Below are 113185 nucleotides of genomic sequence, written 5' to 3' on the forward strand. Positions count from 1 at the left end.
GATGGCGGCGGTGACGGTGCGGCGGTCGGCGTGCAGCAGCACGGCGATCTCGTCGGGGCCGAAGGGGGCGGCCAGCCAGTTGATCCGGCCGATGCCGGGGGGCGGGCCGACCTCGATCTCGCGGCCGTCGAGGCGGGTGCCGGCCTCGGCGGCGCCGGAGCGGTAGGTGGTGGTGCCCTTACGGACGCTGCGCTTGTAGGAGCGGTTGATCTCGAACCACCTGTAGAACGTCCGCCCGTTGTACGGAACGTACACGGCGGCGAGGGCGAGGGTGGGGAAGCCGACCAGGGCGACGATACGGAACATCAGCACCGGCACCAGCAGCCCGCACATCATCCCGATGAACGCCCCCGCGATGATCAGCGCGATTTCGCCGGTCTCGCGGTTCTTGCCGACGATCGCGTTGGGGCGGGGACGTCCGATCAGATATGTGCGACGGGGTGCGATGGGATGCGACTGGGCGTCGATCGTCACCGTCGGTCACCTCCCGGGGTGTTGCCGGAGCTGCGGTTGCTGGTGGAGGCGCCGGCTGAACCGCCGGGGTGGCCGGTGCGGCTGGCGGGCGCGGGTGCGCCGCCCCCGCCGCCCGAGCCTGTTCCACCTCCGCCGCCGGTGCGGGTGCTGTGGGCCGATACCCCGCCGGAGACGGGGTTGGCGGGCTTGACCTGCCCCGGGGTGGCGGCGCCGCCTCCGCCGGCGTCGCCGCCGCGGGCGCTGTGGGTGTTGATGCCCTGCTTCACCAGAGCGGCGGGAGAGCTGATGACGGCGGCGGCCTGGCGGGACGCGGGATCGGCGCTGGCGCTGCGGGCCTTGACGATCTCGTCGCCGAAGCCCGGCACGAAGCGGTAGATCATCGCGCTGGCGAAGATGGCGAGGATGATGATGGACAGGCCGGAGACGACGGCCGAGAAGGCGTCGGGCTCGTCGCCGGAGGTGGACAGCGCGCCGGCGAGCGCCAGGACTATCACGATCACCGGTTTGACGAGGATCACGGCGATCATGATCCCCGCCCAGCGGCGCACATGCCCCCACATGTTCTTGTCGACGAGGCCCGAGTAGACGGCGGTGCCGAGCAGCGCGCCCACGTAGAGGAGGGCGGCCCGGATGACGAGTTCGAGGCAGAGGACGCCGGCGGCGAGGATCGTCACGAGCGAGACGACGATGAGCATGATGGGGCCGCCGCCGATGTCCTCGTCCCGCTTGAGCGCCTGGGCGAAGGAGCCGAAGAAGGCGTCGTTGTCCGCACCGCTGCCGGTGGAGATGGCGTCGGTGACGGCGTCGGTCGCGGTGACGACCGTATAGAGGATGAGGGGCGTGAAGGCGGAGGCCAGGACCGTCAGCCAGAGGAAACCTATGGCTTCGGAGAGCGCCTCGCCGAGGGGGACGCCGCGGATGGCGCGCTTGGCGACGGCGAGGAGCCAGAGGATGAGGGTGAGGACGGTGGAGGCGGCGAAGACGACGGCGTACTGGCGGAGGAACGACTCGTTGGTGAAGTCGACGTTGGCCGTCTCCTTGACGAGCTTGGAGAGCTTGCCGACGAGCCAGGAGGCGGCGTCGGCGCAGCCGCGGGCCAGGGAGGCGGCGGGGTCCAGGGGGTTGGAGGGGTCGGAGCTCGGAGAATCGCCTCCGCTGCCCTTGCACAGATCCTTGAGCTGGCCGTCGTCGATGCCGTCGCAGCCGTCGCTGGTGTCGGACGGAGTCGGAGTCGGCGATGGGGCAGCGGCAGCGCGCGTTGCCAACAGCACGCCAGCGGCTTGGACGCATGCGACTGCGGCGCTGATCGAGAGGGCACGACGGCGATTAACGGGCATACGTGAACCCTCCGAACCCTTGTACGGCATTGGCCATGTCCTCCGCCGAGGACGCGGCTTGGTCGCGGCCGACAGGTGCCGGGCCGGTCTTCTGGGTGTACTGGGTTACCTTCCAGTCGCCCTTGATCCATTTCAGCTTGAAGGTATCCGTGTACCAGCTCTCGGCGACCGGGTTCTTGGACCCTTCTCCTGCCACGCCGAAGAGCAGCGAGTGCCAGACGGCAACCTGTGCTTCGCCGTCCTTGAACTTCTCCACCTTGGCGCCTACGGGGTTGACGCGGGAGACGAAGGTCATGCCGTCCGGAGCATCGCCATTGGCGTCCAGGCCTGCATTTGAAAAGATCTTGTTGTTGGAGAACGCGTTGTTGAGCTCGTCGAGCTGTGCAGCGGCTACGTCAGGGGCGTAGATCGCATTGACGATCGCTTTGCGACGGTCTGCTTTGAACATGCCGTCGGACCCCAGCGCCACCGCATAGTTCGCCGCCGCGCTCTGCGCCCCCTGTTCCGACTTGGCGAAGCCCGAGGCGATGCCCGTGGTGTTGTTCTTGCCCTCGACCGGGCGTTCGCCCGTGGGGGCGGTGGGGCGGGCTTCGGTGCTGGTGCCGCCGGTGCCGCCGGTGTCGCCGTTGTCGGAGTCGCCGTTGTTGTCGCCGCCGCGGTTGACGAAGGCGATGGCCGCGAGGAGGAGGACGACGACGCCGACGACGGTGACCAGGTTGCGGCTGGGTTTGCCGGTGCGGCCGGGGGCCCGGCGGGGCGGGCCGTAGGGGTCGCCGTCGCCCTCGGGCAGGCGGGTGCGCGTCAGGTGGCCTTGGGGGGACGCGCCGCGGCCGCGGCGCGTCTCGTGGCCCTCGTAGTCACCGCCGTATCCGTCGTCGCCCAGACTCATCCTGCGTACGCCCCTTCGCCCGTGCCGAGCCCGCTGACCCTGCCGGCCCCGCGGATTCTGCCGATCCTGCCGACCGCGTCATCCATCGTCCCTCTTCCGCCACCCGCATACGACGGTAGCGGTGCGGACTGACGCTCGGACGCGCTGGTGTGAGTGGACATCAAGCTGACACGACCTCAGCGTGGGGAGCGGGAGCGGGCATCAGGAAGCAGCCTCGGGTACGGAGTGTGGGGCTGGTAGGGGGAATCGGGGGCGGAGGCTTGCGGCCAGGGGGGTGCGCCGCGCGCGGGGGAGTGGCTCGGGGGTGGGCGGGGGCGTGGCTAGATGGCCATGCCGTAGACGATCGTGAAAAGCGTGCCCAGTGAACCGATGATGAACACACCGGTGAGGCCGGCGACGATCAGCCCCTTGCCCTGCTCGGCGCTGAAGGTGTCGCGCAGCGCCGTCGCGCCGATCCGCTGCTTGGCCGCACCCCAGATGGCGATGCCGAAGCACAGCAGCAGGGCGACCGCCATCACGACCTCGATCATGACGCGGGCTTCGCTGCCCAGACTGCCGAACGGACCCCAGTCTGGGGCGATTCCGCCGATGATGGTGTTGATGTCGCCCTTTTCGGCCGCTAGGAACATGATGAACTCACCGCCCCTTGTGGGTAGTTGTGTCCCCCGCCCGGTATGGCGTGGGTCAGCCTCTATCTTCGCTGATGAATCCGCTTCCGCATGTCGATTTGGCGGCATTTCTTAGCGGATCTCGTGCGTGTTGTGGGACACGGCCGTCTGTCAGGGGTGTGAGGCGTGTCAAAGGAGTGTCGTATGGTCACTCTGTGTATCACGCGGGTGCGTGTTGGGCAACGATCGGTGAGGGCCGCGGGAGGCCCGTCCGTCGCTCATGGGCCGGCGGGCCCGTCGGCCTCGGTGAGGTCGGCGAAGTCGTCGAACTCGCCCGCCTTGACCCCTTTGATGAACGCCTCCCACTTGGCCCGGGTCGTGACCACGACGGTCTCCGGGTCGTTGCTCTCGCGCATCAGGATCTGGTCGTCGGGGCCCACGGCCACCTCGAGGTAGGCGATGCCCTCCTCGCTGTCGGCGGGGGCGGCCCGCTGCCAGTCGAGGTCTTGCCAGTCGAGCCGTGTCATCTGCGGTCCTCAGGGTCGTGGTGCTCGGACGGCTGGACTCTACGCTTCCCGTCGGCCCGCGAGCAGCGGCCGAGGCGGAGCGGCGAGGTGCGGGGACGGGGGCGGCGAGGCGCGGGGGGCGGGTCGGCGGCGCACAGGGGGGCGCGCGGCGGGGACCCGTCGTATGGTTTCGGCTGGGGAGCGGCTGATTTTCGCCGTGCGTACGGAAACGTGTTCGCAGCGCAGGTGAATGGGGGAGGATGGCCGGGTGCGTAAGGTCTGGCTGGGTGTCAGTGTCGGTCTCGGAGTCTCCTTTTCCTTCGTCGCGCTGCTCGTCGTCGGCACCTACATGGTCGCGGCGGACCTCGTCGGCGGTGCGGGCGGTAAGGCCGTCGGGCTGGCGAAGGGCTCCGTCCCCGCCGCGTACGAATCGCTGATCCAGGAGTACGGGAACTCCTGCTCCGCCATCAACCCGGCGCTCCTCGCCGCGCAGCTCTACCAGGAGAGCGGCTGGAACGCGAAGGCGCAGAGCCCGGCCAACGCCAAGGGGCTGGCGCAGTTCATCCCCGCCACCTGGGCCTCGCACGGGGTCGACGGCAACAAGGACGGCGTCAAGGACATCTGGGACCCGCAGGACGCGATCCCGTCGGCGGCCGCCTATGACTGTTCGCTCGCCAAGTACGTCAAGGACGTGCCGGGCAACCCGACGCACAACATGCTGGCCTCGTACAACGCGGGTGCGTACGCCGTGATCAAGTACGGCGGGGTGCCGCCTTACAGCGAGACCCAGAACTATGTGAAGACCATTACCACCCTCGCCAAGAGCTTCGAGGCGCCGGTCCAGAAGGTCCAGCCCTCCCAGCAGTCGGCCGGGGCGATCTACTTCGCGCAGAAGCAGCTCGGCAAGCCCTATCTGTGGGGCGGGAACGGCACGCCGGAGCAGGGCGGGCGGTTCGACTGCTCGGGGCTGACGAAGGCGGCGTACAAGACGGTCGGGATCGACCTGCCGCGCGTCGCCAACGACCAGTGGAACGCCGGACCGCATCCCAAGCGGGACGAGCTGCTCCCCGGGGACCTGGTCTTCTTCGCCTACGACCTCGACGATCCGAGATCGATCCACCACGTGGGGATCTATGTGGGCGGCGGCTACATGATCAACGCTCCCTACACCGGTGCGGTGATCCGCTTTGACAAGATCGACACGCCGGACTACATCGGTGCTACGCGGGTGACCCAAGATGGCGCAAAAGCGCTGCCGCGGGCGAACTCCGCGTGAAGATTCCCCCTGAGCTGCGACGATCGGTCACCCTTCGATAACGTCCCGGTGATCGTTGGGTTGAGAACGGAACCCCCGGCGAGAAGAGGGCGTTCCCTGGAAGTGGATCGAGCGTGGATCGGTGTGGACCGACGGCGGACTGTCCGGCGCCGGTCGCGGTGACCACGATCGCACGGCATGACGGGGGTTGGCAGCTGCACGTAGTGACAGGCAAGAGATAAGGGGCCACGGCATATGGCTGGACTCGCACTGGACGGGTCGAACCCCGATGTCAGCCTTCTCTACGACATCAACGGGCTGGCGAAGGACGCCCCCCACTGGTTCGACCGCGTCATGGAGTTCGTCGGCGAGTACGGGATCATCATCGGGCTCGCCCTGGTGACCCTGGCCGCTTGGTGGAACGTGCGGAAGCGGCCGCAGGACGCGCCGTCCGCCGTCGCCGGGCTGGTGTGGGCCCCGCTGGCCGCCGGGCTGGCGCTGGTGGCCAACATCCCGATCCGCGGCTTCGTCGAGCGGCCGCGGCCCTTCAACGACCACCAGGGGCTCGACGTCCTGGTCGCGGGGAAGACCGACTTCTCGTTCGTCAGCGACCACGCGACGCTGACCATGGCGGTCGCCGCCGGTGTCTTCATGGCCCACCGCGCCTACGGGTCGATCGCGATAGGCCTCGCGCTGCTGGAAGGGTTCTGCCGCGTCTATATGGGCGTCCACTACCCCACCGACGTGATCGGTGGGTTCGCGCTGGGCACGGCGGTCACGCTGCTGCTGGCGCCGCTCGCGATGATGCTGCTGACACCGCTGACCACGACCCTCGCGAACTCGCGCGCCGGGTGGCTGGTGCGGACCGAGCCCGCCGCGGCGGACCGGGATGCGGACGAGGCGTTCCCGGAGCTTCCCGGGTCCCGCTCGGCGGACGGCGACCGCGGGAACAAGGACCTGGCGGCCTGAGCGGCTTCCTTACGGAGGCGATCTGCGATTGAAGGCCCGGCGGCAGCCGGGCCTTCAGCACATCCGCGTGCTCACAGCGCCTGCGGGAAGTCGAAGAGCCGGTCCGGGTCGTACCGCTTCTTCAGCCGTGTGAGCTTGTCGGCGGCCGAGCCGTAGTACGCCGAGCGCCAGTCCTTCAGTGACGCGTCCGTGTAGTTCTGGTACGCCGCCCCGGAGGCGTACCGCCGCATCGCCGTATGGGCCTCGTCCAGCCAGGCGTTCGGCGCGCTGCCCGAGCCGCTCGCCGCCCAGGACGCGGTGTACTGCGCGAGGAACCGCGAGCGGCGGTGGACGAAGGACGTGGCCGTGGGCGCGACCCGGTTGACCGCCCCGCCGAGCGCGGTGAGCGCGATGCTGACCCCGCCCCCGCCGCTGGTGCGCCGTCCGTAGCGGTCCAGCTGGTCGAGCATGGCCCGTACGCCCGCCTGGCTCAGCGAGCGGTCGTAGAAGTCCGAGCGCGCCGCGTAGGTCTCGCGGTTCAGCACCCCGGAGGTGCTGCGGCCGGGCTTGTCGCCGGGCAGGTGGCAGTCGGTCGTCGAGGTGTCGCCGCAGCCCGCGTACATCCGCATGGCGTCGACGTAACCGCGGCGGCGCAGGGAGACCTGGGAGGCGGGGCCGGGGCCGCCCGGTCCGTCGGCGAGCCGGTCCACCGCGTCTTGCAGCGCGCCGTAGGTGCCGAGCGAGAAGCAGCTCACGGACACGGTGGGGGTGTGTCCGGGGGTGGCCGAAAGGTGCAGCGCCGACCAGATCTCGTCCGGCTGGTCCGGACCCCAGGCCTGCCAGGCGCTCAGCACCTTCGTGGCCTTGGTCCACGGCCATGACATGTAGCAGGTGACGCCGTCGGCCGCCGCGTGCGTACGGAAGCGCAGTTCGGTGACGACGCCGAAGTTGCCGTTGCCCGCGCCGCGCAGCGCCCAGAACAGATCGGCCTCGCGGTCCTTGGAGACCTCCAGGGTCTTGCCGTCCGCGGTGACGATGGTCGCCCCGGTGAGGCTGTCGGCGGTGAGCCCGTACGCCCGGGAGACCACGCCGTGGCCGCCGCCGAGGGTCAGCCCCGAGATGCCGACGCTCGGGCAGGAGCCACCGGGGACGGTGACCCCGTGGGCGCCGAGCTGTGTGTAGACGTCGATGAGCTTGGCGCCGGCGCCGATCCGTGCCTCGCCGGAGGTCGTGCGGATCGACGAGAGCGCGGAGACGTCGATGACCAGGCGGCCGTCGCCGCTCGACCAACCGGCATAGGAGTGCCCGCCGTTGCGTATGGCGACGGGGGAGCCGTGGCGCCGGGCGAAGTCCAGACAGGCGGTGATGTCCGAGGTGTTCGCCGCATAGGCGACGGCGGCGGGGCGCAGATGGTCGAAGCGGGTGTTGTAGAGCCGGCTGGCGGAGGTGTAGTCGGAGTCTCCTGGGCGCACCAGGTCGCCCTGTAGGCCCTTGCCGAGCGCGCTCCAGTCGGCGGACCGCGGCTTGCCGTCGATGGCGCCGCGCGTACCGCTCGCGGAGGCCGAACGGACCTCAGTCGAGGAGGAGCCGGCGGAGGGTCCGTCGCCGCCGGCCTGTCCCGTGCCGTCGTCGCACGCGGTGGCCCAGGTGGCGGTGGCCGCCAGCCCCGTGCCCGCTGCCAGCAGTGTCCGCCGGTTCATGGCGGTGTCCCCTCCCTGTCGACGCTGTTCTCAACCGTCGACCGGGCCACCGCGAAGTCGGCCCGGTCTCAGGGTCAGAGGGGTGCACCGGGCGGTGTGGTTCCGCTTGTGGCCGAATAGTTGTCGGGGGACGGACAAGCCGGGACTGACGCGTCGCGGCGGACAAAGCCGCGCTAGTCGGGCGGGGCCGGTGAATCGCCCGCGCCGGAGGGGGAGTGACGGGCCGTCGCGTGGGCGGCCGCGTCGTCGCGGGCGACGGCGCGGGCGCGACGGGCCGGGCCGGACCAGCCGCAGGTGCAGCGGGCGATGGCGAAGGCGCCCCGTTCCACGGTGGTGGTGCGGTCCTGGCTGGGGCCCATGTCGGCTGAGTCGAGCACATGACCACGCTATCGGGCCGTGACGGGCCACCGGTACGGATCGTTAAACCAACAAGTATCAAGCGTGGACGAGCGTGGCCAGGGGGTCGGCGGTCGATGGAGTTCCAGCAGCGCGGGCTCGGCGTACGGAGACGGGTGAGGGCGGTCGCCGGGGTCGTGGCGGCCGGACTGCTGGCCGTGTCGCCGGCGGCCGTCAGCGGCTGTTCCTCCCAGACGGTGGCCGATGAACGCCCCGGCGGCGCCGCGCGGGAGAGCGCGGTCTCGGTGCTGCACCGGGCCGCGGATGTGCTGGTCAGATCGGGCAGTTCACGGGTCCGTACGACCATGGAGACGGCAACGGGCGGCACCCGCGTGTCCATCCGGGGCAGCGGTGCGTACGACTTCGAGAAGCGGCTGGGCCGGCTGCGGCTGCTGCTGCCGAGGGACGCGACGGGGACCGCCGAGCACGCGCCGATCACCGAACTCCTGGCCTCCGGGGCGCTTTTCATGCGCAACCGCGGCGCGGGCATTCCCCGCGACAAATGGGTGCGGGTGGATACCACGGACGTTCCGGACGGCAATCTGGTCACCGGCGGGGCCACGGACCCGCTGACCGCCGCCGAGCTGCTGCGCGGGGTGCGGAAGGCCAGCCTGGTCGGCGAGGAGGGACTCGGCGGGGATCTGGTGCGCCACTACCGCGGCACCACCGACATCGGCCGGGCGGCGCGGGTCGCCTCGGGGGGTGCGCGGGGCTCGCTGGTGGCCGCGGCGCGGGGATTCGCCGAGCGCGCGGTGCCCTTCGACGCGTATCTCGACGGACTCGGCCGGCTGCGTCAGGTGCGGCACCGGTTCACGGTGAGCGGCCGGGGTGACGGACAGGGGGAGTCGGAGGGCTCGGGTGCCGCCGGGCGGCGCGGTGCGCTGCGGGTCGCCTCGACGACGGAGCTGTACGACTTCGGGACGCCGGCCGTGGTCGAGCTCCCCAAGCCCACGGATATCTACACAGGGAAGGTCGGATCACCTCAGAAGTAGTCGGAGGGGCCCGCTTTGCCCTTCGAAATGGCCCATCCGTGCCATGCGCGGAGTGTGTACCGATCCCTACGCTGGGAAGCCGCTGCTCGAAAGTGCTCGCAGGTGCTCGCTGGAGGAGGTGAAACACGTGGTTGCGCGTCGCGGCTCGTCGGGCCCGGACCCCGTGGCCCTCGTCGAAATCGATCTCTACGGTGATTTGATGATCGCTGCGTCGAGCGCGGACGAGGACAGGCTCAGTACGGACCGTATCGACGAGGTGCTCCGGGTGCAGGCCGACCGATCGGAATCGGCCGAGGGAGCCAAGGGTGCCAAAGGGGTAAAGGGCGCCAACGGCGTCGAAGGCATCACAGGTGTCAAAGGTGTCGGAGGTGCCCAAAGCGGCACGGGCGCTCACGGCGCCGAGGGAGTCGGGGGCGCCCCGGAGGCCGAGGGTCCGGACGCCCCGTAGCGACGTCGCCGCCTCGTCGGACGGATGCCCCGCGGGTCCCGTCCGGCGAGGACGCGGTCATGGTGCCGGTCATGTCGGTGCCGGTCATGTCCACGCCGGTCGGTCCGTCTTGATCTCCACCCCGGTCATGTCCACGCCCCGCGGTGGTCAGGGGCGGCGGTGGCAGCCGGTGCTCAGGTCCGCAGCAGCCGGGCGATGGCCGCCGTGGCCTCGGCCACTTTGGCGTCCACCTCGCTCGTGCCCTCCGTCTCGCCCTGGGCGGCGCTCTCCACGGCCGCGCTGGCGACGCAGTGGCGCAAATGCTCCTCGAGCAGCTGGAGGGCGAAGGACTGGAGCGCCTTGGTGCTCGCCGAGACCTGGGTGAGTATGTCGATGCAGTAGACGTCCTCCTCGACCATCCGCTGCAATCCTCTGATCTGGCCCTCGATCCGGCGCAGCCGCTTGAGGTGCTGATCCTTTTGCTTGGCGTACCCGTGGCCGCCGTGGGGTACGGAATCCTGGGCGGACGTCTGGCCGGACGCCTGGCCCCGCTCGCCGCCTTCGATCGGCGCGGTGGTGTCGGCTGCCGTGGTCGTCATGGCGTCCTCCCGTTGATCGTTCTCTGTCCCCATATACCCCCAGCGGGTATATGGTACCGGCTTTTCCGGTCGAACCGGGCCCCCGTGCTGAGCACTCTGCCCTATGGGCGACACTGGGAACGCCGGTTACCGTGGCCGGAAGATGCGCCTAGCATCGACGAGTCCCCATCCGCTGCATTCCGAGGATCCCCAGTGCGCTTTCGTCTGACCCCCAGGGAGACGAGCTTTTACGACATGTTCGCCGCGTCCGCGGACAACATCGTGACCGGCTCCAAGCTCCTGATGGAACTGCTCGGGGCGGACTCCTCCGCTCGTGCCGAGATCGCCGAGCGGATGAGGGCCGCGGAGCACGCCGGGGACGACGCCACACACGCGATCTTCCACCAGCTGAACTCCTCCTTCATCACCCCGTTCGACCGCGAGGACATCTACTCCCTGGCCTCGTCCCTCGACGACATCATGGACTTCATGGAGGAGGCCGTCGACCTGGTCGTCCTCTACCAGATCGAGGAGCTGCCCAAGGGCGTCGAGCAGCAGATCGAGGTGCTGGCGCGAGCGGCCGAGCTGACCGCCGAGGCGATGCCGAATCTGCGCACCATGACCAACCTCACGGAGTACTGGATCGAGGTCAACCGGCTGGAGAACCAGGCGGACCAGATCCACCGCAAGCTCCTGGCCCACCTCTTCAACGGTAAGTACGACGCCATCGAGGTGCTCAAGCTCAAGCAGATCGTCGATGTGCTGGAGGAAGCGGCCGACGCCTTCGAGCATGTGGCCAACACGGTCGAGACCATCGCCGTCAAGGAGTCCTGAGCCCCGGCATGGACACCCTCGCGCTTGTCGTGACCATCGCGGTCGCGCTCTTCTTCACCTATACCAACGGCTTCCACGACTCGGCCAACGCCATCGCGACCTCGGTCTCCACCCGGGCGCTGACCCCCAGGGCGGCGCTGGCGATGGCCGCCGTGATGAACCTCGCGGGTGCCTTCCTGGGCAGCGGCGTCGCCAAAACCGTCAGTGAGGGGCTGATCGCGACCCCCACGGGCGACCAAGGCATGATGATCTTGTTCTCCGGGTTGGTCGGTGCGATCACCTGGAACATGGTGACCTGGTACTTCGGTCTGCCGTCCTCCTCCTCGCACGCCCTGTTCGGCGGGCTGGTCGGCGCGGCACTCGCGGGAGCGAGCACGGTCCACTGGGACGGGGTGCTGGAGAAGATCGTTATCCCGATGGTGCTCTCGCCCGTCGTCGGCCTGGTGCTGGGCTACTTCGTGATGGTGATCATCCTCTGGCTGTTCCGTAACGCGAACCCGCACAAGGCCAAGCGCGGCTTCCGGATAGCGCAGACCGTCTCGGCGGCGGGCATGGCGCTCGGCCACGGTCTCCAGGATGCCCAGAAGACCATGGGTGTCGTGGTGATGGCCCTGGTCATCGGGGGCGTCCAGGACGAAGGCGACGCGATTCCGGTGTGGGTGAAGATCGCCTGCGCCGCGATGCTGTCGCTCGGCACCTACGCGGGCGGCTGGCGCATCATGCGCACGCTGGGACGGCGGATCATCGAGCTGGACCCGCCGCAGGGATTCGCGGCGGAGACCACGGCGGCCGGCGTCATGTACACGGCGTCGTTCATGTTCCAGGCGCCGATCTCGACCACGCATGTCATAACGTCGGCGATCATGGGTGTGGGGGCCACCAAGCGAGTGAGCGCGGTGCGCTGGGGCGTCGCGAAGAACATCGTCCTCGGCTGGTTCATCACCATGCCCGCGGCGGCCGCGGTCGCCGCGCTCTGCTACTGGATCGTCAACCTGGCCTTCGGCTGACCGTTGGGCGTTCCCCTATAAAGCCGGACGTTCCGCGCAAGCCGGACGTTCCGCGTAAAGCCAGACGTTCCCGCGTGCAGCCGGATGTACGGCCGGACGTACGAGCGGAAACGCAGTGGGCCCGCCCCCGGGAGCCAGGGGCGGGCCCTTTCTCGTCTTGCGGTGGCACCGCCATGCAGCACCGCAGGACGTTTTGGTTCCTCGCCGGCCGGGCGAGGGGCCTGGTCAGCCGAAGCGGCCCGAGATGTAGTCCTCGGTCGCCTGTACCGACGGGTTGGAGAAGATCCGCTCGGTCTCGTCGATCTCGATGAGCTTGCCGGGCTGGCCGACGCCGGCCAGGTTGAAGAAGGCCGTACGGTCCGAGACGCGCGCCGCCTGCTGCATGTTGTGCGTCACGATGACGATCGTGAAGCGCTCCTTGAGCTCACCGATCAGGTCCTCGATGGCGAGCGTCGAGATCGGGTCGAGCGCCGAGCAGGGCTCGTCCATCAGCAGCACATCGGGCTCGACCGCGATGGCGCGGGCGATGCACAGCCGCTGCTGCTGACCGCCGGAGAGCCCGGCGCCCGGCTTGTTCAGCCGGTCCTTGACCTCGTTCCACAGGTTGGCGCCCTTGAGGGACTTCTCGACGATGCCCTCGAGCTCGCTCTTCTTGTACGAGCCGTTGAGCTTCAGCCCGGCCGCGACGTTCTCGAAGATGGACATCGTCGGGAACGGGTTGGGGCGCTGGAAGACCATGCCGACCGTGCGGCGTACGGAGACCGGGTCCACGTCCGAGCCGTAGAGGTTCTCGTCGTCGAGCATCACCTTGCCCTCGACCCGGCCGCCGGGGGTGACCTCGTGCATCCGGTTGAGGGTGCGCAGGAAGGTGGACTTGCCGCAGCCCGACGGGCCGATGAAGGCGGTCACCGAGCCGGGCTCGACCGTCATCGAGATGTCCTCGATGGCTTTGTGGCTGCCGTAGTAGGCGGTGAGCCCGCTGACGTCGATGCGCTTGGCCATGTGAATCACTTCTCTTCTTCTTGGCCTCAGCGGCCGGTCTTCGGGGCCTTCCAGCGGGCGATGCCGCGGGCCACCAGGTTCAGGATCATGACGAAGGCGATGAGCACGAGTGCCGCGGCCCAGGCCCGGTTGTAGGAGGCTTCGTTGCCGAGCTGCCACTGCTCGTAGATGTAGTAGGGCAGCGACGACTGGGCGCCTTCGAACGGGTTGTTGTTGATCCCCGCGGCGCCGAAGACCAGCAGCACGATGGGCGCGGACTCCCCGGCGATACGGGCGACCGCGAGCATCACACCCGTGGTGATCCCGCCGATGGCGGTGGGCAGCACCACCTTGAGGATGGTGCGCCACTTGGGCACGCCGAGGGCGAGGGACGCCTCCCGCAGCTCGTCCGGGACGAGCTTGAGCATTTCCTCGGTCGAGCGGACGATGATCGGCATCATCAGGATGGCCAGCGCCATGGCACCGGCGAAGCCCGAGTAGTCGAAGTCGAGGATGATGATCCAGAAGCTGAAGATGAACAGACCGGCGACGATCGAGGGGATACCGGTCATCACGTCGACGAAGAAGGTGACGGCCTTCGCGAGCCGGCCGCGGCCGTACTCCACCAGGTAGACGGCGGTCAGCAGCCCGATCGGCACGGCGATGACCGCGGCCAGGAGGACCTGCTCGAGGGTGCCGATGATCGCGTGGTACGCGCCACCGCCGGGCAGGATCGTCTGCACGCCCTCCATGGAGTGGCTCAGGAAGTAGCCGTCGAGCACGGTGCGGCCCCGGTCGACGGTCTCCCAGATCAGCGAGAGCAGCGGGACGACGGCGAGCAGGAAGCAGACCCACACCAGGCTGGTGGCCAGCCGGTCCCTGGCCTGCCGGCCGCCTTCGACCACGGCGCCGAGGCCGAACGAGGCGACGATGAACACCAGGGCGGCGATCAGGCCCCACTGGAACGTGTTGTCCGTGCCCAGGGCGGTGCCGATGCCCGCACCCGCGGCCACCGAGACCACCACCAGGGCGTACGGGGCCCACCGGGGCAGCCGGGCCTGCCGGAGGGGGGAGGGGCCGAACGCACGGCCCGGGGCGTCGCTCTTGTCGATGACGGCGTTACTCATGCGGCGGTCCCCGAGTACTCCTTGCGGCGGGCGATGATCATTCGCGCGGCGCCGTTCACCAGCAGGGTGAGGACGAACAGCACCAGGCCGGAGGCGATCAGCGCGTCACGGCCGTTGTCACCGGCTTCCTTGAAGCGGCTGGCGATGTTCTGCGCGAAGGTGCCGCCGCCCGGGTCCAGCAGGCTGGTCTCGATCAGGAGGTTGGGGGACAGCACGGTGGCGACCGCCATGGTCTCGCCCAGCGCGCGGCCCAGACCCAGCATCGAGGCGCTGATGATGCCGGAGCGGCCGAAGGGCAGGACCGCCATCCGGATGACCTCCCAGCGGGTCGCGCCGAGCGCCAGCGCGGCCTCCTCGTGCATCTTCGGCACCTGCCGGAACACCTCGCGGCTCACGCTGGTGACGATCGGCAGGATCATGATCGCCAGCAGGATGCCGACGGTGAACAGGGAGCGTGCGGCGCCGCCCTGGTAGCTGAGGATCCCGGTCCAGCCCAGGTAGTCGTCGAACCAGGTGTAGAGGCCGGTCAGATGCGGGACGAGGAAGAGCGCGCCCCACAGGCCGTAGATGATGCTGGGCACCGCGGCGAGCAGGTCGATGACGTACGCGACGGGGGTGGCCAGCCGGCGCGGGGCGTAGTGGGAGATGAACAGCGCGATGCCGACCGCGATCGGGACCGCGATCACCATGGCGATGATCGAGCTGACCACCGTGCCGTAGGCGAAGACGGCGATGCCGAACCGTATCGACGGCGCGTCGGGGGTCTCCCACTCGAAGGAGGTGAGGAAGTTGGCCTCGTCCTTGGAGATCGCGATGGCGGCCCGGTAGGCGAGGAAGGCGGCGATGGCCGCCATGATCACCAGCAGGGCGATTCCGGAACCCCGGGAGAGGCCGAGGAAGATCTTGTCGCCGGCGCGGCCGGTGGAGCGGGTCTTGACCTTGGTTGGCGACCCGGTGGTTGAGGATGTGGGTTCTATGTCCGTTTTCATGGGTTCTCCGGTCTGCGGAGCCTGATGCGGAGGAGGCTCCTTGCGCGGCGGTGCACCGGACGACGGCTGACTCCGCCGTGGCGATCGCCACGGCGGAGTCAGGACTCGGGTCAGGAGAGGGTCTTGATGCTCTCGCGGACCTTCGTGGCGATCTCGGCCGGCAGCGGGGCGTAGCCCAGCTCCTTGAGGGAGGTCTGGCCGTCCTCGCCGGCGATGTAGGTCAGGAAGGACTTGGTCGCGGCGAGGGTGCTGGCCTTGTTGCCCTTGTCGCAGGCGATCTCGTAGGTGACCAGGGTGATCGGGTAGGCGTTGGCGGCCTTGGTGTCGTACGCCAGCTCCAGGGCCAGGTCGCTGCCGCTGCCCGCGATCTTGGCCTCGGAGATGGCCTTGGAGGCGTTCTCGACGGTGGCCTGGACCGGGGTGGAGGCGCCGGTGTCGAGGTCGACGGTCTTGATGCTGTTCGCGGTCGCGTAGGACAGCTCGAAGTACGAGATCGCGCCCGAGACCTGCTTGACCTGCGAGGAGACACCGGAGGAGCCGTCGGCCGACTGGCCGCCCTTGCCCTCCCACGCCTTGCCCGGCTCGTGCGGCCACGACTTCGGCGCGGCGGCCTTGAGGTACTTGGTGAAGTTGTCCGTGGTGCCCGACTCGTCGGAGCGGTGGAACGCCTGGATCTTGAGGCTCGGAAGCTTCGCGTCCGGGTTCAGCTTCTTGATCGCCGGGTCGTTCCACTCCTTGATGTCGGAGTTGAAGATCTTGGCGAGGGTGTCCGCGTCGAGGGTCAGCTTGTCCACGCCCGGCACGTTGAAGCCGACCGCGATCGGGCCGCCGACCATCGGCAGGTCAATGGCCTTGCCGCCCTTGCAGACCTTCTCGGACGACTTGATCTCTTCGGGCTTCAGTGCCGAGTCGGAGCCCGCGAAGGCGGTCTTGCCCTGGAGGAACTCCTGGATGCCCGCGCCCGAGCCGGTGGCCTTGTAGTTGAGCTTGGTGTCCGAGCAGGCGCCGCCGTAGTTCTTGATCCACAGATCCATGGCGTTCTTCTGCGCGGACGAGCCCGAGGCCAGCAGCTGCCCCTTGCCGTCGCACTTGATGTTGGCGGCGGCCTTGGAGCCGCCACCGCCGCCCGAGCTGTTGTCGTCGGAGCCACACGCCGAGAGGACGAGGACGCCGGAGACAACGAGGGCACCGGCGGCGATGGCGCGAAGCCGGTTCTTGCGCTGAAGCTTCACTTTCAGGTGTTCCTTCCAGGAGCCGCCGGTGGGGGACGGCGCGGGAAATGGGTGGTGCGCACTTGTGTGTGGTGCTTTTGCGCGTGCGCCGGAGCCGTACTCGACTCACGCTCAGTAGGGCCGAAAGTAGGCAGATCAGGTGAAGCGGCCTGAGGGGGTGAGTTAACGAGCGGTGAACCTCGGCCGTCAGTGTGGTGGCCATGTCACGGCCGGGTCACGGCCAGGTCGCGGCGCGGATGACGCCCTTACGGAGGCCGCGTGAAGCCCGTCCGACACCTGTGCGACACCCGTCCGGTGAACCGGATCGGGGTGGCTGCTGGGGTAACCGCCGCGTGTCTCTGTCGGATTGCGGTACGGCATGTCACTATCCGTCCCTACGTGCCGGTACGTCAGGTCTGGTGCGCGAATGGGGCAGGAGCGCGTACGGCCTGGGCGGAACGAGAGGAGACCGCGGGTGAGGCGGGACGGGAGAGGGAGGGGTGTGAGCGTCGCCGCGGCCACCGCGCTCGTCTGCGCGCTGGGACTGTCGGCCGGGCCGGAGGCGGCGTACGCCGCGCCCGGTGATCCGGGGCCGACGCCGGCGCCGGGCGGCGGGGCCGGGGGCACCGCGGCTGGGGACACCGCGGGCGGGGGTGCCGCGACCGGTGGCGCCGCGGGCGGGGGGCGGAGCCTGGAGGACGTCCGTAAGGAGGTCGACGACCTGTACCGCAAGGCGGAGTCGGCCACCGACGCGTACAACCTGGCGCGGGAGAAACAGACCCGTCAGGAGAAGACCATCCTGAAGATCGCACGGGCCGTGGTGAAGGCCCAGAAGGAGATGGCCGGGCTGCGCAAGCGGGCCGGGGCGATGGCGCGGGCACAGTACCGGGGCGGCGGTATGCCCGCGGAGGCGCGGCTGTTCCTCAACGGCGATCCGAGCGACTTCCTCGACGGTGTCACGCTCGCGCGCAAGGGTGAACAGGCGACCCACGGCCTGATCGGCCGCCTGGAGCGCACCCGGACGGCGCTCGACCGCTACGCCGACTCCGCCTCCCAGGAGTGGGAGCGGCTGGACCGGAGCCGGGCGAAGAAGGCGGCGGCGAAGAAGGAGATCCTGCGCAAGCTCGCCGGCGCGCAGCGGCTGGAGTCCCGGCTGGCGAAGGACGAGCGGGAGCGGCTGCGCCGGCTGGAGGAGGACAAGGCCCGCGACGCGCAGGCGAAATGGCTGGACACCGGGATACTGCGGGAGCTCGGCCGCGGCGCCACCACGACGGGCCGGCGCGCGGTCGACTTCGCGAGGGCCCAGCTCGGCAAGGACTACGTGTGGGGCGCGGTGGGACCGGACACCTACGACTGCTCGGGGCTCACCCAGCGGGCGTGGGCGACGGCCGGCCGGACGATCCCGCGGACCTCGCAGGAGCAGTGGAGGCTGCTGCCGAAAGTGAGCGTGAAGGACATGCGTCCGGGCGATCTGATCATCTACTTCGGGGACGCCAGTCACGTGGGGATGTACGTGGGCGGCGGCGCGATGATCCACGCTCCCCGCCCCGGCCGCCAGGTCACGGTCGCGGGCGCGGGCTCGATGCCGATCCTGGGCGTGGTCCGGCCGGACGCGAGATAACGCGGCCACGGCAGGCCGGGCGGGTCCACAGGAGGGAGCTTTGGGCTTGCTTGGTCCGGCCTGGTCGGTCCGGTCGGCACGGCCTGCTCGGCACGGCCCACTCGCCGCGGTAGGTCAGGCCTCTCGGTCCGGTCGGCCAGGCCCGGTGGGTCCGCTCGGTGCGGTCGGACTGGTCCGGCCTGGCCCTGGCCCGGTCAGGCCCTCTCGGTGTGGTCGGTCCGCTTGGCGCGGTCAGGCCCGGCTGGCCTGCTCGGCTCGGTCAGGCCCAGTCTGCTCGGCCCGGTCAGGCGCGGTCAGGCCCGGTTAGGCCCGGCCCGGACCGGTCGATCCGGTTCGGGTCGGTTCGGGCGGTCGGTCTGGCACTGGTCGGGTCGGTCAGCGCGGTGGCAGCTCGTTCAGGGCCGTCTCGAAGGCGTCGTACGCGCGCTGGTCGAAGAGGACGAAGCGGGCCTCATCGACGGAGGTGTCCGTCTCGCGGACGGTGGTGAGGGCGATCCGGGCCGCGTCGTCGAGGGGCCAGCGGTAGACGCCGGTGGAGACGGCCGGGAAGGCGACCGTACGGGCGCCCAGTTCGTCCGCGACCCGGAGCGACTCGCGGTAGCAGGAGGCGAGCGTGGCCGAGCGGTCCTCGGAGTCGGCGAACACCGGGCCGACCGTATGGATCACCCAGCGGGCGGGCAGTCGGCCGGCCGTGGTGGCGACCGCCTGGCCGGCCGGGAGGCCCTTGCCGTAGCGAGACGCCCGTAGATCGCGACATTCATCCAGAATGTCGGGTCCGCCCCGCCGGTGGATGGCTCCGTCGACGCCACCCCCTCCCAGGAGGGAGGAGTTGGCCGCGTTCACCACGGCGTCGACCGTCTGCTCGGTGATGTCGCCCAGCGCCAGCGTGATGTTCGTCATCCCGGGATTGTCTCCCGGGCCGCCAAAAGGCGCATGACGTGCGGCATATGACAAAAGTCGTTGCCGGAGGTCATTCCGCGAAACGGCCGCCTAGCGCTAAGGTCGGCTGGCAATCTCCGGCGCTCACGCCCTGAAGCCGCTGAAACCGACCAGTCGGTGTGCGTGCCGGAATCCCAGTGCGCTCCACCCGTCGGCGGGGCGTGCCCTCGGGGGGAGGGAAGGAATCGAGCGATGTCCGTACCCGTGCCGAGGCTACGGGAGGCACCGGCCCCGCACGCCGGTCCCGCCACCCTGCCCGACAACGGGCTCACCCTGCTGGTGATCGAGGACGATCCCTCCGGTGCCTTCAACGTTCCCGAGATGCTGGACACCGAGGGTAACCGGCTCCGCATCCGTACGGCCCGCAACCTCACCGAGGCCGGCCGGCTGCTCACCGACGGGGTGCAGTGCATCCTCCTGGCCCTGCCGGGCCCGGCCGACGATGGCGCGGACTCGCTGGCCACCCTGCGCGCGGTGCTGAGGCTCGCGCCCTCGCAAGCCGTCCTCGTCCTCACCGCGGAGGACGACGCCGAGCGCGCCGCCGAGGCGGTGCGGGTGGGCGCCCAGGACTTTCTCTTCCGTGACGAGCTGGACGGCCGGAGCCTCAGCCGCGCCATCCGCTACGCCGTCGAGCGCAAACGCTCCGACCTCGCCCAGCGCCAGCTCACCGAGTCACGACTGCGCGCCCAGGAGAACGCCCGGCTGGAGCGCGGACTGCTGCCCACCCCGCTGCTGGGCGGCTCGGGGCTGCGTTTCGCCGCCCGCTACCGGCCCGGCCGCAGCCGGGCCCTGCTCGGCGGCGACTTCTACGACACCGTCCGCACCCCGGACGGCACGGTCCACGCGATGATCGGCGACGTCTGCGGCCACGGCCCGGACGAGGCCGCCCTCGGCGTGGAGCTGCGGATCGCCTGGCGCGCCCTGACCTTCGCCGGGCTGTGCGGAGATCAGCTGCTCGGCACCCTTCAGCAGGTGCTGGAGAACGAACGCGCCGACGACGAGATCTTCGCCACGCTGTGCACCGTCGACATCGCGCCGGACGGCCGCCGGGCCGGGGTGTGCCTGGCCGGGCACCCCTCACCGCTGGCGATCCGCCCGAGCATGGCGCCCCGGCTGCTGCCCACCGAGGAGAACGGCCCGGCGCTCGGCCTGCTGCCGAACGCCCGCTGGCCGCGCCATGAGGTCGAGCTCGGCGGGGCGTGGAGCCTGATGATGTACACCGACGGGCTGATCGAGGGCCGCGTCGGACCGGGTGTGCAGCGGCTCGGCCAGGAGGGGATGGTCGAGATCGTGGCGCGCCAGCTCGCGGAGGGGCGGCGCGGCGAGGAACTGCTGGACGCGACCGTCACCGAGGTGCGGTCGCTGAACGGCGGGGAGCTGACCGACGACCTGGCGGTGCTGCTGCTGGACCGCGGCTGACCGGCCGCGGTCCGTTTCGGTGCCGTCCGTGACCACGGGCGGTCGTCCGTTTAACGCCGTTCAGCGCATCGGAGCCCGTTCAGTGCCTCGGGTCCGTTCAGCGCCTCGGCGCCCGTTCAGTGCCCGGTTGACCGTTCAGTGGCCGTTTGGCGGCTAGTGGCCGTCCGTGGCCGTTCAGCGGCCGTTGAAGGGCCCGTAGGGACCGTCGGAGCTGGAGCCGCGGCCGCGCGGCCAGCGGCGGCCGCCACCGGAGACCTGCCGCAGCGCGGGCCGGACGTCGACGACGTACACGATGGTCGCGATGAGGCCGATGATCGGCAGGAAGTCCAGGATGCCCATGAAGAAGTTCACCGCGGCGGCGAGGCCGAGGATGATCAGCCAGAACGCCTTGGTCTGCTTGTCCGCCGCCCGGTAGGCGTCCTCGCGGCGGATCGCCGAGTCGACGAAGGCGAACAGGCTGAAGAGAAGCAGGCCCCAGGAGACCCAGTACATCAACTTGCCGAAGCCTTCCACCAGCACGCCGTCCACCGCCTAGAAGATATGTATGGGAAGCGTCTTTGCGGCCACCGTACCCGCTGTCCGGGCCGGGCACGCAGGGCGTACCCGGCCCGGCCGTGGACGGGAACCCGTCAGCCCGCCGACTTCGGCTCCGACTTCTTGGCGGCGGGGGCGGGCTTGCCGCCGCGGGCCGGGGCCTTCTTGGCCTGGGCGGCCGCAGCGGCGGGGGAGGCCGGGGCGGCCGGGGCCGGCTGGGCGCCGGCGGAGTTGGCGCCGCTCGACGCGGCCGGCTTGGCCGGGGCGGACTTCGGCGCCTCCTTGGACGGGTCCACGGAGACCGACTGCGCCGGGGCCTTCGCCTGGGCCGCCGCGTTGCCGTCCTTCCGCTCCTCGGGCCGCTCCGCGGGCCGCTCATCGGGCTCGATCGCGCCGGCGATGTCGACGACCTCGTCGGCCGCCTCGCCGCGCCAGGTCCGCACGACCTGCTGGCCGTGCTCGGCCACCTCGTCGTACCGCTCCCGCGCCTTCACGGCGAGCTCGGCGGCCCGGCCCACCCCCTGTAGGGCGAGGTCCTGCGCCGTGTCGCGCAGCCGCTTGAGGTCGGTGTCGAGCGTGCCGAGCATCTCGGTGACCTTGTCCTGAGCCTCCTTGGCCTGCTGGGAGACCCGCTCCTGCACGGCCTTGGGGTCGGTGTTGCGCACCGCGTTCAAACGCTCCGGGGCCTCGGCGACGATCTTCTCGACGAGCGACGGCACCTCCTTGAGCTTCTGTGCGGCCAGATCGGCCGTACCCGCCATGAAGTAGAGCGGGGTCGGGTCGGTGAGGGTCTTGCGTACGTCGTCGGTGATGGCCATGGTGGATGGTCCTCCCGGATCAGTTCGAGGGTGTGGCGACGTCGACGCCGGCGTCGGGGGCGTCGTCCGAGGCGGTCTGGAGCCCGTTCTCCTTGCGGAAGGACTCGTAGATCTGGAGCAGTACCTGCTTCTGCCGCTCGTTGATCGAGGGGTCGGCGAGTATCACGCTGCGCACCTCGGTCTCCGCGCGGTCCCGCTCATCGAGGATCCCCGCCTGTACGTACAGGGTCTCGGCGGATATCCGCAGCGCCTTGGCCAGCTGCTGGAGGATCTCGGCGCTGGGCTTGCGCAGCCCGCGCTCGATCTGGCTGAGGTACGGATTGGACACCCCGGCCGCGTCGGCCAGCTGCCGCAGCGAGAGCTGTGCGGTGCGCCGCTGCTCGCGCAGGAACTCGCCGAGGTTGCCGACGTTGAGAGATGCCATGCCTCGATGCTGCCGCACGAGCGCTAACTATTGCAAGCATTTGCTTGCAATAGTGGCGTGCGTCATCGCACGGTCCGGTCGGCGTTGGTCCGGTGGGGTGTCCTCGTGCTCTCTCGCCGCCGGATCTCGATCAACGACGTGGACCGGCGGCCAAGCCCATTGCCTGGAGCGTCACCTGCCGCCTGGGCCGGCTGTGCTGTACGCGGCGCGCCAGGCAGCGGGGGGCATGGTGGCCTGGCGTCGGAAGAACGTGGTGAAGTTGCCGACGTCCCGGAAGCCGAGGCGCCGGGCGCAGCCGCTGACCGGCAGGTCGGTGTGGGCGAGCAGTCTCTTGGCTTCCAGCAGGATGCGCTGGTCGAGGAATGCCTTGGCGCCCGTGCCGGTGGCGGCACGCGTCGCCCGGGTGAGTGTGCGCACGTCATAGCCGAGTGCCTGCGCGTAGTCGGCCACGTGGTGCCAGTCGGTGAAGTGCTCTTCGACGGTGGCCCGATAGGCGCGGAACACATCGGTGTGCCGGCTGCCGGATTCTGCCGCGCCGGTCGGGGCCGGTGTGTCGGGGAGGGCGCGCAGGATCAGTGCCGCCAGCAGGTGGGCGAGCAGTGCGGGAGATGCCAGGCGTGGGGTTCGCGCCGCCGCGCTGTGCTCGCGGCCGAGGTGTTCGGCCGCGAGCAGGGCGAGGGACAGGCGCTGCTGGTCCAGCTGCCAGCAGGCCGGTGTGGTGGCCTCTGCCGAGGTGAAGCCGGGAAGGAAGCCGGGCCGGAAGAGGATCAGCGGGCCGTCGCAGGCGTCGATGTCGCTCCAGCGGTGCACCATGCCCGGCCGGATCCACACCGCGCTGCCTTCCGCCAGCCGGTAGCCGTGGAAGTCCGCTTCATGGGCGCCGGTTCCGGAGCCGACCAGGGCGAACACATGGAAGTCGGGACGCTGCGGCTGTACGCGACGGCGGTGGACGTCCATCGCACGCAGCGCGGCGAAGTCCAGGACCTCCACCCCGTACGCCGATCCGACGGCGGGCAGATAGCGCAGTTGCCGAACCGCGCCGTGTCCGTCGATGTGTCCGTTTTCCACAAGGAGTGTGTTCCTTTCCGCCACGGCGTGGACACTCCCTCGCCTACCGTCGGAAGCGAGCCTGATCAGCAGGTCAGATTACCGGTTCACAGCTGCGGCAGGACGGCGGGAGCCGCCTTCCGCAGCCGATGGGAAAGGCGCGATGATGACGGAAACGACAATGACGGTCCCGGTGGCGGGCGGGTCCCTCGACGTGCGCGTAGCAGGCCACACCGGACCGACGCTGGTGTTCGTCCATTACTGGGGCGGCTCCGCCGACACCTGGAACGGTGTGCTCGGCCACCTGCCGCCCGGCCGGGCGACGGTCCGTTTCGACCAGCGCGGCTGGGGCACCTCGCAGGCGCTGCCCGGCCCCTACCACCTCGACCAGCTCGCCGATGATCTCGTCCGTGTGGTCGAGACGTGCGTGTCGGGGCCGTTCGTCCTCGTCGGCCACTCCATGGGCGGTAAGGCGAGCCAGCTCGTCGCGGCCCGTCGGCCGGCCGGACTGGCCGGACTGGTGCTCGTCGCGCCCGCGCCACCGCAGCCGCCCGCCACGGTGACCGAGGAGTACCGGCAGGGCCTGTCACACGCCTACGACTCGCCCGAGACGGTGCGGGGCGCCCTCGACCAGGTGCTGACCGCCACACCGCTGTCCGAGGCGGTGCGGGCCACCGCGGTGCGCGACAGCCTCGCCGCCGGCGCTGAGGCCCGGCGGGAGTGGCCCCTGCGCGGAATCGCGCAGGACATCACACGCGCCGCACGGGACATCGAGGTCCCGGTGATGGTGCTGGCCGCGGAGAAGGACGTGGTGGAGCCGCCGCACGTGCTGCGCGACCACCTCCTGCCCCACATCCCGCACGCGACCCTGACGACCGTCCCCGATGTCGGCCACCTGCTCCCCGTGGAAGCCCCCGGCGCGGTCGCGACGGCCCTCGGAGACTTCCTGAACGTGCAGTAGGCACGTGTAGTCGGGGCCGCATCCGAACTTGTCGTCGGGGCGAAAAGATGCGCATGCTGCCCCATGAACTCATCCTTCACTTCGCCCCCGTCCTTGATTCCGTCCTCGTCACCGGCCGACCGGCTGGGCTTCGGTGCGATGCAGCTGCCGGGGCGCTGGGCCGGTCCCGTCGTCGAGCGGGCGACGGCCGTGGCGGTCGCCCGGCGGGCCGTGGAGCTGGGTGCCCGTCATATCGACACCGCCGCGTTCTACTTCTCCGCCACCGAGCGGGCCAACGACATCCTGCGCGAGGCCCTGCGTCCGTACCCCGCGGACGTCACCATCGCCACCAAGGTCGGGCCGCTGCGCACCGCGACGGGGGAGATGTACGCGGAGGCGCGGCCGGAGCAGATACGGGGGCTGGTGGAGGAGAACCTCCGGCAACTGGGCGTCGACGTGCTGGACCTGGTGTACCTGCGGGTCGGGCGGCTCAAGGCGGTGGGCGGGGTGCCGATCGGGGAACGGTTCGCCGCCCTGGCCGCACTGCGGGAGGAGGGTCTGGTGCGGCGGCTCGGGGTCAGCAACGTGAGCGCCGAGCAGCTGGCCGAGGCCCGTGCGATCGCGCCGGTCGCGGCCGTGCAGAACCGGTTCGGGGTGCTCGACCAGGCGGACGCGGCGCTGGTGGACGAGTGCGCCGCGGCCGGGATCGCGTACCTGCCGTTCTTCGCGCTGGGCGGCGGCCACACCGCCCTGGCGGACGAGAACCTGCGGAAGGTCGCGGAGCGGCACGGCGCGACGGCGCATCAGATCGCCCTCGCCTGGGGGCTCGCCCGCTCGCCCGCGATCATCCAGATCCCCGGCACCAGTTCCCTCGCGCATCTCGAGGAGAACATGGCGGCGGCGCGGATCGCCCTGGACGAGGACGACATGGCGCTGCTGGAGCCGGTGACGGGCTGACGGTGACGCCGCCGGTCAGGTGTCCCACGCGGCCTGGGCCGACTGGGCCGACTGGGCTGCCTGGCCGCGGCCCGGCGGCGCCGTGACGGGGGCGGCGCCGCCGGTGCCGACAGGTGTCGTCAGGCGCCGTACGGGTGGGTGGCGCGGGCGGTGCGCAGGGCCCGTGCCCACCAGGCGAGCTGGTCGAGCATCACCTTGGCGGCGGTGTCCGGGCCCTCGGGGTCCTTCAGCCGGCCGTCCGGGTCGAAGAGCCCGCCCGCGTTGTGGAAGCTGACCGTGTCCCGCACGGTCACGGCGTGGACCTCGGCGAAGACCGGCCGCAGATGCTCGACCGCGCGCAGCCCCCCGGAGATGCCGCCGTAGGAGACGAAGCCGACCGGTTTGGCCTGCCACTCGGTGAAGTGCCAGTCGATCGCGTTCTTCAGGGAGGCGGGGTAGCTGTGGTTGTACTCCGGGGTGACCACGGCGAACGCGTCTGCCCTGGCCAGCCGGGGGCTCACGGCCTCCAGGGCCGTGAGCTCGTCGGGGCCGGGCCGGTGGGTGAGGGACGTGGGCAGCGGGGTCTCGGCCAGGTCGACGATGTCGACGATCATATCGGAGCGGAGCCTCGCACGGTCGGCGAACCAGCCCGCGACCTTCGGTCCGAAGCGGCCGTCGCGGGTGCTGCCGACGATGACGGCGAGCTGGATGGGGGAGTCGGCGCCGGCAGGGGAATCGGCCGTGGATACGGCGGTTTCAGTAGCCATGGGAAGAGCCTCGGAGTTAAACAAAGGTTGAAGTCAAGCTACTGTCGGCGGTATGACGCAACTGACCTGGAAAACCCATGAGCTCACGGTCGGCGAGCTCTCGCAGCGCAGCGGGGTCCCCGCCTCCGCGCTGCGCTTCTATGAGCGCGAAGGGCTGATCCACAGCCGCCGCACCTCCGGCAATCAGCGCCGCTACACCCGCGATACGCTCCGCCGGGTCGCCTTCGTCCGCTCCTCGCAGCGGGTCGGCATCCCGCTGGCGAGAATCCGGGAGGTGCTCGCCCTCTTCCCCGAGGACCACGTCCTGACCAAGGAGGACTGGGCCCAGATCTCGGAGTGCTGGCGCTCGGACCTCACCGAGCGCATCGAACAGCTGGAGAACCTCCGCGACCGCCTCACCGACTGCATCGGCTGCGGCTGTCTGTCGATCGACACCTGCGCGCTGGCGAACCCGTACGACAAGCTCGGCGAGCAGGGTACGGGCGCGCGGCGGCTGCTCAAGTCCTCCTGCTGATCGCCGGGCGCCCTGGGCCTCAGAAGACATCGGGGCACCAGGGGCGGCGTGGGGTCCGCAGCAGCCGGTCCGCCAGCGCCGCGGCACCCGGGCGCTCCTCGGTGATCCGGCCCAGCGCGGTGAGCCGGACCGCCGACTCGTCGCCCAGCCACAGGGTGCCCAACTCGCCTATGTCCATGGTCAGATCGGCCGTGCGGCCCGTGGTGGCACAGGCGGCACCGCTGGGGCCCGTCTCCAGGAAATAGCGGCCACCGGCCAGCCCGGCCTCGTCGCGCAGCTCGAGCACCAGCGAGCCCTCGACCGGGTACGTACGGGTCTTCAGCAGCCGGGGCACATCCAGCGGGCGCAGCCACAGCCAGTCGGCGTGCGTGGTGACCTGGGCCGCGCGGGGATCGCCGAGCAGCAGCGGAAGCAGATCGTCCGGGGCGCGCCGGCCGGTGTTGACCCGGGTCACCCAGTCGACCGAGAGCAGGAAGTGCCACAGCGCCCGCTCGGCGGCCGGGGTGACTCCCGTCAGCCCGAGCACGGTGGCGGTGTTGTGCGGCCGCTTGTTGCCCTCCCAGTGGTCGTCGGCGGTGTAGGCGAGCAGTCCGTCCACCGAGTCGTCGGGGGAGCGGTAGAGGACGTAGAACGGCTCGGTCCACGGCTGGTGGGGGAACTGCCGCTGACCGGTGTTGATCTGCCACCAGAGGTCCGGGCGGTCGATGACGCCGTGCTGCCGGGCGCGCAGCCGCTCATGCAGCGCGGGGCCGAGCTCCCGCACCTCGTCGGCGTCGGCGAAGTCGACCCGGCCGCCGTCCACCGGGGCGCAGTGGCGCGGGTCGAGACCGGCGCGGACCACGTCCACCTGCCATTCGGTGACCCAGGTGGCGGGGCCGAAGCCGTACCGCCCGTAGATCGGGTACTCGGCCGCGATCAGGGTGGCCACCGCGTCCCCCCGCTCCTTGGCGGCGCGCAGATCATGCTCCATCATCCGGCCGAGCAGCCCCCGGCGGCGGTGCGTGGGCGACACCGTGACATTGCTGATCGCGTCGGCGGGGACATCCGCCCCGCCGACCGCCGTCAGCCGCTGGGCGAAGCTGCGGAACGTGGCGACGCAGCGATCCCCGTCGAAGACCCCCTGCGTACGGCTCAGGTCCATCTGGTCGCGCCGCAGCTCCACCTCCTCCTTCGACGCCTCGGGCGGACGCAGGAAGCCCGCGTTGAGCGCGCGGGTCCAGTTGGTCAGATCGGAGTCGGCGAGTGAGGTGCGGAGTTCGACGGCCATGCGCACACGCTAGGCGTCCGCCGCCATCGGTCGCATACAGATTTCCACAGCCTGTGGATGAAGTCGTTTCATCACACCGCACCCAGCGGATGGCTAGGCGAGCAGGTCGTCCACCTGCGCCTCTCCCTCGCGGTATCGGCGTGCGATCTCCGCGCTGCAGTCGTCCGCCGCCCGCTGGAGCTCCTGCCGCCGCCGCGACACCTGCCGCTCATGGCCGACGAGACGGGCCATCGCGCCGTGCAGCTCCTCGTCCGTACGGGCCCGCAGGTCGGAGAGCCCGACCTCGGCCAGCATCTCCTCGGCCAGCCGCTCGTACTCCGCGCTGTGCGGTGTCCCGAGCGTGACGTGGCGGGCCGAGGAACGGTGCCGCGAGGGGAGGTCCGCGAGGATCTCCGGCAGCCGGTCCACCAGCGCGGCGGGCGGCCGTTCCGCGGCCGCCGCGGGCGCCGGGTCACGGCGGTGGCCCAGCTCGGCGCGGAGGATGTCGATCCGGCCCTGGAGCAGTCTGCGCAGATAGCTCAGATCCGCCTCCTCGCGCTGTGCCACGCGGCGCAGCGCCCGCAGCTCCGGCAGGCGCAGGGCGTGCAGACCGCTCGTCGCCGCGGACGCGGGGGTCACGGCCGGCGCCGTGACGGCGGCGGAATCGGCCTGCCGCCCGCCGCGCTGGCTCGGCGGCCGTGCCGGCAGCAGACTCTCGGTGGCCAAGGGCTGCCCGGTGCCCGGTGTGATCATTGGTGTCCGTCCCCTCCTGCGATGCGTCGTTCCCGCAGTTCCTGCCCGCTTGCACCGCCTGCACGCATCGTGCCACCAGTGATGCTCCCCGTGCAGCGGCTCTCCACCCGATCGGCCCCGGATGGACGCACGGCATGATGGTCGGTATGCGTGCTGTGGTACAGAGAGTGGACGGGGCGAGCGTCGTCGTGGACGGCGAGACGGTCGGCGAGATCGTCGGCCAGGGGCTGTGCGTGCTGGTCGGGGTGACGCACGACGACACTCCGGAGAAGGCGGCCCAGCTCGCCCGCAAGCTGTGGTCGGTAAGGATCCTCCAGGGCGAGAAGTCCTGCTCGGACCTGGCCGCTCCGCTGCTGGTCATCAGCCAGTTCACGCTCTACGGCGACGCCCGTAAGGGGCGCCGGCCCACCTGGAACGCGGCGGCGCCCGGCGCGGTCGCCGAACCGCTCGTCGACGAGGTGGTGGCCCAGCTGCGGAAGCTGGGCGCGCAGGTGGAAACGGGCCGGTTCGGAGCGGACATGAAGGTCTCGCTCACGAACGACGGCCCGTTCACGGTGCTCATCGAGGTCTAGGCGCTCGCCGGGGTCCAGGCGTTCGTCGAGGTCCACATGCTGATCGAGATCCGGCGGGCGCCCGCCTCGACGGAGAGCGGAAGGTTCCTACGGCTCCACGACCGTCTCCTGTGCGGCGGCCGTGGAGTCCGCGATCAGCTCCGCGTCCACCGGCACATTGCGCTTGACCAGCGCGAGCGCGATCGGCCCCAGCTCGTGGTGGCGGGCCGAGGAGGTGACGAACCCCAGCTGGCGGCCCTCCTCGCCCTCCGAGGCCAGACGTATGGGCGCGCCGTGGGACGGCAGCTTCACCTCGCTGCCGTCGAGGTGGAGGAAGACCAGCCGGCGCGGTGGCTTCCCCAGGTTCTGCACCCGGGCGACCGTCTCCTGGCCGCGGTAGCAGCCCTTCTGCAGATGGACCGCGGAGCCGATCCACCCCAGCTCGTGCGGGATGGTGCGGTGGTCGGTCTCCAGGCCGACCCGCGGCCGGTGGGCCTCGACGCGCAGCGCCTCGTACGCGAGCACGCCGATCGGCGGGCCGCTCGCCTCGGCGAAGGCGGTGAGCCGCGCACGCGGCAGGAAGAGGTCCCGGCCGTGCGGGGTTTCGCGGACGACGGCGTCCTCGGGGGCGTCGGCGATGCTGCCCGCCGGGAGGTGGACGATCGCGTAGTCGTCGGTGCGGTCCGCGATGTCGACCCGGTAGAAGAACTTCATGCTCTCCAGGTAGGCGATCAGATCGCCCTGGCTGCCGGGTTCCACATGGGCCCAGGTGGTCTCGCCGTCGTCGACGAGATAGAGCGCGTGTTCGATGTGGCCGTGGGCGGAGAGGATCAGCGCTTCGGTGGCCTGTCCCGGCGGCAGTTCGCTGACGTGCTGGGTGAGCAGCAGATGCAGCCAGCTGAGCCGGTCGGCACCGCTGACCGTGACCACTCCGCGGTGCGAGAGGTCCACGAAGCCGGTGCCGTCGGCGAGCGCGCGCTGCTCGCGGAACAGGTCGCCGTAGTGGGCGGCGACGCCTTCGTCGGGGCCCTCGCCGGGGACGGCGCCGGGCAGCGACAGCAAAGGGCTCTTCATGAACTCAGCCTACGACCTGCGGGCTCGTCCCTCGCCGGAACCGTTTTCGGCGCCGTCTCCTCCGTGCCGCTCGGCGGAACACGAGGCGCACCGACCGAAGATCGCGAAGTGCTTCAGATCGGTGTCGAAGCCGAAGTCCGCCCGGAGCTGCCGGGTGAAGGAGTCGGCCACGGAGACATCGGCCTCGATCACATCGGTGCAGTCCCGGCACACCATATGGATGTGGTGGTGCCGGTCGGCCAGATGGTACGTGGGGGCGCCGTGTCCGAGATGGGCATGGCTGACCAGGCCCAGCTCCTCCAGCAGCTCCAGCGTGCGGTAAACCGTGGAGATGTTGACGCCGCTCGCGGTGCGGCGCACCTCGGTGAGGATGTCGTCCGGAGTGGCGTGCTCCAGATGATCGACGGCTTCGAGCACGAGCTGGCGCTGCGGGGTCAGGCGGTAGCCGCGCTCCCGCAGATCTGTCTTCCAGTCGGTGGTCGCCACGGTGCAAGTGTAGGCGCGCTCACGGCCGTCGGCCGGACTCAGCGGTGGAGAACCGGACTCAGCGGTGGAGAACCGGACTCAGCGGAAGAAGGCGATCCCGTCGTCCGGCAGGTCCTTGAGGTCCTTGGCCCACTCCCGGGGGTCGACGACCTTCTTCAGGTGCGCGGACATGTACGGGCGCAGCTCGACCTCGGGGGTGGCCTTCTCGCCGACCCACATCAGGTCGCTGTTCACATAGCCGTACAGCCGCTTGCCGCCCGAGTACGGGCCCGCCTGCGCGGTGCGCGCCACCGCGTCCGTGGCCAGGTCGATCTGCGGCTTGCCCTCCGCGAGCTCGCCGTACCAGATCTCGACGACGCCCTGGTCGCGGCTCATCACGACCTCGACCTTGCGGTCCTTGTCGATCCGCCAGTAGCCGGACTCGCTCTCCAGGGGGCGGACCTTCTTGCCCTCGGAGTCCAGCACCCAGGTGTGCGAGACGTACTCGATGAAGTCCCGGCCGTCGTGCGTGAAGGTGGCCTCCTGGCCGAAGTTGCACTTCTCGGCCCCGGGGAAGTCCGATACGCCGGCGCCTTCCCAGTTGCCCAGGAGGAAGGCGAGCGGCACGAGGTCCGGGTGGAGGTCGGAGGGGATCTGGATCATGAATTCAGTCGATCTGTCGAGAGTCGAGCCGGGGCGACGGGGCGGGAGCGGTTCAGCGCTGGCCCTGGTACAGCTTCTTCCAGGTCAGCGCACAGAAGCCGAGCGTGGCCACGGCGACCAGGATCATCAGGGTGGTGAAGACTGCCTCAAGCACGAGCGCGCTCCTCGGAACAGATGACGGACGCCCCCGAGTCTAGTCGGCGCCGGGGCGGCCGGTGGAGCGAGGTGGCCGCGCGGCGTCCGCGCCTAAGGTTGACGGTATGGCGAAGAAGCTGGTGATCAAGGTGACGGCGGGTGCGGACGCTCCTGAGCGGTGCTCCCAGGCGTTCACGGTGGCGGCGGTGGCCGCGGCGAGCGGGGTGGCGGTCTCGCTCTGGCTGACCGGGGAGTCGGCGTGGTTCGCGCTGCCGGGTCGGGCGGCGGAGTTCGAGCTTCCGCACGCGGCGCCGCTGCCGGACCTGATCGACGGCATCCTTACGGGCGGCGGCACGATCACGGTGTGCAGCCAGTGCGCGGCGCGCCGGGAGATCGAGGAGAAGGATCTGATCGAGGGTGCGCGGATCGCGGGCGCTCAGGTCTTCGTGAGCGAGATCATGCCGGACGGCGTCCAGGCGCTCGTGTACTGAGACGGGCGCACACCCCGGCAGGCCCCGGTCAGTGGCGGTGGTTGTGCTCGTCCAGCTCCCGCCACCACCGGTCGGACTCCTCGTCCCCCGACTCGTCCCACCACCGGTCGTCCGGGCCCCGGCGATTGGCGACGATGGCCGCCAGGGGCGGGATCACCATGGCGACGATGCACATCGCGACGGCGGCGGGGACGGACCACAGACGCACAAAGGCCCATGCCGAGATGAAGAGCGTCAGACACGCGCCCATCAGGAAGAAGTATGCGTGGCGGCGTCGCGCGTACATATGTCCAGCGTACGTCCGGGACCGCCGCGCCGACAGACGAGCCGACAGACGAACGGCCGCGCCCCCGGCATGAGGTAGGGCGCGCACGACGGAGGGCCGCACCCCGCCGAGGCGTCCAACCCCGGGGTGCGGCCCTCCGGCCGTGTGTCACGACGCGTCGTCGGCGTCAGACGGCGATGGCGACCTCCGCCAGCCCGCCCTTCTGGGCGACGACCGTGCGGTCCGCGGTGCCGCCCGGAACCAGGGCGCGCAGCGTCCAGGTGCCCTCGGCTGCGTAGAAGCGGAACTGTCCGGTCGCGGAGGTTGGGACCTCGGCGGTGAACTCACCGGTGCTGTCCAGGAGGCGGACGTACCCGGTGACGGGCTCGCCGTCGCGGGTCACCGAACCCTGGATGGTGGTCTCACCGGGCTTGATCGTCGAGGCGTCGGGGCCGCCGGCCTGGGCTCCACACATGGCTGTCTGTCCTTACGTTCGGGATGGGGGTCAGCTGTTGGCGCCGAGCTCGATCGGCACGCCGACCAGCGAGCCGTACTCGGTCCAGGAACCGTCGTAGTTCTTGACGTTGGGCTGGCCGAGCAGCTCGTGCAGGACGAACCAGGTGTGAGCGGAGCGCTCACCGATACGGCAGTAGGCGATGGTGTCCTTCGACAGGTCGACGCCCTCGGCCTCGTAGAGCTCCTTGAGCTCGTCGTCGGACTTGAAGGTGCCGTCGTCGTTGGCCGACTTCGACCACGGGATGTTGCGGGCGGACGGGACGTGGCCCGGACGCTGCGACTGCTCCTGCGGGAGGTGGGCCGGGGCGAGCAGCTTGCCGGAGAACTCGTCGGGGGAGCGCACGTCGACCAGGTTCAGCGAGCCGATGGCGGCCACGACGTCGTCGCGGAAGGCGCGGATCGAGGTGTCCTGCTCCTTGGCCTTGTACTCGGTCTTCGCCCGGCTCGGGACCTCGGCGACCAGGTCGCGGGAGTCGAGCTCCCACTTCTTGCGGCCGCCGTCGAGCAGCTTGACGTCCTGGTGGCCGTAGAGCTTGAAGTACCAGTAGGCGTAGGCCGCGAACCAGTTGTTGTTGCCGCCGTACAGCACGACCGTGTCGTCGTTGGCGATGCCCTTCTCCGACAGGAGCTTCTCGAAGCCGGCCTGGTCGACGAAGTCACGGCGCACCGGGTCCTGGAGGTCCTGCTTCCAGTCGATCCGGATGGCGTTCTTGATGTGGTTCTTGTCGTAGGCCGAGGTGTCCTCGTCCACCTCGACGATGACCGTCTTGGGGTCGTCGATACGGGCCTGGACCCAGTCGGCGTCCACCAGGACGTCACTGCGGCTCATGTTCTCTCCTCCGGGGCAGTTGCGGCGGTACGGGCACGCTCGTGGCGCGGCGCCGCGCTGGGCGTGCGGCGGGCGTACGAGCGAAGTGCGGGAAGGCCCGGCGACGGGCCGAAGAGGGCTGGTCCGGGTACCCCGGACCGCGTCCGTTCAGACGGTGCGACAGAGCATGGCGGCGACGCGGCACAGGTCGACTGCCCGCCGCTTCGTGAGATCCGCCTGTCGCTTCATGGGTCCGATCGTAGGGACGGACAGGCGGGCATGTCACCGGCGTGTCGGATGGTGAGACGCTTTCGTCCGGGCTCTGAGATGAGAGAGGTGTGCGCGCCGGGGAGGCGGGGTCGCCTGGGCAGGCGAGGGCCACGGGCGTGCGCCGGCGCGGACGAGATCGTCTCAGTCCATGGACCAGGGGGTGGGATCGGCGCCCCTGGTGCCGATCACGTCAGCCCGTCAGTTGGACGTTATTACCCGTGACCGAGACGTCTATGCCGTCCTTGGTGGTCGCGACCTTGTCCAGCCGCATACCCGTGGGCAGTCCGTCGATCTTCCGCTCCATATCGGCCTTCTCGCGCACCTTGTCCTCCCACTGGGGGATGCCGCCGCCCGGGATCGATTCGGCGTGCAGCCGGATGGTGTCGCCGTTCACGATGCTGACCTGGGAGTGGGCGGTGAGGCTGAGACCCAGCAGACTGCCGGTGATCTTGACCTTGTTGGTCCCCGACGAGTCGTAGGCGACCGTCACCCCGGGACCCGCGGCCTGTGAGAGGTCCGCGTAGCTGATGTGGGCCGAGCCGGTGGCGCGGTCGGCGCTGGCGGACGAGAAGCTGCCCGAGATGCGGACGTCGTGCAGCTGGGCGTCGAGCTCGGTGACCCGGACGCTGCGGCCGTCGACGGCGTCCGTCGTCAGCCCGTCCACCCCGACGTCGACCTCGTCCAGCTCCTTGCCCGCGACCTGGGTGAGGAACGGAAAGCCCTTGATCGAGACATTGGGGGTGCTGGCCAGGCCCTGGGAACTCTTGATCTTGTCGGCGGCCTTCGACTCGGCGATGTACACCGCGATGCGATCGGCGGCCACGAAGAGGCCGCCGAGTATCACGACGACGATCAGGGTGATGCGTAGTGCGCGCATGGGATGGGTCCCCCCAGGTTCTCGCTCAGGCGTTCGCCTGAGGTTGCCGAGCCTAACCGGAGCAGGGAAACGGGAGCCGGGCCGTCAGCCCAGGGCGCGGCCGATCACATAGACCACCGGAGCGGCGGCCGCGAGCGGCAGCGCCACGCCCGCCGTCATGTGGACGAAGCGCGACGGGTAGTCGTAGCCGGCCACCCGGTGGCCGATCAGCGCGCACGCCCCGGCCGCGAACCCCAGCAGGGCGGCGGTGGAGGTGCCCGTTCCGGTGAGCTGCCCGGCCCCGGCCCCGGCGCCCGTGGCGGCCGCCAGCGCGACCACGACGGCGGCGGCGGTCGGCAGCGGCACCGCCCGGACCAGCACGGCCGCGGCGACGGCGGCCGCCCCCAGCACCACGGCGTCCGAGGACTCGGCGACAGCGGTCAGATACCCGGCCGCCAGTACGGTGAGCGCGGTGGACGCCACGGTGGCCGTGAGCCCGTACAGCCGCTCGTCCGGGGAGGCGTGGCTGCGCAGCTGGAGGACCAGCACCAGCAGCAGCCAGACGCCGATGGTGCCGATCACGACCGTCGGCGCGTGGTCCCGCTCGGTGGTGAGCAGCCCGATGTCGGCGGCCAGACCGCCCGCGTAGGCGAGCGCGATGCCCTGCCGGGCGGGCCACATGCCGTTCAGCCGGAACCAGCCGGCCGCCGTGACCGCCTGCAACACCGCCACCACGACGGCGACCGCCGGGCGGCCCAGCGGCGCGGCGGCCGCGAGCAGAGCGGCGATCACGGAGGTCAAGGCGGCGGGGACGAACCCCGGCGGGAGGATCTGCGGACGGCCCTCGGCGCGGGCCTTCTCGGCGGCGGTGAGCGGCCGGTCCGGCTGCGGGGCGGTGGGCTCGGCGGTCGCGGTCGCGGTCGCGGTCGCGGTCGCGGTGGCGGTGGGCGCGGCCTGTGCGGCCTGCGTCGAGGCCTGTGCGTGAGCCTGCGCCTGTGCCTGTGTGTGGGCCTGTGCCTGTGCGTGGTCGGCGGGCTGGTAGCGCTGCTGCGGCTGGTGCTGCTGGTGATCCCAGCCGTGGGCGTACTGCCCCTGGTGGCCCTGCTGGGCTTGGTGGCCCTGCTGGGCGGCGGCGTACGGGTCCGCGTACGGCTGCTGTGCGTATTGCTGCTGCGGCGGCTGCTGGTACTGCTGCTGCTGCTGCGGCTGGGCCTGTGCGTACCCCTGCTGCTGCGGATACCCCTCGTACCCCGGCCAGTCGGCCGGTTGCTGCTGGGCGCCCTGGCCGTGACCGCCGTAAGGAGGCGCGCTCTGGTCGTGTCCGCCGTAAGGAGCCTCGTACGACCCGTACGGGGGATACGGCTGGTCGTACGGCTGGTGCTGCTGCTGGTGAGGCTCGTGGGGTTGGTGCTGGGGCTGGTGCGGCTGGTTGCTCATGAGCTCGGGGGTCACCCTCCTGCGAACGGCGGGAGCACCTCGACCGTGCCGCCCTCGGCGAGTTGGATCGTCTTGTGGTCCCGGGTGCCGACGGGGGCTCCGTCGACCAGGAACGAACAGCGCAGCAGGACCCGCGCGAACTCCGGCCGCGCGAGGTGCCGCTCCCGGGCCGCGTCGAGCGCCTCCGCCAGCGTCCACGCGGTGTACGGCTCCTCCGTGGTACCGGCCGCGGCGCGGGCGGCGGCCCAGTACCGGATGGTCCCGGCGGGCGTGTTCATCATCGCCATCGCGATCCCTTTCCCGTCATCTGCCGCCTCCATGATGACGGGTGCGGGCACGCCCCAGGACACCGCGCGCGGTTCGTCGAAAATACGGACGGTTCAGCACGACCGTCGCTTAAGGTTTTCGTGTGCTGGTACGACTGATACGGGCGTATCTGAGGCCCTATACCCGAACGATCACGTTGATCGTTTTATTACAGCTGGTACAGACGCTCGCCACCCTCTACCTGCCCACGCTGAACGCGGACATCATCGACAGCGGAGTGGTCACGGGCGACACCGGCTACATCCTCCGTGTCGGCGGGCTGATGATCGCCGTCACACTCGTCCAGATCGTGTGCGCCGCGGGCGCCGTCTACTTCAGCGCCCGCACCTCCATGGCGCTCGGCCGTGATGTGCGCGCCGCCGTCTTCGACCGGGTGCAGTCCTTCTCCGCCCGCGAGGTGGGCCACTTCGGGGCGCCGTCCCTGATCACCCGCACCACCAACGATGTGCAGCAGGTGCAGCTGCTGTGCCTGCTGTCCTTCACGCTGATGGTCTCGGCGCCGATCATGTGCGTGGGCGGCGTCGTCATGGCGCTCAACCAGGACGTTCCCCTGTCCGGGCTGCTCCTGCTCATCGTGCCGACCCTGGGCCTCGTCGTCACGCTCATCGTCCGCCGGATGCGGCCGCTGTTCCGCGACGTCCAGGCGCGCATCGACACCGTCAACCGGGTGCTGCGCGAGCAGATCACCGGCATCCGGGTCATCCGCGCCTTCGTCCGCGACACCCATGAGCGCGACCGCTTCACCGCCGCCAACACCGGGCTGATGGACGTCTCGCTGCGCGCCGGGCGGCTGATGTCGCTGATGTTCCCGGTCGTGATGCTGGTGGTGAACCTGTCCAGCGTCGCGGTCGTCTGGTTCGGCGGACAGCGCATCGACAGCGGGGGTATGCAGGTCGGCGCGCTGACCGCGTTCCTCAGCTATCTGATGCAGATCCTGACGTCCGTGATGATGGCCACCTTCATGTTCATGATGGTGCCGAGGGCCGAGGTGTGCGCCGAGCGCATCCAGGAGGTGCTGGACACCGAGACCAGCGTCATGCCGCCGCTTCAGCCCGTCGCGCCCGCGCCCGCGGCCGCCGGACGGGGGCTGCTGGAGCTGCGGGGGGTGGAGTTCCGCTACCCGGGGGCCGACGAGCCCGTGCTGCGCGACATCTCGCTGATCGCCCGGCCCGGCCGGACCACCGCCGTCATCGGCTCGACCGGCAGCGGCAAGTCGACCCTGCTGGGGCTGGTGCCGCGGCTGTTCGACGCGACCGACGGCAGCGTCCACATCGACGGGGTGGACGTGCGCGACCTCGACCCGGAGGTGATGGCCAGGACCATCGGGCTCGTCCCGCAGAAGCCGTATCTCTTCTCCGGCACGGTCGCCTCGAACCTGCGGTACGGCAATCCCGACGCCACCGACGAGGAGCTGTGGCAGGCCCTGGAGACGGCCCAGGCGCGGGAGTTCGTGGCGGCCATGGAGGGCGGTCTGGACGCCCCGATCGCCCAGGGCGGGACCAACGTGTCCGGCGGTCAGCGGCAGCGGCTGGCGATCGCCCGCGCCCTGGTCCGCAAGCCGTCCGTCTACCTCTTCGACGACTCCTTCTCCGCGCTGGACTACGCCACCGACGCCCGGCTGAGAGCGGCGCTCGCGGACGAGACGGAGGACACGACGGTCGTCATCGTCGCCCAGCGGGTGTCCACCATCCGGAGCGCCGATCTGATCGTGGTGCTCGACGCCGGGCGGATCGTCGGCGCCGGAACCCACGGCGAGCTGATGGCCGGCAATGAGACCTACCGCGAGATCGTGCTCTCCCAGCTCACCGAACAGGAGGCGGCATGAGCGGCACCACGGCCCCCCGGAGGGGCCCGGCGCCCGCCGCCGGGCCCGGACGCTTCATGGGCGGGCAGCCGACCGAGCGGTCCATGGACTTCCGCGGCTCCAGCCGCCGGCTGCTGGCCCGGCTGCGCCCCGAGCGCGGTATCGCGCTGCTGGTGCTCGCGCTGTGCACGGTCAGCATCGGCCTGTCGGTGGCGGGACCGAAGATCCTCGGCGAGGCCACCGACCTGATCTTCGCGGGCATCGTCGGACGGCAGCTGCCCGACGGCGTCAGCAAGGAGCAGGCCGTCCAGCGGCTGCGCGACCGGGACCAGGGCACGGTCGCCGACATGGTCGCCTCGATGGACGTCACCCCCGGCCAGGGCATCGACTTCCACGCGGTCGGCACCGTGCTGCTGTGGGTCACGGCGCTGTACGCCGCCGCCTCGCTGCTGAACCTCGTCCAGGCGCGGGTGGCCACGGCCGTCGTCCAGCGCGCGGTCTTCCGGCTGCGCGAGGACGTGGAGCACAAGCTGGCGCGGCTGCCGCTGTCGTACTTCGACCGGCAGTCGCGCGGTGAGGTGCTCTCCCGCGCCACCAACGACATCGACAACATCCAGCAGACGCTCCAGCAGACCCTCAGCCAGATCATGGCCTCGCTGCTGACGATCGTGGGCGTGCTGGCGATGATGTTCTGGATCTCGCCGCTGCTGGCGCTGGTGGCGCTGGTCACCGTCCCGGTCTCGGTCTGGGTCACCACGCGCATCGGCAAACGCGCCCAGCCGCAGTTCGTCGCCCAGTGGAAGACCACGGGCACGCTCAACGCCCATGTCGAGGAGATGTACACCGGCCACTCGCTGGTGAAGGTCTTCGGACGGGAGAAGGAGTCCGCGCGAGAGTTCCGGGAGCAGAACGACAAGCTCTACGAGGCGGGGTTCCGGGCCCAGTTCATCTCGGGGCTGATCCAGCCCGCGATGATGTTCATCGGCAACCTCAACTACGTGCTGGTGGCCGTGGTCGGCGGGCTCCGGGTGGCCACGGGGGCGCTGTCGATCGGCGACGTCCAGGCGTTCGTCCAGTACTCCCGGCAGTTCAGCCAGCCGCTCACCCAGGTGGCCTCCATGGCCAACCTGGTGCAGTCGGGCGTGGCCTCCGCCGAGCGGGTCTTCGAGCTGCTGGACGCGCCCGAGCAGAGCGCGGAGCCGGTGGACGCACGGCGGCCGGAGGCGGTGCGGGGGCGGGTCGCGTTCGAGCAGGTCTCCTTCCGCTACCAGCCGGACAAGCCGCTCATCGACGGCCTGTCGCTGTCGGTGCGGCCTGGGCAGACCGTGGCCATCGTCGGCCCGACCGGCGCCGGGAAGACCACGCTGGTCAATCTGCTGATGCGGTTCTACGAGGTCAGCGGCGGGCGGATCACGCTGGACGGGGTGGACATCGCCCAGATGACACGGGAGGAGCTGCGCTCCCATATCGGGATGGTGCTCCAGGACACCTGGCTCTTCGGCGGCACGATCGCCGAGAACATCGCCTACGGCGCGCGGGAGGCGAGCTTCGAGGAGATCGTGGCGGCGGCGAAGGCCACCTATGTGGACCGCTTCGTACGGATGCTGCCGGACGGCTACGACACGGTGATCGACGAAGAGGGGTCCAACGTCAGCGCCGGGGAGAAGCAGCTGATCACGATCGCCCGCGCGTTCCTCTCGGCGCCGTCGATCCTGGTGCTGGACGAGGCCACGAGCTCGGTCGACACCCGGACCGAGGTCCTCATCCAGCGGGCGATGGCCTCGCTGCGGAGCGGCCGTACGAGCTTCGTGATCGCGCACCGGCTGTCGACGATCCGCGACGCGGACGTGATCCTGGTGATGGAGGCGGGGCGGATCGTGGAGCAGGGCTCCCACGAGACGCTCCTGGCGGCCGGTGGCGCGTATGCCCGGCTCTACGCGTCCCAGTTCGCCGAGCCGGTGGCCGAAGCGGAGTGAGCGCGCCCACGTGTGGGTCGCTCGGGCATGGGCTGCTCGGGCGTGGGCTTGTTCGGTGCTCGGGCCGCTCGGGCGTGGGCGACTCCGGCGTGGGCGACTCCGGCGTGGGCTGCTCGGGCTCGGCCGCTCGGGCGTAGGCCGCTCAGGCGTGGGTCGCGGCCCAGTCGGCGATGCGGGTCAGCAGGGCGGGGGAGGCGGCGGTCTCCGCGTGCCCGTAGCCCGGTTCGATCCACAGCTCCGTGCTGGCCGGGTCCGCCGCCGACGCCAGCATCCGCGGATGGTCCAGCGGGAAGTACGGGTCCCGGTCGCCGTGCACGATCAGCAGCGGCGTCGGCGCGATCAGCGGCGCGGCGGCCACCGGGGGCAGCGGATCGACGCCCCAGCCGCGGGGGTCGATCCGGGTGCGCAGCCCGTAGCGGGAGACCAGCCGGCCCGCCGGGCGGGTGACCGCCCAGTGCACCCGCCGCATGGGCGCGGTGCCCCGGTAGTACCAGCGGGCGGGTGCGCTCACCGCGACCACGGCATCGGGCGCCGCGTCGAGCGTGGCGTCGGATGACGCGCCCGACGCCGCCCCGCCGATACGCTCCGTGCGCCCTTGTGAGCGCCCCGTGCGCTCCTCATTGTGTACAGCGCGCTCCCCTTCGTGTACGCCGTGCATCGGCCGGATGTCTTCGTGCGGCCGGTACAGCGCCGCCTGCCGGATCACCACCGAGCCGCCCATCGAAAAGCCGACCGTGGCGACCCGCCGATGTCCCAGCCGGCGCGCCCAGCGCACCGCGGCGACCAGGTCCAGCACCTCGCGATCGCCGACCGTGGACCGTCCGCCGGACCGGCCATGGCCCCGGAAGGAGAACGTGATCACGGCCGTACGCTGGCGAAACGCCGAGGCCACCCGCCGCAGCGCGGGCCGCTCCAGGGCGCCGGTGAAGCCGTGCCCGACCACCAGCGCGAGCGGGCCGGAGGGTTCGCCGCCGGGTGCCGGGGAAGGCTCGTACCGGGCCTCGATCGGGACCCCGTCCTCGGTCAGCAGAGTGGCCCGTCGCACCCCCGTGGCGGCCGTGGAAAGACAACGGGGAGCGGATTCGGTCTCTCCGGCACATGTCATGTGGGTTATTCTGCTGTGAAGAGGATCCGGGCAACGTAGCCCCCGGGTCCTTTTGTGCTTTCAGGGCGTGATGCGCGTTTGAGCGCGCAGCCGCTCCAAGGGCGCGGAGCGTAACCGTACGAAGTAGTAGCCGCAGACTCCCCCGGGCGCTGCCCGGGAGGTGCCCCTCTCGCAAGGGACCGAGGAGGAACCGACGTAATGGGCGAGCGAAGCGAGCACACACTCGAGATCACGGCAGGGGCGGGTGGTGGACGATGAGTTCCCTCCTGCTGCTGACCAACGCACTCCAGCCCTCGACGGAGGTGCTCCCCGCCCTCGGCCTGCTGCTGCACAGCGTGCGGGTGGCCCCCGCGGAGGGCCCGGCCCTGGTGGACACCCCCGGCGCCGATGTCATCCTGATCGACGGCCGCCGCGATCTGCCGCAGGTGCGCAGCCTGTGTCAGCTGCTGCGGTCCACCGGCCCCGGCTGTCCGCTGATCCTGGTGGTGACCGAGGGCGGGCTCGCCGCCGTCACCGCCGACTGGGGCATCGACGACGTGCTGCTGGACACCGCGGGCCCGGCGGAGGTCGAGGCCCGGCTGCGGCTGGCCATGGGCCGCCAGCAGATCACCACCGACGACAGCCCGATGGAGATCCGCAACGGCGATCTGTCGGTCGACGAGGCCACGTACAGCGCCAAGCTCAAGGGCCGTGTGCTCGATCTCACATTCAAGGAGTTCGAGCTGCTGAAGTACCTCGCCCAGCATCCCGGCCGGGTCTTCACCCGGGCGCAGCTGCTCCAGGAGGTCTGGGGCTACGACTACTTCGGCGGCACCCGCACCGTGGACGTCCACGTCCGGCGGCTGCGCGCCAAGCTCGGCCCGGAGCACGAGTCGTTGATCGGCACCGTGCGGAACGTGGGCTACCGCTTCGTCGCGCCGGAGAAGGTCGAGCGCGCCGCCGAGGAGGCTCGGGCCAAGGCGACGGCGCGGGGCGACGGCGCGGGCGACGCGGCGCGGGGCGGGCATCCCGACGGGGCGGCCGACTCCGTGGGGAAGGCCGCGGCCGCACGACCGGCCAACAGCTAGCTGGACCCGCGTAGACTTCGCGCGTGGCCAAGGTGACGCGGGATGATGTGGCAAGGCTTGCGGGTACGTCGACCGCGGTCGTCAGTTACGTCATCAATAACGGACCCCGGCCGGTCGCCCCGGCCACGCGCGAGCGGGTGCTTGCCGCGATCAAGGAGCTCGGCTATCGGCCGGACCGGGTCGCGCAGGCGATGGCGAGCCGCCGGACGGATCTCATAGGGCTGATCGTGCCGGACGCCCGGCAGCCGTTCTTCGCGGAGATGGCGCACGCCGTCGAGCAGGCGGCCGCCGAGCGCGGAAAGATGGTGCTGGTCGGCAACTCCGACTACCTCGACGAGCGCGAGGTGCACTATCTGCGCGCCTTCCTGGGGATGCGGGTGTCCGGGCTGATCCTCATCAGCCAGGGCCCGAGCGAGAACGCGGCGGCCGAGATCGAGGCGTGGGACGCCCGGGTGGTGCTGCTGCACGAGCGGCCCGAGGCGATCGACGACGTGGCGGTGGTGCTGGACGACATCGGCGGCGCGCAGCTGGCGGTGCGGCATCTGCTGGAGCACGGCCACGACTACGTGGCCTGCCTCGGCGGCACCGAGATAACCCCGACCGTCGGCGACCCCGTCACCGACCACGTCGCGGGCTGGCGCCGCGCGATGCAGGAGGCGGGGCGGCCCACGGAGGGGCGGCTCTTCCAGGCCCCGTACAACCGGTACGACGCGTACAAGGTCGCCCTCGAGCTGCTGGCCGGCCCGGACCGGCCCCCGGCGATCTTCTGCGCCACCGACGACCAGGCGTTCGGGGTACTGCGGGCGGCGCGTGAGCTGCGGATCGACGTACCGGGGGAGCTGGCGGTGGCCGGCTTCGACGATGTGAAGGAAGCCCACCTCACCGACCCGCCGCTGACCACGGTCGGCTCCGACCGCCCCGCGATGGCGCGCGCCGCGGTCGATCTGGTGCTGGAGGACGGCGTCCGCCTGGCCAACTCCCGCCGCGAACGGGTCAAGCAGTTCCCCTCGGCGCTGGTGGTCCGCCGCTCCTGCGGTTGCGCGTAGCGCGGTTGCGCGTAGCGCTTCTGCACGAGTCGGGGCCCGGGGGCCCCGACGGCCCCGGCTGCTGTTGCCGTCCGGCGGGTGTGGCCCTGCGGGTCTGCGCCGTGTCCTCGGCGAGGCAGCCGTCTTACGGCGAGGGGCCGATGCCGAGGCTCGTTCCAGGGGCGGTGGTGTCGCGTGGCTGCTTTCCTGGCGGATGGCGTCCGCGGGCAAGGGGTCTTACGGCCGGTGGCCTCGCGCGCCTCTGCCCGTCCGGCGGGTGTGGCCCTGCGGGGTCTGTGCCGGGTCCTGGGCGAGGTGGCCGCCTTACGGTGTCCTTGGCGCCGCGTGGCTGCTTTCCGGGGGCGCCGGCGTGCCATGGCTTACGGGCCGACGGCCCCGCTTGCCTCTGCTGTCCGGCTGCCGCGGCCCTCGGCGCGTGCCCGCCCTGTGGCCGTCTTACGGGGGCCTTCGCGCCTGGCGGGTCTCGTGATCCCGCGACGTTCCACGGCTGGGCCCCGGAGCTTCGCGCAGGCGGCGCGTCCTGTGGTCGGTGGGGTTCTCCGAGGCGGCGCCCCAGGGTGGCGTGACCGCCTTACGGCGGGCTTCAGCGCTGGGGGCCGCGTCCGTGCGCCGAAGAGGGTCCCGGGCCCGGGACGGCGGGGGCCCGGGGGCGGTGCCCCGGACCGGTCGGGGGTCCTTATGTCGGGCATACCGACTTCTGGCGGGGTTCTTAGCGGGCACTCAGGAGACTCTCATAATCCGGCCGCACAGTCATATACATGACGGACAGCACACGCCGCAGCGGCGCAGACGAGCCCTATCCCTTCCCGTACGGCGGTGGCGCGGGGTATCCCGCTCCGCCCGCGTACCAGCCTCAGCAGCCGGTCACCACGCCGTCCGGGATCACCGTGTGGCCGGGTGCCGGCAGTGGTGGGGACGGGGCCGGGGAGGACGGTGGCGCGCTCGCGGCCGAGGGGGCGCACGGTGGCGGCAAGCGGCGCAAGGCGCGGATGTCGCGGCCGGTCGCGCTGATCGCGGCCGTGGCGGCGGTCTCGGCGCTCGTGGGGGGCGGGTCGGCCGCGCTGGTCACCCACGCCACCGAGAAGTCCGACACCGCGATCTCCACCCCCGTGGTCAACGCCAAGTCCACCAGCAGCAGCGGGGTCTCGGCCGTGGCGACGGCCGTCAGCCCCAGCATCGTGGAGGTCGGCGCCAGCGGCACCAGTGGTGAGTCCACCGGCTCCGGCGTGATCATCACCAGCGACGGCGAGATCATCACCAACAACCACGTGATCTCCGGCGCCAACTCGATCCAGGTGACCTTCAGCGACGGCAGCAAGAAGACCGCGACGGTCATCGGCACCGACAGCGCGAAGGACCTCGCACTGATCAAGGTGCAGGACGCGAGCGGGCTGAAGGCCGCCACGCTCGGCGACTCCAGCAAGGTCACGGTGGGCGACCAGGTCGTGGCCATCGGCTCGCCCGAGGGCCTCACCGGCACCGTCACCAGCGGCATTGTCTCCGCGCTCGACCGTGATGTCACCGTCTCCACGGACGAGAGCCAGGGCCAGGGCGACCAGGGAGGGCCGGGCAGCGGCCGGCAGTGGCCCTTCGAGTTCGGCGGCGGCCAGTACAACGGCGACGTCGGCTCGTCGACCACCACCTACAAGGCCATCCAGACCGACGCCTCGCTCAACCCCGGCAACTCCGGCGGTGCGCTGATCAACATGAGCGGCCAGATCGTCGGCATCAACTCCGCCATGTACTCCTCGGCCTCGACCCAGAGCTCCAGCAGCGCGGGCAGCATCGGCCTCGGCTTCGCGATCCCGATCAACACCGTCAAGTCCGACCTCGCGACCCTGCGCGCGGGCGGCAGTGACAGCAACGTCTGACCGGCGTGCGAGGCTGGCAGCAGCATGTCCCGCCGCACCGCCGCCGCACCGCCGCCGCACCGCCACGTGAAGGAACCGACCCATGAGCCTCCCCGATCATGGCGATCAGCCCGCCCGCATCCTGATCGTCGACGACGAGCCGGCCGTCCGGGAGGCCCTGCACCGCAGCCTCGTCTTCGAGGGCTACGCGACCGAGACCGCCGTGGACGGCCTGGACGCGCTGGACAAGGTCGGCTCCTACGACCCCGAACTGATCGTGCTCGATGTGCTGATGCCCCGGATGGACGGGCTGACCGCGGCGCGGCGGCTGCGCGCCACCGGCGTGACGCTGCCCATCCTGATGCTCACCGCGCGGGACACGGTCGGCGACCGGGTCACCGGGCTCGACGCGGGCGCGGACGACTACCTCGTCAAACCCTTCGAACTGGATGAACTGCTGGCCCGCATCCGCGCCCTGCTGCGCCGCAGCTCCTACGTGGCGCGGCAGGACGCGGCGCTGCCCGACGCGGAGGTGATGGCCTTCGACGACCTGCGGATGGACCTGACGACCCGCGAGGTCACCCGGGGCACCCGCCGCGTCGAGCTGACCCGCACCGAGTTCACCCTGCTGGAGATGTTCCTGGCGCACCCCCGCCAGGTGCTCACCCGTGAGCAGATCCTCAAGGCGGTGTGGGGCTTCGACTTCGAGCCGTCGTCCAACTCGCTTGATGTGTACGTGATGTATCTGCGCCGCAAGACGGAGGCGGGCGGCGAACCGCGGCTGGTGCACACCGTGCGCGGGGTGGGGTACGTCCTGCGGTCCGCGAAGGGCGATCTTTCGTGAGGTTCCGCAACCTGCCGCTGCGTTCGCGACTGGCCCTGCTCACCGCCGTGGCGGTGGCGGTGGCGGTGGCGGCCTCGGCGTTCGCGTGCTGGCTGATCGTCCGGGAACAGCTCAGCGGCCAACTCGACTCGTCCCTGCGCAACGTCAAGGTCGACGAGCGCAATGTGGTGAGCATCCTGGAGGCGTGCCAGAGCCCCGACGGCGCCGACAGCCGCACCCCGCGCGCCCTCGGCTCGTACTCCGTGCAGATCGTGCTGGCCGACGGGAGCCGCTGCCGCCAGCCGGGGGCGGCGCAACTGCCGGTGACCTCCTCCGACGTGGCCGTGGCCCTCGGGCAGCGGCCGAACGCGCTGCACGACGCGACGGCCACGGGCGGCCAGGGCATGCGGGTGTACACCTACCGGCCCACGGTCGGCCCCGGCAGCCCGCTGCCGCGCGGTATCGCCGTCTCCATGGCCCGCCCGCTGAGCGAGGTCGAGCATCCCCTCAACACGCTGGCGCTGGTGCTCTCCCTCGTCGCCGGGGTCGGCGTCGTCGGCGCGGGCGCCGCGGGCCTGTGGATCGCCAGGACCGGGCTGAAGCCCGTGGACCGGCTGACCGAGGCGGTCGAGCATGTGGCCCGCACCGAGGACCTGGCCGTCCGCATCCCCGCCGAGGGCGATGACGAGATCGCCCGGCTGTCCCGGTCGTTCAACGCCATGACGGCCGCCCTCGCCTCCTCCCGCGACCGCCAGCAGCAGCTGATCGCGGACGCAGGGCATGAGCTGCGCACCCCGCTCACCTCGCTGCGCACCAATGTCGAGCTGCTCGCCCGCAGCGAGGAAACCGGCCGCGCGCTGCCGCCCGACGACCGTAAGGCGCTCATGAAGAGCGTCAAGGCGCAGATGACCGAACTGGCCGCGCTGATCGGCGATCTACAGGAGCTGTCCCGCCCCGACGCCCTGCCCGGCAGTGGCCCCCCGCAGGTGGTCGCCCTGCACGAGGTGGCGCACACGGCCCTGGAGCGGGCCCGGCTGCGCGGCGCGCATCTCACGATCAACGCCTCGATCGAATCCTGGTACGTGCGCGGCGAGCCGGCCGCTCTGGAGCGGGCGCTGGTCAATCTGCTCGACAACGCCGTGAAGTTCAGCCCTTCGGGTGGTGTGATCGACGTCGTCCTCAGAAGCGGAGAGCTGAGGGTGCGGGACCATGGCCCCGGTATCCCCGCCGAGGAACTGCCGCATGTCTTCGAGCGCTTCTGGCGCTCCCCGTCCGCCCGCAGCATGCCCGGTTCGGGCCTCGGCCTGTCGATCGTGGCCCGCACGGTGCAGCAGGCGGGCGGCCAGGTGGGGCTGGAGCCGGCGGAGGGCGGCGGTACGGTCGCCTGGCTCAGGCTCCCGGGCGCGCCCACCGCCCCGCCCGCGATCGATCTCGACTGAGCCGGCCGCGGGCCCGACCTCTCAGCCGCCGGACACGTCCGGCTCAGCGGGCGCACAGCCTCCGGTACGAGGTTGGGGCCATGCACGAGACTGCCCGAATCCTGGTCGTGGACGACGAGCCATCGGTGCGCGAAGCGCTCGGCAGAGCCCTGCGGTACGAGGGCTACGACGTCGGGACGGCCCAGGCCGGCCCCGAGGCGCTGGAGGCGATCGAGCGGGAGCGGCCCCATCTGGTGCTGCTCGCGGTGGCGACGCGGGCGACGCCCGGACCGGACGGGCCGTCGGCGATCCGCCGGATACGGGCCCGCGGCTGCACAGTGCCGATCATGATGGTCGGCGACCGGGACTCCCTCAGCGACCGGGTCGCCGGCCTTGACAGCGGCGCGGACGACTATCTGACCGGGCCCTTCGCCCAGGAGGAGCTGCTGGCCCGGGTGAGAGCCCTGCTGCGCCGCGGGCTCCGGTGGCGCCCCGTCCCGGCGGAGAAACCGCCCCTGGAGCCCGCGGCGCTGGCCTTCGAGGACATGACGCTGGACCCGCTCACCCGCCGGGTCACCCGGTCCGGCCGGCGGCTGGATCTCACCAAGACCGAGTTCGCGCTGCTGAAGCTGTTCCTGTCCCGTCCCCGTCAGGTCCTCAGCCGGGCCGCGATCCTCCGGGACGTCTGGGGTTTCGAGTTCGAGCCGTCGTCCAACACGCTGGATGTGTATGTGATGTACCTGCGCCGCAAGACGGAGGCGGCCGGGGAACCGAGGCTCGTCCACACCGTGCGCGGCGTGGGTTATGTGCTGCGCGCGGTGGGAGCCGATTAGGCGGCAGGCACCCGGAAGCGGGGTGAGGGCCCGGCCCTCACCCCGCTCGCGTGTGTGCCGGTCAGAGCGGTCCGAGCCGGAGCGTCGGCTGGGGGCCGGTGTCGGCGAGGGAGCCGTTCTGGGAGCCGTGCAGCCGGGCGTACGCGCCGCCCAGCGCCAGCAGTTCGTGGTGGGTGCCCGTCTCCACGACCCGCCCGTGGTCCAGCACCAGCACGCGGTCGGCGTCCGGCGCCAGGTTCAGATCGTGGCTGATCATGATCGTGGTGCGGCCGGACATCAGCCGCCGCAGCGGCCGCACGACCCGCCGCGCGGCCAGTGCGTCCAGGCCGGTGGTGGGCTCGTCCAGGACCAGGACGGGCGCGTCGCGCAGCATCGCGCGGGCGATGGCGATGCGCTGGAGCTGCCCGCCGGACAGCCGTGCGGTGTGCGGGTCGATCCGGGTGTCGTAGCCCTCGGGCAGGGCCGCGATGAAGTCGTGGGCGGCGGCGTCCCGCGCCGCCCGGACGATCTCGTGCTCGGCGGCGCCGGGGCGGCCGCAGGCGATGTTCTCGCGGATGGTGTCGTGCAGGATCAGCGTCTTCTGCGGCAGCAGCGTCACGTTCTCCCGCAGGAAGCCCAGCGGCATGGCGTACAGCGGTACGCCGTCGAGCCGCACATATCCCTCCGCCGGGTCGTAGAAGCGGGTCAGCAGCTTGGAGACGGTGGACTTGCCCGCCCCGCTCGCCCCCGTGATCAGCACCAGCTCACCCGGGCGGGCGGTGAACGAGACCTCGGCCAGGGTGCGCCGGTCGCCGCCGGGGTAGCGGAAGCCGACCCGGTCGAACTCCACGGTGCCGTGCACCCGCCACGGCGCGACCGCGGCCCCCGGCGGCGGATCGCTCACGGCCGGCTCGGCGTCGAGGATCTCCAGCAGCCGCTCGGCGCCCGCGGTGGCGGCGGTAAGGGTGAGACCGAGCTGTCCGAGGTTGCGGATCGGCGGATAGAGGTAGCCGAGGAAGGCGGCGAAGGCCAGCAGCTGTCCGATGGTCATCCGGTCCTGGGAGATCTCCCAGGCGCCGAGCCCGATCACGGCCAGGACGCACAGCGTCTCGATAACCTCGACCAGCTGCTCGTACAGCTCGCTCATCCGGGCGCCGGCCACCGACGCCCGCATCCACGCACGGGCCTCCCGGCCCAGCCGCCGCTCCTCGGCGTCCTTACGGTTGTACGCCTGGGTCAGCACGATGTTGCCGAGCGACTCCTCCACGACGGAGGTGATCGCACCGTCGGCGACCCGCTCGTCCCTGGCCACCGAGGTGATCCGCCCGGAGAAGCGCCGCGCGGCCAGCCAGAACAGCGGGGCCAGCACGAAGGTGGCCAGCGCCAGGTCCCAGCGCAGCCGGAAGGCGGCGATGGAGAAGAAGACCGTGCTGAAGACGGCGGAGACGGTGCCCACCACCCCGGAGACCACCATCTGCTCGATTGCCTCCACGTCCCCGGTGAGGCGTTCGACCAGATCGCCCTGGCGGTGACGCTGGAAGAAGTGCGGCGGCAGCTCCTGCACATGCGCGAAGACCCGCGCCCGCAGCCGCAGCACGAACCGCTCGGCGGTCCATACGGCGAGCGAGTTGCCGATGTAGCCGACGGCGGCGCCGAGCACCGCGACCGCGAGCCACTGCGCGGCGGGGGTCCAGAAGGCGCTGAGCGAGCCCTGCCGCAGCGCGTTGTCGGTCAGATCGGAGAAGAGCAGGATCGCGGCGGTCTCGGCGAGCGCCGCGACGATGACACAGGCGCAGATCAGCACCAGCCAGCGCCGGTCGCCCCGGGTGAGCGGCCAGAACCGGCGGAACGCCTGCCGCGCGGTGAGCCGTGGACCGGTCGGTTCGTCCTCCTCGACGCCGGGCTCGCCGTCCGCCGCGGGGGCGTACGGGTACTCCTCGGGGAGCTGGGTGGCCTTCGGCTGATGACGGCCGTAAGGGCGCGGCCGCCCGGGGCGCCGGTGCCGGGCGACGGCGGGGTCGGACCCGATCGCGCGCAGCTGCATGGTGGGCTGGTCCTGGTACGAGGTCACGGTCGGTCTCTCCCGCTCGGCTCCGGAAATGGCCGAGGCGGGCCCGCGGCGCGATGCCGCGAACCCGCCTCCGGTGTGTGGTGGGTCAGCCACCGATGGGGCGACGCTTGGCCGGCTTCTTCGGGGCGGGCTTCTGGGCGTGCTTGTTCTTCTTGGGCTCGGACTTGCGGGCGGGCTTGACCGGGACGATCTTGTGCAGGCTCATGGTTGTTCCTTTCGGTGTTAGCTGTTTGTCTTCTTCTGCCGGAACCGGTCAGCCACCGATGGGGCGACGCTTGGCCGGCTTCTTCGGGGCGGGCTTCTGGGCGTGCTTGTTCTTCTTCGGCTCGGACTTGCGGGCGGGCTTGACCGGGACGATCTTGTGCAGGCTCATGGCTTTCCCTTTCGGTATGCGCTGTTCCTTTTCTTTCGCCGGAACCGTTCGGCCTTCGACCGGAGCCGTTCGGTTTCGACATGGAAGACATTAGGAGCGCTATCCGTGAGTGAGATCGGACTGAGCTGTGCGTTCGCTCAGAACGGTCTGAAAGAATTCTCATCCGGACTCTGGAACCACGCCGTGACCTGCTGCGTCTCGTGGGCGGCAGCCGCGCGCGGGGGCGTATCGACGGATATGCGCACCCCATTCGTGGGCATACGAAAGGGGCCGGTGGCCTATGTCACCGGCCCCGGATGCGCGGAATTCCTCAGCGGGTCTTTCCGAAATTCAGCCCGGTACCCGTCAGATCGGCCCGAATCCCCTCCGGGGAGACGCCGATGTTCGCCAGCCGGATGCCCTTGGCCTTCTTGGGCAGCTGGAAGGAGAGCTCCAGCTTGTCCGTCAGCTCCGGCACCTTCAGCTTCGCCAGGGCGGCGGCCACCGTCGGGTCGATGCCGAGCTTCCTGGCCAGCTGGGGGTGGTCGTTGGCCGCCTGGACCAGGTTGACCCCGAGCAGCGCGGGGACGAAGCGCGGCGAACCCGTGATCCGGTCCAGCTCCCGCCCGTCGCTCTGCGCCCGGTCCGCCTGAGACGGCTGCACCCCGAGCTTCTCCGCCACCGCCGGGATCGACAGCAGCGCCTGCGCCTTGCCGGAGTCCTCGCTGATCTGCTCCGCCGCCTTCTTGTGCAGGAACAGCCCGGCGTCCGCCCCGGGACCGGGCCGGTAGGTGGCGATCTCGGGGATGTCCAGCCGCATATCGCTGACGCTGGTGGAGATCCCCCGGTCCCCCTGGCGCCGGATATGCGCCTTGGCGTGCAGCGACACCTCCTTGCCCGCGACCGGGAGCTTCCCGTCCGCCCGCACCGAGCTGGGGCCCAGCGCCCGGAACCGCACCTGGGAGGCGCCCAGTTCACGGTTGAGGTCCTCGAAGGACAGCAGCACATCGCCCTTCATACGCCCCACCACGGCGCCCTTGAAGGAGCTGGGCAGATCGCCCACGATCCGGATGTCCTGCGCCTGGGCGCGCACCTCGGCGAGCGAGACCCGGTCGGCCGCGACATCGGGGACGGCGATGTCGACCTGCTCCAGCTTCTTGCCCAGCACCTGGGTGAGGAACGGGAAGCCGTGGATGGTCACGTTCGGCGCCGTGGCCAGGTCCAGCTTCTTCTGGAGCTGCTGCTCGGCCTTGCGCTCGGCGTACATCACCGCCCAGCGGTCGCCCAGCACCAGCAGCAGCCCCAGCACGACCAGCCCGATCAGCGCCTTCGCGGTGCGCGGCACCGCTTTGAAGCGGCCGCGCCGGCGCCGGGACGAACGGCGGTGGTTGGGCGGCGACCACGGTTCGCCGTCGTCCCCGGAGCCGGAGCCGGCGCTGGAGCCGGAGTCGGAGCCGACGCCGGAGGGCTGATCCTTGCGCCCGCCGAGATCCGCGTCGTCGTCCTCCGGGGAGGGATCGGCCAGCTCGGCGAGCTCCTCATAGGGGTTGCGGTAAGCGGGCGCGCCGTCGTGGGAGGGCTGGGGTGACGATATGCGGGTGGGGGATCGCATCACTCCATATGACCACGTCACACCGCGCCATCCGCAAGTCCTGGCGCCGATACGTGGCGTATCGCACGTTCCGCTTTTGCCCTCCGTACACGTGCCGTTCCTCAGCGCGTGCTACGGGAGACCGCCCGCGCCTCGGTCACGGTGACCGCCCTGCCGTTCAGCTGCGACCCGTCGAGCTGGGCCATCGCCTTCTCCGCCGCCACCTCGTCCATCTCCACGAAGCCGAACCCCCGCGAGCGGCCGCTCTCCCGGTCGGTGATCACGGTGGCGTCCAGCACCTCGCCGAACTGCTCGAACAGGGTCGCCAGGTCCTGTGTTGTCGTCTGGTAGCTCAAGTTGCCCACATGCAGTCGTTTGGACATGACCGGCTCTCCTTGTCCTCCGTGGTCCGCGGTGGAGCGGACCGCAACCAATCATCCCAAGATGGTGCAAAGCGGGCCATCCCCATGAGCTGAACCGGTCACGCGATGGGGGCTCGGGGCTCACCGCAAGGTGCCGAGCAGCTCCTTGGAGTAGGGCAGCAACTCCTCCGCGCGCCCGCTGAGCACCTTCGCGGCCCACTCGGGGTCGGCGAGCAGCGCGCGGCCGATGGCGACGAGATCGAACTCGTCCCGCTCCAGCCGGTCCAGCAGATTCCCGATGTCCGCCACCCCGGCCCGTTCACTGCCGCTCCCGGGCACGAACGTCGGCAGGAAGTCCTGGTTGAGGCCGACCGAGCCGACCGTGATGGTGGACTTCCCGGTGAGCTTCTTCGTCCAGCCCGCCAGATTCAGATCGGACCCCTCGAACTCCGGCGTCCAGTAGCGCCGGGTGGACGAGTGGAACACATCCACTCCCGCCTCCACCAGCGGCGTCAGCATCGCCTCCAGCTCCTGCGGGGTCTCGGCCATCCGTACGTCGTAGTGGTCCTGCTTCCACTGGGAGGTACGGAAGATGATCGGGAAATCGGCCGAGACGGCCTTACGGCACGCGGCCACCAGCTCGGCCGCGAAGCGGACCCGGGAGACCGGGTCGCCGCCGTAGGAGTCGGTGCGGCGATTCGTCGCGGACCACAGGAACTGGTCGATCAGATAGCCGTGGGCACCGTGCAGTTCGACCCCGTCGAAGCCGATCCGCTCCGCCGCCGCGGCCGCCTCCGCGAACGCGGCGATCACCGCGTCCACGTCGTCCTGCGTCATCGCCCGCCCGACCGGCCCACCGTCCAGCCCCACACCGGACGGGCTCAGCACCGGAGCCTCGGGAACCGGCGGCGCGCCCTCCGGCCGCGAAACCCCGACATGCCAGATCTGCGGCGCGATCCGCCCGCCGCCGAGATGCACCTGCTTCACGACGTCGGCCCACCCCGCCAGGGCGTCCTCGCCGTAGAAACGCGGCACCCGGTCGCTCAGCCCCGCCGAGGGGTGCTGCACATAGGTCCCCTCGGTAATGATCAGCCCCACCCCGGCGGCCGCTCGCCGCCCGTAGTACGCCGCCACATCGGCGCCGGGCACGCCATCGGGCGAGAACATGCGGGTCATCGGCGCCATGGCGATGCGATTGGGCACGGTGAGCCCGCCCACGGTGAACGGACGGGACAGAACCTGGGCCGCGCGCTCGGCGCTGCTGCTCGTGGACACGTTGGATACTCCTCGACTTCACGTCATGACGGCGCGGAATCGCACCGCCCGGCCAAGCTAAAACCTGACGTTGACGTGAGGGGCAAGTACCGGAGGTCGCCTCCGCAACGCGTACGCCCCCGATGAGGGCGTACGCGCTCCAACGGGAGCCGAGGAGCGGCCCCCACACTTGGCACTCAACGGACGACCTCAGGAGGCCGACATGGGAGCGCACGGAAAGCCGCCACCGCCGAACCCGCAGCCGAAGCAGCCGAGTCCACGGGATTCGGACGGACAGCACCCGGACGTCTCCAGGCCGGGCGGCGGGACCCACCGCAAGTGACCGACCTGGAGGAGTTGCACGCGCGGGCGGCCGAGACGCTCGACATCACCGAGCCGTGGATACGGCGCGCGTTCGAGGCCGTCCCGCGCCATGAGTTCGTCCCCGGAACCGTATGGGTGGTGGACGGTGGCGTGTACCGGCCGTTCCGCCGGGACGACGACCCGGACCGGTGGGCCCGCATGGTGTACGACCCCGCACAGGCCATCACCACCCAGGTGGACGACGGGGCCCCCGCCCCTGCCGGGGGCGATGTGCCCACCAGCTCCATCTCGGCGCCGGCCGCCGTGGTGAGCATGCTGGCCGGGCTGGACCTGCGGCCGGGGCACCGGGTGCTGGAGATCGGCGCGGGCACCGGGTACAACGCGGCGCTGATGGCCGAGAGGGCAGGCGCCGGGCGGGTGATCACGCTGGACATCGACCCGGACGTGGCCGACGGCGCGCGGGCCGCGCTGCACCGGGCCGGGTACGGCGGAGTGACGGTGCTGGAGGCGGACGGCGAGCAGGGGTGGGCCAGGGGCGCCCCGTACGACCGGCTGGTGGCGACGGCCTCGGTGACGTCGATCCCATGGGCCTGGGTGGAGCAGGTACGGCCCGGCGGCCTGATCCTGGCCCCGTTCCGGACCGCGTTCTGCTCGCACGGACTCGCACGGCTGACCGTCTCCGACGGCTGCGCCGAAGGCCGGTTCGCGGGCGCGGTGACGTTCATGGCGGTGCGGGGCCAGCGGACGCGCCCGCGCATCGACGGGGTCTTCTCGACGGAATCGTGGGAGGAGAGCCGCGAGAGCAAGGCCGACCTGGACGTCGCGCTGCTCGCCGACCCGCACGCCGAGTTCGCGGTGGGGCTGAGGCTGGCGGACGTCGCCCACTGGCCACAGGACGGCGGGCACTGGTGGTGCGGCCGGGACTCGTGGGCGTACGCGGCGGATGGCGCGGTGCACCAGTGGGGGCCGCGAAACCTGGCCGATGAGACGGCCGGGGCCCTCGCCTGGTGGGAGGGCGCCGGGCGGCCGCAGCTGTTCGACTTCGGGCTGACGGTCACGGCCGCCGGCCACCGGGTGTGGCTGGGCGAGCCGTCGGAGGCGTGGCCGCTGGCTGCGGTGTAGCCGGCCGGCGTGGATCAGACCTCCACCCCGTCGATGTCGAACGTCTGCACCGACTGCGCCTCCAGGGTGAGGCGCAGCCGCTTGCCGTCGAGAGTGGTGTCACGGTGTGCGGCGTAGCGCTCGCCGGCCGGGGTGGTCACGGTGGACCAGCGGGGGACGGTGCCGGACTGGCCGGTGACCGTGGTGAAGAGAGACAGGTCGAGGGTGAGGGGCTGTGCGGAGGCGGTGGCGTTGACGGCGACCACGACGAGGCGGCGTGCCGCGGCGTCCAGCGCGGCGACGACGGTGTCGGAGCCGGTGGCCAGCATCCGCATGCCGGGGCGGATGTGCCGGGTGAACTGGGCGAGTACGTAGTACTTGGGCTGGACGGAGCCGGTCCGGGCGGTGTCCGGGTCGTAGAAGATGGGGCCCCAGCTTGTGGCGGTGTCCAGGGGCTGCCAGTAGCAGTAGGCGGTTGGGTGCAGCCGGTTGAGATCCAGGCAGAGGTTGGTGGCGGTGGTCAGGCCGGTGCTGTCGCCGTCTCCGGTCTCGGAGTTCCACAGGCCCTTGTCCGCGCTGCGGGCCTGTTGGTAGAGCCCGTTCCGGTCGCCGGACGAGCCCTGGTAGCCGTGCACCGTGAGCCGGCCGACGGCGGCGCGGGCGGTGGCGTCCAGGCTCTGCCAGTTGGCGATCGCCTCGTCGTAGGAGAACACGTCGGACGCGGAGATGGGAGTGCCGCGCAATCCGCGGGTGTCGAGTTCGGTGCGCAGGTGGCCGAGCACCGCCTCCTGCACGGCGGTGCTCATGTGGCAGCCCTCCTGGCCGCCGTTCGCCTTCCACCACGTCGATGTCGGCTCGTTGAAAGCCTCGACGGAGGAGAACGGCACCCCCCAGTGCTCGGCGGCGTACGCGGCCACCGTGGCGATGTACACGGCGTGCTGTCGGTAATTCCAGGACTGGAGGTTGTCCCCGCCGTCCGGTGCGCCGGACGGGCAGTGGTTGACGCACATCCACCAGAGCGGGGAGACGGAGAACAGCTCGATCCGCGCGCCCCGGGCGTGCGCCTTGACCATCGCGGCCCGCTGCCTGGCGTCGGCGGACCAGTCCCAGGAGGCGGAGGCGGGGTCCTCACTGAACCAGTCCCGCCAGTAGCCCTCGATCTGCTTGTACTTCGGGAACTGCGCGGAGACCACCATGGCGGACCCCTGCACCGTGTCCCAGCGGCAGGCCCCGAGGTTGTAGCGGGCGATGTTCAGGCCCAGGCCGGGGAGGGTGAGGTCCTGGTACGGGGTGTCCGCGGTGGTGAACAGGACATCGGAGATATCGTCCCGGTCGCCGAGTACGTTCGCCCACCAGGACAGCGAGGCGCCCCAGCCCTCCCAGGTGCCGTGCCGGCCGAAGTCCGGCCGCGGATCGACGGCCACCGTGGCGTCCGCGGCCCGTGCCACCCGCGGCCCCAGCGCTCCCGAGGCCAGCGCGCCCCCTGCCGCTGCCAGCAGTTTCCTGCGATGCATCGTCGCTCCCCCTTCTCGATGGCGTCGGTGAAACCTCCGGTGACGGCGTGGTCATCGCCATGGAGCCGGGCGGCTCCTTCGGGACCCGGCCGTTCACCGACCGGGCCGCTCACCGACTCGGCAGCCTGACCACACCCAGTATTCGTTTGAGCGGGAAGTAGCCGAACTCCCGTGAATCGAAGCTCGCCGAGCGGTTGTCACCCAGCAGCACGGCCATGCCGTCCGGCACGCGTTCGCCGGATACGTCGGCGAGCGCAGGGACGCCGCGGCGCGGGATCGGGTCCCCGGGAAGGGCCGCTACCCGCTTGATCATCCAGTGGCGCTGGGCCACGAGGGAGGGAGCGGCTTTCGCCGTGAGCGGTCCCTGTCGCCAGCCGTGCGTATCCGAGGGGGATTCGACGACCACCACGCGGCCGACCTCAGGCTTCGCGCCCCGGATCACCAGCACCTGATCGCGGTCCCGGAACGCCGGCTCCATGCTCACCCCGTCGACGGTGACAGCCACCAGCCGGTGGGTGAGCGCGGCGGCGACGATCGTGACACGGTCCGAGATCATCTGTCGGCCGCCGCTTCCACCGCGTGCGTCGGGACGGCCGGCTCCGCGTGACCTTGCCGGTACCCGTCGGCCTGCAAGGTGAACAGGCGTGCGTACTCGCCCCCGGCCCGCATCAACTCCATATGGCTGCCTTCCTCCATCACCCGCCCGTCGCCCAGTACGGCGATCCGGTCCGCGTCGCGCACGGCGCCGAGCCGGTGTGAGATCAACAGACTGGTACGGCCGGCCCGGTGGCGAGTGATCGAACGGTGGATCTCGTGTTCCGACGCTGCGTCGAGTCCCGCCGAGGGCTCGTCGAGAATGGTCAGGTCGCGCCCCTCACGGAGGAAGGCACGGGCCAGGGCCAGACGCTGGTGCTCCCCACCCGACAGCAGCGCCCCCGAGCGGTGTTCGGAGGACCGGCTGTCGTGGTGGAAGGTGCGGGAGAGCATGGTGTCGTACCCCTGCGGAAGCCGGGCGAGCTTCTCGTGCAGGCCCGCCTTGCCCGCCGCGACCTCGATCTGGTGCCGTTCGTCCAGCAGCCGCAGGTCACCGAGGCCAATGTTCTCGGCCGCGGTCATGTCGTAGTGCTGGAAGTCCTGGAACAGGGTGCTGATGCGCTCACGCAGCTCTGCCGGATCGACGTCGCGCAGGTCGACGCCGTCCCACAGCACGGTGCCGTGCGTGGGGTCGTAGAACCGGCACAGCAGTTTCACCAGCGTGGACTTCCCGGCACCGTTCAGACCCACCAGGGCCAGCGACTGTCCGCACGGGATGCACAGGTTCAGCCCGCGCAGCACCCAGTCGTGGTCCGGGGAGTAACGGAACCAGACGTCCCGCAGTTCGATCGCGTGGCACAGCGGTGCCAGGGGAACCGGTTCGGCGGCCACGGGAAGGTCGGGTTCGGCCTCGACGACCTCCAGGTAGTGGTCGAACATGAGCAGGGCACGCTGGGACGCCGCGAGCTGGATCAGGAGGGTGCCCAGCGAGCTCTGCACACCGTCGACCGCCGCCACGAACATCGTCACCCCGCCGACCGTCAACGTACCGTCGTGCGCCGCGAACACCGCCCACACCAGCCCGGCTCCGGAGACGAGTGAGGCCAGCAGCTCCAGAAGGCTCTGCACCTTGGTCTGGTGCGCGTCCACGGACTGGGTGACGGCGTTGGCCGCCCGGCGCTCGGCCAGCACACGCGCCCGCAGGAAGTCACCGATCCCGAACAGCCGGATCTCCTTCGCCGCGGTGGGCGTGGCGATCAGCCTGGCGTAGAAGTCCTCCCTGCGCTCGATCCTGCTGACCTCGAACACGGCACGGGCCTGCTCTCGTGACAGGGCGAGCTGGGCCACGAGCGACGGAACGCCCGCGACCAGCACGACCACGGCCATCAACGGGCTGAGCGCCACCAGCGACACCAGGAACCCCGCCACCGTCACCAGGGACTTGCCCGCGGCCAGCGCGGCGTCCGCGAGCTGGCCGGCGACGGTCTTGCCCACCTCCTGGGCCACCCGCAGGCGGTCGAGGAACGCCGGCTGCTCCAGCCGTCCCAGGCCGGGGTGGCGGCCCACCGCGGTGAAGAGCCGATCCTGCGACAGCAACCCCACCTCCCGGTCCACGACCCCTCGCAGATATCGGGCAGCCAGCGGGCCGAGGCCCACCACGGTCGCCGCGAGGACGTAACCGAGCGCGGGCCCGAGCAACGTCCGGATCTCCGCGTGGTGCGTCAGACCGTCGATCAAGAGCTTCGTCATCCACGCGACCAGCACCGGCACCAGCCCGGACACCAGCGTGATCGCGGCGTATCCGGCCGAGGCCCACGGCGCCGCCGTGGCACACAGGCCGATGGCGGTGGTGACGCGGCGGTACGCGGAGCGCGTGTGCGCCTGCTCGGAGCTGCCCGGCCGGCGCCGACCGCGTGTTCTCACCGTGCCGACACCGGTACGTCGAGATCGACCTGCTCAGCGGTGACGATGGGACGTCCGTGCTCGATGCTGGGGGAGACGACGAGTACCACGGGGAATGCCTTGAGGTCGAAGGCCGAGCTCACCGCGCCCTCGTTGCTGGACTCGTGTACGACCCGGGCCACCGGGCGCAGCCGCTCCAGCATGTCGGCGGCCGCCTCGGGCTCACCCACGACGGTGGCCAGCACCTGCTCCCGGCCGCCGGGGAACGAGGCGGCGAAGTCCACGAACTTCGGCAGCTTCTCCTGGCACGGGCGGCAGGTCGGCGAGAAGAAGGCCACCAGCGTGTCGCCGTGCCGCAGGCTCTCGCTGTCCACCGGCTCGGCGTCCTGGGTGAGGGCGGTGAACTCCCCGATCTCGTCGCCCATGCCGACCGCGACAGGTGGGTTAGTGCTGCCGTTGCGGTTGAGGATCTCGGCCTGCTCCCGCAGGCGTTTGATCATTCCGAGACTCAGCAGGAAGTTGAGGACGCACAACGCCCCGACGAAGACGAGGGCGGCGATCAGGGGGGTCATGACGTTTCTCCTGTCGGAAGGTGGCGGACGGGGCAGCGGGCCGAGCAGTGGTCCACGCACCCGGCCGGAACAGCTCCACGAGTTCGTCGAGCGTGGTGACCAGCGCCCCGCACATCAGCCCGATCGCGATCGTGAGGATCTGTCCGGCAGTGGTGCCGCCGGAACCCGGGCCGAACAGCGCCGAGACGCCGGCCGGGACGGCCAGCACCAGGTTGCGGACGGCCTGCCAGCCGCTGACCGGTGCGGTGGAAACGCCGAAGCAGCGGCATGCCGTGTCCGTCCCCCGGCGCACGGCAAGCACGATGCCGAGGGCGAAGACGAGCAACAGGCCCGCCGCCAGCCCGGCGCCGTACCGGAACGCCCCGGGTACGGGCAGCGCCAGCAGCCCCCACACCCCGAACTCCAGAGCCACCACGACAGGGGCCAGCAGCCGGCGCGCCCCGGGAACCGGGGCCAGCGCCTCAACCGCTGCGGCGAACTCGTTGAAGGACCGGCGTCCGGAGACCTTGCTCACCGAGGACACCAGGAAGATGAGACCGATCAGACATCTGATCCAGGTCGAGAGATACTGCTCCACGATTCCCCAGACTCGATAACTCGTGTGCCGGCGCGCACCGGCCTCGGCGCGGGGGGCCCGGCGCGCACCGGCCTTGGCGCAGGGGGCCCGGCGCGAACGCCCCGGACCCCCACGACCACGGTCAGCAGTAGCAGGTGTAGACGCCGGAGCTGCCGCAGCACGGAGCGTTGTAGCTGCACCAGGTGTTCACGTTCCCGTACCCGTAGGCCTTGTTGCACTGCCAGCACTGGCTCCAGCACTGCTGCGGCGACGAGACCTGCGCCGAGGCGGAAATCTTGGGCACGAAGCGCTCGAGCAGCGCCTGCCCGAGGGATTCCATCTTACGAAGCATGTCACTCTCCTCTCGTGGTGAATTCGTCCCGACCTGACGTCGGCTCAGGCCACTTTCACACGCGGCCGGTCGGCCGGTATTGGAGAAAACCGACATTGTATTTTTTCGACCGGCCCTGGTGCGGCGGACTCCCGCTCGATAGCGGAATTCATCCTTCTTGCAGAATGCTGGTGATCCGCCCCGCCGCTCGGTCGGCAGAGCCTTCCCCGCTCTGGTGCTCGGCGATAAAGCGCAGAGGTGAGCGTGCCGTCAGTGCGGTGAACTCCCGTGTCAGGTGCGCCTGGTCATAGAACCCGCAGATGGACGCCGCCTCGCCGGGCCTGTGGCCGGCCGAGAGCAGCGCGGCGGCGTGCTGAAGTCGTAGCACCCGGGCCAGTCGTTTGGGAGTCAGCCCGACCTGCTGTCCGAATTTGCGCTCGATTTGGCGCTGGCTCCAGCACACGCTTTCGGCCAGGGCGGTGATCTCCACCCTGCCGCGCGACTGCTCCAGGCGCTGCCAGGCCGCGACCACCCGCTCGGACGCGAGCCGGCCCTCCCTGCGGCAGCGCAGGAGGAACTGGTCGAGGACGGCGAAACGCGCAGGCCACCCGGGTGCCTGCGCCAGCTGTTCCGACAGGCGGTGGACCCGGAGGCCGAGAAGGTCGGCGGGCTCCGCGCCAGGGTCGGGCAGGTCATCCAGGGCCACACCGAACAGTTCGAAGGCCGCCCACGGTGCGAGCACGACCTCGACCGCGCGTATACCGCCGGTGTGCTCGACCAGCGCAGGGGACGTATTCGGCGGACTGAGCAGGGATACCACCGTGCGGGCCCGGTGCGGTGCACCCACCGGCGAGATCCGCAGCGCCTCACCGAACCCGAGGACCAATGTCGCCAGTCCGCAGGGAATCCCCAAACGCCTGCGCACCGATCCTGGCGCGCAGTGGAATCCTCGGTAGCTGAGTACTCCAGGCCCCAGCGACGGATGCGGATATCCGAAGGCCAGCTCCCACCGGCCCTCAGGACATCGCACCCGATTCCCGGGATTCCCGGGCAGGACGTGTCTCGTCAGCAGACTGTCGGACACGTGAGCACCAGGAGACGACATCGACAGTTGGAGACGGTCCGGATATCCGAAATCTCGCCGTCCCTGCATATGGCAGGCGACGGTAATGCAAGAGATCTATGCATGACAATTCCCTCCGATTGGCGGGTTGCAGTGCATTGATGGAGGCGCCATCCGGCGCGTGTCGCGGCCACGGTGTCTCGGGGCTGGATTCCGAATTCGTGGGGCTCAATCGCGCGGCGGCGGCAGCCCGTTCCCGGTGCCTGGCGCTCGGCCCGAAGGCGGGGATGGCAGGGATGGCGGGGATGGCAGGGCGACCGGCGCGGGTTTCAAGGCGCGGAACGCGGCGTGGTCATGCGACGCCTGGACGGCCGCGACCGCCGTCCCCTCGCTGTCAGCGGCGCCCGGACCCGCCCCATGTCAGAGGACTCTGATCAACCCTGACCGTCCTGACGCGCATGTCATTTCCTCCCCCGAAGTGGTGAGGGCGGCGCGGGGTGGACCGCGCCGCCCGGCTTGCACCACGGAGATTGCTGGCCGGTTACGGTCGACGGCCAGGTGCTGCCGCTGAATGAGCGATTCGTGAGACGTCCCACCGGCTGACCTGCTGGTGCGGTGCCACGGGAGACGCACCGCTGGGACGCGCCGGACCGCGGAAGCGACGAGTGCCGCGCCCCGCCGCGGTGCGCACCACGCGGATCGTGACACCGCCCGGCGCGACGGTCGGCAAGCCGGCGTCTGGGTGGTCCCGGCCTCCCGGCCCGCGCCGCGCGGACGCGCCCCGTCAGAGGGTGTGATCGAGGCGGCCGGACTTCACGGCGCGTATGAAGACGCCGAGGGCGGCTGTGGTCGTACGGATCACGATGGCGGGCTCGTCACTCTCGCGCAGGAGTATGCCGTTGGGGGCGGCGGCGAGTTCCACGCAGTTTTGATGGACGTCCGCGCTGAAGGAGGACTTGCGCCATGTGGTGCGCGGCATGCTGCCTTCCTCAGTGGAGGTGGTCGAGGTTGGCGGCTTTTACGGCTCGTATGAACGACCGGAGGGTGGCCGGGTTCGTATGGATCACCGCTTCCGGCTCGTCGCTCTCACGTATGCGTATGCCGTCGGGAGCGCTGGCCAGTTCCACGCAGTTCGGTCCCGCGCCGTCGCTGAAGGAGGACTTCTGCCAGGTGAGGTCGGACATGATGCCCTTCGCCTAGTAGGTGTACAGGATGTGCTGGATGAGGCCCCATGAGTCGCGCTTCTCGTGACGGTCCGGAGACTCATCTGTCACCACCGCTGGTAGTGCGCTCTTGCTCAGACCTTCGAACGTCTTGCCGTAGTGAGCAAGGGATTTGTCGTCGTCCAGGCGCAAAGACTCCACCGGATGCTCAAGAACAACCGTCTCCAATCTGGGCACGCCCGGCCCGAGGATCAGGAAGGGCGTCCCGAACCAGGCTCGCGCCCCGCTCTCGAACGGAAGGATCTGGATGTCCGTGCCCGGTCGCTCTGCCGCACGAATGAGATGTGCGAGCTGACCTCGCATGACGTGCGGGCCGCCTACCGAGATGCGCAGGGCGGCCTCGTGGATCACCGCGTGGAACGTCACCGATCCGGACGCCAGGATGTCCTGGCGCGCCAGCCGGAAGCGCACTGCCGTTTCGATCTCATCCTGGGATGCATCAGGGAGCGAGCTGCGGAAGAGGTCGCGCATGTACGACTCGGTCTGCAACAACCCAGGGATGAGGAGCGTCTCGTGGCTACGCAGGTGCGTCGTACGTGACTCAAGCTCGGCGAGATCGAGGGTGAACTGCGGGAACGACTTCCGATACGCCGACCACCAACCCTTGCCGCTGCTCTCGGCCATGCTGACAAGCTCGTCAACGTACGGTTCATTCTTGCATCCGTAAGCGTCAACCAGCGCGCGGAGACGATCCGTTGGGATGGCCGTCCGCCCCGCCTCAATGTGGCTCAGGTGCGGCGCGCCCATGCCGATCAGCTTGCCGCCCTCGGCGATCGACAACCCCGCCTGGAGTCGCAACTTCTTGAGCTCCGCGCCGAGTCGGCGTTGTCGTTCGGTGATGAGCGTTCGCAGCGCCACGAGCGGTCCTCCAGGGGATTCGGTGACAGTGTGCCCCGCACGGGTGGGGCGGTCCAATCATCTCGCCAAGGTGGTTGCAAAGTTGCTGAGGCGTGCCCTACCTTGGGTGTTGCCTTAATCACACAGGGTATTGAGCCACAAGCGCCACGGAGGCGTCGCATGGGAGCACTCGCACACCCGGAACGTCCGCACCGCTACACCCTCACCGCCCCCGCCCTCCCCACCTCTCCCCGCCTGTGCCGCGACTTCGTGCGTGGCGTCTTCTCGGCCTCCGGCCTCGGCCAGCTCGCCGACAGCGCAGCCCTCTGCACCTCGGAGTTGGTGACCAACGTCCACCGGCACGGCAAGGGCGACGTACGGCTGGCCGCCGCCATCCGGCACGACCGCGTCCGGGTCACCGTCCACGACGACAGCCCCGAACTGCCCTCGCCCCGCCGCCCGGCGGGCGATGAGACCAACGGCCGGGGGCTGTTCCTGGTCACGGCCCTCTCCGACCTCTGCGGCATGAGCATCGACGAACCGGCCGACGGCACCGGCAAGACGGTGTGGTTCGAGTTCAACGTCCCGCCTGCGCAGACCAAGAGCACCGCATGAACGACCCCACCCCCGCCGAGCGGGTCGCCGAGATCCTGCGGGATGAATTCGCCGCCCACGGCGTACGCCTCCCCGACGTACGGGCCGATCTCAGCGATCCCCACCAGCCGCGCGTGGAACTGGGCACCGTCCCCCTCGGCACCGGCTTCGCCCTGCTGCGCGTGCTCACCGACTATCAGCGGCTGCTCAAAGCCGAGAAGGCCGGCGGTCGCCCGCCGGCCTTCGGCCCATGACACTCAGTCGCGTTACCAGCTGATGGCGTCGTCCATCGACTGCTGCCAGTACGTGACCTTGAGAGAGTCGTCGACGTAGACGCCCTTGGCGGGCAGTGACGGGTGGGCGGCCGAGGGGACGTCCTCGTCGGCGGTGCGGCCCTGGAAGTAGACGGTGAGGGACTTCACCGTGTGGCCGTTCGTACCGCTGCCGTCGGCGGCCGACAGGTTCACGGAGGCGTAGCCGGACTCGCCCGGGGCCAGCGTGACGACCGCCTGCGGCTTCGAGTCCTCGATGACCGGCGGCACCGACTGCGCCTCGCCGAACTGGACGGCCGGGTAGTTGTAGAGGTAGCAGTTGCTGCTGCCGGTGTTGGTGACCGTGAGCAGCATGTGGTTCACGGGGCGGTTCAGGGGAGCCGCGACCGTCTTGGTGTTGGAGCCCTGGCAGGTGACCCCCTCGGCGTCGTCGGCGTCCTTGGTGTCCTTGGTGGCACTCGCGCCGGAGTCGCCGGAGTCGCCGGAGTCGCTGCCGCCGGTCTGGCTTCGCTTCCCCGATTCCGACGACACGTCCGTGTCCGACTTCGAACCGGTGGCGTTGGTCTTCGCGTCCTCCTGGGAGGACGACGCGGAGGAGGACGACGCGCCCTCGCTGCGGACGCCCGATCCGTCCTCGCCGCACGCGGTCAGGGAGAAGGCGGCGATCGCGACGGTCGCGGCGGCGGTCAGGAGGCGGGTGCGGGAGTTACGGATCCTGGACATGTGGGTGAGCCCTTTCGGCGGTGCGGTGGGTGTGGTGCTTGGATGACCAGAGCTTGTGGGGCCATCCGTCCCAGCCGCCACGAACGCCGGGCAGTTGGGGACGCTGGAACGCCGAAACAGGCTGTGACCAGGGGGAACGTAAGGGGTCTGGGACGCGGGAATGGGACGCGCCGGGCCATGGGAAGGGGAGGCGGGGAACGGTGTCAGGGTCGACAGGGGCCGTCGGCGACGCGGAGGCGCTCGCGGAACTGCTGCGGGGGCTCAAGGAACGCTCGGGGCTGAGCTACGGGGCGCTCGCCAAGCGGCTGCACATGAGCACGTCCACGCTGCACCGCTACTGCAACGGCAGCGTGGTGCCGACCGAGTACGCGCCGGTCGAGCGGCTCGCCCGGGTGTGCCGGGCGACCCCCGAGGAACTGGTCGAGCTGCACCGGCGGTGGATTCTGGCGGATGCGACGCGGGGGCGTAAGGAGCAGCCGGAGCCGGACGGGGCGGCGGTGCGCGGTACCGGGGCCGGTGCCGGGGCCGGGACCGGGGAGCCCGAGAGCGCGTCGGCGCCCGACGCTTCGGCGCCCGGCGCCGGGGACCGCCCGGCTCACCCTGCGGACGCGGACAGCGGACCGCCCGAGGCGGCGGGGGCCCCGGCCGATCCGGGCGGTGGGCTGTCCGAGACCGCGGGCGGGACGGCCCCGGCACCCGTGGGCGGTGAATCCCGCGAACCCGGTGAACCTGGTAGCCCCGGCGAACCCGGTGGCCACAGCAAACCCAGCGAACCCGGCAGAAGTGATGCCACGGTCGTCGGCGACACCACCCCCTCCGCTCCCGCACGGCGGCCCCGTCGGCGTCGCACCGCCCTCATCGCCTCCGTCGCCACCGCCGCCGTTCTGGGCGCCGTCGTACTCGCCGTGAACCTGCCGTCCTCCGGTGGCGACGGCGGTGACGAGAGGGCCGCCGGGGCCGCCAATCCGGCCACCGCCACCAGCACCGGCACCGCCACCGGCCGAGCGGACGACAAGCAGCCGTCCGCCTCGGCCTCCCCCTCTCCCTCCCAGGGCGCGCGGACCGGCAAGCCCTCCGCCTCGGCGTCGGAGTCCGCCGGCCACGGCGGCGGGGGCGCCGACGAGCCCACCGGCGGCGTACCGGTCAACGTCGCCACGCGGCCCTACGTCTACGACAGCCCGTGCAGCCAGCACTTCCTCGTCGACAGCGAGCCCGGACAGGTCGGCCCGCCCGCCGACGAGCAGAACGCGCCCCGCTGGGCCGCCGCGTACGGCGCGGTGTCCTCGGGGGAGCAGCGCGTCGCCCTCACCCTCCAGGGCACCGGGAAGGAGACCGTCGTCCTGGAGGCGCTGCACGTACGCGTCGTCACCAAGCGCGCCCCGCTCGCCTGGAACGACTACTCGATGGGGGTCGGCTGCGGCGGCGGTGTCGAGACCAAGTCGTTCGACGTCGACCTCGACAACGGCAGCCCCACCGTCACCGTCAAGAACGGCCAGCGCGACTTCCCGTACAAGGTCAGCGAGTCCGATCCGGAGGTCTTCTACGTCACCGCCCACACCACGGCGCATGACGTCCGCTGGGATCTCTCCCTGGACTGGTCCAGCGGCGACCGCCACGGCACCGTGCACATCGACAACAACGGCACCCCGTTCCGCACCAGCGCCGCCGTCGGCCGCCCCGGTTACGACTACCCGCTGGGCACCAGCGAGTGGATCAAGCGGGAGGAGCAGCCGCAAACGTGACCCCGGCCGGTCGGGAGCCCGTGACGGGCGCGTTGACGACGGTGACGCTCTCCAGGTCGGGGAGGACGGCGAGCGGGGACGCGTCGACGGGCCGGCCGGGGTCGCCGACGAACCTGACGTGCAGATGACGGAGGCGGGGGAACGCCATGGGCATCCAGGTGGTGTCCAGTTCCGTCCCCAGGACCTGGAGATCCAGCCAGGTGATGCCGGGTGGGAAGCGGCGCGGCAGGACGTGGGCATGGCTGATCGCGATCTTCAGGCGGTCCAGCGCCACCAGTTGGTGCAGGCTTTTCGCGAAGGGCACCGTGCTGGGTGTGTCGCGGGGCGGCTCGAACACCAGCGTACGGAGGGGGAGGGCAGACAGGGGGCCGAGGTCGCGGGCCTGGGGGCAGCCGCTCAGATAGAGCGTTTCGAGGTGCGAGAGGTGGCTGAGCGCGCCGAGATCGGTGACCACGCCATTTCCGCTCAGCCGCAGCCGGGTCACGTCCTCCCCCCTGAGATTGTCCCTGATCTCGTCCTCCGTGAAGTCTCCGCGCAGGATCAGCCAAGGACGCGGCCCCGTGTCCAGGAGCAGGCGCAGATGCTCCATGGACTCGGCCACGAAGTACAGGCCGTCCCGGTCCAGGCGGAGGATCACCTCATGGAAGTACCGCTCGGTGTCGAACCGCCCCCAGCTCGACGCCAGTTGGGCACGCACGCCGATCGACGGGTGGCCGGCGAACCGGGCCAGATACGGGATGGCCGCGTCCACCGGTATGCGTGAGGCCGTGACCACGCAGTATTCCGCCTGCTCGTCGGTCAGTCCCTCCGGCGGGGGCAGGAGCTCCAGCACGAGTGGGCCCACCGTGGCCAGCTCCCGCGCCCGCGCGAGGTCCAGGGGCGGGATGAACCCCATCGCAGCCCGTGTCACCTGGTCCCGTATGCCCGGATCCAGATCGGGCGCGTGCTCCAGGCAGGCCATGGCCAGCAGGTTCTGCCGGAGCGATGCCTTCGGGTCCCATCGCTCCGCCTCCACCAGCAACTTCTCCAGCAGCTCCGCCCGCTCCCTCGGCCGCGCGTGCGCGACCGCCATGCGGATGACGTCCTCCCACTGCGCGTCATGCGCGTTCCGGATCAGCAGGCCCACGTCCCACGCCTCCACCGCCGCCTTCGCGCCCAAGTAGTCCTGGAAGGTGCGGTGGACGAAGTCCACCGTGCCCACCGACGGCTCGCGCAACAGCCCGCTGCGCAGCAGCAGATGGCGCAGGATGGCGGGGGCGTCGCCCAGGGCCTGGGCGGCGGGGACGGAGGGCAGGGCCTCCTCGATGAGGCGCTCCGCGCGGTCGCGGTCCAGTTCGGCCTCGCCGTTGCGGATCAGGTAGTAGGCGAGCCGCTGGAGGAGCTGGATCTGCGGTTCCTCGTCCAGCTGCGTATCGCCGGGCGCGTAGACGCGGCGCTCGGTGTCGCGGCGGGTCAGCAGCATCGACAGCGCCGCGTCGTACAGCGCCTTGCGGCCCGGTGGCAGGTAGCCGCGCCGGGCGCGGTGCAGGGCGCAGATCAGGCCGCACATCAGGGGGTTGGTGGCGAGCCGGCTGAGGTCCTGTTTGGTGCGGACGGCGGTGTGCAGGGCCGACTGGTAGCCGTCCAGCGCCGCCCGTTCCTCCTCCGTACGGCAGGTCTGGCGGGCCGCGTCGTGCCAGCGGTCGATGAACGCCGCCATGTCCTCGCGGCGCATCGGGGACAGCGTGAACTCGGCGAAGTCCTGCGCGCCCAGCCAGTCCTCGGCGACGGCGGAGGGGCGGGAGGTGACCAGCCACAGGTTGTCCGGGTAGGCGATGAGCAGGTCGGCCAGCCAGGCCCGGGTGCGCTCGCGGTCGTGCTCGGGGATCTCGTCGATGCCGTCGATCAGCAGCAGCCCACGGCCGGCGCCCAGGACCCGGTCGGCCCAGCCGGGCGGCTGGGCGCCGTCCAGGGGGTGGTGGACCGAGGCCAGGAACGCGGCGGGGGAGGGCAGGGACTCCCGGCGGGCGATGGTGCGCAGCGGGAGGACGAAGGGGACGCGGCCGATCAGCTGCTCCATCCCGTGCGGTGGCCGCTGCCGCGCGGTGCATACGGCGAGCCACTGGACGAGCGTGGTCTTGCCGGAGCCCGCGCCGCCGCGCAGCAGCACCCGCTGATGGCCGGCGAGCGCCCGGTCGGCGGGGAGGACGCCGGGGAGTACGGCGGGCGGGGCGCCCGCCGCCGCGCCCTCGAACGTCCCCTCCGTCCCCTCCGGGCGGTCCTCGTGCGAGGAGACGGCCTCCAGGCTGAGATACGCGGCGTCCAGCGGCCAGGTGGCCTCGGAGTGGCTGAGGTCGATGCCGACGATGGTCAGCGTGGAGTGCTTGCCGATCATGTACTCCGCGTACCGGCGCTCGAACCCCGCGTCCTGCGCGGACTGGGACGGGATGCGCTCGATCAGGATGTCGATCTTGGTGATCAGCTCGTCGAGCCGGCCGCTCTGTTCGACGAGGGTGCGGGCGACGAAGGTCGAGCGCCGGCTGAAGAAGTGCAGGATGTGCAGGCAGGCGGTGTGGAGGAGGTGCTCGTAGAGGGCGAGTCCGTCCCGGCTCAGGCCGACGGGGGCGCCCAGGCCCGGTGCGGTCTCGATGAGGCGGGCGGCGAGGGCACGGTGGCCGAGCCCCACGGCCTGGACGTCGTCCATGTCGAGGTCGCCGAGCGCGTGCAACGTCGTCGCCAGGCGCATGGCGACCAGGTCGTCCTCGTCGGCGGGGCACGGCCGCTCGCCCGGGGCCGCCTGCTGGATGGCGCGGGCGACGAGTTCGGTGGCCAGCTTGTGCAGATCGTGGAAGTCGAGCGTCCGCTTCTCGCCCCGGAAGGTGACGAGCGAGGAGATACGGACCGGCTTGTCGACCAGCCCGGCGCCCGGACCCTCCTGGACGAACAGTTTTCTGATGAGCGGTGCGACGACGGCCGAGGCGAGGCGAGCGCCGATGGCTGCGGGGTCCACGTCCCTTTCCCCCCGGTGGTCGGGTGTCCCTGGCCGGACAGCGTACAGCGGGCAAGGACCTTGGTCCCGAACCGGACACCCGAAAGTCCCTCCACAGGTGACATCGCGCACAGGCCATTCGGGGACTACTACGCGGAATAGGGGGTGTCGCAGCTCAGAGGTGTTATGGATAGCTCCGGGAATTCCCGGGAGGAACGCATCCGCATGCTCAATTTCCTACGTATCCGCTTAGTAGAAGAACGCCTTGGCCTATTCATCGGAACGGGATAACAAGAGGCGTCACAAAGATGCTTCTGGAGGTACTTCCCATGGCCCCGCGCGCCACCAACCGCCGCTCTTCGCATTCGTCCGTATCCAGGACCCGCGTCGCCGTGATCGCCATGGGCCTGGGCGCCTCGCTCGCGCTCGGCGCCGGCACCGCGTTCGCCGCCGAGGCGTCCTCGGGCGCCACCGCCCCGTCGGTGAGCGCGGCCGCCAAGAAGAAGGCGGACGCCTGGGAGACGCCGGTCGACAAGTACGCGATAGGCGCCGCCTTCGGGCTGGCGGGCAACCTGTGGTCGCACAACCACAGCGGTCAGGACTTCGTGGTGCCGTCGGGCACCCCGGTGCACGCGGCGCACAGCGGTGTGGTCGTCAAGGCGGGCCCGAACGGCGGCGGTGACGGCCCCGCGTACGGCAACGCGATCGTGATCAAGCACGACAACGCGACGTACTCGCAGTACGCGCACCTGTCCCGGATCGACGTGCGGATCGGGCAGACCGTGACCACCGGTCAGCAGATCGGCCTGTCCGGCAACACCGGCAACACCACCGGTCCCCACCTGCACTTCGAGATCCGCACGACGCCGAACTACGGCTCCGCCGTCGAGCCGCTCACGTTCCTCCGCGACCACGGCGTCAAGGTCTGACGCCAGACCTCACCTACCGCCTCACGCGTCGTCCGACGACGCATGAGCCTGCGTCAGCAGGTCGAGGGCGACCTCCAGGAGAGCCTCCCGCTTGTCCTTGGGGTCGCCCTCGAGCGTTTGCAGCGCGAACATCCGCGCGTGCAGGGTGAACAGCGCGGTGACGCTGCGGGTCTGCTCGAGCAGGGGTGCCTCCGGGTCCCGGATCAGGCCGGACAGCGTGAGCACCCGCTCCTTGAAGATCGGGCCGACGCGCAGCTCGCGCACCGTGGCCTGGTTCTCGTGCACGAAGCGCATCATCGGCTCGGCGGTGTCCAGGGCCGCGCTGTAGCGGCGCAGCAGCTCCAGCTTGGTCTCCAGGGTGCGCGGCTGCTCCTGGCCCCAGGCGATCAGCTCGTCCAGCGGCCGGGCCAGGTCCTGGAACAGGCTGAGGACGATGTCCTCCTTGGTCTTGAAGTGGTAGTAGAGCGCCGCCTTGGTGACCTCCAGATGCTCGGCGATCTCGCGCAGCGACGTCTTCTCGTAGCCCTGTGCGGCGAAGAGCTCCAGGGCTACGTCCTGGATGCGCTGACGGGTGTCGCCCCGCCGCGGTGTGCTGCCCATGGTGCTCTCCCGTGCTGGTGTGGCTGCCGTTGGCAGGCCGAACGTAACTTACTTGACGCCCGGCTAGTTGGCGCCTTACCTTCTCCACTGTACTGAACTAGCCGGGCGGCAAGTAAGTAGGCGTCAGGGCTTTCATCACCAGGGGATTACCACCAGGGGGGAGACGGAGAACATGGCCGGCAGACAATCACAGGGCGAAGCGCCACCCGCTTCGCAACCGGCGCGGCCGGCCCAGGGAGCCGGGGGCAAGGCCGAGCCGAAGCAGCGGAGCACCAGTGTGGTGATCCTCGCGTTGATGATCGCGATGCTGCTCGCGATGCTCGACAACATGATCGTCGGCACCGCGATGCCGACCATCGTCGGCGAGCTGGGCGGCCTGGACCATCTCTCCTGGGTGGTGACCGCGTACGCCCTGGCCACCGCCGCCTCGACGCCCATCTGGGGCAAGCTCGGCGACATGTACGGCCGCAAGGGCGTCTTCCTCACCTCCATCGCGATCTTCCTCGGTGGCTCGGCCCTGTCCGGCATGGCACAGAGCATGGGTGAGCTGATCGGCTTCCGGGCCGTCCAGGGCCTGGGCGCGGGCGGACTGATGGTCGGCGTGATGGCGATCATCGGCGATCTGGTGCCGCCCCGGGAGCGCGGCCGCTACCAGGGCATCATGGCCGGTGTGATGGCCGTGGCCATGATCGGTGGCCCGCTGGTCGGCGGCACCCTCACCGACCACCTCGGCTGGCGCTGGATCTTCTACATCAACCTTCCGCTCGGCGCGGTCGCCCTCTTCGCGATCAGCGCGGTGCTGCACCTGCCCAAGAAGCGCTCCGAGGGACGGATCGACTACACCGGCGCCGCCCTGCTGACCGTGGGCATCACCGCTCTCGTGCTGATCACCACCTGGGGCGGCAACGAGTACGCCTGGGGCTCGGCCCAGATCCTCGGGCTCGGCGCGCTCGGTGTGCTCTCGCTCGTCGCTTTCGTCTACGTCGAGCAGCGGGTGGCCGAACCCGTCCTGCCGCTGCACATCTTCCGGAACCGCAACTTCACGCTGGTCACCGCGATCGGCTTCCTCACCGGTTTCGTGATGTTCGGCTCGACCACCTTCCTGCCGCTCTACCAGCAGACCGTCCAGGGCGCCTCGGCCACCAACTCCGGGCTGCTGCTGCTCCCGATGCTGCTGGGCATGCTGGTCGTCTCGCTGGTCGCGGGCCGGGTCACCACCCAGACCGGCAAGTACAAGATCTTCCCGATCGTCGGCGGCTTCCTGATCATGGCCGGCATGTTCCTGCTGTCGCTGATGGACACCGAGACCACCCGCTTCACCTCCGGCGTCTACATGGCGGTGCTCGGCATGGGCATGGGCTGCCTGATGCAGACGACCATGCTCGTGGCGCAGAACAGCGTCGAGATGAAGGACATGGGCGTCGGCAGCTCCTCCGCCACCCTCTTCCGCACCCTGGGCGGCTCCTTCGGTGTCGCGATCCTCGGCGCCCTGTTCACCAGCCAGGTGCAGGACACCATGGCCGAGCGGGCCGGCGATCAGGGCGCGGCCGTCACCTCCGGAAGCGCCCAGCTCGACCCGGCCAGCCTCCCGAAGCTGCCGGCGGCCATCCGGGACGCGTACACCCACGCCGTGGCCGACGGTTCCCACCAGGTGTTCCTGTGGGGCGCGCTGATCAGCATCGCCGCCTTCGTCGCGGCCTGGTTCGTCAAGGAGGTCCCGCTGCGCGGAGCAGCCAAGCCCGCCGACGGCGACGAGGCCCAGGCCGACCAGCCGGCCCCGGTGGCCGAGCCGGTCTGACGGTGACCTCGCCGATTCGGCGGTGACCTCGCGGGACGAGGCGCGGCCGGCGCACCAGCGCCGGCCGCGCCTCGTCGCATACGGCTGCCTCGTCCGCATACCGCCGCACCGTGCGCGAAGGCTCAGTCCGGTACCTCGATGACCGGGAAGCTGCCGGTGTTGGTGGGCGCGGACTCCGGCAGCCACAGCACGGCGACCGCGCCCCGGCCGTCGTCGTCCGGCCCGTCCACCGCCGGATCGGCGTTGCGGAACGTCAGCCGGGCGCCCAGGACGCGCGCCTGGCCCGCGGCTATGGTCAGCCCCAGGCCGTGGCCGGTGCCCGCGCGGTCCTTGCTGCCGGTGCGGAACCGGCTCGGCCCGTCCTTCAGCAGCTCCTCCGGGAAGCCGGGGCCGTGGTCGCGGACGCGCAGCACCCGCCCCTCGACGGTGACCTCGAACGGCGGTTTGCCGTGCCGGGCGGCGTTGGCGAGCAGATTGCCCATGATCCGCTCCAGCCGCCGGGGGTCGGTGGAGACATGGGCGTCCCGCACCACCGTGATCACCGCGTCGGGGGCCACCGACCGGACCCGGCGGGTGATGAACTCGGCCACGGCGATCTCCTGGAGCTCCGCGCGCTCCGCGAAGCCGTCCAGCCGCGCGACCTCCAGAACGTCCTCGACCAGGGTGCGCATCGCCTGCGCCCGGTCCCGGACCAGTTCGGTGGGGCGGCCCGGCGGCAGCAGTTCGGCGGCCGTCAGCAGCCCGGTGACCGGGGTACGCAGCTCATGCGCGATATCGGCGGTGACCCGGCGCTCCGCCTCCAGCCGCTGCTGGAGCGCCTCCGCCATGCCGTCGACGGCACGCGCCAGATCGTCGGTCTCATCGCGCACCCGGCCGCCGATCGCCTCCCGCACCCGCACCTCGGAGTCGCCCTCGGCGAGCTTGCGGGCGGCGGTGGCCGCCTTGCGCAGGCGCCGGGAGAGCTGATCGCCGATCAGCACGCCCAGCGCGATACCGCCCAGCACCACCGCCACCGAGCCGATGATCAGCACCCGGTCGAGGTCCTTCAGGACGGCGAAGCGGTCCTGGAACTTGGCGTGGACGGACAGCACCTTGCCGTTGCGCAGCGGCACCGAGGCCCACACCTCGGGGGTGCCGGTGCCGGAGTCCTCCATATAGGTGGCGCGCTGTCCCCGCCACGCCTCCTTCTTCAGCTGCTCGGGCAGCTCGGGGTCGTCCAGCTTGGCGCCGAATCCCAGCACCCGGGACTGCTCGTACCAGCGCTGGGCGACCTTCACCCGCTCGTCCATCACGGTGCGGTTGTTGTCCAGCATCGACACCCGGGCCGCGTTGTGGACGACGAGGCTCAGCACGATCGCGACGAGCGCGCTCACGACGGCGATGGCCAGACTGACCTTCCACCGCAGCCCGGTGCGCAGTGCCAACCGCCGCACCGCCGCTCAGCCCCTGAGCTTGTAGCCGAAGCCGCGGACCGTCTCGATCCGGTCCTGGCCTATCTTGCCGCGCAGCCGCTGCACATGGACGTCCACGACCCGGGTGTCCCCGCCCCAGCCGTACTCCCAGACCCGCTCCAGCAGCCGGTCCCGGGAGAGCACGGTGCCGGGCGCGGCCGAGAACTCCAGCAGCAGCCGCATCTCGGTCGGGGTGAGCGCGACCCGCCGGCCGCCCTTGCGGACCTCCATGCCCTCGGGGTCGACCTCCAGATCGCCGAAGCGCAGCACCCCGCCGTCGGGCTCCTCGGGGACGGTCTCCCCGCCCCGGCCGCCGGGGCCGCTGGCATGGCCGAAGCGGCGCAGCACGGCCCGGATGCGGGCCACCAGCACCGCGCCGTCGAAGGGCTTGGTCACATAGTCGTCGGCGCCGGCTTCGAGGCCGAGCACCACATCGATGGAGTCGGCGCGCGCCGAAAGCATGATCACGGGAACGGTGGACTCGTCGCGGATCCGGCGGCACAGGCTGACCCCGTCCAGGCCCGGAACCATCACATCGAGCAGCGCGATATCGGGGCGGTCGGCGCGGAAGCGCTCGAGGCCGGTCAGCCCGTCCGGCGCGGCCGTCACGAGGAAGCCGTCGCGCTCCAGGGCGAGCTGCGTGGCTTCACGGATGACATCGTCGTCCTCGACGAAGAGCACATGGGTCTCGGCCACAGCCTCGGGTCAGCCTTCCGTTCCGTCGTCGGCGCCCGCGGGCGGCGCCGGGGTCGGGTCGTCCTTGGGCACATTCTTGCTGTAGTCGGTGTGCTTGCGGGACAGCACCGTGAACACCTTCCGCGCGGCGGTCCAGCGGTAGGTGAGCACATCCTCGCTGGACGGGCAGCAGACCGCGTCCTCGGAGGCGTAGGACAGCTTGGTCACCCGCAGCTCGCCCCCGGACACAGCGGCGTAGACCGGCGGCTGTTCGTCACGGAAGACGCTCTCGTACCGGCCGTCCACCTCGCGGTACACATACGAGCCGATACCGAAGCCGTCGGCGCACGACATGACGTTGATGACCAGGTCGGAGGTGGTGGCGCCGGTCAGCCGGCCGTACGTCACGTCCACCGGGTAGCCCTTGGCCCGCTGCTCGCCCTCGTCGTCCGCGCCGCAGGGCTTCAGACTCGCCTTCAGATCGTCGCTGACGTTCGGATCCGCCTTGACCAGCCTGACCGCTTCGGCCTTCTGCCGGGCCGTCGACGGCAGGCCCGAAGCGGGACCGCCCGCGTACGCACCCGAGTTCGCGGCGGCCGAGGCCCACTCGGTGCGCGCCGGCCCCTCCTTGCGGACACCCTGGCCCGCCGTACCGCATCCGGCCAGCATCCAGCCGCCGACGGCCGCGAGACCCACGACCGCACCGCCGGCCAGCATGGCTGTCGCGCCGGGAGAGGCCCTGGTCAGGCCGCGCACCGTTCCTGCCCCCGCTCCTGGCGGCCGCGCCGGACCCGCGTGTGCTGCCGGACCGTGCCGGCCGGCCTGCCTTCCCTGTCCTGACGGCCGAGCGCACGGGCGTCCAGATCGCGGCTCTCCAGCTCCTGCCGCAGCCGGGCCAGCGCCCGGTGCAGCGTGCTCTTGACCGTTCCGGTCGACATTCCGAGCGCCTCCGCGGTCTCTTCGGTCGTCATCTGCTCCCAGTGTCGCAGCACCACGACACTGCGCTGCTTGGGAGCCAGCACCGAAAGGATGTCCATCAGCAGGGCGCGGTCGGCGTGCTGCTCGGTGCCGTCCTCGACACTCGCCTCCGGAAGCTGCTCGGTGGGCACCTCGTCCAGCTTGCGGGCGCGCCACCACTCGGTACGGGTGTTGATCATCACGCGGCGCAGATAGGCGTCCGCGAGCGACTTGTCGGCTATGCCGTCCCAGCGGCCGTAGGTGCGCACCAGGGCGGTCTGGAGCAGATCCTGTGCCTCGACCGGGTCGGGGATCAGCCGACGGGCGCTGCGCAGCAGCGCGTCCTGCCGATTGCGCACGTACTCCTCAAAGTCCAGAACCTTGCCACTGCCGCACATCTGCAGCCTCCTACGGCCTTCGGGGCGTGACCCGCCCTCTTCCCCACCTGATGTGGCCGGCCTGTCGGTCGGCACGGGAAGGACGCTACGGAGGCGCTGTTGCGGCGCGATGTGCATCCGCACCTCAGCGAACGCACAGCTGTCCATAGGTTGTGTAACAACGGAACCCGGTGCGACGGAGTGTCAGAACCGGGTCCTGGCAGTGTCACAGCTCTGTCACAGACAGGGCCGTGACGAGGCATGACGAGGCGTGACGCAGGTCGGCGGCAGGGCCGTGACGATGTGCGGGTCAGGCCAAGGGCGGCGGGGTGACGAGAGGTGACTCAGGTCAATGGCAGCCGGTAGAGCCCGCCCGCGAGCGGCTCCACCAGCCCGTCGGAGACCAGCCCGTCGAGCGCGCGGGCCCGCTGCACCGGCTCGTCCCACACCTGGTCCAGCACCGCCTGCGGCACCGGCGCCACCGCCTCCCGCAACACCGCGAGCAGCTTGCCGCGCACCTGGCGGTCCGTGCCCGCGTAGGTCTGGCCGCGCCGCGGCGGCCCGTCGTGCTCCGGGGAACCGGCCTGCCGCCAGGCGCACAGCGTGGCGATCGGGCAGCGCGCGCAGTCGGGGGTGCGGGCCGTGCAGACCAGCGCGCCCAGCTCCATCGTGGCGGCCGCCCAGCGCGCCGCGGTCCGCTCCTCGTCGGGGAGCAGGGCGCGGGCCAGCTTGCGCTCGGCGGCGGTGGTGGCGTTCGGCGGGTACTGCGCACCGCTGACCGCGCGGGCGAACACCCGGCGGACATTGGTGTCCAGGACCGGATGGCGCTGGCCGTACGCGAACGAGGCCACCGCCGCGGCCGTGTACTCGCCCACCCCCGGCAGCGCCAGCAGCTGGGCGTGGTCGCTCGGCACATCGCCGCCGTGCCGCTCCCTTATGGCGGCCGCGGCGCCGTGCAGCCGCAGCGCCCGGCGCGGATAGCCCAGCCGGCCCCAGGCGCGGACCGCCTCACCGGGCGGCTCGGCGGCCAGGTCGGCCGGGCGCGGCCAGCGGGCGAGCCACTGCTCGTACACCGGCAGCACCCGGTTCACCGGGGTCTGCTGGAGCATGAACTCGCTCACCATCACACCCCAGGCGCCGGCCTCGGGGCGACGCCAGGGGAGGTCGCGCGCGTGCGCGTCGAACCAGTCGATGACGGGCCGGTGCAGTACGGCTCCGTCGGGGGCGGGGGATGCGGCGGCCGGGACGGCGGAAGCGGAAATGGCAGTCATCGCTCTCGATCCTGACACGACGGGACGGCTCGCGGGGGCCCAGGGCGCGGGCGTTCGGGTCGAGCCGCGTCACGTCGCCCCGAAAACGCGCAATCCGGGCACCGGCGCGGGAACGGATGGCCGCGTGCCGCGCCGGGGTACGGCCTCGGGACGGCCTCATGTGCCCGATCCGGTCGGATCATGAGAAAAGTAGGGCCTGGAGCGGGGGTTATTGGCCGGTAAGGCGGCCGATCTCTCGTAGAGTTTCCACGTGGGATCTCTGCGCAATCCGATCGGGCCGCTTCCCTCCTCCATTTACTGGCGGCGGAGGGCCGTTGCGCTGGCCCTGCTCATAGCCATCGTGATCCTGGTCATCTGGGCCTTCGGCTGGGGTGGTGCGGGCGGCGGCGGAAGCGACGAGGGCAAGGGATCGGGCGGCGGGGGGCCCGCGAGCACGATCACCCCGGGACCCTCCTCGTCCGGGCCGGTGAACAGCGAACGGCCGGGCGGGCGCGATGAGTCGGACGGCGGCGGCTCCGGCTCCGGAGACTCCGGCGGCTCCGGCGGCAGCGGCGGTTCGGACGACGGCGGTACCGACGAGAGCGGCGGTGGCGCGGGCGGCGGCAGCGGCTCCGGCGGCGCGGGCGGCTCCTCGGGCGGCTCGGCGGGCGGTGCCGACGGCATCGGCACCGGGACCGGGCAGGGCCTGCCCGCCGGATCGAGCCTGCCGGACTGCCGCCGTGGCGACGTGGAGTTGACGGTGCGCAGCGTCAAGGACTCGAAGGTCAAGAACACCTGGGCGCCGGACGAGAAGCCCACCTTCGAGATCGTCGTCAAGAACACCGGGTCGAACTCCTGCAAGGTCGACTTCGGGCGCGCGGCAGCCTCGCTGACCATCACGGACGCCGACAACGCCCACGTCTGGGCCTCCGGCGACTGCCCGGAGGGCAGCGCCAGCGCACTGGTCGAGGTGCCGGGCTCCGGCCAGACCAAGCGCACCGTGGAGTGGGACCGCAAGCGCAGCGCCGAGCACTGCGCCACCCCGTCGGGCAGCGCGTCGGCCAAGGCCGGCACGTATCTGGTCGAGGCGAAGGTGGACGGCCTCGGCACGGCCCAGGTGTCGTTCGTCCTCGCGAAGGACTGAGGAGAGATCCCGGGGCGCCGGGCGCCGTAACGCATGCGGCGCCCCGCCCACGTACACGGGACGTGCAGCGGCCGGACGTACCGGTGGTGTCGCTACCGGCCGGACGTACCGGTGGTGCCGTTGCCGGACGGCCGTACCGCCGCCGCTAGCGGTACGCCGCTAGACGTACCGCTCCAGGATGGACGACTCGGCCAGCCGCGACAGGCCCTCGCGGACCGAGCGCGCCCGCGCCTCGCCCACGCCGTCCACCATCTGGAGATCGTCCACGCTCGCCGCCAGCAGCTTCTGCAGGCCACCGAAGTGCTCCACCAGCCGCTCGATGATGGCGCCCGGAAGCCGCGGCACCTTGGCCAGCAGCCGGAAGCCGCGAGGCGAGACCGCCGAGTCGAGGGTCTCGGGCGAGCCGGTGTAGCCCAGCGCACGGGCCACGATGGGCAGTTCGAGCAGCTCGGCGTGGGTCAGCCGGTCCAGCTCGGCGAGCGCGTCGGCCACCGTGCGGGTGCGCTTGGCGGTCGGCTCGGGGACGTAGTCGCGCGCCACCAGCTCACGCTCCGGCTCGACGCCCGCGATCAGCTCGTCCAGCTGGAGGGAGAGCAGCCGGCCGTCCGTGCCCAGCTCGACCACGTACTCCGCGATCTCGGTGGCGATGCGCCGGACCATCTCCAGCCGCTGCGCGACCGCGCTCACGTCCCGGACGGTGACCAGGTCCTCGATCTCCAGGGCCGAGAGCGTGCCCGCGACCTCGTCGAGGCGGAGCTTGTAGCGCTCCAGGGTGGCCAGCGCCTGGTTGGCGCGGGAGAGGATCGCCGCCGAATCCTCCAGGACCCGCCGCTGACCGTCGACGTACAGCGCGATCAGCCGCATCGACTGGCTGACGGAGACCACCGGGAACCCGGTCTGGATGGAGACGCGCTGCGCGGTGCGGTGCCGGGTGCCGGTCTCCTCGGTGGGGATCGCCGCGTCGGGGACCAGCTGCACCCCGGCCCGCACGATCTTGGTGATGTCCTTGTCGAGGACCAGCGCGCCGTCCAGCTTGCACAGCTCGCGCAGCCGGGTCGCGGTGAACTCGACGTCGATGACGAAGCCGCCGGTACACAGCGACTCGACGGTCTTGTCGGTGCCGAGCACGATCAGGCCGCCGGTGTTTCCCCGGAGGACGCGCTCAAGGCCGTCGCGCAGGGCCGTGCCGGGCGCGACCGCGCTCAGGGAGGCACGCATCAGACCGTCGGCCTTGCCGGGTGCCGTTGCCCGGTCGCCTGCTGCCACTGCACTCCTCCGTCGCAAGGTCTGTCGGTGCCGCGAGTCGCCCTGCCATGCCGGTGTGCGAGGCCACGTACGGGCGAGACCAGGGCAAAGTCTACCGGCGGCCACCGGCCTCCCGTGGGGTCTCCCGGCGTACGCCCGTGGCCGCGAAACGGAGCGCGACTCCCCGCGCGCCCCGCGCCCCACGGCCCACCGGCCCCCACCGCGCACCCTCACCAGCCCACACGGTCGCCCGCCCGCTGCGCTACCGCGATGCCTCGCCGGCGCCCGCGGTCATCTGTCCGCCAGGCCACCGCAACGCCTCACCAGGGCACGCGGTCACCTGTCCGCTGGGGCGCGGCGGCCGCGCCGCGATGTCTGGCCAGGGTGTCCCGGCTACTTGCCTGCTGGGGTGTCGCGATGCCTCGTCAGGGCGTGCGGTGACCTGTCCGCTGGGGTACCGCCGTCGCGCCGCGGTGTCTGGCCGGGGTGTTCCGGCCACTTCCCGCCGGGGCGCCGCGTGCTCTCGCCGGCGCATTCCGTTCTCCGCCTGCTGGGGTGTCGCGATGCCTCGTCAGGGCGTGCGGTGACCTGTCCGCTGGGGTACCGCCGTCGCGCCGCGGTGTCTGGCCGGGGTGTCCCGGCCACCTTCCCGCCGGGGCGCCGCGTGCTCTCGCCGGCGCATTCCGTTCTCCGCCTGCTGGGGTGTCGCGATGCCTCGCCAGGGCGCGCGGTGACCTGTCCGCTGGGGCGCGGCGGCCGCGCCGCGATGTCTGGCCAAGGCACCCCGGCCACCCGCCCGCCGGGGGCCGTCGTGCCTGGCCAGGGCACACACGGCCACCCACTCGCCGGGGCACCGCCGCGCTTACCGAGCGCTCAGCCGGTTGTGTCCCATCAGCGTCTCGCCCGTCACCTCAGCCACGGTCATCCGCACCCGACTCCGCACCCGACCACGGCGTCAGCCGCGATCCTCCGCGCCCGACCGCGCCTTCTCACTCCGCTCCCGCCGCCGGGGCAGCACCCGCAGCGCGTCCCCGATGTCCGCGACCTCCAGCACCCGCATCCCGTCCGGTATCCGGCCCGGGTCGCCCGGTACCAGGGCGTGGGTGAAACCGAGCCGGGCCGCCTCCGCCAGCCGCCGCTGCACCCCGGTGACCCGCCGGACCTCGCCCGCGAGCCCCACCTCGCCGATGGCCACCAGGTTCTTGGGCAGCGGGGTGTCACTGGCGGCGCTGGCCAGCGCGAGCGTCACGGCGAGGTCCGCGGCGGGCTCGGACAGCTTCACCCCGCCGACCGTGGCGCTGTAGATGTCCCGCTTGCCCAGCGCGCTGATCCGGCCGCGCTGCTCCAGCACGGCCAGCATCATCGAGACCCGGGAGGTCTCCAGACCGGAGGTGGTGCGGCGCGGGGAGGGGATCTGGGAGTCGACGGTGAGCGCCTGCACCTCGGCCACCAGCGGCCGGCGGCCCTCCAGGGTGACTGTCAGACAGGTGCCCGGCACCGGCTCGTCGCGGCGGGTGAGGAACAGCCCGGAGGGGTCGGCGAGCCCGGTGATGCCCTCGTCGTGCAGCTCGAAACAGCCGACCTCGTCCGTGGCCCCGTAGCGGTTCTTCACGCCCCGGACCAGCCGCAGCCGGGCGTGCCGGTCGCCCTCGAAGTGCAGGACGACATCGACCAGATGCTCCAGCAGCCGGGGCCCCGCGATGGCGCCGTCCTTGGTGACGTGGCCCACCAGCAGCGTGGACATACCGCGCTCCTTGGAGGCGCGGATGAGCGCCCCGGCCACCTCGCGCACCTGCGCCATCCCGCCGGGCGCGCCGTCGATCTCGGGCGAGGCGACGGTCTGCACCGAGTCCAGGACGAGCAGCGAGGGCTTGACCGAGTCGAGATGGCCGAGGACCGCGGAGAGGTCGGTCTCGGCGGCGAGGTAGAGATGGTCGCTCAGCGCGCCGATGCGGTCCGCGCGCAGCCGCACCTGGCTCGCCGACTCCTCACCGGTGATGTAGAGCGTGCGGTGCTCGTCGGAGGCGGCCTTGGCGGCGACGTCCAGCAGCAGCGTGGACTTGCCGACCCCGGGCTCCCCGGCGAGCAGCACGACCGCGCCCGGGACCAGCCCGCCGCCGAGCACCCGGTCGAGCTCGTCCACGCCGGTGCTGCGCGCGGTGGCCTGACGGCCGTCGACCTGGCCGATGGGCAGGGCGGCCGAGGTGACCCGGCCGGGTGTGGTGGTCCGCACCGCGGGCGCGCCGTACTCCTCGACCGTGCCCCACGCATGGCACTCCGGGCAGCGGCCGAGCCACTTGGCGGTGGTCCAGCCGCACTCCGTGCAGCGGTAGGAGGGCCGGTCCTTGGCGGATGAACGGGAGGAGCTACGGGCAGCCATGCCGTAACGCTAGCGTCGGCCACCGACAGAGCCGAACGGCGGCCGCGACGGCAGCGCGCGCCATGTGGGGGAGGCCACCTGTCGCATAGCAGGTCGCGGCCACCGAAGAGGGACACCTGTCCCCTTATGAGCGAGATGGTCACCCGTAAGGGTTAAAACCGTGCAAGTGGCGCGAGGAAGTCTGCATCATCCGCCTACCGTCGCCGGGTGATGAGCAGCAGGTCCGAGCACTCGACACAGGCCACCACCGGCGCACACCGGGCGCAGCGCCGTGCGCCCCGCTCCACCACCACCCGCCCCCAGCGGCCTCCCGAACGCTACGAGCCGTATCTCGACGGCCTGTTCACCTACTGCCTGTCCGCCCTGTGCGAGCACGACGCCGCGGCCGTCGCGGTGGGCGATGTGCTGGCGGTCTCCGAGCGCCGCCACGGCCGGGGCCGAGGCCGGGGCCGGGGGCGGGGGCGGGGGAACAGGGAGGTCGAGCTGTCCCGCCCCTGGCTCTACGCGGTCGCCCGCTGGGCCTGTCTGCGCAAGCTCGCCGAGCGCCGCGGCGGTACGGGGACGGACACCCCGGGCGACGGCGCCGAGACCGAGCTGCCCGAGCCCATCGCCGCCCATCGTCGCCGCGAACTGGCCGCGCTGGCCTGGCCGGAGGCCGCCGGAACCAGCGCCGAGCAGCGCGAGGCGCTCGAACTCGCGGTGCGCCACCGGCTCGGCCCGTCCGAGGTGGCCGCCGTGCTCGGCAAGGGCCAGGAGGAGACCCGCGCCCTGCTCTCCAGCGCCGCCTGCGAGGTGGAGCGGACCCGCGCCGCACTCGCCGTCGTCGAGCTCGGCCACTGCCCGGTGGTCGCTCGGCTCGCGGGCGACACCCAGGTGCTGCTCTCCGCCGCGCTCCGCCGTGAGCTGGTGCGCCATGTGGACGACTGCCGGGAGTGCCGCCGGATGGCCGAGCGGGCCACGGCCGACGGACCCTGGCCCGGCACGGCGGCCGCGCCCGCCGCGCTGCCGGTGGTGGAGGCGCCGCGCGCCGCCGTGCACGCCGCGATGCTGGGCGCGCTCAGCGGCCGCCCCGCCCGCGTGGGCGCCGGGCCCCGGTTCGACCGGCGCGGCTTTCCGCTGGAGCCCCAGGACCGGGCCGCCCGCCGCAGCCGGATGCGCAGCCGCGCGGTGACGACGACGGTGGTCGCGACGGTCGTGGCGGCCCCGGTGCTGGCCCTGTGGGCCGCATACCGGGGCGCCCCGCTCGCCGGTGATGAGCACGACACGGACTCGGTGGCCGCCGCCGGCGTGGACGGCACGGACCAGGCCCCGGCCGGTCAGGACCGGCCTGCCCGGCGCTCGTACGAGCAGACGGGCGGCGCGCAGGACCGTTCCGGCACGCGGTTCGGCCCCGGCCGGGACGCCGAGGCGGAGCGGCCGGGGCCGGATGTGTCGGTCGAGGTCATCGGTAAGGACGGCGACACGGCCCGCCCGGACGGTTCCCCGGCCGGTGGCGGCCGCCCCGCCGACGGCTCCGGACCCTCCCGGCCCGCCCCCGGCCCGGGACGGCTGACGGTCACGGCACAGCCCGAGGGCGAGGTGACGGTCGTCACCCTCACCGCGTCCGGCGGCTCCCCGGTGCACTGGTCGGCCTCCGCCGGGGCCTCATGGCTCCAGCTGAACCACACGGCGGGGATGCTGCGGCCCGGCGACTCCACGACCATCACGGTCTCGGTGGACCACGACCGCGAGCCGGCCGGCCACTGGAGCGCACGCGTCACGGTGGCCCCGGCGGGCGCGGTAGTCCTGATCGAGGGCCGAGGCACAACCCCCGACCCCACCCCCGCACCCCCCTCCGGGACCCCGACCCCAGCACCGGCCACCCCATCACCCGCCCCCTCCAGCACACCCGCCGCGAACCCCCAGCACTGAGGCGCGGCGGCGGGGCCGCGCGTCATATGGGCGCGGTCGGGTGGTGGGTCGGGTCAGTCGGCCGGGTCCGTCGGGACGGCCGGGGTGACCGGGCCGACCGGGTCCGCCGGGTGTGGTGCCAGCATCGGCAGCGACGACGCCAAGCGCTGCTCGCACAGCTCGGCCAGCCGGTCGTACCCGGCCTTGCCCATCAGCTCCGTGAGTTCCGGCCGGTAGGACCGGAACACCGGCTCACCGCCCCCGTGCGCCGACGTGGCCGAGGTGCACCACCAGTGCAGGTCGTGGCCGCCCGGCCCCCAGCCGCGCCGGTCGTACTCGCCGATGGTGATCCGCAGCACCCGGGTGTCGTCCGGCCGGTCGATCCAGTCGTAGGACCGGCGTACCGGCAGCTGCCAGCAGACGTCCGGCTTGGTCTCCAGCGGCTCGCGCCCCTCCCGCAGCGCCAGGATGTGCAGCGCGCAGCCCGCGCCGCCCGCGAAGCCCGGCCGGTTCTGGAAGATGCACGAGCCCTTGTGGCGCCGGGTCTGCCGCTCGCCGTCCTCGTCCTCCTGCACCCACCCCGAGGCGTGGCCCTCGTCGTGGAACTGCCAGATCTCCGGGGTCAGCCGGGCCATATGGCGTCCGACCCGCTCCTCGTCCTCCTCGTCGGAGAAGTGCGCGCCGAGCGTGCAGCAGCCGTCGCTGGCCCGCCCGGCCTGGATGCCCTGGCAGCCCTGGCCGAAGACGCAGGTCCACCGGGAGGTCAGCCAGGTCAGATCGCACCGGAAGAGCTGTTCGTCGTCGGCCGGGTCGGGGAATTCGACCCATGCGCGGGCGAAGTCCAGACCGACCTCGTCCTCGGCACCGGACGGCGTCGGCTCCTCGGCCTGCCACTCCAGGACGGCCTGCTGGTCCGTGTCAACGGCCCGCCGGTCTTTGCCTTTGTCCCGCTTCGCCTTTTTCGTCTTTGCCACGGTGCAAGCGTAGGCCCCTCGGCGCAAAGCCGGAGGTGGGACCTGTGCATGACATCGCGATCCCGCGCAGTAGCGTTCAGACCATGAGACTCGGTGTCCTCGACGTGGGTTCGAATACGGTCCATCTGCTGGTGATGGACGCCCACCCCGGCGCGCGCCCGCTGCCCGCGCATTCGCACAAGGCCGAGCTGCGGCTGGCCGAGCTCCTCGACGGGGAGGGCGCCATCGGCCCCGAGGGCATCGACCGCCTGATCGCCGTGGTCAAGGAGGCCCTGGTGGCCGCCGAGGACAAGGGCGTCGAGGACGTCCTGCCGTTCGCGACCTCCGCCGTCCGCGAGGCGTCCAACGCCGATCAGGTACTCGCCCGGGTCGCCGAGGAGACCGGCGTCCGGCTCCAGGTGCTCAGCGGCGCGGACGAGGCGCGGCTCACCTTCCTGGCCGCCCGCCGCTGGTTCGGCTGGTCCGCCGGGAAGCTGCTGATCCTGGACATCGGCGGCGGTTCGCTGGAGATCGCGTACGGAATGGACGAGGAGCCCGACGCGGCCGTCTCGCTGCCGCTGGGCGCCGGCCGGCTGACCGCGGCCTGGCTGCCCGGCGACCCGCCCGACCCGACGGACGTACGGGCCCTGCGGCGCCATGTCCGGGCCGAGATCGGCAGGAGCGTCGGCGAATTCAGCCGCCATGGGGCGCCGGACCACGTAGTGGCCACCTCCAAGACCTTCAAGCAGCTGGCCAGGATCACCGGCGCTGCGCGCTCCGCCGAGGGCCCGTACGTCGAGCGCCGGCTCACCCGCCGGGCGCTGGAGGAGTGGGTGCCGAAGCTGGCCGCCATGTCCACCCGGGAACGGGCCGGACTGCCCGGGGTCTCCGAGGGCCGGGCCGGACAGCTCCCGGCCGGGGCGCTGGTGGCGGAGGCCGCGATGGATCTGTTCGGCGTGGACCAGCTGGAGATCTGCCCGTGGGCACTGCGGGAGGGCGTCATCCTCCGCCGGCTGGACCATCTGCCGACGTGACGACGCGCCTGGACGTGCCTGGACGCGTCTGAACCCTCTCCCGGCCTCCCGAGGCGGGCCCCCGGCCCCCGGCTTCCCGGCACGGCCACGCGCACGCGCACAAACCGTCTCCCGACACAAAGCCACGGCCCTGGATCATCCCCGACCTGACCACACAGCGTCACCGAAGACCGCCCTCCCCGGCCCCGGCCGCCGCCCCGCGCAGCCCTCACGCCGCCCCGACCCGGCCGCGAAAACGGCGGTGGTTCAGCCGCCAAGGCCGCCGCATGGCCGCCGCATGGCCGCCGTAAGGCCGTCGCATGGCTGCCGTAAGGCCACCGCATGGCCGCCGCAAGACCGCCCCACGGCCACCGCGAAGGCAGCCGCAGTTCGGTTGCGGAGAGCAGCCGCCGTACGCTGTCCCTCGTGACAGAGCCAGTGGTGCGCATCCCGGATGCGAAGGTCGCGCTGTCCACCGCCTCGGTCTATCCGGAGTCGACGGCGACGGCCTTCGAGATCGCGGCACGCCTGGGCTACGACGGTGTCGAGGTCATGGTGTGGACCGATCCGGTCAGCCAGGACATCGAGGCGCTGCGCCGCCTCTCGGACTACCACCAGGTGCCGATCCTCGCCGTACACGCCCCCTGTCTGTTGATCACCCAGCGGGTCTGGTCGACCGACCCGTGGGTCAAGCTGCAGCGGGCGAGAGCGGCCGCCGAGAAGCTCGGCGCGTCCACCGTCGTCGTCCACCCGCCGTTCCGATGGCAGCGGGCCTACGCCCGCGAGTTCGTCCGCGGCATCTGGCGGATGGCCGATGAGACGGATGTACGGTTCGCGGTCGAGAACATGTACCCGTGGCGTTATCGCGACCGCGAGATGCTCGCGTACGCCCCGGGCTGGGACGTCACCAAGGACGACTACCGCCACTTCACGATCGATCTGTCGCACACCGCCACCGCCCGTACGGACGCGCTGGAGATGGTGGACCGGATGGGTGACCGGCTGGCCCATCTGCACCTCGCCGACGGCCAGGGCTCCAACAAGGACGAGCACCTGGTGCCGGGGCGCGGCAGCCAGCCCTGCGCCGAGCTGCTGGAGCGGCTCGCGACGACCGGTTTCGACGGCAATGTGGTCGTTGAGGTCAACACCCGGCGTGCCATGTCCTCGACCGAGCGTGAGGCCGATCTGGCGGAGGCCCTCGCCTTCACCCGGCTGCACCTCGCCTCGCCGACCTCGGCCACCCCGCCGAGCCGGGCGGTGCCCGGTTCATGACCCCCGCCTCGACGGGACCCGCCACGGGCCCGCGCAAACGCGGCCGCCCGGCCCGTACCAGCGCCGCCGACGGCCCCGCCGCCCGCGACCGGATCCTGACCGCGGCGCGCAACGAGTTCGCCGAGCACGGCTACGACAAGACCTCGATCCGCGGTATCGCCAAGGCCGCGGGGGTGGACCCGGCGCTGGTCCACCACTACTTCGGCACCAAGGAGCAGGTCTTCGAGGCGGCCGTCGAGCTGATCCTCGCGCCCGCCATGGGTGCGCCGGACGCGGTGCACGGCAGCCGGGAGGGCGTGGGCGAGCGGATGGCCCGCTTCGTGTTCGGCGTCTGGGAGAACCCCGTCTACCGGCTGCCGCTGCTCGCCGTGCTGCGCTCCGCGCTGACCAACGAGGCCGCCGCCGCGGTGCTGCGCGGCATGATCGAGCGCCGGGTGCTGCTGCGGATGGCGGGTGAGCTGGACGTTCCGAACCCCGAGTTCCGGGCCCAGCTCGCGGCCGGGCATCTCATCGGGATCGCGATGCTGCGGTATGTGATCCGGATGGAGCCGATGGCCTCGGCGGGGATGGACGACATCGTGGCCATGGTGGGCCCCACCCTCCAGCGCTACCTGACCGAGAGCTGATCGCGGGCCGACCGCTGGCCGCCCCCCAGATCCACCCGCACGCTGACCGAGAGCTGATCGGCCCTTTCCGCACAGTGACCCCACCGTCTCTGGATCCGGACGGACCATCCGGATCCGTGGACACAGGCGTAGTCTCAGAAGACTCCGATCCGATGTCGATCCAGATGCGCAGGACGCACATACACGAGGGAGCCGAGCACCGTGCCCGAGCTGAGGTCTCGCACCGTCACCCACGGCCGCAACATGGCGGGCGCCCGCGCCCTTATGCAGGCTTCCGGCGTAGCGCGTGAGGACTTCGGCAAGCCGATCGTCGCCGTGGCCAACAGCTTCACCGAGTTCGTGCCCGGCCACACCCACCTCCAGCCGGTCGGCCGGATCGTCAGCGAGGCGATCCAGGCGGCGGGCGGCATCCCGCGCGAGTTCAACACCATCGCCGTGGACGACGGCATCGCCATGGGCCACGGCGGGATGCTCTACAGCCTCCCCTCCCGCGACCTGATCGCCGACTCCGTGGAGTACATGGTCGAGGCGCACTGCGCCGACGCGCTGATCTGCATCTCCAACTGCGACAAGATCACGCCCGGGATGCTGATGGCCGCGATGCGGCTCAACATCCCGACCGTCTTCGTCTCCGGCGGCCCCATGGAGGCGGGCCGGGCCACGCTCGTCGACGGCACCGTCCGCAAGCTGGACCTGATCAACGCGATCTCGGACGCGGTCAACGAGAACGTCTCGGACGAGGACATCCTCCGCATCGAGAACAACGCCTGTCCGACCTGCGGCTCCTGCTCCGGCATGTTCACCGCCAACTCGATGAACTGCCTGACCGAGGCGATCGGCCTCTCCCTGCCGGGCAACGGCTCGGTGCTGGCCACCCACACCGCCCGCAAGGCGCTCTACGAGACGGCCGGCCGTACGGTCGTGGAGATCACCAAGCGCTACTACGAGCAGGACGACGACACCGTTCTGCCGCGCTCCATCGGCAGCCGCGCCGCCTTCGAGAACGCCATGGCGCTCGACATCGCCATGGGCGGCTCGACCAACACGATCCTGCATCTGCTGGCCGCCGCCCAGGAGGCCGGGCTCGACTACGACCTGAAGGACATCGACGAGGTCTCCCGCCGGGTGCCCTGCCTGGCCAAGGTCGCCCCGAACGTCGCCCCCGGCGGCACGTACTACATGGAGGACGTGCACCGCGCGGGCGGCATCCCGGCGATCCTCGGCGAGCTGTTCCGCGGCGGGCTGCTGAACGAGAACGTCCACTCCGTGCACAGCGCCTCGCTCGCCGACTGGCTCAAGACCTGGGACGTGCGCGGCGGTTCGCCGTCGGCCGAGGCCGTCGAGCTGTGGCACGCGGCCCCCGGCTGCAAGCGCTCCGCCACCGCCTTCTCGCAGTCCGAGCGCTGGGACTCCCTGGACACGGACGCCGCCGGCGGCTGCATCCGCGACCTGGAGCACGCCTACTCCAAGGACGGCGGACTCGCCGTCCTCAAGGGCAACCTGGCCGTCGACGGCTGCGTCGTGAAGACCGCGGGCGTCGACGAGTCGATCTGGACCTTCGAGGGCCCCGCCGTGGTCTGCGAATCGCAGGAGGAGGCCGTCGAGCGGATCCTGGGCAAGCAGGTCAAGGAGGGCGACGTCGTCGTCATCCGCTACGAGGGCCCCAAGGGCGGCCCCGGTATGCAGGAGATGCTCTACCCCACCTCCTTCCTCAAGGGCCGGGGCCTGGGCAAGGCCTGCGCGCTGATCACCGACGGCCGCTTCTCCGGCGGCACCTCGGGGCTCTCCATCGGCCACGCCTCGCCGGAGGCGGCGTCCGGCGGCACCATCGCCCTGGTCCAGGACGGCGACCGGATCCGCATCGACATCCCCGCCCGCACCATCGAACTCCTGGTGAGCGACGAGGAACTGGCGGCCCGCCGCGAGGCGCTCGGCGGCGTCTACGCCCCGAAGGACCGTCAGCGCAAGGTCTCCACCGCGCTGCGCGCCTACGCGGCGATGGCCACCAGCGCCGACAAGGGCGCGGTCCGCGACGTCAGCCTCCTCGGCTGACCCCGGTTCCCGGCCGCCGCCAGGCCGTCGTATCCGTAGTGCGTGGCGAGGCGTCGCCGTCGCCCAGCATCGGCTGGGCGGCAATGACGCCACCGTGTGGCCGGCGTGCGCGCGGCGGCTGGTCGCCGAGCAGGCGGGGGTGCGGGGAGCGGACCTGTATCGCCCAGCGTCCGCCGGGCCGCCGCAGGCTGGGTCCGCCGGCCGCCGCTCACTGCTCGCCCGCGAGGTCGTCACCCGCCTTGGCTGATGTCGGTGTTTCGGCTGACCGCCAGGTCGTCGTATCCGTAGCCCCTGGTGAGGTGTCGCCGTCGCCCAGCATCGGCTGGGCGGCAATGACGCCAGTGTGGCTGGCGTGCGCGCGGCGGCTGGTCGTGGAGCAGTTGGGGCTGCGGGAGCAACTCGCATCGCTCAGGTCCCGCCGGGCCGCCGCAGGCCGGGTCCGCCGGCTGCCGCTCACCGCTCGTCCGCGACGTCGTCACCTGCCTGGGCACCCCGGTTTCCGGCCGCCGCCAGGCCGCCGTATCCGTAGTCCGTGGTGAGGTGTCGCCGTCGCCCCAGTAACGGCTGGGTGGCGGTGACGCCACCGTGCCGGAGCGCGCGCGGCGGCTGCTTGCCGAGCAGTTGGGGTTGCGGGAGCGGACCCGTATCGCCCAGGGCCCGCCGGGCCGCCGCCACCCCTCGCCGCTCACCAATCGGCCGGGTTCCGGCCGTCCACCGCGAAGAGCGTGCCGTCCGGGGCCGTCGCGAACACCTTGCCGTCGGCCGCCACCGGCGCGGGCATCAGTGCCAGGAAGCCGTGGAAGGCCCCGACCCCGCGCGAGCGGGTCTCGCCGACCATCCGGCCCCGCTCGGCGTCCACGGCCAGCAGCCGGCCGTCCGCTGCCGAGAAGTACAGCCGGCCGTCCGCCGCCACCAGGGGTGAGGCGTTGGCGACCGAGGTCTCCAGGCGCCAGAGCTGTGCCTTGGCCCCCGCGCGCCGGGTGTCGACGGCCACCAGCCCGCCGTCCGTGCTCAGCACATACACCCGGTCGCCGCTGGTGACCGCACTGGTCGCGTCCACCGCCGCGGTCAGCGCGACCCGCCGCTCCGCGTGCCGCCGAGGGTCGTAGCGGACGACGGCGGTGGTACGGGTCTCGAGGTCCGTCGCGGTCAGCAGCAGCGCTCCGCCGGGGCCGCTGCCGGCCGGGACGAGGTTCCCGCTGAGCGAGGCGCGCCAGCGTGTCGTACCGCGCTCCGTGTCCACCGCCGTGATCAGCGTGTGCGAGCCGTCGCCCGCGGTGGTGACGGCGTACGCCGTGCGGCCGTCGCCGTACGAGAAGAAGGACGGCCGGGCGTGGCCGGGCAGCGGGTGGCTCCAACGCTCCTCGTTCGTCGTGCCGTTCACCGCCGTGACCGTGCCGTCCGGCGCGGTCAGCAGCACGGTGTCACCCGAGGAGTAGACCCTGCCGTCGTAACCGGACACATCGCGGCTCCAGCGGACGCGGTGGGTCGTGGGGTCGAGCGCCGTCAGCCGCTTGCCGTCCGGGGACACCGACTGCACCAGACCGCCGGAGAACACGGGTGCGGAGAACGCCTCGTCGGCACTGGGGCGCTCCGCCTCGGACGGCCGCGACCAGACCACCCGGCCGTCGTCCGGATCGACCCGGGCGGCCTCGACACCGCGTCGAGCGCAGTACAGCGCGCCCGCTCCGTACGAGCAGAACATCGGCCGAGCCCCCGAGCCCGCGGTCTTTCCGGCGGCCGGCCCGGTTGTCCAGGGGCGCCACGCCTCCGTGGTCGCCGCGCTGATCCGCGGCTGCCGCCCCCCATTGCCGGACGAGTCCCCGCCGTCGAACTGGCGCAGCGCGACGACCGAACCCGCGCCGAGCAGCACGACGGCCGCGAGCCCGGCCGGCGCCCACCGCCGCATCCCCCGCCGCCGCGCGACCGGCGCGTCCGGCACGGGCGCGTCCGCCACGGACTCACGCGGCACGGACTCGTTCGGCACCGGCTCGGCCACCGCCACCGGCTTCACATGCGTATCCGTATCCGTACCCGTACCCGTACCCGTGGCGTCGCCGCCCTCGCACCCACCCGGCAGACCCGGCAAGGAGTGCGCGTCCGGCGTCCGCTGCTGCGGTACGAGCGGGACGGGCCCGCGCAGCGCCGGCGGCTGGGGGCCGTGGAGGGCGCGCAGGACGGTCATCAGGGCGTCGGGCGTGGGACGGTCGTCGGGGTTCTTGGCCAGACACCGCTGGATCAGCGGCAGCAGTTCGTCCGGCACCCCCGCCAGATCCGCTTCGTCGTGCACCACCTGGTACGCCACGATGTACGGGCTGTCGGACTCGAACGGCCCCCGCCCGGTGGCCGCGTGCACCAGTACCGAGCCCAGCGCGAACACGTCCGCCGCCGGCCCCACCGCACGCGGCCGCTGGAACTGCTCCGGTGCCATGAACGGCGGGGTGCCGATCAACTTCCCGGTCTCGGTGCGCAGTTCACTGTCGGCCGGCCGTGAGATGCCGAAGTCGATGACCTTCGGACCGTCCGCCGCGAGCAGCACATTGCTCGGCTTGAGATCGCGGTGCACCACGCCCACCCGGTGGATGTCGCGCAGCGCCTCCGCGAGCCCCGCGGCCAGCCGCACCATCTCGTCCGGCGCCAACGGGCCGCTCCGCTTGACGTGTTCGGCGAGGGTGGGGCCGGGGATGTAGAGGGTGGCCATCCAGGGCCGCGCCCCCTCCGGGTCGGCATCCACCACGGGTGCCGTGAACGCGCCGCTGACCTGCCGGGCGGCCGCCACCTCCTGCCGGAACCGCGCCCGGAACTCGGGGTCTTCGGCGAACTCGGCATGGACGACCTTCACCGCGAGCCGCCGTCCCGAGGCCGAGCGGGCCAGATGGACCACGCCCATGCCACCGGATCCGAGGCGCGCCTCGAGCCGGTACTGCCCGGCGTATTCCGGATCCTCCGCTTCCGGGCCCGTTCCGGCTCTGCGCACCGGCGGCATGCCCCACCCCCGTGAATTCGGCCGCAGTCGCGACTCGGCGAGCCTAGTCGATGACACGTGCGAGCCTTGTTAGCCTCCGCATGTCATGTCACTTCACACGACATGTGCACAACTTCGGATAGAAGTTCAACGGGGGAGGGCCGCATGGCCATCGAAGAGATCGCGGAAACCGCCGACACCAGAGATACGACGGGCATCGCAGAGACCGCGGAGACCGCCGCCGCGGCGGTCACCTACCCGATCGCGCCCGGCTATCAGGTGAACGTCCGCAGCGGGCCCGGCACCAGCTACAAGATCGTCAAGGTGCTGCCGTACAACAGCCGTGTTCCCATCCGCTGCCAGCGGCGCGGCCAGAAGGTATCGGGGCCGTACGGCACCAGCGACATCTGGGACAGCATCGCGGCGGGTCAGTACGTCTCCGACGCGTATGTGAAGACCGGCAGCGACGGCTTCGTCACCACGCCCTGCGGCTGACCTGACCCACGGCCGGAGCGCACCCAGCGAACCCACGGCCGAAGCGCATCTGGCCCCCGGCGCGCCACGAGAGCGCGCGCCGGGGGCCAGTCGGCGGAACGGTGCGGTCGGCGGAAGGGTGCGATCCGCCCTATCCGCCGGAGTGGGCGTCGGTTACGCCAGGACCCGCTCCTCCCCGGCGGCGACATCACGCTTGACCACCGCGTTGTGCCGCTCGGTCCACGTGGCCAGCGCCATCTCGCAGGCGTGGTCCACATGGCGCAGTCCGGTCAGGTCCAGCTCCACCTCCCGCTCACGCGGCAGGGACTCCAGCTCGTCCAGCAGCTTGGGCAGCCGCAGGAAGGTCGCGTTGCCGCGCACCCGGACGTGCAGCGGCTTCTCGCCGTCCGTGTCCTCGCGCCCGGTGACCTCGACATGAACATGCGAGGTCTCCCAGGCCGTCTTGGCCACGGCCATCAGCAGACCGATGATCACACCCTCGAACATATTGGTGACCACGATCGCGCCGGCGGTGACGATCAGGATGATCGCCTCGCCCCGGTGGGTCCGCCACAGCGGCACCAGGTCCTTGGTCGGGATCAGCTTCCAGCCCGAGTGCACCAGCACACCGGCGAGCGTCGCCACCGGGATGATGCCCAGCGCCGAGGGGAAGACCACCGCGAAGACCAGCAGCCACACCCCGTGCAGCACTCGCGACGCCTTCGTCTTCGCACCGGCCTGCACATTGGCCGAGCTCCGCACGATCACCGCGGTCATCGGCAGCGCCCCGAGGACACCGCACACCGCGTTGCCCGCGCCCTGTGCCATCAGCTCCTTGTCGTAGTCGGTACGCGGCCCGTCGTGCAGCCGGTCCACGGCCGCGGCGCTGAACAGGCTCTCGGCGGAGGCGATCAGCGTGAACGCGAGCACGGTCCCGATGACGCCCACCTCGGCGAGGGCCTGGAATTCACTGCCGCCGGGCGGCTGGACGGCGTCCAGCAGGCCCTTGACCTCGACCCGGGCGATCGGCAGGTCGAAGATCGCGGTCACGGCCGTGGCGAGCGCGACCGCCGCCAGCGGGCCGGGCAGCACCTTGGCGCCCTGGCGGAAACGCGGCCACAGCACCAGGACGACGATGGTCCCGGCGCCCACGGCGACCGCCTTGAGGGCGTCCGCGGAACCGGCCACGTCCCCGATGAGCTCCGGAATGTGGAAGATTTTGTCCAGCCCGCTGCTCGGCGCCTTGGCGTCGGCCAGCGCGTACAGCTGTCCGGCGATCAGCACCAGGCCGATGCCGGCGAGCATGCCCTGCACCACGGCGACGGAGATCGCCCGGAACCAGCGGCCGAGCCCGAGTGCGCCCATGCCCAGTTGCAGCAGTCCGGAGATCAGGACGAGAACGCCGAGCGCGGCGACGCCGTATTCCTCCACGGCCTCGTATACGAGCACGGTCAGACCGGCGGCCGGGCCGGAGACCTGAAGGCTGCTGCCCGGCAGGAACCCGGTGACCAGCCCGCCGACGATGCCGGTGATCAGGCCGAGTTCGGCCGGCACACCCGAGGCCACCGCTACCCCCACACACAGGGGGACGGCGACGAGGAAGACGACGAGAGAAGCGGTGAAGTCGGCGCGGAATGTTCCGGCGCCGGATGAGCCTGAGGTGCCTCCGGCACCACGGAAACGGTCGAGAAGAGAGTTTCGCATGAGGGTTGCCTCCAGTGCGCCCCGTCACCGGCTCATGGGCAGGCGGGGGCACGGCATAGCGCTACGTCAGTGGGATCGATGGAATCGGTCGCTGGCGGTTGAGATCGCTTGCTGCGAAAAGCGTGAAAAGCGTTGGGCAACGCGTGAAAGGTGTGACACGGACCGCCGGGCTACGACGGTGTAGCTCTCAGCAGCGGAAGATCTGGAGGATGACGGGCAGTTCGCCCGATCTCGACACCGGAACGGCCTGCCGTGCGGTGATCGGTGTGGTGATGCCGGTACGCGGCACCGGAACACCGGCATCGCAACCGCACACGCATCCGTATTTGCCGGTCGGCGTGGGAGCGGTGAGCGGGGCCCGTCCACGGAGCCCCTTGCAGTCCTCCGCCCCGGTGTTGCCGTGCGCGGAGACCAAAGCTTCGTTGGCCGAGCGCGATTCGGCTGGTGCGGTGACGCTGATCGTGTCGGAAGGAATGACCTGCGCGGACGCGCAGTCTGCTGCGATGAAGAGAGCGAGCAACACGGATACCGCCATGACCAAGGCTCGAGCGGTATGCCGAATCGTCCTCACCATCGCCCCCTTCCCGTACACATAGACACCGGTCCCTATTGTGTCCATGAGATCGTGACCATTTGCAAGTCGCTATGTAATCAACTTGTGAACGTGGGGTCATCGAACAGGACTGTTTGGTTCCGGGCGCCCCGGTCGGCGCTGGCGCGAAACGGTTCTCCGGTCACGCCGGGTGGCGCGAAAAATTTAATTCATCGAACAATGAATAAGTTATTCATAAGGACGCACAAGGGCTGTGGACAGGGACCCTGGGGGATGAGCCATCCGTGCGAGGATGGCGAGAAACAGGCATACGCCGCACAGCGCACAGCACACAGCACAGCACGAGCCGCTCAGGCATGAGGAGAGCCGCACTATGACGGAGAAGGTCGCCGTGCTCGGCACGGGAAAGATCGGCGAAGCCCTTCTCAGCGGAATGATCCGAGGCGGCTGGGCGCCGTCCGATCTGCTGGTCACCGCCCGCCGTCCCGAGCGAGCCGAGGAACTCCGCTCGCGCTACGGCGTCGAGGCCGTCTCCAACCCGGAGGCCGCCAAGTCCGCCGACACCCTCATCCTCACCGTCAAACCGCAGGACATGGGCACCCTGCTCGATGAGCTCGCCCCGCACGTCCCCGCCGACCGGCTGGTCATCTCCGGCGCCGCCGGCATCCCCACCTCCTTCTTCGAGGCGCGCCTGGCCGCCGGCACCCCGGTCGTCCGCGTGATGACCAACACCCCCGCGCTGGTCGACGAGGCCATGTCCGTCATCTCGGCGGGCAGCCATGCCACCGAGGAGCACCTGGCCCACACCGAGGCCATCTTCGGCGGCGTCGGCAAGACACTGCGCGTCCCCGAGTCCCAGCAGGACGCCGCGACCGCCCTCTCCGGCTCCGGCCCGGCCTACTTCTACTTCCTCGTCGAGGCGATGACCGACGCGGGCATCCTGCTGGGCCTGCCCCGCGACAAGGCCCACGACCTGATCGTCCAGGCGGCCATCGGCGCGGCGGTGATGCTGCGCGACAGCGATCAGCACCCGGTCCGGCTGCGTGAGGCCGTGACCTCTCCGGCGGGCACCACCATCAACGCCATCCGCGAACTGGAGCGCCACGGGGTGCGCGCCGCGCTGATCGCCGCACTGGAGGCGGCCCGCGACCGCAGCCGCGAGCTCGCCTCCGGCAACAGCTGACGCCGACGGGGCGGCGTCCCGCCGGTCCGCCCCGTCACCCCGTCGACCGGTCGATCAAGCGGGTGGCAGCAGTCCGATCGCCGCGTACGCCTCGTCCACCCGGGGCCGAGCCAGTCCACGCGCCCGCTCGGCCCCGGCCCGCAGCACCCCGTCCACATACGACGGATCGGCGCACAGCTCCGCATGCCGGGCCCGGATCGGCCGCAGCAGTTCCAGCACCGCCTCCGCCGTGGCCTGTTTCAGCGCCCCGTACGAGGTGAACTCCCCGGCCAGCGTCTCCGGCTTACCGTCGGTGCACGAGGCGAGCACCTCCAGCAGATTGGTCACCCCCGGCTGCTCCGTCCGGTCGTACCGCACCTCGGTTCCGCTGTCCGTGACGGCCCGCATGATCTTCTTCCGCACCACGTCCGGCTCATCGAGCAGATAGACGATGCCCGCGGTCTCGGCGTGCGACTTCCCCATCTTGGAGGTCGGGTCCTGGAGATCCATCACCCGCGCCGAGACCTGCGGACGGGTCGCCCGCGGCACGGTGAAGACCGGTCCGTACCGCTGGTTGAACCGCTGAGCCAGGTCCCGGGCCAGCTCGACATGCTGCACCTGGTCGTCGCCGACCGGCACCTCATGCGTTCCGTACGCGAGGATGTCGGCCGCCATCAGCGCCGGATAGGTGAGCAGCGACAGCCGTACGCTCCCTCCCCGCGCCTGCTCCCGCGGGGCTTTCTCCTTGTACTGGATCATCCGCCGCATCTCGCCGTCGGTGGCGGTGCACTCCATCAGATAGGACAGCCGTGCGTGCTCGTCCACATGGCTCTGGACGAACAGCGTGCAGCGCTCGGGATCGAGCCCCGAGGCCAGCAGCAGCGTGGCGGCCTGCCGGGTGAGCCGCCGCACCCGCGCCGGATCGTGCTCCACCGTGAGCGCGTGCAGATCGACGACGCAGAACAGCGCATCGGCCCGGTGCTGGTCCTCCTGAACCCACCGGCGTACGGCTCCGAGGTAATTGCCGAGGGTCAGATGTCCGGTGGGCTTGACCCCGCTGAAGATCCGGCGCTGTGTCGTCTTCGTCTGTGTCATCTCTCCGTCGTCTCCCGCTGTCTCGGGACCGTCGGCCCCGGCCGGCCGGGATTCGCGGTGAGGGAGAGACGCGAACGGCCGCCGGAGCGGCGGCCGTGGTTGCGCATGTGCTGAAGGAGGCGGCCGCCGTCAGGCGGCCCACCACTGTTGCTGTGCACATGCGCTCGTCATGCCATAGACCATACGCCTCCGACGGGGGGCGCGACATGGGTTTGGTGGTCTCCGGGGCGTCGTGTAGTGTTCACCGGGTTGCCGCGGAGCCCTGCCGGGAAACGCGACAACCACTCGAGCCGCACCGGCGGCAAACCACTTCTGCACGGCCCCTCATCGGGATGGATTTCGGCATGCCGAAATTCGGATCGGGAAGCTCGATTATGAGCATCCGGGGGAATCCGCTAAAGTAGTGGACACGCCGGAAGGCGCGAAACACCCCGCTCCAACAGGGGGCCGGAAACGGAATTCGGATCGGAAACGGACCGGAAATCGGATCTGGTAAGGTTGGAAACACCGAAGGGAAGCGCCCGGAGAAACCGGTGAAAGGGTTTCGAAGGAAGCGTCCGTTCCTTGAGAACTCAACAGTGTGCCAAAAGTCAACGCCAGATATGTTGATAACCCCGTCCATCTCGGACGAGGTTCCTTTGAAAAACACAGCGAGGACGCTGTGAACGGGACTGGATTATTCCTCCGGTTCTGTTCCGCTCTCGTGCAGTGTTTGCCGGGATATCCCGGAAGCATTCACGGAGAGTTTGATCCTGGCTCAGGACGAACGCTGGCGGCGTGCTTAACACATGCAAGTCGAACGATGAACCGGTTTCGGCCGGGGATTAGTGGCGAACGGGTGAGTAACACGTGGGCAATCTGCCCTGCACTCTGGGACAAGCCCTGGAAACGGGGTCTAATACCGGATATGACCGCCGACCGCATGGTCTGGTGGTGGAAAGCTCCGGCGGTGCAGGATGAGCCCGCGGCCTATCAGCTTGTTGGTGGGGTGATGGCCTACCAAGGCGACGACGGGTAGCCGGCCTGAGAGGGCGACCGGCCACACTGGGACTGAGACACGGCCCAGACTCCTACGGGAGGCAGCAGTGGGGAATATTGCACAATGGGCGCAAGCCTGATGCAGCGACGCCGCGTGAGGGATGACGGCCTTCGGGTTGTAAACCTCTTTCAGCAGGGAAGAAGCGCAAGTGACGGTACCTGCAGAAGAAGCGCCGGCTAACTACGTGCCAGCAGCCGCGGTAATACGTAGGGCGCAAGCGTTGTCCGGAATTATTGGGCGTAAAGAGCTCGTAGGCGGCTTGTCGCGTCGGATGTGAAAGCCCGGGGCTTAACTCCGGGTCTGCATTCGATACGGGCAGGCTAGAGTTCGGTAGGGGAGATCGGAATTCCTGGTGTAGCGGTGAAATGCGCAGATATCAGGAGGAACACCGGTGGCGAAGGCGGATCTCTGGGCCGATACTGACGCTGAGGAGCGAAAGCGTGGGGAGCGAACAGGATTAGATACCCTGGTAGTCCACGCCGTAAACGTTGGGAACTAGGTGTGGGCGACATTCCACGTTGTCCGTGCCGCAGCTAACGCATTAAGTTCCCCGCCTGGGGAGTACGGCCGCAAGGCTAAAACTCAAAGGAATTGACGGGGGCCCGCACAAGCGGCGGAGCATGTGGCTTAATTCGACGCAACGCGAAGAACCTTACCAAGGCTTGACATACATCGGAAACACTCAGAGATGGGTGCCCCCTTGTGGTCGGTGTACAGGTGGTGCATGGCTGTCGTCAGCTCGTGTCGTGAGATGTTGGGTTAAGTCCCGCAACGAGCGCAACCCTTGTTCTGTGTTGCCAGCATGCCTTTCGGGGTGATGGGGACTCACAGGAGACTGCCGGGGTCAACTCGGAGGAAGGTGGGGACGACGTCAAGTCATCATGCCCCTTATGTCTTGGGCTGCACACGTGCTACAATGGCCGGTACAATGAGCTGCGAAGCCGTGAGGTGGAGCGAATCTCAAAAAGCCGGTCTCAGTTCGGATTGGGGTCTGCAACTCGACCCCATGAAGTCGGAGTCGCTAGTAATCGCAGATCAGCATTGCTGCGGTGAATACGTTCCCGGGCCTTGTACACACCGCCCGTCACGTCACGAAAGTCGGTAACACCCGAAGCCGGTGGCCCAACCCTTGTGGGGGGAGCCGTCGAAGGTGGGACTGGCGATTGGGACGAAGTCGTAACAAGGTAGCCGTACCGGAAGGTGCGGCTGGATCACCTCCTTTCTAAGGAGCACATAGCCGACTGCGAGCGAGTGTCTCGCACGGTTGCTCATGGGTGGAACGTTGACTATTCGGCATCGTCTTGATGCTTTCTCTGCTAGTACTGCCTCTTCGGGGGCGTGGAACGCAGGGTGAGTGGATGGATGGTGTCGGGCACGCTGTTGGGTGTCTGAGGGTACGGGCGAGAGGGTTTCGCTTGTTCCTTCGGCCGGTCTCGGTGTACTGCACGTGAGTGTGGGTGACGGGGTACGGGTCGTTGTTTGAGAACTGCACAGTGGACGCGAGCATCTGTGGCCAAGTTTTTAAGGGCGCACGGTGGATGCCTTGGCACCAGGAACCGATGAAGGACGTGGGAGGCCGCGATAGGCCCCGGGGAGCTGTCAACCGAGCTGTGATCCGGGGGTGTCCGAATGGGGAAACCCGGCAGTCGTCATGGGCTGTCACCTATACCTGAACACATAGGGTATGTGGAGGGAACGCGGGGAAGTGAAACATCTCAGTACCCGCAGGAAGAGAAAACAACCGTGATTCCGGGAGTAGTGGCGAGCGAAACTGGATGAGGCTAAACCGTATGTGTGTGATACCCGGCAGGGGTTGCGCATGCGGGGTTGTGGGAGTGAGCTGCAGTCGTCTGCCGGCGGCTGGGTGAGTCAGAAACCATTGCGATAGGCGAAGGGCATGCGAAAGGCCCGGCGTAGAGGGTAAGACCCCCGTAGCTGAAATCGTGGTGGCTTGCTTGCTTGTTTCCCAAGTAGCACGGGGCCCGAGAAATCCCGTGTGAATCTGGCGGGACCACCCGCTAAGCCTAAATATTCCCTGGTGACCGATAGCGGATAGTACCGTGAGGGAATGGTGAAAAGTACCGCGGGAGCGGAGTGAAATAGTACCTGAAACCGTGTGCCTACAAGCCGTGGGAGCGTCGCGCAGAGACTTGTCTCTGCGTCGTGACTGCGTGCCTTTTGAAGAATGAGCCTGCGAGTTTGCGGTGTGTTGCGAGGTTAACCCGTGTGGGGGAGCCGTAGCGAAAGCGAGTCCGAAGAGGGCGTTTGAGTAGCACGCTCAAGACCCGAAGCGGAGTGATCTAGCCATGGGCAGGTTGAAGCGGAGGTAAGACTTCGTGGAGGACCGAACCCACCAGGGTTGAAAACCTGGGGGATGACCTGTGGTTAGGGGTGAAAGGCCAATCAAACTCCGTGATAGCTGGTTCTCCCCGAAATGCATTTAGGTGCAGCGTCGTGTGTTTCTTGCCGGAGGTAGAGCACTGGATAGGCGATGGGCCCTACCGGGTTACTGACCTTAGCCAAACTCCGAATGCCGGTAAGTGAGAGCGCGGCAGTGAGACTGTGGGGGATAAGCTCCATGGTCGAGAGGGAAACAGCCCAGAGCATCGACTAAGGCCCCTAAGCGTACGCTAAGTGGGAAAGGATGTGGAGTCGCAGAGACAACCAGGAGGTTGGCTTAGAAGCAGCCATCCTTGAAAGAGTGCGTAATAGCTCACTGGTCAAGTGATTCCGCGCCGACAATGTAGCGGGGCTCAAGCGTACCGCCGAAGTCGTGTCATTGCAGTATGTACCCCTAACGGGGGCTGTGATGGGTAGGGGAGCGTCGTGTGCCGGGTGAAGCAGCCGTGTAAGCGAGTTGTGGATGGTTCACGAGTGAGAATGCAGGCATGAGTAGCGATTCACACGTGGGAAACGTGTGCGCCGATTGACTAAGGGTTCCTGGGTCAAGCTGATCTGCCCAGGGTAAGTCGGGACCTAAGGCGAGGCCGACAGGCGTAGTCGATGGACAACCGGTTGATATTCCGGTACCCGCTTTGAAGCGCCAACGCTGAACCAGGCGATGCTAAGTCCGTGAAGCCGCCCTGGATCCTTCGGGTGAAGGGGAGTGGTGGAGCCGACGGTCCAGACCTGTAGTAGGTGAGTGATGGGGTGACGCAGGAAGGTAGTCCAGCCCGGGCGGTGGTTGTCCCGGGGTAAGGGTGTAGGACGCAAGGTAGGTAAATCCGTCTTGCTTATGTCTGAGACCTGATGCCGAGCCGATTGTGGTGAAGTGGATGATCCTATGCTGTCGAGAAAAGCCTCTAGCGAGTTTCATGGCGGCCCGTACCCTAAACCGACTCAGGTGGTCAGGTAGAGAATACCGAGGCGTTCGGGTGAACTATGGTTAAGGAACTCGGCAAAATGCCCCCGTAACTTCGGGAGAAGGGGGGCCATTGCTGGTGATGAGTTTTGCACTCGGAGCTGGTGGTGGCCGCAGAGACCAGCGAGAAGCGACTGTTTACTAAAAACACAGGTCCGTGCGAAGCCGTAAGGCGATGTATACGGACTGACGCCTGCCCGGTGCTGGAACGTTAAGGGGACCGGTTAGTCACATTTCGGTGTGGCGAAGCTGAGAACTTAAGCGCCAGTAAACGGCGGTGGTAACTATAACCATCCTAAGGTAGCGAAATTCCTTGTCGGGTAAGTTCCGACCTGCACGAATGGCGTAACGACTTCTCGACTGTCTCAACCATAGGCCCGGTGAAATTGCACTACGAGTAAAGATGCTCGTTTCGCGCAGCAGGACGGAAAGACCCCGGGACCTTTACTACAGCTTGATATTGGTGTTCGGTTCGGCTTGTGTAGGATAGGTGGGAGACTGTGAAGCCGCAACGCCAGTTGTGGTGGAGTCGTTGTTGAAATACCACTCTGGTCGTGCTGGATGTCTAACCTGGGTCCGTGATCCGGATCAGGGACAGTGTCTGGTGGGTAGTTTAACTGGGGCGGTTGCCTCCTAAAGGGTAACGGAGGCGCCCAAAGGTTCCCTCAGCCTGGTTGGCAATCAGGTGTTGAGTGTAAGTGCACAAGGGAGCTTGACTGTGAGACCGACGGGTCGAGCAGGGACGAAAGTCGGGACTAGTGATCCGGCGGTGGCTTGTGGAAGCGCCGTCGCTCAACGGATAAAAGGTACCCCGGGGATAACAGGCTGATCTTCCCCAAGAGTCCATATCGACGGGATGGTTTGGCACCTCGATGTCGGCTCGTCGCATCCTGGGGCTGGAGTCGGTCCCAAGGGTTGGGCTGTTCGCCCATTAAAGCGGTACGCGAGCTGGGTTTAGAACGTCGTGAGACAGTTCGGTCCCTATCCGCTGTGCGCGTAGGAGTCTTGAGAAGGGCTGTCCCTAGTACGAGAGGACCGGGACGGACGAACCTCTGGTGTGCCAGTTGTTCTGCCAAGGGCATGGCTGGTTGGCTACGTTCGGGAGGGATAACCGCTGAAAGCATCTAAGCGGGAAGCCTGCTTCGAGATGAGGGCTCCCACCTCCTTGAGGGGTTAAGGCTCCCAGTAGACGACTGGGTTGATAGGCCAGATATGGAAGCCGGGTGACCGGTGGAGTTGACTGGTACTAATAGGCCGAGGGCTTGTCCTCAGTTGCTCGCGTCCACTGTGTTGGTTCTGAAGTAATGAACCGTGTTGTTTCCGGTTGTTATCTTCATAGTGTTTCGGTGGTCATAGCGTTAGGGAAACGCCCGGTTACATTCCGAACCCGGAAGCTAAGCCTTTCAGCGCCGATGGTACTGCAGGGGGGACCCTGTGGGAGAGTAGGACGCCGCCGAACAAATTTTAGGAAAAGCCCGGTTGGGAGCTTCGGCTCGCAACCGGGCTTTTCTCATGGCCGGTTCATGAGCCGAGCTGGTTTGTAGGCTGATCGCATGCGCTATGACCTGGTCATCTTCGACAACGACGGAGTGCTCGTCGACAGCGAGCCCATCTCCAACCGGCTTCTCGCCGCCTACCTCACGGAGTTGGGGCACCCCACCAGCTACGAGGACTCCATCCGCGACTACATGGGCTCGGCCCTGCATCGCGTCCACGACCTGGTGCTCGAGCGCTCGGGCCGGCGGCTGCCGCCGGACTTCGACACCACCTTCCACGGCCGGGTCTTCGACGCCTTCCGCCGCGAGCTGAAGCCGGTCGCCGGTGTCGCCGAAGTCCTGGAGAAGCTGCGGGCCGACGGGATTCCGTACTGCGTCGCCTCCTCGGGAAGCCATGACCGTATCCGCGTCGCCCTCCGCACGACCGGGCTGTACGACCTCTTCGGCGAGGACCGTATCTTCAGCTCCGAGGACGTGGGCCGGGGCAAGCCCGCGCCCGATCTGTTTCTGCACGCGGCCGAGCGCATGGGGGTGGCGCCCCGGCGCTGTGCCGTCGTCGAGGACAGCCCGCTCGGGGTCCAGGCCGCCCTGGCCGCCGGAATGGATGTGTACGGCTACACCGCCATGACCCCGGTCGCCAAACTCTCCACGGCCCTGGCCCACTTCGCCGATATGGCCGAACTGCGAGGGCTGCTCACCTCTACCCACACGTAGTGCGGGGGCCGTACGCTCCACGGCCATGACGGATTCGCGCCCGAGCCGCCGGCTCCGGCAGGGCCGGGCCTCGCTGGCCATCAGCTTCTTCGTCCAGGGCGCGGTCTTCGCTCTGCTGGTGACGCGCATACCGGCGTTGCAGGACCGGTACGGCATATCGGACGGGCTGCTGCCCCTCTTCCTGGCCGCCGTGCCGGTCCTCGCCGGTGTGGGCAGCGTCGGCACCGAGCATCTCGTCAAGCGGGCGCGTCCGGGGCTGGTCCTCCGTCTGGTGCAGCCCGTCGTCTCCCTCGCCCTGCTCGCCGCCGGATCGGGTACGGCGGTGTGGCAGCTCGCCCTGGCGCTCGCGGTGTTCGGGCTGACGGTCGGGGCGCTGGACGCGTCGATGAACATGCTCGGGGTGAGTCTTCAGCGCGCGTACGGGCGCAGCATCATGCTCGGCTTCCACGCCGCGTACAGCCTGGGCGGGATCGCGGGCGCCACGCTCGCCTGGGCGGGTGCGCACTGGGATCTGCCGCTTCCCGCGCTCTACGCGCCGGTCGTCGCCACCCTGGTGCCCGCCGCGCTGATCGCCGGCCACTGGTACCTGGATCACCAGGGCACTACGGAGGGGGCCGGGGGAGCCGAGGCGGTCCAGGACGGCGCCGTGGTGAGCATGCGGCTGCTGCTGCCGCTCTGTCTCGTCATGGCCTTCGCCTATATCGGTGACTCCACCGTCTCCAACTGGAGCGCCAAGTATCTGGAGGACGTACTGCACAGCTCCGAGCAGCTGGCCACGGTCCCGTACAACGTCTACATGGTCACCACCCTCCTCGGCCGTTCCTTCGGCGACCTGGGGGTGCGGCGGTTCGGCGCGGTCGCCGTGGCCCGGGCCGGGACGCTGCTCGCGGGTGGCGGTTTCGCGGTGGTCGCGGCGGCGCCCGGCGCCTGGGTGGGGATGGGCGGGTTCACGCTGCTGGGGTTCGGGTTGTGCGTCCTGGTGCCGCAGACCTTCGCGGCCGCCGGGCGGCTCTTCCCCGGCGCGTCCGATGCCGCCGTCGCACGCCTCAACATCTTCAACTACGTGGGCTTTCTGGTCGGCTCACCGCTCGTCGGCGCGCTGGGCGGGGTGTGGAGCTACCGGGCGGCGATGCTCGTGCCGATGGCGCTCGTGCTGGTGACGATCCGGTACGCGCGCTCGTTCAGCCCTGTGCCCGCCGGATACGGTGACGGGCATGAGCGGCCGCGCACAGTTGATGTGGGATGAGGCAGTAACCGGGTACGACTTCGGCGCCGGGCATCCGATGGACCCGGTGCGGCTCGCGCTGACCATGCGGTTGGTGGAGGCGTACGGACTGGACCGGGCGGTCCGGGTGGTGGCCGCCAAGCCGGCGGGGGAGTCGACGCTGCGCCTGGTCCACGGGCCGGAGTACATCGAGGCGGTGCGGCGGGTCTCGGCCGCCCCGGAGTCGGCCGACGGCTCGTACGGCCTCGGGACGATCGACGATCCGGCCTTCGCGGGGATGCACGAGGCGTCCGCGCTGATCGCCGGGCAGTCGGTCGGCGCCGCCGAGGACGTGTGGCGCGGCGAGGCGCTGCACGCGGTGAACTTCACGGGCGGGCTGCACCATGCGATGCCCCGGGGCGCGTCCGGGTTCTGCGTCTACAACGACGCGGCGCTGGCGGTCGCGCGGCTGCTGGAACTGGGGGCGGAGCGGGTCGCGTACGTGGATGTGGACGTCCACCACGGGGACGGGGTGCAGGCGGCCTTCTGGGACGATCCGCGGGTGCTGACGATCTCGCTGCACGAGCATCCCCGGACCCTGTTCCCGCAGACCGGCTGGCCGGAGGAGACGGGCGGGGAGGGCGCCGAGGGCTCGGCGGTCAATGTGGCGCTGCCCGCCGGGACCGGGGACGCGGGATGGCTGCGGGCCTTTCACGCGGTGGTGCCGGAGCTGTTGGCGGCGTTCGGTCCGCAGGTGCTGGTGACCCAGCACGGCGCGGACACCCATGTCGAGGATCCGCTGGCCCACTTGGCGGTGACCGTGGACGCGCAGCGGGCGGTCGCGGAGAGCTGTCACCGGCTGGCGCATGAGCACGCGGACGGGCGCTGGCTCGCGCTCGGCGGCGGTGGCTACGCGGTGGTGGACGTGGTGCCGCGGTCCTGGACGCATCTGGTCGCGATCGCGGCGGGGCGGCCGGTGGCGGCCGGGACGCCGGTCCCGGAGGAGTGGCGGCAGGAGGTCTACCGGCGGACCCGGATGGACGCGCCGCGGCGGATGACGGACGGGCGGGAGCCGAACTGGCGGGAGTTCGCCGAGTCGGGGTACGACCCGGCGGACCGGCTGGACCAGGCGATCCTGGCGACGCGCCGGGCGGTCTTCCCCCAACACGGGCTGCTTCCGTGAACCACCCCCGTACCGCCCGCGAGAACGCCGGGGCGGGGGCATGCCCGGACGGGCGGGCTGATGCGCACGAGGGGCTGAGGCGGACGAGGGGCTGATGCGGTGGGCGTTACGCCAACCGTGGGGTCTGCCGGTGTATCCCGGCGGCCGGCGGGGTGGGTCCGCCAGCATCGAAGGCGTGTTGAGTACCGCCGCGCTGCGCGCGCATCTGCTGGCGGCGCGGCTCGCCGGACCCGTGGCGACGCGCCGGGAGGAGAGCCTGCGCCGCTATCGGCTCTTCGCCGCCCGGGACCCCCGGGTGCTGCTCGGATTGGAGCCCGAATACGACTGGTCCTTTACGGAAGTGCTATGCCTGATGAGCGGCAAATGTGGGGTTTCGGTCAACCCGGCCGACACTTCGGGTCAGGATGTGATCGATCCGGAGCTGACGATCGCCGCGCTGGATGCCTTCGCGGACCGGCTGCGCACCGCCGCCCTGGCCCGGCTGCCCGTGCTCCTCGGCACCGGTCATCCCCACCGTCTCCTCGGTTTCTACGCCGCGTTGGCGTCGGCGCTCTCGGCGGCCGGCTGCCGTGTGCTCACCCCCGCGCAGGGTAGATGTATCGACATAACGACGCGGTTCGGCGTACGTCCTCACCGGCTCGCCTACGTACGGGGAGTCGCGATGGTGCGGGAGCCCGGCGCTCATCCCACCGCGAATGAGCCGGGCGCCCACAGCCATTCGCCGCTCCCGGTTCGGGTCGCCCTCGGCTGTGCCGCGGAGTCCGGCGGCCCGCTGCCCGGACTGGTCATCGGGGACCACGGATGGGTCTGCGGGGCAGGTCAGCTGGGCTTCGAGGCCATTGGGCTGGGGGACACGGACGACCCCGCGCTGTTCGTCGGGGAGGCCGAGGGGCGGGTGTCCGTCGCCGTTCCGCTTGATGACGCTGTGCGGTCTGGTTACTACCGGCCGATTACTCGCTATGTACTCAATCGAGCGTGTCTGTCACAGTAGGCGTCCGATCGCTACTCCTCTTCCCCACTTGCATCACCCGCCCCTAACCTGGGGAGGAGCGCGCATGCGACAAGGAGTCACCGGAGGGGAAGCCGGTGCCCGACATGTGCGGAAGGTTCAGGTGTGTCATGGCTGCTGGCGAAAGGCCTCTGAACGAGGTTCAGTTTCTGACCGTGGCGGAAGTCGCCTCGGTGATGCGAGTGTCCAAGATGACCGTGTACCGCTTGGTGCACAGCGGTCATCTGCCGGCGATCCGGGTGGGCAGGTCCTTCCGGGTCCCGGAGCAAGCGGTTCATGAATACCTCCGCGAGTCCTATGTGGGGGTGGAGTCCGCTTAGGTCCCTTCCGGGCCTAGGGAGGCCCTCGGATTACGTGGTTCGCTCGGCGCCGGGTAGGCTGGCCCGATGTAGGTCGTGTGGGCTCGGACGCCCCGCACCGAGTGAGTCGAAGTGAGCGAGGGTAGTCGTGGGCTCTGTTATCAAGAAGCGGCGTAAGCGGATGGCTAAGAAGAAGCACCGCAAGCTGCTCAAGCGCACGCGCGTTCAGCGTCGCAACAAGAAGTAAGCAAGCGACGCTGTGTTCGTCCCGCAGCCCTTCCACCGCCGGTGGAAGGGCTGCGGTGCGTGCGCCGCACCGGTCTCCGCCACGGCCGCCCCTCCGGCCCCGGCTTAAAACGCCACACCGCGCGGCGAGTGGTCATCACAGGGCAACATCGAGCGGTTACGGTGTTCGGCACAGCCCAGCTCGGACGAGGGTGGGAAGGAAGGCGCTGATCTTGGGGAAGGTCGTGCTCGTCACCGGAGTCGCTCGCCGGCTGGGAGGCCGATTCGTCCGGCGCATACAGCGCGAACCCGATGTGGAACGGGTGATCGGCGTGGACGCCGTGCCCCCCGAACACCACCTCGACGACGCCGACTTCGTCCGGGCCGACATCCGTCACCCCACGATCGGGAAACTGCTCGCCGAATACGGCGTCCACACCGTCGTCCACATGGACATCAACGGCACTCCGCTGGGGCGCGCGGCAATCGCACCTCGGTCAAGGAGACCAATGTCATCGGCACCATGCAGCTGCTCGGCGCCTGCCAGAAGGCCCCCTCGGTCCAGCGGCTGGTGGTGAAGTCCAGCACCAATGTGTACGGCTCCGCGCCCCGCGACCCCGCCGTCTTCAGCGAGACCACGCCGCCCAAATCCCTGCCGAGCGGCGGCTTCGCCAAGGACACCGTCGAGGTCGAGGGATATGTCCGCGGCTTCGCCCGGCGCCGCCCCGATGTCGCGGTGTGCGTGCTGCGCTTCGCCAACATCCTGGGCCCGTGCGCGGACTCACCGCTCGCCGAGTACTTCGCGCTGCCCGTGCTGCCCACCGTCATCGGCTATGACCCGCGGCTCCAGTTCGTCCATGAGAAGGACGCCATCGAGGTGCTGCGCATCGCGGCCTCCGAACCGCGCCGGTCCACGCTCAACAGCGGCACGTTCAACATCGCCGGAGACGGGGTGCTGCTGCTCTCCCAGGCCGCCCGGCGGCTCGGCCGCCCGACCCTGCCGCTGCTGCTGCCCACTCTGCGCTGGGCCCGTACCGCCCTGCGGTCACTCGGCATCACCGACTTCTCACCCGAGCAGATCCGACTGCTCACCCACGGCCGGGTCGTGGCCACCAACCAGATGCGCGAGACCCTGGGGTTCGAACCCGAGCACACCACCGCCGGTGCCCTCGCGGACTACGCGCACAGCCGCGGCCCCGGACTCCTCCCGCCCGAGACCCTCGCCCGTACCATCGACCGGCTCGCCGCGCTGCTGCCCGCCGGCGTCCAGACGTGAGGAGCGCAACCACCATGGCGGATGCCAAGGTCATTCCGTTCGGTGAGGAACCCCGGTCCCGACGGAAGGGCCCGCGCCCGGGACGCGGCGGCCGCGCCCAGGGCTCGCTCAAGCCCGTACCGCAGCAGCGCGACGAGGCGTCCGAACAGCGTCCCCAGACGGCGGCCGCGGCCGTGCCGCCGCTGCCGCCGGACCCGCCCAAGCCGGCCCCGGGCGGCGGGGACTGGGAGCGCAAGCTGGCCCACGGGCTGAGCTTTCTGCGCCGCCGGATCACCGGGGACTACGAGGTCGACGACTTCGGCTACGACCACGACCTGACCGACCAGGTCCTGATGTCCCTGCTCCGCCCGGTGTACGAGAAGTACTTCCGGGTCGAGGTGAAGGGGATCGAGAACATCCCCGACAGCGGCGGTGCGCTCGTCGTCGCCAACCACTCCGGGGTGCTGCCGCTGGACGGGCTGATGCTCCAGGTGGCGGTGCACGACAACCACCCCGCCGAGCGCCATCTGCGGCTGCTCGCCGCCGATCTGGTCTTCATGCTCCCGGTCGTCAACGAGCTCGCCCGTAAGGCGGGCCACACCCTCGCCTGCGCCGAGGACGCCCAGCTGCTGCTGGAGCGCGGCGAGGTGGTCGGGGTGATGCCGGAGGGCTTCAAGGGGATCGGCAAACCGTTCGCGGAGCGGTACAAGCTACAGCGCTTCGGGCGGGGCGGCTTCGTCTCGACGGCGCTGCGCGCGGGGGCGCCGATCGTGCCGTGCTCGATCGTGGGCGCGGAGGAGATCTACCCGATGGTGGGAAACGCGAAGACCCTGGCCCGGCTGCTCGGCCTGCCGTACTTCCCGATCACGCCGACCTTCCCGCTGCTCGGGCCGCTGGGCGCGCTGCCGCTGCCGACGAAGTGGACCATCCAGTTCGGCGAGCCCATCCCCACCGACGGCCATCCGCCGGAGGCGGCGGACGACCCGATGCTGATGTTCAATCTGACCGACCAGGTACGCGAAACGATCCAGCACACGCTCTACAAGCTCTTGGTGCAGCGGCGGTCGGTGTTCTTCTGAGGTTGTCGGGTCGCGGCACCGTGTCGCGGCGCGGCCGCCCAGCCCGCTCGTTCTTCTGACCGGCGGTCCGGGGGTGGGTAGAGTGCGGCGGCGCGCACCACCCACCCCCAGGACGTGGTCACCTCGTGTCGTCGCCGTCGAGGGTCAGGCCCGGCAGAAGGTCCGGCAGCAGCGGGGGGATGGTGATGTCCGGCTGGGACGGTTTGCCGGTCGGGTCGCCCTTGCCCGTGGACGGGCTGGGGCTCGCGCCGCCCAACGGCGGATCCACCAGATCGCCGGTGCCGCCCACCAGACCGCCGGGCTGCTCCTGAGTGCCCGTCGAGGACGACGGGTGCGGGCCGGTGGCGGTCTCGCCGGTGCGGCTGCTGCTCGGGGTGGCCGAGGCGGATGCCGAGCGGTTGCCCAGCTCCCCCGCGCCGGGGCGCTCGGGCGGGTGGCCGGTCTGCCGGCCGGACTGGCCCTGCTGGTCCTTCTTCGTGGGGAGCAGCGCCCGCAGCGGACCGACCTCTTGGTCTATGGCGTCGAAGACCGAGCTGACCTCGTCGCCGACGTCCATGAGCTGGACCGGCAGCTGCTCACGCAGTCGGCTCCAACCGTCGCGGTGGGCCTGGGAGAAGGAGGACAGCTGCTGGATCGGGCCGAGTGAGCCGTCCCGCTCGTAGACCTGGTGCAGCAGCCGGTGGCCCTCGGAGGCGTCATGGCGCATACCGGCCAGGGTCCGGCGGACCTCTCCCAGTGAGTCATGGTCCAGATCGCGGCTGCGGGCCCGCTCCATCAGACGGCGCGCCTCGCTCAGCCGTGTCGAGGCCTGGTCCAGATAGATCCGGCCCCGGTCGGCGTCGCCGTCCGCCATCTCGAGCTTGAGATCCTCCATACCGCGCTTGAACCCGTAGAGGGTGTCGCCCGGCAGCGCGTTTGAGCTGGCCGCGGCGACGCCGCCGAAGGCGCCCGCCGCGACGCCGAACGTGAGCCCCCCGGCCGCAAGCCCCTTGGACCAGCGGGAACGGGGGCGCAGTCTCGCCACCGGGGGTTTGGCGCGATGGGCGCCGCTGGTGCGGCGGCGCTGCTCGGGTACGCGTGGCGCGCCCTCGGCGAAGGCCGCTTCCATGGCGGCGAGCAGCTGCGCCCGCTGCGCCGTGCGGACCTCCGGGTCCAATGTCGGTGCCGGCAGCTCGCCCAGCCCGTTCGCCAGGGCCAGCAGCCGTCTCCGCTCGGCGCTCTCCGCCGATGAGGAGCCTGGCTGTTGGTGCGGCGTCTCGTCCCGGGGGGCCTGGTGGTTGCTCTCCAGGGCCTCCAGGGCCTCCAGGGCCTTGGCGAAGGCGTTCGCCCGCCGGTGTGCCGATACGTTCGCGATCACAGGCGGCACCTCCTCTCGTCGTGACGGTCGACTCCCCAGGACACCCGAGGGGTTCCGTGCCAAGCGCGCGTCCACCCGATCGAGTGAGTGGACCACGGGCAGGGTACGACCGCGAGGCGCCTGCATCCCCCACAACGAGCGGCGCAGCACCCGGGTTACGCCCTCCCCACGGGCGGACGGGCCGTGGCCGGAGTGCTACGGGTGGTCAGCGGGCGTCGTCCGGAAGGAGCCGGGCCAGGGTGCGGACGGCCCGGTACTGAAGGGTTTTGATGGCGCCCTCGTTCTTCCCCATGACCCGGGCGGTCTCGGCTACCGAGAGGCCCTGGAGGAAGCGGAGCGTCACGCACTCCTGCTGCTGCGGGTTGAGTTTTCGTACCGCCTGTAGCAGTGCGGCGTTGGAGAGCGATTCGAGGACGGAGTCCTCGGGGCTGCGCTCGACCTCGTTGGCGTCCAGCATCTCGCCGGTGGTGACCTCCAGCCGGAAGCGGCTGGACTTGAAGTGGTCGGCGACGAGGTTGCGGGCGATGGTCACCAGCC

General features: G+C 70.5%; 104 protein-coding genes, 3 rRNA genes and 1 pseudogene (2 of these 108 running past the window's edge). 46 read left to right on the plus strand and 62 right to left on the minus strand.

What is annotated here, in order from left to right:
- The 5 genes from PS467_RS22665 to PS467_RS22685 all read right to left on the minus strand — a co-directional run.
- A protein-coding gene (locus PS467_RS22665) for an SCO6880 family protein (RefSeq protein WP_268977066.1) crosses the window boundary here: on the minus strand, positions 1-468 show its start. 1089 nt of this gene lie to the left of the window's left edge; 468 of the gene's 1557 nt are visible here — the first part of the coding sequence; it begins with the start codon at positions 466-468; the stop codon falls past the left edge of the window.
- A gap of 2 nt (positions 469-470) precedes the next feature.
- Positions 471-1811, minus strand: coding sequence for a hypothetical protein (locus PS467_RS22670; protein ID WP_311036795.1), 1341 nt, complete (start codon positions 1809-1811; stop codon positions 471-473).
- The gene (locus tag PS467_RS22675) at positions 1801-2700 is read right to left on the minus strand and encodes a hypothetical protein (protein ID WP_311036796.1); all 900 of its coding nucleotides are present in this window, start codon (positions 2698-2700) and stop codon (positions 1801-1803) included. Before PS467_RS22675 ends, PS467_RS22670 begins: the two co-directional genes overlap by 11 nt.
- 320 nt (positions 2701-3020) lie before the next feature.
- Positions 3021-3329 (minus strand): DUF8827 family protein, encoded by a 309-nt coding sequence (locus tag PS467_RS22680; RefSeq protein ID WP_009716148.1) that lies wholly within the window; start codon positions 3327-3329, stop codon positions 3021-3023.
- Between the two features lie 257 nt (positions 3330-3586).
- Entirely contained in the window at positions 3587-3835 is a 249-nt protein-coding gene (locus PS467_RS22685; RefSeq protein WP_268973480.1) for a DUF397 domain-containing protein, read from the minus strand.
- Between the two features lie 247 nt (positions 3836-4082).
- Between PS467_RS22685 and PS467_RS22690 the strand changes: the two genes are divergently transcribed.
- Complete coding sequence (locus tag PS467_RS22690; protein ID WP_311036797.1) at positions 4083-5090, plus strand: C40 family peptidase; 1008 nt, start codon at positions 4083-4085, stop codon at positions 5088-5090.
- Positions 5091-5324: 234 nt separating this feature from the next.
- Positions 5325-6038 (plus strand): phosphatase PAP2 family protein, encoded by a 714-nt coding sequence (locus PS467_RS22695; RefSeq protein ID WP_311036798.1) that lies wholly within the window; start codon positions 5325-5327, stop codon positions 6036-6038.
- Between the two features lie 71 nt (positions 6039-6109).
- On the opposite strand, the gene PS467_RS22700 is transcribed toward PS467_RS22695, so the two are convergent.
- Positions 6110-7717 (minus strand): FAD-binding oxidoreductase, encoded by a 1608-nt coding sequence (locus tag PS467_RS22700; RefSeq protein ID WP_311036799.1) that lies wholly within the window; start codon positions 7715-7717, stop codon positions 6110-6112.
- Between the two features lie 173 nt (positions 7718-7890).
- Positions 7891-8094, minus strand: coding sequence for a hypothetical protein (locus PS467_RS22705; RefSeq protein ID WP_432280621.1), 204 nt, complete (start codon positions 8092-8094; stop codon positions 7891-7893).
- Positions 8095-8190: 96 nt separating this feature from the next.
- Between PS467_RS22705 and PS467_RS22710 the strand changes: the two genes are divergently transcribed.
- Positions 8191-9105, plus strand: a complete 915-nt coding sequence (locus tag PS467_RS22710; protein ID WP_311036800.1) for a hypothetical protein — start codon at positions 8191-8193, stop codon at positions 9103-9105.
- A gap of 118 nt (positions 9106-9223) precedes the next feature.
- Complete coding sequence (locus tag PS467_RS22715; RefSeq protein WP_311040116.1) at positions 9224-9553, plus strand: hypothetical protein; 330 nt, start codon at positions 9224-9226, stop codon at positions 9551-9553.
- A 173-nt stretch (positions 9554-9726) separates the two neighbouring features.
- Here PS467_RS22715 and PS467_RS22720 read toward each other — a convergent pair whose 3' ends face one another.
- Positions 9727-10131, minus strand: coding sequence for a metal-sensitive transcriptional regulator (locus tag PS467_RS22720; protein ID WP_311036801.1), 405 nt, complete (start codon positions 10129-10131; stop codon positions 9727-9729).
- Between the two features lie 192 nt (positions 10132-10323).
- Between PS467_RS22720 and PS467_RS22725 the strand changes: the two genes are divergently transcribed.
- Together PS467_RS22725 and PS467_RS22730 are read left to right on the plus strand one after the other, a co-directional pair.
- Positions 10324-10944: a DUF47 domain-containing protein gene (locus tag PS467_RS22725; protein WP_268973488.1), complete on the plus strand. Its 621-nt coding sequence runs from the start codon at positions 10324-10326 to the stop codon at positions 10942-10944.
- A gap of 8 nt (positions 10945-10952) precedes the next feature.
- Positions 10953-11951, plus strand: a complete 999-nt coding sequence (locus tag PS467_RS22730) for an inorganic phosphate transporter (protein WP_311036802.1) — start codon at positions 10953-10955, stop codon at positions 11949-11951.
- A gap of 225 nt (positions 11952-12176) precedes the next feature.
- Here the strand turns inward: PS467_RS22730 and pstB are convergent, their stop codons facing one another.
- The 4 genes from pstB to pstS form a co-directional block, all read right to left on the minus strand.
- On the minus strand, positions 12177-12953 hold the full coding sequence (pstB, locus tag PS467_RS22735) for a phosphate ABC transporter ATP-binding protein PstB (protein ID WP_268973490.1): 777 nt from the start codon (positions 12951-12953) through the stop codon (positions 12177-12179).
- 26 nt (positions 12954-12979) lie between these two features.
- Positions 12980-14059: a phosphate ABC transporter permease PstA gene (pstA, locus tag PS467_RS22740; RefSeq protein WP_311036803.1), complete on the minus strand. Its 1080-nt coding sequence runs from the start codon at positions 14057-14059 to the stop codon at positions 12980-12982.
- Complete coding sequence (gene pstC / locus PS467_RS22745; RefSeq protein ID WP_268973492.1) at positions 14056-15048, minus strand: phosphate ABC transporter permease subunit PstC; 993 nt, start codon at positions 15046-15048, stop codon at positions 14056-14058. The genes pstA and pstC overlap by 4 nt, the downstream gene beginning before the upstream one ends.
- A 110-nt stretch (positions 15049-15158) precedes the next feature.
- On the minus strand, positions 15159-16280 hold the full coding sequence (gene pstS, locus PS467_RS22750; protein WP_311036804.1) for a phosphate ABC transporter substrate-binding protein PstS: 1122 nt from the start codon (positions 16278-16280) through the stop codon (positions 15159-15161).
- Between the two features lie 454 nt (positions 16281-16734).
- On the opposite strand from pstS, the gene PS467_RS22755 reads away from it, so the two are divergent.
- Entirely contained in the window at positions 16735-17880 is a 1146-nt protein-coding gene (locus PS467_RS22755; protein WP_311036805.1) for a C40 family peptidase, read from the plus strand.
- A 375-nt stretch (positions 17881-18255) separates the two neighbouring features.
- Here PS467_RS22755 and PS467_RS22760 read toward each other — a convergent pair whose 3' ends face one another.
- Complete coding sequence (locus PS467_RS22760) at positions 18256-18780, minus strand: O-acetyl-ADP-ribose deacetylase (RefSeq protein WP_311036806.1); 525 nt, start codon at positions 18778-18780, stop codon at positions 18256-18258.
- 231 nt (positions 18781-19011) lie between these two features.
- Here PS467_RS22760 and PS467_RS22765 point away from each other — a divergent pair, with 231 nt between their 5' ends.
- On the plus strand, positions 19012-20238 hold the full coding sequence (locus PS467_RS22765) for a PP2C family protein-serine/threonine phosphatase (protein WP_311036807.1): 1227 nt from the start codon (positions 19012-19014) through the stop codon (positions 20236-20238).
- 174 nt (positions 20239-20412) lie between these two features.
- Here the strand turns inward: PS467_RS22765 and PS467_RS22770 are convergent, their stop codons facing one another.
- From PS467_RS22770 to PS467_RS22785, 4 genes are all read right to left on the minus strand, one after another.
- The gene (locus PS467_RS22770) at positions 20413-20757 is read right to left on the minus strand and encodes a DUF2516 family protein (RefSeq protein WP_030837926.1); all 345 of its coding nucleotides are present in this window, start codon (positions 20755-20757) and stop codon (positions 20413-20415) included.
- A 110-nt stretch (positions 20758-20867) separates the two neighbouring features.
- Entirely contained in the window at positions 20868-21590 is a 723-nt protein-coding gene (locus PS467_RS22775) for a hypothetical protein (protein WP_311036808.1), read from the minus strand.
- A 19-nt stretch (positions 21591-21609) separates the two neighbouring features.
- The gene (locus PS467_RS22780) at positions 21610-22014 is read right to left on the minus strand and encodes a helix-turn-helix domain-containing protein (protein ID WP_268973499.1); all 405 of its coding nucleotides are present in this window, start codon (positions 22012-22014) and stop codon (positions 21610-21612) included.
- Positions 22015-22185: 171 nt separating this feature from the next.
- A complete protein-coding gene (locus PS467_RS22785) occupies positions 22186-23082 on the minus strand; it encodes an AraC family transcriptional regulator (RefSeq protein WP_311036809.1) in 897 nt (298 codons plus the stop codon).
- Between the two features lie 142 nt (positions 23083-23224).
- Between PS467_RS22785 and PS467_RS22790 the strand changes: the two genes are divergently transcribed.
- Together PS467_RS22790 and PS467_RS22795 are read left to right on the plus strand one after the other, a co-directional pair.
- The gene (locus PS467_RS22790) at positions 23225-24022 is read left to right on the plus strand and encodes an alpha/beta fold hydrolase (protein WP_311036810.1); all 798 of its coding nucleotides are present in this window, start codon (positions 23225-23227) and stop codon (positions 24020-24022) included.
- A gap of 63 nt (positions 24023-24085) precedes the next feature.
- Positions 24086-24958 carry an aldo/keto reductase gene (locus PS467_RS22795; RefSeq protein WP_311036811.1) on the plus strand — a complete coding sequence of 291 codons (873 nt, stop codon included), beginning with the start codon at positions 24086-24088 and terminating at the stop codon, positions 24956-24958.
- A 119-nt stretch (positions 24959-25077) separates the two neighbouring features.
- Here the strand turns inward: PS467_RS22795 and PS467_RS22800 are convergent, their stop codons facing one another.
- Positions 25078-25704, minus strand: coding sequence for an NADPH-dependent FMN reductase (locus PS467_RS22800; protein ID WP_311036812.1), 627 nt, complete (start codon positions 25702-25704; stop codon positions 25078-25080).
- A 52-nt stretch (positions 25705-25756) separates the two neighbouring features.
- On the opposite strand from PS467_RS22800, the gene soxR reads away from it, so the two are divergent.
- Entirely contained in the window at positions 25757-26218 is a 462-nt protein-coding gene (gene soxR, locus PS467_RS22805; RefSeq protein ID WP_268973504.1) for a redox-sensitive transcriptional activator SoxR, read from the plus strand.
- Between the two features lie 19 nt (positions 26219-26237).
- Here the strand turns inward: soxR and PS467_RS22810 are convergent, their stop codons facing one another.
- Positions 26238-27485, minus strand: a complete 1248-nt coding sequence (locus PS467_RS22810; RefSeq protein WP_311036813.1) for a GNAT family N-acetyltransferase — start codon at positions 27483-27485, stop codon at positions 26238-26240.
- Between the two features lie 93 nt (positions 27486-27578).
- Entirely contained in the window at positions 27579-28217 is a 639-nt protein-coding gene (locus PS467_RS22815) for an RsiG family protein (protein ID WP_311036814.1), read from the minus strand.
- A 146-nt stretch (positions 28218-28363) separates the two neighbouring features.
- Here PS467_RS22815 and dtd point away from each other — a divergent pair, with 146 nt between their 5' ends.
- On the plus strand, positions 28364-28789 hold the full coding sequence (dtd, locus tag PS467_RS22820) for a D-aminoacyl-tRNA deacylase (RefSeq protein WP_311036815.1): 426 nt from the start codon (positions 28364-28366) through the stop codon (positions 28787-28789).
- Positions 28790-28876: 87 nt separating this feature from the next.
- Here the strand turns inward: dtd and ygfZ are convergent, their stop codons facing one another.
- The 3 genes from ygfZ to PS467_RS22835 all read right to left on the minus strand — a co-directional run bounded on the left by ygfZ (position 28877) and on the right by PS467_RS22835 (position 30970).
- Entirely contained in the window at positions 28877-29842 is a 966-nt protein-coding gene (ygfZ, locus tag PS467_RS22825) for a CAF17-like 4Fe-4S cluster assembly/insertion protein YgfZ (RefSeq protein WP_268973509.1), read from the minus strand.
- A 9-nt stretch (positions 29843-29851) separates the two neighbouring features.
- A complete protein-coding gene (locus PS467_RS22830) occupies positions 29852-30328 on the minus strand; it encodes a Fur family transcriptional regulator (RefSeq protein WP_311036816.1) in 477 nt (158 codons plus the stop codon).
- Between the two features lie 78 nt (positions 30329-30406).
- A complete protein-coding gene (locus PS467_RS22835; protein WP_268973512.1) occupies positions 30407-30970 on the minus strand; it encodes a heme-binding beta-barrel domain-containing protein in 564 nt (187 codons plus the stop codon).
- Positions 30971-31230: 260 nt separating this feature from the next.
- On the opposite strand from PS467_RS22835, the gene PS467_RS22840 reads away from it, so the two are divergent.
- On the plus strand, positions 31231-31596 hold the full coding sequence (locus PS467_RS22840) for a DsrE family protein (protein WP_268973513.1): 366 nt from the start codon (positions 31231-31233) through the stop codon (positions 31594-31596).
- Between the two features lie 28 nt (positions 31597-31624).
- Here PS467_RS22840 and PS467_RS22845 read toward each other — a convergent pair whose 3' ends face one another.
- The 7 genes from PS467_RS22845 to PS467_RS22870 all read right to left on the minus strand — a co-directional run bounded on the left by PS467_RS22845 (position 31625) and on the right by PS467_RS22870 (position 36035).
- On the minus strand, positions 31625-31882 hold the full coding sequence (locus PS467_RS22845; protein WP_014053929.1) for a DUF3099 domain-containing protein: 258 nt from the start codon (positions 31880-31882) through the stop codon (positions 31625-31627).
- Positions 31883-32048: 166 nt separating this feature from the next.
- Entirely contained in the window at positions 32049-32336 is a 288-nt protein-coding gene (locus tag PS467_RS22850) for a DUF1416 domain-containing protein (protein ID WP_006603933.1), read from the minus strand.
- Positions 32337-32366: 30 nt separating this feature from the next.
- The gene (locus PS467_RS22855; protein WP_311036817.1) at positions 32367-33206 is read right to left on the minus strand and encodes a sulfurtransferase; all 840 of its coding nucleotides are present in this window, start codon (positions 33204-33206) and stop codon (positions 32367-32369) included.
- A gap of 147 nt (positions 33207-33353) precedes the next feature.
- Complete coding sequence (locus tag PS467_RS42155) at positions 33354-33434, minus strand: putative leader peptide (RefSeq protein ID WP_350203226.1); 81 nt, start codon at positions 33432-33434, stop codon at positions 33354-33356.
- A gap of 211 nt (positions 33435-33645) precedes the next feature.
- Positions 33646-34332: an LmeA family phospholipid-binding protein gene (locus PS467_RS22860; protein WP_268973515.1), complete on the minus strand. Its 687-nt coding sequence runs from the start codon at positions 34330-34332 to the stop codon at positions 33646-33648.
- 84 nt (positions 34333-34416) lie between these two features.
- A complete protein-coding gene (locus PS467_RS22865; RefSeq protein WP_311036818.1) occupies positions 34417-35748 on the minus strand; it encodes a hypothetical protein in 1332 nt (443 codons plus the stop codon).
- Positions 35749-35759: 11 nt separating this feature from the next.
- Positions 35760-36035, minus strand: a complete 276-nt coding sequence (locus PS467_RS22870; protein WP_311036819.1) for a MoaD/ThiS family protein — start codon at positions 36033-36035, stop codon at positions 35760-35762.
- A 122-nt stretch (positions 36036-36157) separates the two neighbouring features.
- Here PS467_RS22870 and PS467_RS22875 point away from each other — a divergent pair, with 122 nt between their 5' ends.
- Complete coding sequence (locus PS467_RS22875) at positions 36158-37900, plus strand: ABC transporter ATP-binding protein (RefSeq protein ID WP_311036820.1); 1743 nt, start codon at positions 36158-36160, stop codon at positions 37898-37900.
- Positions 37897-39855, plus strand: a complete 1959-nt coding sequence (locus PS467_RS22880; protein ID WP_311036821.1) for an ABC transporter ATP-binding protein — start codon at positions 37897-37899, stop codon at positions 39853-39855. The genes PS467_RS22875 and PS467_RS22880 overlap by 4 nt, the downstream gene beginning before the upstream one ends.
- A gap of 142 nt (positions 39856-39997) precedes the next feature.
- Here PS467_RS22880 and PS467_RS22885 read toward each other — a convergent pair whose 3' ends face one another.
- Positions 39998-40960, minus strand: a complete 963-nt coding sequence (locus PS467_RS22885; RefSeq protein WP_311036822.1) for an alpha/beta hydrolase — start codon at positions 40958-40960, stop codon at positions 39998-40000.
- Positions 40961-41214: 254 nt separating this feature from the next.
- On the opposite strand from PS467_RS22885, the gene PS467_RS22890 reads away from it, so the two are divergent.
- The 6 genes from PS467_RS22890 (at position 41215) to PS467_RS22915 (ending at position 47997) form a co-directional block, all read left to right on the plus strand.
- Complete coding sequence (locus PS467_RS22890) at positions 41215-42027, plus strand: response regulator transcription factor (RefSeq protein ID WP_311036823.1); 813 nt, start codon at positions 41215-41217, stop codon at positions 42025-42027.
- A 23-nt stretch (positions 42028-42050) separates the two neighbouring features.
- On the plus strand, positions 42051-43073 hold the full coding sequence (locus tag PS467_RS22895) for a LacI family DNA-binding transcriptional regulator (protein ID WP_268973522.1): 1023 nt from the start codon (positions 42051-42053) through the stop codon (positions 43071-43073).
- A 758-nt stretch (positions 43074-43831) separates the two neighbouring features.
- Positions 43832-44944 carry a S1C family serine protease gene (locus tag PS467_RS22900; protein ID WP_311036824.1) on the plus strand — a complete coding sequence of 371 codons (1113 nt, stop codon included), beginning with the start codon at positions 43832-43834 and terminating at the stop codon, positions 44942-44944.
- An 82-nt stretch (positions 44945-45026) separates the two neighbouring features.
- Complete coding sequence (locus PS467_RS22905; protein WP_268973524.1) at positions 45027-45767, plus strand: response regulator transcription factor; 741 nt, start codon at positions 45027-45029, stop codon at positions 45765-45767.
- Positions 45764-47185, plus strand: a complete 1422-nt coding sequence (locus PS467_RS22910) for a sensor histidine kinase (RefSeq protein ID WP_311036825.1) — start codon at positions 45764-45766, stop codon at positions 47183-47185. The genes PS467_RS22905 and PS467_RS22910 overlap by 4 nt, the downstream gene beginning before the upstream one ends.
- Before the next feature lie 80 nt (positions 47186-47265).
- Positions 47266-47997, plus strand: a complete 732-nt coding sequence (locus PS467_RS22915; protein WP_311036826.1) for a response regulator transcription factor — start codon at positions 47266-47268, stop codon at positions 47995-47997.
- Positions 47998-48058: 61 nt separating this feature from the next.
- Here PS467_RS22915 and PS467_RS22920 read toward each other — a convergent pair whose 3' ends face one another.
- The 4 genes from PS467_RS22920 to PS467_RS22935 all read right to left on the minus strand — a co-directional run bounded on the left by PS467_RS22920 (position 48059) and on the right by PS467_RS22935 (position 53627).
- Positions 48059-50020: an ABC transporter ATP-binding protein gene (locus tag PS467_RS22920; RefSeq protein ID WP_311039937.1), complete on the minus strand. Its 1962-nt coding sequence runs from the start codon at positions 50018-50020 to the stop codon at positions 48059-48061.
- Between the two features lie 710 nt (positions 50021-50730).
- Positions 50731-52011: an LmeA family phospholipid-binding protein gene (locus tag PS467_RS22925; RefSeq protein ID WP_311036827.1), complete on the minus strand. Its 1281-nt coding sequence runs from the start codon at positions 52009-52011 to the stop codon at positions 50731-50733.
- A gap of 101 nt (positions 52012-52112) precedes the next feature.
- Positions 52113-52373 carry an RNA recognition motif domain-containing protein gene (locus PS467_RS22930; RefSeq protein ID WP_311036828.1) on the minus strand — a complete coding sequence of 87 codons (261 nt, stop codon included), beginning with the start codon at positions 52371-52373 and terminating at the stop codon, positions 52113-52115.
- Between the two features lie 120 nt (positions 52374-52493).
- Entirely contained in the window at positions 52494-53627 is a 1134-nt protein-coding gene (locus PS467_RS22935) for an NADH:flavin oxidoreductase (RefSeq protein ID WP_311036829.1), read from the minus strand.
- Positions 53628-53945: 318 nt separating this feature from the next.
- Here PS467_RS22935 and PS467_RS22940 point away from each other — a divergent pair, with 318 nt between their 5' ends.
- Positions 53946-55052: a methyltransferase domain-containing protein gene (locus PS467_RS22940; protein ID WP_311036830.1), complete on the plus strand. Its 1107-nt coding sequence runs from the start codon at positions 53946-53948 to the stop codon at positions 55050-55052.
- Positions 55053-55066: 14 nt separating this feature from the next.
- Here PS467_RS22940 and PS467_RS22945 read toward each other — a convergent pair whose 3' ends face one another.
- The 10 genes from PS467_RS22945 to PS467_RS22990 form a co-directional block, all read right to left on the minus strand.
- Positions 55067-56545, minus strand: a complete 1479-nt coding sequence (locus tag PS467_RS22945) for a glycoside hydrolase (protein ID WP_311036831.1) — start codon at positions 56543-56545, stop codon at positions 55067-55069.
- 109 nt (positions 56546-56654) lie between these two features.
- Positions 56655-57101, minus strand: coding sequence for a S26 family signal peptidase (locus PS467_RS22950; RefSeq protein WP_311036832.1), 447 nt, complete (start codon positions 57099-57101; stop codon positions 56655-56657).
- The gene (locus PS467_RS22955; protein WP_311036833.1) at positions 57098-59002 is read right to left on the minus strand and encodes an ABC transporter ATP-binding protein; all 1905 of its coding nucleotides are present in this window, start codon (positions 59000-59002) and stop codon (positions 57098-57100) included. Before PS467_RS22955 ends, PS467_RS22950 begins: the two co-directional genes overlap by 4 nt.
- Positions 58999-59481 carry a TlpA disulfide reductase family protein gene (locus PS467_RS22960; RefSeq protein ID WP_311036834.1) on the minus strand — a complete coding sequence of 161 codons (483 nt, stop codon included), beginning with the start codon at positions 59479-59481 and terminating at the stop codon, positions 58999-59001. Before PS467_RS22960 ends, PS467_RS22955 begins: the two co-directional genes overlap by 4 nt.
- Positions 59426-60130 (minus strand): MauE/DoxX family redox-associated membrane protein, encoded by a 705-nt coding sequence (locus PS467_RS22965; protein WP_311036835.1) that lies wholly within the window; start codon positions 60128-60130, stop codon positions 59426-59428. Before PS467_RS22965 ends, PS467_RS22960 begins: the two co-directional genes overlap by 56 nt.
- A 121-nt stretch (positions 60131-60251) precedes the next feature.
- Positions 60252-60461 (minus strand): hypothetical protein, encoded by a 210-nt coding sequence (locus tag PS467_RS22970; protein ID WP_268973537.1) that lies wholly within the window; start codon positions 60459-60461, stop codon positions 60252-60254.
- 148 nt (positions 60462-60609) lie between these two features.
- Positions 60610-61365 (minus strand): helix-turn-helix domain-containing protein, encoded by a 756-nt coding sequence (locus PS467_RS22975; protein WP_311036836.1) that lies wholly within the window; start codon positions 61363-61365, stop codon positions 60610-60612.
- Positions 61366-62287: 922 nt separating this feature from the next.
- Entirely contained in the window at positions 62288-62482 is a 195-nt protein-coding gene (locus PS467_RS22980) for a DUF397 domain-containing protein (RefSeq protein WP_311036837.1), read from the minus strand.
- A 10-nt stretch (positions 62483-62492) separates the two neighbouring features.
- A complete protein-coding gene (locus PS467_RS22985) occupies positions 62493-62687 on the minus strand; it encodes a DUF397 domain-containing protein (protein WP_311036838.1) in 195 nt (64 codons plus the stop codon).
- Positions 62688-62699: 12 nt separating this feature from the next.
- A complete protein-coding gene (locus tag PS467_RS22990; protein WP_311036839.1) occupies positions 62700-63584 on the minus strand; it encodes a helix-turn-helix domain-containing protein in 885 nt (294 codons plus the stop codon).
- 159 nt (positions 63585-63743) lie between these two features.
- Between PS467_RS22990 and PS467_RS22995 the strand changes: the two genes are divergently transcribed.
- On the plus strand, positions 63744-64178 hold the full coding sequence (locus PS467_RS22995; RefSeq protein ID WP_268973543.1) for an ATP-binding protein: 435 nt from the start codon (positions 63744-63746) through the stop codon (positions 64176-64178).
- Entirely contained in the window at positions 64175-64411 is a 237-nt protein-coding gene (locus PS467_RS23000) for a hypothetical protein (RefSeq protein ID WP_311036840.1), read from the plus strand. The genes PS467_RS22995 and PS467_RS23000 overlap by 4 nt, the downstream gene beginning before the upstream one ends.
- A 12-nt stretch (positions 64412-64423) precedes the next feature.
- On the opposite strand, the gene PS467_RS23005 is transcribed toward PS467_RS23000, so the two are convergent.
- The gene (locus PS467_RS23005) at positions 64424-65152 is read right to left on the minus strand and encodes a DUF4232 domain-containing protein (RefSeq protein WP_311036841.1); all 729 of its coding nucleotides are present in this window, start codon (positions 65150-65152) and stop codon (positions 64424-64426) included.
- 200 nt (positions 65153-65352) lie between these two features.
- On the opposite strand from PS467_RS23005, the gene PS467_RS23010 reads away from it, so the two are divergent.
- Positions 65353-66894, plus strand: a complete 1542-nt coding sequence (locus PS467_RS23010) for a helix-turn-helix domain-containing protein (protein ID WP_311036842.1) — start codon at positions 65353-65355, stop codon at positions 66892-66894.
- Here the strand turns inward: PS467_RS23010 and PS467_RS23015 are convergent.
- A complete protein-coding gene (locus tag PS467_RS23015; RefSeq protein ID WP_311036843.1) occupies positions 66866-69883 on the minus strand; it encodes an NACHT domain-containing protein in 3018 nt (1005 codons plus the stop codon). The two genes, PS467_RS23010 and PS467_RS23015, sit on opposite strands and share 29 nt — an antisense overlap.
- A gap of 308 nt (positions 69884-70191) precedes the next feature.
- Between PS467_RS23015 and PS467_RS23020 the strand changes: the two genes are divergently transcribed.
- Positions 70192-70791: a M23 family metallopeptidase gene (locus PS467_RS23020; RefSeq protein WP_311036844.1), complete on the plus strand. Its 600-nt coding sequence runs from the start codon at positions 70192-70194 to the stop codon at positions 70789-70791.
- 21 nt (positions 70792-70812) lie between these two features.
- On the opposite strand, the gene PS467_RS23025 is transcribed toward PS467_RS23020, so the two are convergent.
- Positions 70813-71391: a TetR/AcrR family transcriptional regulator gene (locus PS467_RS23025; protein WP_268973551.1), complete on the minus strand. Its 579-nt coding sequence runs from the start codon at positions 71389-71391 to the stop codon at positions 70813-70815.
- A 172-nt stretch (positions 71392-71563) separates the two neighbouring features.
- Between PS467_RS23025 and PS467_RS23030 the strand changes: the two genes are divergently transcribed.
- Entirely contained in the window at positions 71564-73189 is a 1626-nt protein-coding gene (locus tag PS467_RS23030; protein ID WP_311036845.1) for an MDR family MFS transporter, read from the plus strand.
- Positions 73190-73311: 122 nt separating this feature from the next.
- Here the strand turns inward: PS467_RS23030 and cseC are convergent, their stop codons facing one another.
- The 5 genes from cseC to PS467_RS23055 form a co-directional block, all read right to left on the minus strand.
- On the minus strand, positions 73312-74622 hold the full coding sequence (gene cseC / locus PS467_RS23035; protein ID WP_311036846.1) for a two-component system sensor histidine kinase CseC: 1311 nt from the start codon (positions 74620-74622) through the stop codon (positions 73312-73314).
- 6 nt (positions 74623-74628) lie between these two features.
- On the minus strand, positions 74629-75336 hold the full coding sequence (gene cseB, locus PS467_RS23040) for a two-component system response regulator CseB (RefSeq protein WP_268973554.1): 708 nt from the start codon (positions 75334-75336) through the stop codon (positions 74629-74631).
- A 9-nt stretch (positions 75337-75345) separates the two neighbouring features.
- Complete coding sequence (locus PS467_RS23045; RefSeq protein WP_311036847.1) at positions 75346-76071, minus strand: hypothetical protein; 726 nt, start codon at positions 76069-76071, stop codon at positions 75346-75348.
- Complete coding sequence (locus PS467_RS23050) at positions 76059-76670, minus strand: SigE family RNA polymerase sigma factor (protein ID WP_268973556.1); 612 nt, start codon at positions 76668-76670, stop codon at positions 76059-76061. Before PS467_RS23050 ends, PS467_RS23045 begins: the two co-directional genes overlap by 13 nt.
- 323 nt (positions 76671-76993) lie before the next feature.
- Positions 76994-77920, minus strand: a complete 927-nt coding sequence (locus tag PS467_RS23055; protein WP_311036848.1) for an iron-sulfur binding domain-containing protein — start codon at positions 77918-77920, stop codon at positions 76994-76996.
- A 250-nt stretch (positions 77921-78170) separates the two neighbouring features.
- On the opposite strand from PS467_RS23055, the gene PS467_RS23060 reads away from it, so the two are divergent.
- On the plus strand, positions 78171-79043 hold the full coding sequence (locus PS467_RS23060; protein WP_311036849.1) for a hypothetical protein: 873 nt from the start codon (positions 78171-78173) through the stop codon (positions 79041-79043).
- 159 nt (positions 79044-79202) lie between these two features.
- On the opposite strand, the gene disA is transcribed toward PS467_RS23060, so the two are convergent.
- Together disA and radA are read right to left on the minus strand one after the other, a co-directional pair.
- Complete coding sequence (gene disA, locus PS467_RS23065; protein WP_268977070.1) at positions 79203-80261, minus strand: DNA integrity scanning diadenylate cyclase DisA; 1059 nt, start codon at positions 80259-80261, stop codon at positions 79203-79205.
- Between the two features lie 982 nt (positions 80262-81243).
- Positions 81244-82668: a DNA repair protein RadA gene (gene radA, locus PS467_RS23070; protein WP_311036850.1), complete on the minus strand. Its 1425-nt coding sequence runs from the start codon at positions 82666-82668 to the stop codon at positions 81244-81246.
- A gap of 210 nt (positions 82669-82878) precedes the next feature.
- Here radA and PS467_RS23075 point away from each other — a divergent pair, with 210 nt between their 5' ends.
- Entirely contained in the window at positions 82879-84579 is a 1701-nt protein-coding gene (locus PS467_RS23075; protein WP_311036851.1) for a BACON domain-containing protein, read from the plus strand.
- Positions 84580-84632: 53 nt separating this feature from the next.
- On the opposite strand, the gene PS467_RS23080 is transcribed toward PS467_RS23075, so the two are convergent.
- A complete protein-coding gene (locus PS467_RS23080; protein WP_311036852.1) occupies positions 84633-85532 on the minus strand; it encodes a DUF3109 family protein in 900 nt (299 codons plus the stop codon).
- An 83-nt stretch (positions 85533-85615) separates the two neighbouring features.
- On the opposite strand from PS467_RS23080, the gene PS467_RS23085 reads away from it, so the two are divergent.
- From PS467_RS23085 to ilvD, 4 genes are all read left to right on the plus strand, one after another.
- On the plus strand, positions 85616-86545 hold the full coding sequence (locus PS467_RS23085) for a Ppx/GppA family phosphatase (protein WP_311036853.1): 930 nt from the start codon (positions 85616-85618) through the stop codon (positions 86543-86545).
- A gap of 405 nt (positions 86546-86950) precedes the next feature.
- Positions 86951-87796 carry a sugar phosphate isomerase/epimerase family protein gene (locus tag PS467_RS23090; protein ID WP_268973563.1) on the plus strand — a complete coding sequence of 282 codons (846 nt, stop codon included), beginning with the start codon at positions 86951-86953 and terminating at the stop codon, positions 87794-87796.
- Entirely contained in the window at positions 87793-88422 is a 630-nt protein-coding gene (locus PS467_RS23095) for a TetR/AcrR family transcriptional regulator (RefSeq protein ID WP_311036854.1), read from the plus strand. Before PS467_RS23090 ends, PS467_RS23095 begins: the two co-directional genes overlap by 4 nt.
- Before the next feature lie 201 nt (positions 88423-88623).
- A complete protein-coding gene (ilvD, locus tag PS467_RS23100) occupies positions 88624-90474 on the plus strand; it encodes a dihydroxy-acid dehydratase (protein ID WP_268973565.1) in 1851 nt (616 codons plus the stop codon).
- A gap of 685 nt (positions 90475-91159) precedes the next feature.
- Here ilvD and PS467_RS23105 read toward each other — a convergent pair.
- On the minus strand, positions 91160-93460 hold the full coding sequence (locus PS467_RS23105) for a protein kinase domain-containing protein (protein ID WP_311036855.1): 2301 nt from the start codon (positions 93458-93460) through the stop codon (positions 91160-91162).
- Between the two features lie 144 nt (positions 93461-93604).
- Between PS467_RS23105 and PS467_RS23110 the strand changes: the two genes are divergently transcribed.
- Positions 93605-93934 carry an SH3 domain-containing protein gene (locus PS467_RS23110; RefSeq protein WP_311036856.1) on the plus strand — a complete coding sequence of 110 codons (330 nt, stop codon included), beginning with the start codon at positions 93605-93607 and terminating at the stop codon, positions 93932-93934.
- Between the two features lie 153 nt (positions 93935-94087).
- Here PS467_RS23110 and PS467_RS23115 read toward each other — a convergent pair whose 3' ends face one another.
- Together PS467_RS23115 and PS467_RS23120 are read right to left on the minus strand one after the other, a co-directional pair.
- A complete protein-coding gene (locus PS467_RS23115; RefSeq protein WP_268973568.1) occupies positions 94088-95617 on the minus strand; it encodes a SulP family inorganic anion transporter in 1530 nt (509 codons plus the stop codon).
- A gap of 187 nt (positions 95618-95804) precedes the next feature.
- Complete coding sequence (locus PS467_RS23120) at positions 95805-96140, minus strand: hypothetical protein (RefSeq protein WP_311036857.1); 336 nt, start codon at positions 96138-96140, stop codon at positions 95805-95807.
- A 403-nt stretch (positions 96141-96543) separates the two neighbouring features.
- Here PS467_RS23120 and proC point away from each other — a divergent pair, with 403 nt between their 5' ends.
- Positions 96544-97353, plus strand: a complete 810-nt coding sequence (gene proC / locus PS467_RS23125; protein ID WP_268973570.1) for a pyrroline-5-carboxylate reductase — start codon at positions 96544-96546, stop codon at positions 97351-97353.
- A gap of 54 nt (positions 97354-97407) precedes the next feature.
- Here proC and trpS read toward each other — a convergent pair whose 3' ends face one another.
- Positions 97408-98427 carry a tryptophan--tRNA ligase gene (gene trpS / locus PS467_RS23130; RefSeq protein WP_268973571.1) on the minus strand — a complete coding sequence of 340 codons (1020 nt, stop codon included), beginning with the start codon at positions 98425-98427 and terminating at the stop codon, positions 97408-97410.
- A gap of 734 nt (positions 98428-99161) precedes the next feature.
- Between trpS and PS467_RS23135 the strand changes: the two genes are divergently transcribed.
- The 11 genes and pseudogenes from PS467_RS23135 (at position 99162) to PS467_RS23185 (ending at position 111291) form a co-directional block, all read left to right on the plus strand.
- Positions 99162-100688: ribosomal RNA gene (locus tag PS467_RS23135) — 16S ribosomal RNA — on the plus strand.
- Between the two features lie 289 nt (positions 100689-100977).
- Positions 100978-104097, plus strand: a 23S ribosomal RNA gene (locus tag PS467_RS23140).
- A 72-nt stretch (positions 104098-104169) separates the two neighbouring features.
- Positions 104170-104286, plus strand: a 5S ribosomal RNA gene (rrf, locus tag PS467_RS23145).
- The 16S, 23S and 5S rRNA genes sit together here, the layout of an rRNA operon.
- A 94-nt stretch (positions 104287-104380) precedes the next feature.
- Positions 104381-105037 carry an HAD family hydrolase gene (locus PS467_RS23150; RefSeq protein ID WP_311036858.1) on the plus strand — a complete coding sequence of 219 codons (657 nt, stop codon included), beginning with the start codon at positions 104381-104383 and terminating at the stop codon, positions 105035-105037.
- 25 nt (positions 105038-105062) lie between these two features.
- Positions 105063-106283 carry an MFS transporter gene (locus tag PS467_RS23155; protein ID WP_311036859.1) on the plus strand — a complete coding sequence of 407 codons (1221 nt, stop codon included), beginning with the start codon at positions 105063-105065 and terminating at the stop codon, positions 106281-106283.
- The gene (locus PS467_RS23160; RefSeq protein WP_311036860.1) at positions 106252-107424 is read left to right on the plus strand and encodes an acetoin utilization protein AcuC; all 1173 of its coding nucleotides are present in this window, start codon (positions 106252-106254) and stop codon (positions 107422-107424) included. Before PS467_RS23155 ends, PS467_RS23160 begins: the two co-directional genes overlap by 32 nt.
- Positions 107425-107599: 175 nt before the next feature.
- Positions 107600-108415: a phosphatase gene (locus PS467_RS23165; RefSeq protein ID WP_311036861.1), complete on the plus strand. Its 816-nt coding sequence runs from the start codon at positions 107600-107602 to the stop codon at positions 108413-108415.
- A gap of 128 nt (positions 108416-108543) precedes the next feature.
- On the plus strand, positions 108544-108753 hold the full coding sequence (locus PS467_RS23170; RefSeq protein ID WP_014053989.1) for a helix-turn-helix domain-containing protein: 210 nt from the start codon (positions 108544-108546) through the stop codon (positions 108751-108753).
- 127 nt (positions 108754-108880) lie between these two features.
- Positions 108881-108979, plus strand: coding sequence for a 30S ribosomal protein bS22 (locus PS467_RS23175; protein ID WP_003948845.1), 99 nt, complete (start codon positions 108881-108883; stop codon positions 108977-108979).
- 211 nt (positions 108980-109190) lie between these two features.
- A pseudogene (locus PS467_RS23180) lies at positions 109191-110233 on the plus strand (NAD-dependent epimerase/dehydratase family protein).
- Positions 110234-110247: 14 nt separating this feature from the next.
- Positions 110248-111291 carry a lysophospholipid acyltransferase family protein gene (locus tag PS467_RS23185; protein WP_268973579.1) on the plus strand — a complete coding sequence of 348 codons (1044 nt, stop codon included), beginning with the start codon at positions 110248-110250 and terminating at the stop codon, positions 111289-111291.
- Between the two features lie 118 nt (positions 111292-111409).
- On the opposite strand, the gene PS467_RS23190 is transcribed toward PS467_RS23185, so the two are convergent.
- Both PS467_RS23190 and PS467_RS23195 read right to left on the minus strand, forming a co-directional pair.
- On the minus strand, positions 111410-112648 hold the full coding sequence (locus tag PS467_RS23190; protein ID WP_311036862.1) for a DUF5667 domain-containing protein: 1239 nt from the start codon (positions 112646-112648) through the stop codon (positions 111410-111412).
- A gap of 205 nt (positions 112649-112853) precedes the next feature.
- Positions 112854-113185: the final stretch of an ECF subfamily RNA polymerase sigma factor, BldN family gene (locus PS467_RS23195; RefSeq protein WP_311036863.1), read on the minus strand. The gene runs 475 nt beyond the window's last position; only the last 332 of its 807 coding nucleotides appear in the window; the start codon falls outside the window, past its right edge; it ends in the stop codon at positions 112854-112856.

It is taken from the genome of Streptomyces luomodiensis (genome assembly GCF_031679605.1).
Classification (GTDB): domain Bacteria; phylum Actinomycetota; class Actinomycetes; order Streptomycetales; family Streptomycetaceae; genus Streptomyces; species Streptomyces luomodiensis.

What these genes read in the sequence shown, in the direction of transcription:
- PS467_RS22970 (WP_268973537.1), bottom strand. Translation starts at nt 60,461, where the DNA reads ATGCTTCGTAAGATGGAATCCCTCGGGCAGGCGCTGCTCGAGCGCTTC.
- PS467_RS22670 (WP_311036795.1), bottom strand. Translation starts at nt 1,811, where the DNA reads ATGCCCGTTAATCGCCGTCGTGCCCTCTCGATCAGCGCCGCAGTCGCA.
- PS467_RS22790 (WP_311036810.1), top strand. Translation starts at nt 23,225, where the DNA reads ATGATGACGGAAACGACAATGACGGTCCCGGTGGCGGGCGGGTCCCTC.
- PS467_RS22850 (WP_006603933.1), bottom strand. Translation starts at nt 32,336, where the DNA reads ATGTGTGGAGCCCAGGCCGGCGGCCCCGACGCCTCGACGATCAAGCCC.
- PS467_RS22720 (WP_311036801.1), bottom strand. Translation starts at nt 10,131, where the DNA reads ATGACGACCACGGCAGCCGACACCACCGCGCCGATCGAAGGCGGCGAG.
- PS467_RS22780 (WP_268973499.1), bottom strand. Translation starts at nt 22,014, where the DNA reads ATGGCATCTCTCAACGTCGGCAACCTCGGCGAGTTCCTGCGCGAGCAG.
- PS467_RS22945 (WP_311036831.1), bottom strand. Translation starts at nt 56,545, where the DNA reads ATGCATCGCAGGAAACTGCTGGCAGCGGCAGGGGGCGCGCTGGCCTCG.
- PS467_RS23160 (WP_311036860.1), top strand. Translation starts at nt 106,252, where the DNA reads ATGAGCGGCCGCGCACAGTTGATGTGGGATGAGGCAGTAACCGGGTAC.
- PS467_RS22865 (WP_311036818.1), bottom strand. Translation starts at nt 35,748, where the DNA reads ATGAGCAACCAGCCGCACCAGCCCCAGCACCAACCCCACGAGCCTCAC.
- pstB (WP_268973490.1), bottom strand. Translation starts at nt 12,953, where the DNA reads ATGGCCAAGCGCATCGACGTCAGCGGGCTCACCGCCTACTACGGCAGC.
- PS467_RS22845 (WP_014053929.1), bottom strand. Translation starts at nt 31,882, where the DNA reads ATGTACGCGCGACGCCGCCACGCATACTTCTTCCTGATGGGCGCGTGT.
- PS467_RS22710 (WP_311036800.1), top strand. Translation starts at nt 8,191, where the DNA reads ATGGAGTTCCAGCAGCGCGGGCTCGGCGTACGGAGACGGGTGAGGGCG.
- PS467_RS22960 (WP_311036834.1), bottom strand. Translation starts at nt 59,481, where the DNA reads ATGATCAAACGCCTGCGGGAGCAGGCCGAGATCCTCAACCGCAACGGC.
- PS467_RS22870 (WP_311036819.1), bottom strand. Translation starts at nt 36,035, where the DNA reads ATGGCGATGATGAACACGCCCGCCGGGACCATCCGGTACTGGGCCGCC.
- PS467_RS22695 (WP_311036798.1), top strand. Translation starts at nt 5,325, where the DNA reads ATGGCTGGACTCGCACTGGACGGGTCGAACCCCGATGTCAGCCTTCTC.
- PS467_RS23185 (WP_268973579.1), top strand. Translation starts at nt 110,248, where the DNA reads ATGGCGGATGCCAAGGTCATTCCGTTCGGTGAGGAACCCCGGTCCCGA.
- PS467_RS22915 (WP_311036826.1), top strand. Translation starts at nt 47,266, where the DNA reads ATGCACGAGACTGCCCGAATCCTGGTCGTGGACGACGAGCCATCGGTG.
- ygfZ (WP_268973509.1), bottom strand. Translation starts at nt 29,842, where the DNA reads ATGAAGAGCCCTTTGCTGTCGCTGCCCGGCGCCGTCCCCGGCGAGGGC.
- PS467_RS22900 (WP_311036824.1), top strand. Translation starts at nt 43,832, where the DNA reads ATGACGGACAGCACACGCCGCAGCGGCGCAGACGAGCCCTATCCCTTC.
- PS467_RS23030 (WP_311036845.1), top strand. Translation starts at nt 71,564, where the DNA reads ATGGCCGGCAGACAATCACAGGGCGAAGCGCCACCCGCTTCGCAACCG.
- PS467_RS23075 (WP_311036851.1), top strand. Translation starts at nt 82,879, where the DNA reads ATGAGCAGCAGGTCCGAGCACTCGACACAGGCCACCACCGGCGCACAC.
- pstC (WP_268973492.1), bottom strand. Translation starts at nt 15,048, where the DNA reads ATGAAAACGGACATAGAACCCACATCCTCAACCACCGGGTCGCCAACC.
- PS467_RS23000 (WP_311036840.1), top strand. Translation starts at nt 64,175, where the DNA reads ATGAACGACCCCACCCCCGCCGAGCGGGTCGCCGAGATCCTGCGGGAT.
- PS467_RS22880 (WP_311036821.1), top strand. Translation starts at nt 37,897, where the DNA reads ATGAGCGGCACCACGGCCCCCCGGAGGGGCCCGGCGCCCGCCGCCGGG.
- PS467_RS22700 (WP_311036799.1), bottom strand. Translation starts at nt 7,717, where the DNA reads ATGAACCGGCGGACACTGCTGGCAGCGGGCACGGGGCTGGCGGCCACC.
- PS467_RS22925 (WP_311036827.1), bottom strand. Translation starts at nt 52,011, where the DNA reads ATGCGATCCCCCACCCGCATATCGTCACCCCAGCCCTCCCACGACGGC.
- PS467_RS23155 (WP_311036859.1), top strand. Translation starts at nt 105,063, where the DNA reads ATGACGGATTCGCGCCCGAGCCGCCGGCTCCGGCAGGGCCGGGCCTCG.
- PS467_RS23110 (WP_311036856.1), top strand. Translation starts at nt 93,605, where the DNA reads ATGGCCATCGAAGAGATCGCGGAAACCGCCGACACCAGAGATACGACG.
- PS467_RS23105 (WP_311036855.1), bottom strand. Translation starts at nt 93,460, where the DNA reads ATGCCGCCGGTGCGCAGAGCCGGAACGGGCCCGGAAGCGGAGGATCCG.
- PS467_RS23050 (WP_268973556.1), bottom strand. Translation starts at nt 76,670, where the DNA reads ATGTGCGGCAGTGGCAAGGTTCTGGACTTTGAGGAGTACGTGCGCAAT.
- PS467_RS22890 (WP_311036823.1), top strand. Translation starts at nt 41,215, where the DNA reads ATGAGTTCCCTCCTGCTGCTGACCAACGCACTCCAGCCCTCGACGGAG.
- soxR (WP_268973504.1), top strand. Translation starts at nt 25,757, where the DNA reads ATGACGCAACTGACCTGGAAAACCCATGAGCTCACGGTCGGCGAGCTC.
- PS467_RS22995 (WP_268973543.1), top strand. Translation starts at nt 63,744, where the DNA reads ATGGGAGCACTCGCACACCCGGAACGTCCGCACCGCTACACCCTCACC.
- PS467_RS22810 (WP_311036813.1), bottom strand. Translation starts at nt 27,485, where the DNA reads ATGGCCGTCGAACTCCGCACCTCACTCGCCGACTCCGATCTGACCAAC.
- PS467_RS22680 (WP_009716148.1), bottom strand. Translation starts at nt 3,329, where the DNA reads ATGTTCCTAGCGGCCGAAAAGGGCGACATCAACACCATCATCGGCGGA.
- pstA (WP_311036803.1), bottom strand. Translation starts at nt 14,059, where the DNA reads ATGAGTAACGCCGTCATCGACAAGAGCGACGCCCCGGGCCGTGCGTTC.
- PS467_RS22675 (WP_311036796.1), bottom strand. Translation starts at nt 2,700, where the DNA reads ATGAGTCTGGGCGACGACGGATACGGCGGTGACTACGAGGGCCACGAG.
- PS467_RS22885 (WP_311036822.1), bottom strand. Translation starts at nt 40,960, where the DNA reads ATGACATGTGCCGGAGAGACCGAATCCGCTCCCCGTTGTCTTTCCACG.
- PS467_RS22765 (WP_311036807.1), top strand. Translation starts at nt 19,012, where the DNA reads ATGTCCGTACCCGTGCCGAGGCTACGGGAGGCACCGGCCCCGCACGCC.
- PS467_RS23150 (WP_311036858.1), top strand. Translation starts at nt 104,381, where the DNA reads ATGCGCTATGACCTGGTCATCTTCGACAACGACGGAGTGCTCGTCGAC.
- PS467_RS22795 (WP_311036811.1), top strand. Translation starts at nt 24,086, where the DNA reads ATGAACTCATCCTTCACTTCGCCCCCGTCCTTGATTCCGTCCTCGTCA.
- proC (WP_268973570.1), top strand. Translation starts at nt 96,544, where the DNA reads ATGACGGAGAAGGTCGCCGTGCTCGGCACGGGAAAGATCGGCGAAGCC.
- PS467_RS22815 (WP_311036814.1), bottom strand. Translation starts at nt 28,217, where the DNA reads ATGATCACACCGGGCACCGGGCAGCCCTTGGCCACCGAGAGTCTGCTG.
- PS467_RS22855 (WP_311036817.1), bottom strand. Translation starts at nt 33,206, where the DNA reads ATGAGCCGCAGTGACGTCCTGGTGGACGCCGACTGGGTCCAGGCCCGT.
- disA (WP_268977070.1), bottom strand. Translation starts at nt 80,261, where the DNA reads ATGCGTGCCTCCCTGAGCGCGGTCGCGCCCGGCACGGCCCTGCGCGAC.
- PS467_RS23095 (WP_311036854.1), top strand. Translation starts at nt 87,793, where the DNA reads ATGACCCCCGCCTCGACGGGACCCGCCACGGGCCCGCGCAAACGCGGC.
- radA (WP_311036850.1), bottom strand. Translation starts at nt 82,668, where the DNA reads ATGGCTGCCCGTAGCTCCTCCCGTTCATCCGCCAAGGACCGGCCCTCC.
- PS467_RS23055 (WP_311036848.1), bottom strand. Translation starts at nt 77,920, where the DNA reads ATGACTGCCATTTCCGCTTCCGCCGTCCCGGCCGCCGCATCCCCCGCC.
- PS467_RS22685 (WP_268973480.1), bottom strand. Translation starts at nt 3,835, where the DNA reads ATGACACGGCTCGACTGGCAAGACCTCGACTGGCAGCGGGCCGCCCCC.
- PS467_RS23170 (WP_014053989.1), top strand. Translation starts at nt 108,544, where the DNA reads ATGGCTGCTGGCGAAAGGCCTCTGAACGAGGTTCAGTTTCTGACCGTG.
- PS467_RS23005 (WP_311036841.1), bottom strand. Translation starts at nt 65,152, where the DNA reads ATGTCCAGGATCCGTAACTCCCGCACCCGCCTCCTGACCGCCGCCGCG.
- trpS (WP_268973571.1), bottom strand. Translation starts at nt 98,427, where the DNA reads ATGACACAGACGAAGACGACACAGCGCCGGATCTTCAGCGGGGTCAAG.
- PS467_RS23085 (WP_311036853.1), top strand. Translation starts at nt 85,616, where the DNA reads ATGAGACTCGGTGTCCTCGACGTGGGTTCGAATACGGTCCATCTGCTG.
- PS467_RS22860 (WP_268973515.1), bottom strand. Translation starts at nt 34,332, where the DNA reads ATGCGCGCACTACGCATCACCCTGATCGTCGTCGTGATACTCGGCGGC.
- PS467_RS22775 (WP_311036808.1), bottom strand. Translation starts at nt 21,590, where the DNA reads ATGGCCATCACCGACGACGTACGCAAGACCCTCACCGACCCGACCCCG.
- PS467_RS22840 (WP_268973513.1), top strand. Translation starts at nt 31,231, where the DNA reads ATGGCGAAGAAGCTGGTGATCAAGGTGACGGCGGGTGCGGACGCTCCT.
- PS467_RS23025 (WP_268973551.1), bottom strand. Translation starts at nt 71,391, where the DNA reads ATGGGCAGCACACCGCGGCGGGGCGACACCCGTCAGCGCATCCAGGAC.
- PS467_RS22905 (WP_268973524.1), top strand. Translation starts at nt 45,027, where the DNA reads ATGAGCCTCCCCGATCATGGCGATCAGCCCGCCCGCATCCTGATCGTC.
- PS467_RS22800 (WP_311036812.1), bottom strand. Translation starts at nt 25,704, where the DNA reads ATGGCTACTGAAACCGCCGTATCCACGGCCGATTCCCCTGCCGGCGCC.
- PS467_RS22930 (WP_311036828.1), bottom strand. Translation starts at nt 52,373, where the DNA reads ATGTCCAAACGACTGCATGTGGGCAACTTGAGCTACCAGACGACAACA.
- PS467_RS22920 (WP_311039937.1), bottom strand. Translation starts at nt 50,020, where the DNA reads ATGCAGCTGCGCGCGATCGGGTCCGACCCCGCCGTCGCCCGGCACCGG.
- dtd (WP_311036815.1), top strand. Translation starts at nt 28,364, where the DNA reads ATGCGTGCTGTGGTACAGAGAGTGGACGGGGCGAGCGTCGTCGTGGAC.
- PS467_RS23020 (WP_311036844.1), top strand. Translation starts at nt 70,192, where the DNA reads ATGGCCCCGCGCGCCACCAACCGCCGCTCTTCGCATTCGTCCGTATCC.
- PS467_RS22760 (WP_311036806.1), bottom strand. Translation starts at nt 18,780, where the DNA reads ATGACGAACATCACGCTGGCGCTGGGCGACATCACCGAGCAGACGGTC.
- PS467_RS22980 (WP_311036837.1), bottom strand. Translation starts at nt 62,482, where the DNA reads ATGCCGCGCACCACATGGCGCAAGTCCTCCTTCAGCGCGGACGTCCAT.
- PS467_RS22835 (WP_268973512.1), bottom strand. Translation starts at nt 30,970, where the DNA reads ATGATCCAGATCCCCTCCGACCTCCACCCGGACCTCGTGCCGCTCGCC.
- PS467_RS42155 (WP_350203226.1), bottom strand. Translation starts at nt 33,434, where the DNA reads ATGAAGCGACAGGCGGATCTCACGAAGCGGCGGGCAGTCGACCTGTGC.
- PS467_RS22985 (WP_311036838.1), bottom strand. Translation starts at nt 62,687, where the DNA reads ATGTCCGACCTCACCTGGCAGAAGTCCTCCTTCAGCGACGGCGCGGGA.
- PS467_RS23115 (WP_268973568.1), bottom strand. Translation starts at nt 95,617, where the DNA reads ATGCGAAACTCTCTTCTCGACCGTTTCCGTGGTGCCGGAGGCACCTCA.
- PS467_RS22730 (WP_311036802.1), top strand. Translation starts at nt 10,953, where the DNA reads ATGGACACCCTCGCGCTTGTCGTGACCATCGCGGTCGCGCTCTTCTTC.
- PS467_RS22950 (WP_311036832.1), bottom strand. Translation starts at nt 57,101, where the DNA reads ATGATCTCGGACCGTGTCACGATCGTCGCCGCCGCGCTCACCCACCGG.